This is a genomic window from Otariodibacter oris, from assembly GCF_009684715.1.
GTDB lineage: Bacteria > Pseudomonadota > Gammaproteobacteria > Enterobacterales > Pasteurellaceae > Otariodibacter > Otariodibacter oris.
Genome location: NZ_CP016604.1, coordinates 288,357 through 403,699, shown reverse-complemented (window position 1 = coordinate 403,699; position 115,343 = coordinate 288,357). Strand labels below are relative to the sequence as shown.

The following is a 115,343-nucleotide window of genomic DNA, read 5'->3' as shown; positions in this document are numbered from 1 at the left end:
GGGTTATAAACGCCTAGTCATTGCTGGTGGGGTGAGTGCAAATAAAAAATTAAGAGCAGATTTAGCCGAGTTAATGAAAACGCAAGGAGGCGAAGTTTTCTATCCTAGACCTCAATTCTGTACAGATAATGGTGCAATGATTGCCTATGCGGGTTTTATGCGATTAAAAAATAATGAACATAGTGATTTATCTATTAATGTGAAACCTCGTTGGCCAATTACTGAACTACCAACTCTTACATCTGCATAACTTCTTTATAAAAGGATTACTGTAAAAACATTCATAACTACAGTAATCTTTTTTACTCCAAAAAATTTTTAGTTTTTGATTAAATTTTGACTAGGCATATTCAAAACCTTAAGAAATACGTTACTTCAAAAAAACCCAATTATTTATTTTATTAAAAAAAATAAATACATTATATTATGAGTTTTGCACAGCCTGAAATTGTCAAGATGGAAAGCAATAATTTTTTTATATATTTTTGATAGTAATCGCTAGAAAAATTTTAACTTATTGATTTTAAACAACAAGTTATTTTACAACCAATTTTTAAAACTACACGGAAAGCCTAGTATTCATCAAGGATCCGAGCGTTTATAAAAAAGTTACTCACAAAGTTATCCACAGATTTTGTGGATAGAAAAATTGAGATAAAAACCCTATATTTTTTTAGATTTGATGAAGAGCAATGGCGGGCGATGTTGAAGATCTTTAAATTCACTATGCCATTGAGGAAGATCTTGTAACATTGGTTCTTCAACTTTTTCGATAATAAAGCCAGATTTGATTAGCTGATTGCAGAGTGTTGCAAAAGTACGATGATAGGTTTTAAAAGGCTGTTTAAACCAATTTCTATCCCGTTCCCCTTCTTCCCGATAATAATTAAGCCGATAAGCGACTTGTTGCTTATTTTCATCTTTCTCCCAACGATTCCCTTCTCTAAAACAGGTAGTAATAGGATGTTCTTGAGAAAAAATAAGTTGTCCATTGGTAACCAATTTTTTGGAAATTTTATTGAGTAATGCAGGAAAATTCTCAATGTAGTGGAAAGCAAAGGAACTAGTAATCAGATCAAATTCACCTTCCACGATTTGATCGAGATCTTCCATAGGCAAACAATAGAAATTATAAGCGGTCGGATCTTCATGATATTTTGCAAAAGTTTCTTTTGCTTCAGATAACATTGATTCGGATAGATCAAGCCCAACAACTAATTTAGCCCCTAACTCTAAGTAATGATGTAAGTGAGATCCGACTCCACAACCAAGATCTAGCACTTTCTTACCTTTTAAATCAGGCAATAGTGAAAACATTGTCGGTTTTTCAATGATTTCATTCACACTAATGGGGTTTTCTCGTAATTTTAAATAACGCTCGAAAAAAATAGGATTATCGTAAATACTTTTTTTCATCTGCCATAGCCTATTGTTTTTCTAATTTTGCCATTTTAGCAATGAGCCATTTAATCCCTTGATTTACAAAAGCAATTTGTAAACGGGTTTGATCGCCACTGCCTTCAACATTGATAATAGTACCTAGTCCAAATTTGGCGTGTTTCACTTTTTGCCCCATCTTCCATTCATTTTGAACGATAGAACTCATACTAGCGGTCGGTTTCACCTGTTTATTTGCAAAAAAAGTAGCTGGACGATTAATATTGCCACGTAATCTCACTTCTCGGATATGCTTTTCTGGCAATTCTGCAATGAAACGGGAAGGTAAATGACGCTCTTCTTTACCATATAATCGGCGACTTTCCGCATAGCTTAAGGTTAATTTTCGTTTTGCTCGAGTAATACCCACATAGGCTAAACGACGCTCTTCTTGTAAACGACCTTCGTCAAAACTCATTCCGCTTGGGAAAATGCCTTCTTCAACCCCGACAATAAACACACGTGGAAATTCTAAGCCTTTCGCTGAATGTAACGTCATTAATTCCACATAATCTTGATGTGGAGAGGCTTGTGTTTCACCTGCCTCAAGTGAAGCGTGCGTCAAGAAAGCGGTCAGATCGCTCATATCTTCTGCTTCTTCAGGCTTCACAAATTCTTTAGTGGCACTGACTAACTCCGCCAAGTTTTCGATTCTCACTTCCCCTTTTTCGCCTTTCTCTTGCTTATACATTTCATATAAGCCTGATTTTTTAATCACAAAATCAGTTTGTTCAGATAAGGACATTTGCTCCGTTTCTTGCTCAAGGGCGTTTATTAGTTCCACAAACCGTAATAACGCAGAGGCGGCTCTGCCAGATAAATGCTCATCTTGCACACCAATTTGAATCGCTTGCCAAAGGGTAACTTGGCGAGCACGAGTAAGTTGACGTAACGTTTCTAAGGTGCGATCACCTATCCCTCTTGGTGGTGTATTGATAACACGTTCAAATGCCGCATCATCTTGACGATTAGAAATAAGGCGTAAGTAAGCCAGTGCATCTTTAATTTCTTGGCGTTCAAAGAATCGCATACCGCCATAAATGCGGTAAGGAATATTCGCTTGAATTAGCGCTTCTTCAATCACACGTGATTGGCTATTACTGCGATAAAGCACCGTACATTGATTTAATTCGCCCTCATCTTCTTTCCACTGCTTAATTTGTGAGGCAACAAATCGAGCTTCATCTAATTCATTAAAGGCACAATAAATATCAACGGGATCACCATCGCCACTATCCGTCCATAAATTTTTACCTAAGCGATTGTCGTTATTTGAAATCAATCCATTTGCGGCATTTAAGATATTACCCGTTGAACGATAATTCTGCTCTAGTCGAATAGTTTGTGCATTGGGGTAATCTTCTAAAAAGCGTTGAATATTCTCAACTTGTGCGCCACGCCAGCCATAAATTGATTGATCGTCGTCGCCCACAATCATCACTTTACCTGTTTCTCCCGCCAACAATCGAATCAAATCATATTGGATATTATTGGTATCTTGAAACTCATCAATCAGGATCTGTTGAAAGCGTTGTTGATAGCGTTGGAGGATATGCACATTATTCTTCAATAATTCATAAGTGCGGATCAGTAATTCAGCAAAATCTAATAATCCTGCACGATCACAAGCATCTTGATAGATCTGGTAAATCTGCACCAATTTTTTTGTGTTTTGATCTTCGGAATGATCAATATCTTTCGCTCTTAACCCCTTATCTTTTTGTGCATTGATAAACCAGCCTACTTGCTTTGGTGGAAAATGTTTTTCATCAATATTGTGTAATTTTAAGAGACGTTTGATTAGACGATTCTGATCTTCACTATCCATAATCTGAAAATCTTGAGGAAGATTAGCATCTAAATAGTGAGAGCGTAACAAGCGGTTGGCAATGCTATGGAAAGTCCCGACCCACATTCCAAATAGACGATGATGTGTTGATTGGGATAAGGTATGTTCGATACGATGTCGCATTTCAGCGGCGGCTTTATTGGTAAAAGTTACCGCTAAAATGTTAGATTCTGGAATATTCTCTACCCCGATAAGCCAAGCGATACGATGTGTCAGCACACGAGTTTTACCACTCCCTGCACCTGCTAGTACTAAATAATTTCCATTAGGTGCAGCCACTGCTTCTCGTTGTTTATCGTTTAAGCCATCAAGTAATAAAGAAAAGTCCATCGTTATATCTCTGTTATTTATAAATTCACTACCGATTTAAGTATGAATTTAATAATGTTTTTTTATACAGTAGAGACTATTATAACGACAAAAATCTAAATTAACAGTAAGTTTATCTTAATGATAATTGAAATATTACTGCTTCCGCTTGGCAGCTAAAATTAAACTCAGAATGTAGCAAATATCCCTGCTCAACTTGTTTAATTTCACTTTGAATATCACAAGGCTCACTTTCGATATTGCGAGCTTTTTCAACCAAAGTCGCTAATGTTTTTTGAGCTTCTTCTTCGTTAGTGTAAGTATTTTCAACAATTACTTGGCTTTCTTCATTATCAAACATTGCGGTATCTTTTGGTTTGCAACCATACTTACAACTTTCTACTTGATCACTTAGTGTCTTTGTCATAATACATTTCCTTTTATAAATTCATTATGGGCAGTTTATCAAATTATTAAGTCGTGAATATTGAGTCAGAACAAGATTTAACTTTATTGTAAAAATCAGGTAGAGTAAGCCTATTTTGTCGATTCAATAATAATTCAAATATGCTACGTCGATTTATACAATTCTCTGCGTGGATGATTTATCTCATCATCATAATGTTATATGGCTTTAGCCTGTGGGCATTATTTGAATATCGCACCAATGAAACCTATTGGTCGTTTAGCGAAGTATTTCAAATTCTTAAACAAAGCCTATTACAAGCTAGCCTTTCTGCTATTTTATCGACATTTCTAGGCATATTACTCGCCCGTAGCTTGTTCTATTTAGATTTTCGGGGAAAATCGTTTCTGTATAAAATTATCTCATTTGCGTGGGCATTACCTTCATTAGTAGTGATTTTTGCTGTGATTGGAGTCTGGGGAAATGCAGGCTGGATCTCTCAGTTTGTACAATTCTTTGGCTTTGAATGGGATTTTCAACTCTACGGTTTACAAGGGATTTTACTTGCCCATCTCTTTTTCAATATTCCGTTAGCGACCAAGTATTATTTAGAAGGATTGCATCTTATTCCAAGCCATCAGCATCAGCTCGCGTCACAATTAAATTTGACTGGATGGCATTATTTTAAGATCGTGGAATGGCCAACCTTAAAAAGTATCCTACCTTATACTTATACCAATATTTTCCTTGTGTGTTTCACCAGTTTTCCGATTGTATTGATGCTAGGAGGTGGACCGAAGTACAGCACTTTAGAAGTCGCAATCTATCAAGCGGTCACTTTTGAGTTTGATTTTGCAAAAGCAGTAATGCTAATTATGACGCAAATTATAGTCGGCATTGGTTTGCAGATTGTGATGGATATTGCTACCAAGTTTGCCTTTAACCATTCTCGTAATGAATCCCAACCAAGTGGTAAAATCTGGAAAGCGCATTTGACTGGAATGAAAAAATGGGTATTGCAGGCAATCCTCATTATTATTGCAACCTCAATCATTGTACCATTATTAAATGTAATTTGGGTGGGAATCTCGGTAAGTGATTTCTTCGATCGTTTAAGTAGCCCATTGTTATGGAAATCAGCGTTGTTCTCGCTAATATTGAGCTTAATTTCATCTTTTATTGTCATTTCAGTCGCTTACGTCATAGCGTTAGAGGCTCGTCAGTTAGCATATCGCAACAAAAAACTGGGACAAAGTATCTTATCAGGCGTGGCAACCTACCCATTAATAATGCCTGTTTTTATGCTTGCGGTTGGATTGTTTCTACTATTGATGAATGTTGAACTTAGCACGTTTGACTTATTAATTTTAGTTGGGGTCTGTAATGGGCTAATGTTACTCCCTTATATCTACCGATTAATCTTTTCGGCTATGTGGAAATCATTAGTTTCTCACGATAAATTAGCGATTAGCTTGGGCTTAAAAGGATTTAAACGTTGGTGGATTGTGGAAAAATATTACTTGATCCGACCGCTTAGGAATGCCTTTGCTTTGTCTATGGCATCCAGTTTAGGCAGTTTTTCTGTGATTGCTTTCTTCGGCAATCCAGACTTTAGTACCTTGCCTTATTTACTTTATCAACAATTAGGTAGCTATCGAATGGAAGATGCTTCAGTAACCGCACTGGTATTAATGCTCTTTGCCTTTTTACCCTTCTTATTGATCGAACAAAAAGAGAATACACGATGATTAATTTAAATGTAAGTTTCGATTACCCTGATTTCCCAATGCAATTCGATTTACAAGTCAAAAAAGGTGAACGTGTTGCTATTGTTGGCGAAAGTGGTGCGGGGAAAAGTACCTTGCTCAATTTAATTGCAGGATTTGAACAAGCTGATCGTGGCGAAATTTTGCTAAATGGCGAAAATCATTTTTCTACCGAACCCGCTCTTCGTCCTGTATCTATGTTATTCCAAGATAATAATCTCTTCCCTCATTTGAGTGTTCAACAAAATATCGGTTTAGCACTCGTATCCAGTTTGAAACTCAATACGCAACAGCAAAAACAAGTGGCTGAAATTGCCAATAAGATGGGGATTGGGGATTATCTTGCTCGTCGTGCCGATTCCCTTTCGGGTGGGCAAAAACAACGAGTGGCTCTTGCTAGAACCTTGTTAAGAGACAAGCCTATTTTATTGCTTGATGAACCCTTTTCAGCCCTTGATCCTTTGCGTAGACAAGAATTACAACAGCTAGTTAAAGAGATTTGTGAAGAACAAAACTTAACATTATTGATGGTGACCCACCAACTTGATGAAGTGAAAGATTTATTTGATACCGCAATTACTTTAGAACAAGGGAAAATTAAACAATTAACCCAATATTAGAAATCAATAAATTAAGCATATATTCCCTTTATTTTATGATTGAGAATGTGTTGATTACCTAGTCAAAGAGTTCTTTTTTTAGTAGTATTGAGATCTTAATATATTTTCAAAATAACAAGAGGTTATCGTGCCAAATCGTGATTACGCTGTACGCAAAAAAAATAAAAAAAGTGGCAATAAACGGGTTATTCTATTAGCTATTATCATTATAGTCGCTATTACTGGATTGGGATTATGGTTCTTGCAAGAAAGTGCGCCACCTAAAACAGTTCCTGTAACACAGCAAGTCAAAACAAATGCCAATACTAAGCATGAATTACCAAGCCGTCCAGAAGAAGTTTATAGCTATATCAGAGATCTAGAAACTCGAGAAGTCCCTGTCGATAAAGATTCTACCTTAGCTAAATTAACCAAAGAACAAGAAGAACAAATTATTAAACAGCGAGAACTAGAACAGCGTAAACTTGAACAATTGGCACAACAAGCTGAACAAGCAAGAACTGAGGCTGCTTCAGTAGAAAAAAATACACAAGAACAAATACAGGCAGCTAGAGATAGTATTAATGAGAAAATTCTTGAAGAAAAAAGACAAGCAGAAGAAAAAAAACAACGTGAGTTAGCTGCCCAAAAAGAGAAAGAGCAGCAACAAGTAGTAACAGCTAAGCCAGCTTCTACGCCACCGGCTCAACCAAAACCATCTTCAGCTCAATATGGGCTACAATGTGGTGCATTTAAAAATAAAGATCAAGCGGAAAATATGCAAGCTCGTTTAGCAATGGCTGGTTACAATGCAAGAATTAACAGTAGTGCAGAGTGGAATCGTGTGGTCGTTGGCCCAATTGGCGATAGAGCCGCTGCCTCAGCAGCATTATCTAACGCTAGAAGCGTAGCTGAATGCTTAATCGTTCGTATGTAAAAATACTGATATGAAACAATTCCAAGACTATTTAGCGACATTTCCTAGTATTGAGCATCTTAATCGTATAGATCTTATTGATACGCAAGGAACTGTCGCCCATTCTATACCAGCTATCGAAGGAAAATTAGGTTCACTTAAATTGTACAACGCACTTGCACTAAAGTTTCATGGTGAACTTAATAGAGAAAGTGCTCAACAAGGTCTTTTATGGTTTGCCGAACTTGTTGAAGATGCACAGAAAAATATTGGCAAACATCCTAATATTGATCTACTGCTTGAAGTTGTAAAACATAACCTAAATTATCGTTTACAACCAATAAGTAAGTAACCATTTACCTTTATTGTTAAGGATACCATTATGAAATTAAGTACATTCAAACTATCAACACTTACAATTTGTGCAACTTTAGCCTTATCAGGCTGTGCTACAACAAATCAAGATTCTGGTGAAGTGGTTTTACAACAACAAACTGTCTTAGGGATTAACTGGGTTCAAGAATCTGGCGAATACCAAGCATTAGCTCATCAAGCATTTAACACTGCAAAATTTGCATTTGATCATGCTAAAGTTGCAAAAGGTAAGAAGAAAGCTGTTGTTGTTGACCTTGATGAAACAATGATAGATAACAGCCCTAATGCAGGCTGGTTAATTAAAAATAATAAAGGATTCGACAGTGCAGATTGGACTCGTTGGGTTAATGCAAGAGAAACACTAGCAATCCCTGGTGCAGTTGAATTCAATAACTATGTTAATAGCCACAAAGGAACAGTGTTCTACGTATCAAACCGCAAAGACAGTAACGAAAAAGAAGGCACTATTGATAACTTAAAACAACTTGGTTTCCAAGGGGTAAGTGAACAAACACTTTATTTGAAAAAAGATAAATCAAACAAATCACCACGTTTTGCAGAAATTGAAAAACAAGGCTATCAAATTGTCCTTTATATTGGGGATAACTTAAACGACTTTGGTGATGCAACTTACCATAAAACCAATGCTGAACGTCGCTCTTTTGTAGACTCAAACAGCAAGTTATTTGGTAATAAATTCATTATCTTACCTAATCCAAACTATGGCGACTGGGAAAGCGCTATTTTTGACTATGACTACAGCCGTACTCCGGAACAAAAAGCAAAAGCAAGAATGGATGCAATCAATGCTTGGGATGGAAAATAAAATATAGCGTGCTATGTCATCCTTTTTACCAAGAAGAGAGCAATAGCTCTCTTCTTTTTTATCCATTTCATTTTTAAAACCCTTGATCTTTTTCTGATAGTCAGTATCATCTCGTCCTCGTTTTTCACATTGGGTTCCCTCACCCCAATTTATTCAACAAATAAAAAGGAACAATATGAATATTCTTGCTTATTTTTCTGATCAGCAGAAACGTCGATCATTACTATTACTTTCACTTTTTCATATCTTCATCATTACTATCAGTAACTATCTAGTTCAAATTACATTTGAGATAGACATTCCGTTTACTGACTGGGTGATCCCAACAACATGGGGAACTTTTACCTTTCCATTTGTTTTTTTGGCAACGGATTTAACTGTTCGAGTATTCGGTGCAGACTTAGCCAGAAAGATCATTTTAGTTGTAATGATACCCGCTTTGATTGTGAGCTATCTTGTTTCCGTCCTATTCTTTGAAGGACAATTTCAAGGTTTTGCAACGCTGTCAGAATTCAATACTTTTGTATTCCGTATTGCTTTTGCGAGTTTTGTTGCTTACATCGTTGGTCAATTAATGGATATTTTTGTCTTTAATCGTTTACGTCAAGGAAAACAATGGTGGTTAGCACCAGCAAGCTCTACTGTGTTTGGTAGCCTTGTCGATACGTTTGTATTCTTCGCTGTCGCATTTTATCAAAGCGATGATAGCTATATGGCTGAACATTGGTTCACAATAGGGACAGTTGATTACTCATTCAAATTATTTGTCAGCTTACTTCTTTTCCTTCCTTTATATGGCGTATTACTTAATATATTGATTCATAAATTAAAATTAGCTATAAAATAATATGCTACAAGCGGTCAGTTATGATAAAAATTTTGCAATAACTGACCGCTGAGTTATCCCCCGTGAATTATCGCTTCAAAAAGAGTATAATCTTCTAACGATTAATTTTTACTAAAAGAGATAGTTTTATAATGAGTAATATTCCAATTAGATCTGAAGCAGAGATCGAAAAATTACGTATCGCGTGTAAATTAGCATCTGATGTCCTCATCATGATTGAACCTTATGTAAAAGAAGGCGTGACAACAGGCGAACTTGACCGAATTTGTCATGAATATATCGAAAAAGAACAACAGGCTATTCCTGCTTGTCTTGGTTATCATGGTTTCCCAAAAGCAACCTGTATTTCACTTAATGAAGTCGTTTGTCATGGTATTCCTAGTGAGGGAAAAAAATTAAAAAAAGGCGATATTGTTAATATTGATGTCACTGTAATTAAAGATGGTTACTATGGTGATAACTCAAAAATGTATGTTGTGGGCGAACCAAGTATTAGAGATAAACGACTCATTGAAGTAACTCAAGAATCGCTCTATAAAGCCTTACATATTGTTAAACCGGGTATTCGTCTTAATGAAATTGGTAAAGTAATCCAACAATATGTTGAAAAAGAGGGCTTTTCAGTAGTACGTGAATACTGTGGCCATGGTGTTGGTGATGAATTCCATTGTGATCCTCAAGTCCTTCATTACTATGCAGATGATGGCGGTGTTGTATTGCAAGAGGGAATGGTATTTACTATTGAACCAATGATTAATGCTGGTAAAAAAGAAGTTCGTTTGATGAATGATGGTTGGACTGTAAAAACCAAAGATCGTAGTCATTCCGCACAATTTGAGCATGAGCTTGTCGTCACTAAAGATGGTTGCGAGATCATGACAATTCGAGATGAAGAAATTGAATCAGGACGCATTCAACGTTTTATGAAAAATAGTTAATCTATTTATCACATACAAAAAAGCACCCAATTGGGTGCTTTTTTGTTGTAATTTTATTATAAACTTTCAGTGAAAGTACGTGTGATAACATCACGTTGTTGTTCAGGAGTTAATGAGTTAAAACGAACAGCATATCCAGATACACGAATTGTTAATTGTGGGTATTTTTCTGGGTGTTTAACCGCATCTTCTAATGTTTCACGACGTAAAACGTTCACATTTAAGTGTTGTCCACCTTCTACTTTGATAGTTGGTGCGATATTTACTGGCACTTCACGGTATGCAATTTCACCTAATTCGCTAATTGCAACAATTTGATCTTCTTTGAAATCGCCTTTAGCAACTAAGCAACGAGCTTCATTTTTTTCATCATCTAATAACCAGAAAGAATTTAACAAATTGCTATTTGTAGATTCTGTAATTTGTACGCCTTTAATCATGTTTGACTCCTAATAAGGTCTATATTGAGGTTATAAAAAAAGTTTAATTATTCAAAATTTTTTGAATATTCTACTCTCTAGATAAAAAAAAGCGAGAAATATTTATCTATTTTTTATAAAAATCCATTTATTGTACAAAAAACACACTATAAAAGTATGATATCATAAGCGTAAATCGTAACTTATTAATTGAATAGAGATAAAAATGAAGACATGGAAAGAAGCCATTGGGAATGAAAAATCTCAACCCTATTTTGAAAATATATTACGTCATGTGCATACAGAAAGAGTAAAAGGAAAAACTATTTATCCGCCACAAAATGAGGTATTCAGTGCTTTTTCACTGACTGAGTTTTCTGATGTAAAAGTCGTTATTCTAGGACAAGACCCTTACCATGGACCTAATCAAGCCCATGGGCTTTCTTTTTCCGTCAAGCCAGGAATAGTTCCCCCTCCATCCCTCGTCAATATTTATAAAGAACTTGCGCAAGATATTCACTTTGAGATCCCAAAACATGGTTATTTGGTTGAATGGGCAAAACAAGGTGTCCTGATGCTAAATACCGTACTCACAGTAGAACAGGGTAAAGCCCATTCTCATGCAAATATAGGGTGGGAAACCTTTACTGATAAGGTCATTCATCAACTCAATGAAAATCGTGAAAACCTTGTCTTTTTATTGTGGGGAAGCCATGCTCAGAAAAAAGGGCAATTTATTGATCGTAATAAACACTTAGTGCTAACTGCACCTCATCCCTCACCACTTTCAGCTCATCGAGGATTCTTTGGCTGTCAGCATTTTTCAAAAACTAATCATTATTTAATGGAAAAGGGAATAAAAGAGATTAATTGGCAACTACCTTTAGAAGTGTAAGCGGTAAAATTGTTGTCTTATTTTGCAAAAGGCACTAAATCCATTGATTTTAGTGCCTTTTTACCATTCTATATTATCCAGTATAGCTCAATGGACGAAGATTCAATTTATCCATTAAGATCCTATCTTTATCTTCCTCTGGGTTTTCCGTCGTCAATAATTTATCACCATAGAAAATAGAATTAGCACCTGCCATAAAACAGAATGCTTGCATTGATTCCGGCATTTCGCCACGACCCGCTGATAAGCGAACAAAGCTTCTCGGCATAGTGATTCTCGCCACAGCGATTGTTCTCACAAATTCCGTCCAGTCTAAATCTTCGGCATCAGCTAAAGGTGTGCCTTCCACTTTAACTAATTGGTTAATCGGTACGCTTTCTGGCTGAGGATCCAAATTGGCTAAACTGGCAATTAATCCCGCACGTTCTGGACGGGTTTCGTTCATACCGACAATACCACCACAACAAACTTTCAACCCTGCATGGCGAACTTTTCCTAAAGTATCCATTCGATCATCATGTCCACGAGTATGAATAATTTGATCGTAACGTTCTGGATCGGTATCTAAGTTATGATTGTAATAATCTAATCCTGCCTGTTTTAGATCTTCCGCCATACCTTCTTCCAACATTCCGAAAGTACCACAAGTTTCTAAACCTAATGCTTTTACTGCAGAAACAATACTGGAAACCGTTTCAATATCTTTTGGTTTAGGCCCTCGCCAAGCCGCCCCCATACAGAAACGACTTGCCCCTCTAGCTTTAGCAATTTTCGCTTTTTCAACAATCTCTTCAACATCAAGCATTGTTTGACGAGTTAGCCCTGTATCATAACGAGCAGATTGAGGACAATATTCACAATCCTCAGGGCAACCACCAGTCTTGATCGAAAGTAAAGTTGATAATTGAATCTCCTGAGGATTAAAATTTTCACGATGAACCTGTGCCGCTTTAAAGATTAAATCCATAAAAGGCATTTCAAATAACTCTTCAACTTCACATTTCCGCCAATATTGAGCAGTTGGGTGAGGTGTAAGTTCACTCTTCGCTTTTAAACGTAAATTATAAGTTGTCATTTCCTATCCTTTATTACGCATAGATACCCCTTTATTTAATTTTTGCGGTATCTTGTATGTTGTTTTACTGCCTTACGAATTTGTCTTGCACTAGTGCGGCGACGATTTTTGGTCACATCAACTTTTGTTTCTGTTTCCGCAGGTAAGCCTACTAAATCACGAAGATAATTCACTTGCTCAAGTCCCATCTCTTCCCAACCGCCTCTTGGTAAACTTTTTTCTAGCTTGATATTACCGTAGCGAATACGAATTAATCGGCTGACTTGAATACCTTGTGATTCCCATAAACGACGTACTTCTCGATTACGCCCTTCGGTCAAAGTCACATCAAACCATTGATTTAATCCTGTTCCACCTACAACTTTTAGCTGTTTAAAGCTTGCAGGCCCATCTTCTAACTGAACACCTTTGCGTAAACGTTGCAACATCGCGTCATCTACTTCACCAAATACCCTTACTGAATATTCACGTTCAACTTCTCGGCTTGGGTGCATTAAACGATTTGCTAACTCACCATCTGTGGTGAAAAGTAATAATCCCGAAGTGTTAATATCTAAACGTCCTACTGCAATCCAACGCGAACCCACAATACGTGGTAATCGGTCGAAAACTGTGGCTCGACCTTCTGGATCAGAACGAGTACACAACTCACCTTCTGGTTTATAATACATCAATACACGACACACTTCTTTTTGAGCAGCAGTCAAATTAATTAAATGCCCATCAATACGAATTTTTGTACTTGAGCTTACTTGAACACGATCACCTAATGTAGCCGCTTTACCATCTACACTAACACGACCTTGAGCAATGACTTGTTCAATTTCTCTGCGAGAACCTTGACCCGCTCGTGCGAGTACTTTTTGAAGTTTTTCACCTAATACTTTAGATGTTTTACGATTTTCTGAAGATTTAGCTTCCTCTGATTTTTTAGCTACTCTTTCAGTCTGCTTTACCAACGGCTTACGTACAGCGGTCTTTTTTGTTTGCAAATTCTTTGCTTGATCTGACCGCTTATTTGTTGTTGGTTTACGAAATGTTGTCATTAAAATTCCTTATGTCGCTTTCACAAGCGTCTATGAGTCTGTTATGGATTCAATCTCATAACAGTTTAATTAAATGGGGTTGCATCCCCTGATCCCAGACGAATAATCTCTGGGCTATCTCCAGTTAAATCGATCACTGTTGTTGGCGCTTGACCTAAATAACCGCCGTGAATAATTAAATCTACCTGATGTTCCAAATATTCTCGTATTTGATCAGGGTCTGATTGAGTTACCTCTTCATTAGGCAACATTAATGAACAGGATAAAATTGGCTCACCTAATCCATCAATTAATGCTAAGGCAATCGCATTATCGGGTACACGAATACCGATTGTCTTTCTCTTAGTTAGTAATCGTCTCGGTACTTCTTTTGTTGCCGGAAGAATAAAAGTATAAGGATTAGGCACATTATTTTTAATCAATCTATATGACTGATTCGTCACTAATGCGTAAGATGAAAGCTCTGATAAATCACTACATACCAACGTGAAATTATGGTTCTCAGGTAACTTACGAATAGCAACAATTCTGTCCATTGCTTGTTTATTCCCTAGAGCACAACCAAGTGCATAACCAGAATCTGTTGGATAAACGATGACTCCGCCCTTTTTAATAATATCAACAGATTGATTAATTAAACGAGTTTGGGGATTTTCTGGATGGATATAAAAGAACTGGCTCATTATACTGCTCTCGTAATAAAATAATTCAACGATAAAATTATACCCCATCTTCTTAAATTCTCAGAAAAAAGATGAGGCATTAATGTTTTTTATTCTACAGAAGATTCCCTGAAACGTTCAATATGAGCACCCAATTGGCACAGTTTATCTTCAATATTTTCATAACCACGATCAATATGATAAATACGATCAACAATGGTTTCACCTTGAGCAATACAACCCGCAAGCACTAAACTGATAGAGGCTCTAAGATCTGTTGCCATAACTTGTGCACCAGAAAGTTTTTCAACACCGCGACAAATCGCTGTATTTCCTTCAATTTCCGCTTTAGCTCCCATACGAATTAATTCAGGGATATGCATAAATCGGTTTTCAAAAATGGTCTCAGTAATTTTACTTGTTCCATCCGCTATTGTATTAAGCAAAGTAAATTGAGCTTGCATATCAGTCGGGAATCCAGGATGAGGCATCGTTCTAATATTGACAGCTTTAGGTCTCATTCCATGTGAATCTAACGTAATGTAATTGTCAGAAACTTCCACATCCATGCCTGCTTCTCTTAACTTCTCAATAACGGCATCTAATGTATCTGCTTTAGTGCCTTTACAAGTGATTTTGCCACCTGAAATTGCAGCTGCAATAAGAAATGTTCCCGTTTCAATACGATCTGGGACAATATGATGTTCAGCGCCACCTAATTTATCAACACCTTCAATAGTAATCGTATCTGAGCCTGCACCACTAATTTTTGCACCTAATTTATTAAGAAAATCTGCAGTATCAACCACTTCCGGCTCTCTAGCAGCATTTTCAATAACAGTAGTACCATTCGCTAATGTGGCTGCCATCATCACAGAAAGCGTTGCTCCAACACTGACTTTATCCATTACAACTCTTGCACCAGATAAACGCTCTTCCACTTCTGCTTTAACATAACCTTCATCCAAGGTAATTTTAGCACCCATCTTTTCTAGTCCAGAGATATGCATATCAACTGGGCGTGCACCAATGGTACAACCACCAGGTAAAGAGACTTGTCCTTGATGAAAACGAGTAAGCAATGGTGCTAATGCCCAAATTGATGCTCTCATGGTTTTGACTAATTCATAAGGCGCAACATAGTTATTTATGTGGCGAGCATCTAATCGAACCATGTTACCCTCGGATTCAATTTTAACACCTAATTGACGAAGAATTTTAAATGTCGTATCAACATCTCTCAATTTAGGAACATTCGTGAGCACAACGGGCTCTTCAGCTAAAATAGCTGCAAATAAAATAGGTAGTGCCGCATTTTTTGCACCTGAGATATTAACTGTTCCATTTAAACTAAATGGCCCATGAACACGAAATTTTTCCATTTTGATTCCTTAATAAAATAGACAAAAATTGAAAATAAAATATAGTAACAAGCGGTGAGATTACTCTCAAAGTTTGCATATATTTTATCTTCAATTTTTAATAAATTAACTAGCTAAATTGAGTAGACGTTCTCTTTTCCACTGTTCAGTAGTAAATGTTTTGATTGTTAATGCATGAATGGCATTAGTTGCAAAATATTCATGTAGAGGGGAATAAATCATTTGCTGTTGTTTTACTTTAGATAAACTTGCAAAAGCATCACTTACAGCTATTACGCCATAATGTGAATTTTCGCCTTGAACATAAACCTCATCAAGGGATAACTTTTCTTTTAAAATGTCTTCAATTTCTTTAGGTTCCATTAATTTTTCCCACTCGGTGCATCACAATATAAAAAATTACCTAACCAATCAGATAAATCAAATAGATCTGCCAGGTTTTTGACACAATTTGATGTATTGATAATACAGTTAGTACTATGTTGGTTATAATGATTTAATAATTCAGTAAATAAGGTAAATCCTGCTGAATCAATGTGATCTAATAACTTTAAATCCCAATACACATGCTGATTTGGTTTTGGTGTAAACAAAGAATCACGCTTATCCCATAAAGGCATCAGCGTGTCCCTAGTTAATTCACCGATTAACTGAATAATCAAACTATCATTATTTTGCTGGATTTTCCATTCTAACGACTTTTGATCTTTCATACTACTACTTACTTAATTTAATCGGTTGTCTAGCAGATTGTTCAATTTGAGCTATGAGTGTATCAATTCCTTTCTGACGTAAAATACCACTCCATTCGTTCTGCTTAGTAGCGACCATACTCACACCCTCAGCAGCCATATCATAAGCTTGCCACTCACCCGTTTTACTATTTTTTCTCCATTTAAAATCTAATTTAATTGGCTGAGTATTTCCTTGCTGTAATACATTAACACGGATGCTTACAATTGATTTATTATTAAGTGGTTTTTCATTTTCAATCTGAACCTTTTGATCACTATATTGAGTCAATACTTGAGCATAAGATTGCTCAACAAAGTCACCAAAAGCATTAAAAAATGCCTCACGTTGAGTATTATTGACCGAAGATAAGTTTTTTCCTAGCACGAGTTGCCCTGCATATTTTACATGAATATGTGGCATTAAATCATTACGCACAATAGTCCGAAGATAATTAGGGTCTCGTTGAATTTTATCTTGATTAGATTTAATATCACCAAAAAGCTTATCTGCAGTTTGTTGCATTAAAGTGTATGGATTACTTGCAGCAAATGCAGAGGTAGAAACCAATGCTGAAATAGTAACAATACCAGCTACAATTATATTCTTAAGGCCTTTTATCATCTTTTAACTCCAAATAAAGAAATATTCTCGTTACATTAACGAGTCCATAATCCAAAAGTATGCTAATGCTACTTTTAAAAATTAGTCAGCACTCCACCAAGATTCTTTACTGCGAATCTGAATTATCTGACTGTTTATCACCATATAAAAACTGACCGATTAGATCCTCTAATACCATTGCTGAATTGGTATCAGAAAATGAGTCACCTTCTTTCAATATAGAGGTTTCACCCTCCATTGTAAATCCAATATTTAAAGCCACATACTGCTCACCTAACAAACCAGAAGTTTTAATTGAAAGAGAACTTGTATCTGGAATATTGCTAAATTCTTCTTCAATCGCTAACGAAACTTGTGGTGAATACGTTTGTGGATCTAATTGGATATCTGAAACTCGACCGACAACAACACCTCCAACTTTAACAGGAGATCGCACCTTTAGGCCTCCTATATTATCGAAAGTTGCGTAAAGAGTGTAAGTTTGTTTAGATGAGAATCCCTGAACATTCGCAACTCTTAGTCCTAAAAAGACCAATGCAGCTAAACCTAAAAGCACAAATAATCCAACCCAAAACTCATATTTAACTGATTGACGCATATTTTTTCCTTACTCATCAAAACATAAAATGTAAGTGGTGACATTTTATCACCAATTTACAAATTCTACTTCTTAGATTAACCACCGAACATGATTGCTGTTAAAATAAAATCTAATCCCAATACAGTGAGTGATGCATTCACTACCGTTCTAGTGGTTGCTTGACTGATCCCTGCTGATGTTGGTATGGAATCATAACCATTGAACAAAGCTATCCAAACTACTGCAAAAGCAAAAACGATACTTTTTATAAAACCATTAGTTAAATCATCTAAAACCACACTATTTTGCATAACAGACCAAAAACTACCAGAGTCAACTCCTTTCCAATCGACACCAACTAGTGATCCTCCCCAAATACCAATTGCAGTAAAAATTATTGCGAGTATTGGCATTGAAATAACCCCAGCCCAAAACCGAGGTGCAATAATTCGACGTAATGGGTCAATCGCCATCATTTCTAAACTGGAAAGCTGTTCAGTTGCTTTCATTAATCCTATTTCAGCAGTCAGAGCAGATCCAGCGCGTCCTGCGAATAACAATGCCGTTACAACTGGTCCTAATTCTCTGAGAAGAGATAACGAGACAAGCTGACCTAAACTAGTTTCAGCTGAAAAACCGACTAAGACAACATAGCCTTGTAAACCTAAAACCATGCCAATGAAGAGTCCAGATAGCATAATAATCAATAAAGATTGTACTCCTACTATATATAATTGCTTAATAAGTAAAGGCGAATGCTTACGAAATTGTGGTTTACCAATTAAAGCACCAACGAGAAGAAAGCTAGCTCTTCCAAAAATTCTTATTAAATCAATGACAAACATTCCTACTGATGAAATCAGTTTTTTCATTGAAACAACTCCTCTGCATAATCTTTCGCAGGATAATGAAATCTGACAGGCCCATCTGCATTACCAGATAAAAATTGTATGACCTGAGGATCTTGACTTTTGACTAATTCATCGGCTGTACCTTCTGCAATCACTTTTTTATCTGCAACAATATAAGCATAGTCAGCAATGCTTAATACCTCAGTAACATCATGTGAAACAACAATTGAGGTCAAATTCAGTGCCTGGTTCATTTTCTTAATTAAAGTAACAATAACCCCCATACTAATTGGATCTTGTCCAGCAAAAGGTTCGTCATACATGATTAGATCAGGATCAAGAGCCATCGCACGTGCAAGTGCAGCTCGACGAGCCATCCCCCCCGATAATTCTGAGGGCATTAAATTCGCAGCACCTCGAAGCCCAACAGCCTCAAGTTTCATTAGAACAATTTTTCTTATCAACGTTTCTGGTAATTTTGTATGCTCTCTGATAGGAAATGCGACATTCTCAAATGTGGAAATATCGGTAAATAATGCCCCTGATTGAAACAACATCCCCATTCTTTTACGAATCTGGTAAAGTTCCTTATTGGAAGCTTGACATATATCTTGACCATCAAATAGAATCTGTCCAGATTCAGGCTCAAGCTGACCACCAATTAAACGAAGTAAAGTCGTCTTACCAATACCTGAAGGTCCCATAATTGCGGTAATTTTACCTTTTTGTACTTTTAAATTTAGATTATCATAAATAATGCGGTCACCTCGTTTAAAGGTTAAGTCTTTTATTTCTACTAGGTTTTTTGTATCAGACATTTGCTACTCTTACTCCATAAGATGGCTTTGAATCTTCTATGAAGAGGCATATAAAGTCAATTTATTTTAATTAATTTGACAAAAATTGAAAAAGATAGAGCCACTTAATAATAACCAATTATATGTAACTTATTCCACGGTTTTGGTTGGACACTATAAAACTTAAGAAATTCATTCTAATTTCTCTCCATCTTTTTAATGTTTCTTGATAATATGCACCGATTCAAAATAAAAATATAAATAATGTTATGGCATTAATTGAATATAACCCACCAACTTCCCCCTGGCTTAACGAAATTTATCGAGACAATCATATTCTAGTGATAAATAAGCCGAGCGGATTACTTTCTGTACCCGGCAACCGACCTGAATATCAAGATAGTGCAATGGCTCGAGTCAAACAGAAATATGGATTTACCGAACCCGCTCATCGCTTAGATATGGCAACAAGCGGTATATTACTTTTTGCATTAAGTAAACAGGCGGAAAAGGAATTAAAACGCCAATTTAGAGAAAGAGAACCAAAAAAATTCTATCAAGCTATTGTTTGGGGGAAACTAGGTGATCAAGTAGGCGAAACAGGTGAAATTAATTTTCCTTTAATTTGTGACTGGGAAAATCGCCCACGTCAAAAAATTTGTTTCGAGAGAGGAAAACAAGCGGTTACTTTCTATGAAATTCTTGCACATTATCAAAACAATACAACAAGAATAAAATTAACACCTTATACTGGACGGTCTCATCAACTTAGAGTACATTGTTTAGCTCTCGGTCATCCTATTTTAGGCGACAAATTTTACGCAAATCCGCTTGCTAAAAGTTTAGCACCTAGACTCTATTTACACGCTCAATCTTTAACAATTACCCATCCTATTACTGGGGAATCCATGACGTTTGAGTGTGAACCAGAATTCTAAAATAAAAAGCGAGATATTATATGGAATTACATTTAAATCATTATAAAGAAAATACGAAAAAACTATTTAAGCTATCAACACCCATCTTTATTTCTCAATTAGCTGTGTCAGGAATGGGCTTATCAGATATCATTATGGCAGGGCTGGTCAGTGATGCGGACGTATCTGCTATTGCTGTCAGTAACTCAATTTATTTTCCCTTATTTCTATTCGTTTTGGGTGTTCTAAATGCAATTACACCAACGGTATCTTACCTCAATGGCTCAAATCAACGCCAATTAATTGCCCATCAAATTCGTCAAGGTGTATGGTTAGTCTTTGTGCTAAGTATTCCACTACTTACTATTTACTTAAACAGTGACCTTATCCTTGAATACATGAAAACCCCCGCAGAATTTGCTCATAAAGCCTATACTTACTTATCGATTATTAGTATTGGCCTTATTCCTGCTCTATTATCTATTAACTTACGTTGCCTTAATGACGGATTATCCAATCCTAAACCAGCAATGATAATTATGTTTACAGGATTACTACTCAATATTCCTCTTAATTATATCTTTATTTTTGGAAAATTAGGTTTGCCTGCAATGGGCGCTGTAGGCTGTGGAATTGCAACAGCGATTATAAATTGGATTATGTTTGGATTGATGGTGACTTATTGCTACACCAATAAATCACAAAAAGATATCCATCTATTCGAGAAATGGATTGAGCGTCCAGAATGGGCAACGATCATAAAATTACTCAAGCTAGGAATCCCTATCGGCTTTTCTCTCTTTACTGAAGTTATGTTATTTTCAACCTCTTCATTGATCATGTCTAGACTAGGGTCCCAAGTTGTAGCAAGCCATCAGGTTGCTTTACAAACAAGCTCTCTCTTTTTCATGATTCCTTTATCTTTAGGTATCGCATCAACCATCATGATCGGGCAAACATTGGGGCAAAAGGAAATTGAAAAAGCTAAATATTTAAGCTACCACAATCTAATCACAGGGATGATTATCGCTGTTATCATTGGTATCTTTATACTTGCTTTTAAAGATCTCATTCCTCATGCATTCACCTCGGAAGAAAGCTCCATTATCATTGCATCAGGATTATTAATCTTTGCCGCAATTTATCAAATTCCAGATTCATTACAAGTCATCACAAATGGGATTCTTAGAGGATATAAATATACGAAACCGACACTACCGATTACTTTATTTTGTTACTGGATTATTGGACTACCGCTAGGATATGTCCTTTCTATGACTGATTGGCTTGCTGAACCTATGGCAGCAAAAGGATTTTGGCTTATCTTCTGTGTAACATTAAGCCTATCTTCTGTGTTATTAATATACCAAATGAGAAAAGTTCAATCTATGCCTGTACAAGATATGATAGATAGATTAGAAGCGATAAAATAAATACATAAAACTAAAAGAGGGTTAACCATTTAAATGAGTTAACCCTCTTTTTTATCAATTAGCCTACAATATCATCCTTACAATACGATCTAACCGTACTCTACCTAATTTGCGAAGTAATTTTCTCACTTTTTCTGGATAATCCTTTTGCTTATCCAAAACATTGTAGCTCGTTAAGACTGTCGTATGAGTTCTGATTTGTTTAAGTTCACCTGCAACCTTCTCTCTCAATTGTTCTTGCGGATCAGAAATTAGAATAGCATTCTCTGCATCCAATTTCCAAGCACGAGGATTTAAGTTATTTCCAGTGAGTAATACATAACGATTATCGACCCAAACACCTTTCAGATGGTAGGTATTCTGATCGTGCTTCCATAAACGAATCACGAGTTGACCATTTTGAATATAAGTATCTAAACGTTTAGCAAAAGCTCTTAAATTCTTTTCATACAAATAAGGAACAGCCGATACCGTAGTAAATTTTTCATCTGGCGCAGTATAAAAGTCATTAGCCGTTTTATCTCCAACAATAATTTCTACTTTTACTCCTCTAGAGAGTAACCACTGTATTCTCATACTCAATGAACGAGGTAGATTAAAATAAGGTGTACAAATCACTAATTTTTCTTGTGATTGAGAAAATAAAGCTTCAATGGTTTTATTTAATCTATTTTTTCGCCCTAATCCCACTAAAGGAGACACCATAAGTGCATCATCACTCATAGTTTGCCCAACAAAATCATAACTCGCTTGGCTTAACTGCTTACGAAATAGTTTAACTAGCGGTCTAATTTCTTTAGTTGTTGGGCGAGCTTCATCTAATCGGCTCACAACAGGATTACTTAAAATATGTTGCTCAATCAGAGAGACAAAAGTATCCGCTAATATTTTATTATTAATTTGATGATAGCGATCATAACGATAGCGATCTAATTGGTGTAAATAAACATTATTAATGCTTGCACCGCTATAAAGTACAGTATCATCAATAATAAAACCTTTTAAATGTAATACACCAAAAATCTCTCGACGATTGACTGGGACACCATAAAAAGCAATATCATTTTCGATAGGTAAATTATATTTCTGTCTAACCACAGCATACCAGTCTGCATTGCTCGATTGATCTTCTGCCCCGATTAATCCTCGTTGAGCACGATGCCAATCTACAAGGATCTTAATCTCTAATTCTGGTCTAGCTAATTTTGCTTGATACAAGGCATCTAATATTTCTTGTCCTGCCTCATCTTTTTGAAAATAAAGTGCCGTTAAATAAATACGAGATTTCGCCTGTGCAATTAATGCTAAAAGACGTTGCTTAAACTCAACACTATTAGTAATAAAATCAATTTGATCTGCTTCTTGTGAAATAAAGGAAAGTTTTCTCAAATAACGCTCTGCTCGAGTAAGCTTGTTTAAACTAAGCATGGAATTGCTCCTAAAAAATAGCATATCAATTTTACAAAACATTTATCTAAACTGACCGCCTGTTTTTATTATAATTTTATCATCAAAAATGAGAGCCTCTATTTTTAGAGGCTCTAGTTATTTAATGATTAAGCAAAGTTACGCTTCTCACCATCACCAGCCACATTTTCAACACAGCGACCACAAATTTCACTGTGTTCTGGGTGTGAACCAATATCGGTAGCATAATGCCAACAACGAGGGCATTTTTCACCTTCTGCACGCTCTACTTTTACGGCTAATCCTTCTAATTCACCTACTGAGACATCTGCATCAGCCAGTGGTTTCACAATTGCTTGTGAAGTAATTAGCACAAAACGTAATTCATTACCCAATATTTCTAACAATGGTAATAAGTTATCATCTGCATAAACAGTCACTTTCGCTTCTAAACCTGCACCAATAAGTTTATCACTACGAGCTTGCTCTAGTACACGGTTTACTTCAGCTCGTACTTTCAAGAGTTGTTGCCAATAAGCATCATCCAATTTATCGCTGTTATCTAAACCGAATAACCCTTCATAAAATTCTTCAGTGAAAACAAACTCTGCACGATTTTCTACTTTTGGTAAATGACCCCAAATTTCATCTGCCGTAAATGATAAAATTGGCGCAATCCAACGTACTAACGCTTCTGAAATATGCCATAAAGCAGTTTGGCAACTACGACGAGCTAAACTATCTGCTTTAGTTGTATATTGACGGTCTTTGATAATATCTAAGTAGAATGATCCCATTTCAATTGAACAGAAACGCATTAAGCGTTGTACTACTGCATGGAATTGATAGTTATCATAAGCTTCTTTAATTTCATTTTGAGCGTCTAACGCACAACTTACTGCCCAACGGTCAAGAGAAATCATCTCTTCTGGTTTCACTAAATCACGTTTAGGATCAAAGCCATTTAAGTTCGCTAATAAGAAACGAGCAGTATTACGAATACGGCGATAAGAATCAGCTGCACGATTTAAAATGTTCATCGATACCGCAATTTCACCCGTATAATCCGTTGATGCAACCCATAAACGTAAAATATCCGCACCATTTTTGTTCCAAACTTCGCTTGGCACAATCACATTGCCGAGTGATTTAGACATCTTACGACCTTTCTCATCAACTGTAAAACCATGAGTTAAAACTTGACGATAAGGTGCTTTCCCATTGGTTGCAGTTGAAAGCATTAATGAAGACATAAACCAACCACGATGCTGGTCAGAACCTTCTAGGTACATATCCGCAGATTGTCCATTAAATTCTGGACGTTGTTCAACAACTGAGGCATAAGTAGATCCTGAATCGAACCATACATCTAACGTATCGGGTACTTTACGATAATCTTTTGCATCATCGCCAAGTAATTCTTCTGGTTCTAAATCCCACCATGCTTGAATACCTGATTTTTCAACACGTTTTGCGACTTCTTCTAATAATTCTAATGTACGAGGATGCAATTCTTCTGTTTCTTTGTGAACAAACATCGTCATTGGGACACCCCAAGTACGCTGACGAGAGATACACCAGTCAGGACGATTTGCAACCATTTTATCAATACGTGCTTCACCCCAGCTTGGAATCCAACGTACAGACTTAATTTCACCCAATGCTTGAGTTCTTAAGCCTTGTTTTTCCATACCGACAAACCATTGTGGTGTTGCACGGAAAATGATTGGTGTTTTATGACGCCAACAGTGTGGATAGCTATGCTTAATTCTTTCTAATTTGAGCAATGCACCAACTTCTTTTAGCTTCTCAACAACAAGTTCATTGGATTCGAAGACACCTTTCCCTGCAAAGAATGGCGTCGTAGAAATAAATTTACCATCATTATCAATTAAACCAGCTATTTCTAAGTTATATTGTTTTGCAACAATAAAGTCATCTAGACCGTGATCTGGTGCAGTATGAACTAATCCAGTACCTCCATCAGTAGTAACGTGATCACCTAAAATGAATGGTACATCAAAGTCATAAAACGGATGATTAAAACGCATTAACTCCAGATCTTTACCTTTTGCAGAGCCTAATACTTCAACCTGTTCTATATCCACCGCTTTTTGTACGCTTTCAACTAACTCTTGAGCTAAAATCATACGTTCATCACCAAATTGCACTAATTGATAGTCTAATTCAGCATTTAGTGCGATAGCTCTATTTGATGGAATTGTCCAAGGTGTTGTTGTCCAAATTACAGCAGAGATCTTACCGCTTCCTTTACCTACAGCGTTAAATTTTTGTTCTACTTGTTCAGGGTTGACTGCAGAAAAACGGACATAAATTGATGGAGAAACTTTATCTTCGTATTCAACTTCAGCTTCTGCCAATGATGAACCACAATCTAAGCACCAGTGAACAGGTTTAGAACCTTTGTATAAGTGACCATTTTCAATCACTTTACCTAAAGTGCGAATAATCGCAGCTTCGGTACCGAAATTCATGGTGAGATAAGGATTATCCCAATCGCCCAAGATTCCCATACGGATAAAATCTGCTTTTTGTCCTTCCACTTGCTCTTTAGCATAATCACGACATGCTTGACGGAACTCAGCAGCAGAAATCTTTTCATTAGGCTTACCTACTAAACCTTCTACTTTTAATTCGATTGGTAAACCATGACAGTCCCAACCTGGCACGTAAGGTGTATCAAACCCTAGTGCCGTTTTAGATTTCATAATAATATCTTTCAAAATTTTATTAACTGCATGACCTAAGTGAAGGTTACCATTCGCATAAGGAGGACCATCATGAAGAATAAATGTTTTCTTTCCTTTACTTGATTCACGTACTTTTTGATACAATTTTTTTTCGTACCAATTTTTTAACATATCAGGCTCACGTTTAGCGAGATCCCCACGCATAGGAAAACCTGTTTGAGGTAAATTTAATGTATTTTTATAGTCAGTCATATTATTTTCCAGTTAATAAAATTTAATATTTATAAAATCACTCAGCTCTTTCAACAAATGATCTAGCCACGATAGCATCCTGTTCAATTTGATTTTTCAATGCTTCGAAACTTTCGAATTTAATCTCTGAACGAATCTTTTTCAAAAAGCTAACTTCTATTGATTCACCATAAATCGCTTGGCTAAAATTAAAAATATGTACTTCAAGAATTGGTTTTGTACCATTGATCGTTGGGCGATTACCTACATTAGCCACACCAAAAAAATCACCTTCATCTGTTTTTATGGAAACAGCATAGACCCCTTGAATAGGTATAACTAAACGATTCAGCATAATATTTGCAGTTGGAAAACCAATGGTTCTACCCAATTTATTGCCATGAGCAACACGCCCTCTGATTGAATAAGGTTTACCCAACATTTTTTCAACTAAATCTAAATCATCATTTTTTAATGCATCACGAATCAATGAACTACTAATTCTCAATCCATCTAAACAATAACTATTGCTATTATCTACTTGAAATCCAAACTCAGCTCCGACTTTATTTAAAAATTGAAAGTCACCTTGTCTATTCTTTCCAAATCGAAAATCATCACCCACGCTTAAATACTTAACATTCAATTTTTCTACTAGTATGTTTTGTACAAATTGTTCTGGTGATTGTTCGGCAAATTTAGCATTAAAACGAAGACAAATGACATAATCAATTCCCATTTCTCTAAGATAATACAATTTATCTCGTAAACGCATTAATCTAGCTGGAGCGGTTACATTCTGATTATTCCTAGCAAAAAACTCCCTAGGCTGAGGCTCAAATAACATCACTACTGATGGTAGTGACAGGTGTTTAGATTTATCCAACAACCGCTTTAAAATATGCTTATGCCCTAGATGAACTCCATCAAAATTACCAATGGCTAACACACATCCATTAGCAAGTATTGGATGCCTAGTTAAATTATGAATTCCTCGAATTAATTGCATTGAATAAATATGATCAATTTAAATAAAATAGTGTTTGATTATACGTTTAACTAGTATAAATTGAAAGGAAGAGTAATTGATATTATGTAAAAATTTGGAAGAATATATCGTTATAATAAATCGACAAGTTTTATCAATAAACAAACTAAATTTTATAGTAAAAAGCAAAAAACCGTAAGTTATCTCTAACCTACGGTTTTCCTAATAAAGCCCTGATGACGACCTACTCTCACATGGCGAATCACCACACTACCATCGGCGTGACAGCATTTTACTTCTGAGTTCGGGATGGGTTCAGGTAGTTCCACTGCACTATGACCATCAGGATAATCCTGTTGACGACTTCCGTCTTATTCTGTCTTTTTTTCTTTCTTTTAAAATCTTAAAACAAGCTGTCTTTCTGTTCGACTTCCTTTTACTTCTTTCAGTCTGTGTACCTTTTCTTAGTAAACTTCATACTCTCTTATGTTTTCTCTATAGTTTTTTTCGAAAAAACACTTGAGGTTGTATGGTTAAGCCTCTCGGGCAATTAGTATGTGTTAGCTCAACGTCTCACAACGCTTACACACCACACCTATCTACGTCGTAGTCTCCAACAACCCTTACTGACTTATAGTCAGGGAGAACTCATCTCTTGGCAAGTTTCGTGCTTAGATGCTTTCAGCACTTATCTCTTCCACATGTAGCTACCCAGCAGTGCCTCTGGCGAGACAACTGGAACACCAGTGATGTGTCCACTCCGGTCCTCTCGTACTAGGAGCAGCCCCAATCAATTCTCCAACGCCCACGGCAGATAGGGACCGAACTGTCTCACGACGTTCTAAACCCAGCTCGCGTACCACTTTAAATGGCGAACAGCCATACCCTTGGGACCTACTTCAGCCCCAGGATGTGATGAGCCGACATCGAGGTGCCAAACACCGCCGTCGATATGAACTCTTGGGCGGTATCAGCCTGTTATCCCCGGAGTACCTTTTATCCGTTGAGCGATGGCCCTTCCATTCAGAACCACCGGATCACTATGACCTGCTTTCGCACCTGCTCGACTTGTCTGTCTCGCAGTTAAGCTTGCTTATACCATTGCACTAACCTCACGATGTCCGACCGTGATTAGCAAACCTTCGTGCTCCTCCGTTACTCTTTGGGAGGAGACCGCCCCAGTCAAACTACCCACCAGACACTGTCCGAGACCACGTTCCGCAGTCTTCGTTAGAACATCAAACGTTAAAGGGTGGTATTTCAAGGACGCCTCCATAGAAACTAGCGTTCCTACTTCATAGGCTCCCACCTATCCTACACATCAAAATTCAATGTTCAGTGTCAAGCTATAGTAAAGGTTCACGGGGTCTTTCCGTCTAGCCGCGGGTACACCGCATCTTCACGGCGATTTCAATTTCACTGAGTCTCGGGTGGAGACAGCCTGGCCATCATTATGCCATTCGTGCAGGTCGGAACTTACCCGACAAGGAATTTCGCTACCTTAGGACCGTTATAGTTACGGCCGCCGTTTACTGGGGCTTCGATCAGGAGCTTCTCTTTCGATAACACCATCAATTAACCTTCCAGCACCGGGCAGGCATCACACCCTATACGTCCACTTTCGTGTTTGCAGAGTGCTGTGTTTTTAATAAACAGTTGCAGCCAGCTGGTATCTTCGACCGGTTCAACCTTCAGGGGCAAGCCCTTACAATCTACGCCGGCGCACCTTCTCCCGAAGTTACGGTGCTATTTTGCCTAGTTCCTTCACCCGAGTTCTCTCAAGCGCCTGAGTATTCTCTACCTGACCACCTGTGTCGGTTTTCAGTACGGTTTATTATAAGCTAGAGCTTAGTGGCTTTTCCTGGAAGCGTGGTATCAGTTACTTCGACTCCGTAGAGTCTCGTCATCACTTCTCGGTGTTTAATAAGAGACCGGATTTGCCTAGTCTCTCCACCTAACGGCTTAAACAGGGATATCCAACACCCTGATAACCTAACCTTCTCCGTCCCCACATCGCACTTATAACAAGTACGGGAATATTAACCCGTTTCCCATCGATTACGCTTTTCAGCCTCACCTTAGGGGCCGACTCACCCTGCCCCGATTAACGTTGGACAGGAACCCTTGGTCTTCCGGCGAACGAGTTTTTCACTCGTTTTATCGTTACTTATGTCAGCATTCGCACTCGTGATACGTCCAGCAAACCTCTCGATTCACCTTCATCCGCTTACACGACGCTCCCCTACCCAACAGAATAAATTCTGATGCCGCAGCTTCGGTACTATATTTTAGCCCCGTTACATCTTCCGCGCAGGCCGACTCGACTAGTGAGCTATTACGCTTTCTTTAAATGATGGCTGCTTCTAAGCCAACATCCTAGCTGTCTAAGCCTTCCCACTTCGTTTCCCACTTAATATAGATTTTGGGACCTTAGCTGGCGGTCTGGGTTGTTTCCCTCTTCACGATGAACGTTAGCACCCACCGTGTGTCTCCTGAGTATCACTCTTCGGTATTCGCAGTTTGCATCGAGTTGGTAAGCCGGGATGGCCCCCTAGTCGAAACAGTGCTCTACCCCCGAAGGTGTCCGCTCAAGGCTCTACCTAAATAGATTTCGGGGAGAACCAGCTATCTCCCGGTTTGATTGGCCTTTCACCCCCAGCCACAGGTCATCCGCTAATTTTTCAACATTAGTCGGTTCGGTCCTCCAGTTAGTGTTACCCAACCTTCAACCTGCCCATGGCTAGATCACCGGGTTTCGGGTCTATACCTTGCAACTACTCGCCCAGTTAAGACTCGGTTTCCCTACGGCTCCCTTATTCAGTTAACCTTGCTACAAAATATAAGTCGCTGACCCATTATACAAAAGGTACGCAGTCACAAGATAAACTTGCTCCCACTGCTTGTACGTACACGGTTTCAGGTTCTATTTCACTCCCCTCACTGGGGTTCTTTTCGCCTTTCCTTCACAGTACTGGTTCACTATCGGTCAATCAGGAGTATTTAGCCTTGGAGGATGGTCCCCCCATCTTCAAACAGGATTTCTCGTGTCCCGCCCTACTTTTCGTTAGCTTAGTACCATGGCCTGGTCTTCGGATACGGGGCTATCACCCTGTGTCGCTGAGCTTCCCAACTCATTCTCCTAACTCTGCCACTATCACTAACTGGCTTCTCCGCTTTCGCTCGCCGCTACTCACAGAATCTCGGTTGATTTCTTTTCCTCGGGGTACTTAGATGTTTCAGTTCTCCCGGTTTGCCTTACTGAGCTATGTATTCACTCAGTAATAATAGGTTCTTCACCTATTGGGTTTCCCCATTCGGATATCTTGGATTAAACGCCTCTTATCGACTCATCCAAGCTTTTCGCAGATTAGCACGTCCTTCTTCGCCTCTGATTGCCTAGGCATCCACCGTGTACGCTTAGTCACTTAACCATACAACCTCAAGTATTTTTAAATCAATTTAATCATTAATATTAAATAATAATTAAATAACAATAAAAAACTCAAAGCTTATGCAAGTCTACTAATACTTGCCTGCTTTTGTTCAGACAAGATTTTATTCTTACTCAGACTTCTTCTTATCCTCTCGGACTTGAAAGTCTCTTCAGTTTTTCAGCTTGTTTCTCAATTTTTAAAGAACAGAAATAACGACGTTTATCGCTATAGGTAAATATAATTAATCCAAAATCATTAACTTAATAATAATTAATCAACCATTACACTTAACTTTAACGACAAGCAGAATATCTTGGTGGAGATAAGCGGGATCGAACCGCTGACCTCCTGCGTGCAAGGCAGGCGCTCTCCCAGCTGAGCTATATCCCCAATATTCTTCAATTCTCCTACTCACTCGCTCTTGAGTGGTGGGTCTGAGTGGACTTGAACCACCGACCTCACCCTTATCAGGGGTGCGCTCTAACCACCTGAGCTACAGACCCACAGGATGAATCGCTTCTTCGTTGCTTCTTTACATCAAACAATCTGTGTGAACACTCGCTATGTCGATTTCTTTGGTAAGGAGGTGATCCAACCGCAGGTTCCCCTACGGTTACCTTGTTACGACTTCACCCCAGTCATGAATCATACCGTGGTAAACGCCCCCCCGAAGGTTAAGCTATCTACTTCTGGTACAACCCACTCCCATGGTGTGACGGGCGGTGTGTACAAGGCCCGGGAACGTATTCACCGCGACATTCTGATTCGCGATTACTAGCGATTCCGACTTCATGGAGTCGAGTTGCAGACTCCAATCCGGACTTAGACGTACTTTCTGAGATTCGCTCCATATCGCTATATCGCTTCCCTCTGTATACGCCATTGTAGCACGTGTGTAGCCCTACTCGTAAGGGCCATGATGACTTGACGTCATCCCCACCTTCCTCCAGTTTATCACTGGCAGTCTCCTTTGAGTTCTCAGCATTACCTGCTAGCAACAAAGGATAAGGGTTGCGCTCGTTGCGGGACTTAACCCAACATTTCACAACACGAGCTGACGACAGCCATGCAGCACCTGTCTCATAGTTCCCGAAGGCACAAACACATCTCTGCGTTCTTCTATGGATGTCAAGAGTAGGTAAGGTTCTTCGCGTTGCATCGAATTAAACCACATGCTCCACCGCTTGTGCGGGCCCCCGTCAATTCATTTGAGTTTTAACCTTGCGGCCGTACTCCCCAGGCGGTCGATTTATCACGTTAGCTACGGGCACCAAGCTTATAGCCCAATCCCCAAATCGACATCGTTTACGGCGTGGACTACCAGGGTATCTAATCCTGTTTGCTCCCCACGCTTTCGTACTTGAGCGTCAGTATATTCCCAAGGGGCTGCCTTCGCCTTCGGTATTCCTCCACATCTCTACGCATTTCACCGCTACACGTGGAATTCTACCCCTCCCTAAAATACTCTAGCGACCCAGTATGAAGTGCAATTCCTAGGTTGAGCCCAGGGATTTCACACCTCACTTAAGTCACCGCCTGCGTACCCTTTACGCCCAGTCATTCCGATTAACGCTCGCACCCTCCGTATTACCGCGGCTGCTGGCACGGAGTTAGCCGGTGCTTCTTCTGTGACTAACGTCAATCTACTGTTCTATTAAAACAATAGCCTTCCTCATCACCGAAAGAACTTTACAACCCGAAGGCCTTCTTCATTCACGCGGCATGGCTGCATCAGGGTTCCCCCCATTGTGCAATATTCCCCACTGCTGCCTCCCGTAGGAGTCTGGACCGTGTCTCAGTTCCAGTGTGGCTGGTCATCCTCTCAGACCAGCTAGAGATCGTCGGCTTGGTAGGCCTTTACCCCACCAACTACCTAATCCCACTTGGGCTCATCTTATGGCATGTGGCCTTGCGGTCCCACACTTTAATCCGTAGATATTACGCGGTATTAGCTACAGTTTCCCGTAGTTATCCCCCTCCATAAGCCAGATTCCCAAGCATTACTCACCCGTCCGCCACTCGTCAGCAGAAAAGCAAGCTTTTCCCTGTTACCGTTCGACTTGCATGTGTTAAGCCTGCCGCCAGCGTTCAATCTGAGCCATGATCAAACTCTTCAATTAAAAGTTCAATCGCTCAATAACTGTTTTCTAGCTTTATTATTCTTTATGAATTTTCAAGTTATAGACACTTATTAAGACTTCAAAATTAAATTATTTTAAAATCAATCATCAACAAGTGCCCACACAGATTGTCTGATATGTTGTTAAAGAGCAAAAAATAACGACGCACTGCATTAAATCTTTCACCACAGCGCGTCGTTGTGTGGGGCGTATTATAGAGAAAAATTACATCCTGACAAGTACTTTTTTTCAAAAAATAAAAAAAATATATCACCTGCTTACAACTCATACAAAAACATACTTTTATGTTAAAATACTGTAAAATTTAATCCAATTTTTGGCTATATCAATCAAAGGAAATAATATGATCTCAAAAAATTTTATCGGGCTAGGTGTTGCAGGCAATTTTGCTGGTCATTTAGAACAAGCAGGCGAAGCCAGTGATTTTGCACAGGTTAAAACAGAAGAAAGTATTCAACCTAAAGCAATTTTTCCTTTCTATCTTCCAACAAACGATATTGAACCTACTTATAAGTTCTTAGAGAAATTCCCATTATCTTCTAACGAAATTCAATTTCCTAATGATGCAGACAATCTTCAAATTGAACCCGAAGTCGCTTTAGTCTGTAATATTAAGTATGAAAATAACCAAGTTATAGCACTTATTCCAACTCATTTTGGTGCTTATAATGATTGTTCCATCCGTCGCCCAAACGCTCGAAAAATTTGTGAGAAGAAGAATTGGGGAGAAAATTCCAAAGGATTATCCGAAACATTGATTCCGATCGATCAATTCACATTGGGTGGAAATTTAGATAATTATCATATTGCTTGTTTCCACAAACGTGGCGAAACAATAAATGAATATGGTATAGATAGCCCAACTGTAGGTTATAACTATTTCCACGAAAAATTACTGAATTGGATTGTAGATAGAATGAATAATCAACCTGATGAAGGTCCAATGAATCATATTGCACAAATGTTATCGCAATCTAATTACCCAACAAAAGCAATCATAAGCATTGGTGCGACTCGTTATACTGAGTTTGGCGAACACAATTTCTTGCAAAAAGGCGATACCAGTATTGTCGTTGTCTATAATGGTAAAAAATATACGCATGAACAAATTATGGATATGGCTAAGCAAGAACAATTCCCTGAGGATATTTCTGCTTTAATACAAGCGGTAAGATAAGTTAATTTTTTTGCAAATTTTACGACAATGATCGCAAAAAAGCATAGTTAGTCTAGGCTTATGCATTTTCTTCTATATAGTCGCTACATATTTATTGAGGATAATATATGTGGCGACTATTTTTATTTTTGTTATTACCGACTACTCTACTCGCTAGTCCGCTCAATCTTATGCTACTCCGCCAATATACAAATCAAAATATTGAAGGGTGGGTAATGAGTGAAAAATTAGATGGAGTGCGAGGATATTGGGATGGCAAGCAATTATTAAGTCGTCAAAATTACCCGCTCAATCCACCTGAATTTTTTACGAAAGGATTTCCACCTTTCCCTATTGATGGAGAAATCTTTAGTGAAAGAGGAAAATTTGCAGAAATTTCATCAATTGTGCGTTCTAATCATTCAACAGGATGGAAAAAGCTAAAACTCCATGTGTTCGATGTACCAAATGCCAAAGGAGATTTATTTGCACGACTTGCTGTTCTGCAACATTATTTAAATGATAATTCCTCTGACTATATTGAAATTATTCCGCAAATTCCCATTGAAAATAAACACCATCTTCAACAGTTTTTTGAACACATCCAAGAAATGAAAGGAGAAGGAGTTGTGCTTAGAAGTCCTAACGCAAATTATGTGCATGGTCGGTCCTCACAAATCCTAAAATTAAAAGCAGTATTTGATGAAGAATGTACTGTAATTGCTCATCACAAAGGGAAAGGTAAATATGCAGACAAACTAGGCTCACTGACTTGTAAAAACGCTCGGGGAACATTTCGAATTGGGTCTGGATTTAAGGATAAAGATAGGGATAGCCCTCCACCTGTTGGTAGTACCATTACTTATAAATATCGCGGATTTACTAAAACGGGAAAACCTAAATTTGCAACCTTTTGGCGAATTAGAAAAGAGTAAATGTTGATGAGAAACCGACCGCTTGCAAACAAAATTCTTTAAAGTATAGTAATCAACTCTATTTACGCTATCACAAACGACACAATTTATTTATGAAAAAAGCACCTCAATCCAAAAAACGTACACTCAGCCAATCCATTTTTGTTGTTATTATTGGGATCTTCTCAGTGATCACCTGGATCAATAATGAAAAAAAGGAAAGCAAGCAAACCGAATCCACAACTAATACTGAAAAATCTCAAGCGAACAAAACGCAAACTAATGTAACTCAATCCACTTCTAATCTAAAAATTCCTGAAAATTTAGGCTATTACGATACTTCACTAAGCCGAGATAGCTTTGGTCAAAATAAAAATGCCCCCGTAGATTACTATATGCTCGCACTCTCTTGGTCGCCTGAATTTTGTGAATATCAAGCTCGTCGAAATAATGGAAAAATACCAGAGAATCTTCAATTCCAATGTAATAATAGCGAACAATTTGGCTGGGTGATTCATGGATTATGGCCTCAAAATGCACATGCTCGTTCTGTTGAAGATCATCCTCGATTCTGCCAAGGTGACTTACCGCCAGTATCAGAAGCGGTAATTAAAAAATATTTGCCTGAATCACCTGGCGCATCCTTATTACAAGGCGAATGGGAAAAACACGGTGCTTGTGCCTTCGATACTGCGGAAAGTTATTTTAAAAAGCAAAAAATGTTATTTAAAAGTTTAAACTTGCCGGGACATGAAATGAGCCGTAACGAATTATTCCAATGGATGAAAAAATTCAATCCTCAACTACAAAATGCGTACCTACAATCAAGAAATAATGAGCTGTATATTTGCTACGATAAAGGTTGGAATGTTCAAGACTGCCCTCGCTAATGTCTGATTTTCGTCTGCTAAAAATGCAAGTCCAAAGACAGCTAAAACGGGATTTGGACAAAGCTAATACTTATTTTAATACAATATTTACGCCTCCGACTGTCAGTTATGCAGTAAGGGGCGTTAAAGCAGGCGTTGCCTACTTACACAAAAATGAAATCCGTTTTAATCCTATTTTGCTCACTGAAAATGGGCAAGATTTCATTCAACAAGTTGTGCCACACGAATTAGCTCATTTACTCGTTTATCAACAATTTGGACGAGTAAAACCTCATGGTAAAGAGTGGCAAATGATGATGGAAACAGTGCTTGGCATTCCCGCCGAAACTTACCATTGTTTTGATACAAGCTCAGTACAAGGACAACGTTTTGAATATCAATGCCAATGTCAAACGCACTGGCTTTCAATTCGTCGCCACCAAGCTATTTTACGAGAAAAACGTCAATATATTTGCCGACAATGCAAAACGACTCTACAATTTGTTGGCAATTCAACGCTATAGCTTATTTGTTTAAATACGTTTGAATAAAATCAGCGATTTGTTCGACATTGTTAATATCCAGACTCACCTCTCTATCTAAAGCATAATCCGTTGCCGTTGCAACCGTAAACTCATCAAGTTCAGGTAAAGGCTTTTCAATATCTTGGCGATGAAGTTGGATTTTGGGCAAATTCTCATGCTTAAACCCTTCCACTAAAATGAGATCAACATTAGCACCTTCAAACTGACTGACTAATAATTGAAAACTTGCGAGTTCATCGGTTTCTTTCATCAATGCCCATCGCTGATCACAAACTATCATTGTTGGATTTGCTCCAGCTTGACGTAAGCGATAGCTATCTTTATTCGGTTTATCCACGTCCACATTATGATGAGAATGTTTAATCAACCCAACATTAATATTGCGTTGCTTTAATTGTGGAATCAATTTTTCTAACAGTGTCGTTTTACCTGTGCCACTATATCCTGTAATCGCTAATAACGGAATATTGCAAAATATTGATGAAATCTGACCGCTTGCGAATTCTTCAGGCGTATTGAAATTTTTAAATGCCCAAGCTTGTTCCGAAAAATCAACCGCCACACTTTTTTGCGAATGAAAAAATTGTAGCAAGCGACGTTCCCCTGTTGCTAAATAATCTGCTAATGCCTTTTCAACAGAGCGATGAATTAACGCAAAGGTAGGATGCGCTCGTTCGCCATCATGGGCATAGGCAATCTGAGCTTGATTGATTTGTAAGGCAGTCGCTAATTTTTTCAGTAAATTCGAGGGAAGAAAAGGACTATCACAAGGTACAAACAGCAGATATTCACTGTCTATATTTTGAAATCCCGATAAAATTCCACTTAATGGACCTTGAAAATCCGCTAAATTATCTGAATACGTTGGAATAGCAGGATATTGCCGATGATAAGCCTCATGCAAGCGGTTAATATTGAGGTGAATTTTGCAAATTTGCGGGGATAAGCGTTCAATAATGTGTGTAATCAATGGCTTCCCTGCAATTTCCTGCAAGCCTTTCTCAACCCCTTGTAAACGACGAGCCAAGCCACCGGCTAAAATTACCGCAGAAATCTCATTTATTTGACACATTTTATTCCCTTAATTTTGCAAAGTTATAGTGAAAAGTATATGATTTCCGCTTGTTTTTTCCAAATTATTTAAGGATTTATCATGAAGTGTGAACGTTTAAACGAGGTGCTTGAATTACTAGGTGAACATTGGCGTAAAGAGCCTGATTTACATCTACTTGATTTACTTCATAAAATTGCAGAAGAGGTCGGTGAAAAAGATAACCTTGATGCACTGCGTGATGAAGTCTTAATTTACCAATTAAAAATGCGAGGGAAAGACAAATCAGAAGTGATTCCTGGAATCAAAAAAGATTACGAAGAGGATTTTAAAACAGCCCTACTCAGAGCAAGAGGCATTTTAAAGGATTAATGAAACTTTACGAAGTTATCTGTTGTCAATCTAGATGACTTTTTTCACTAGAGGATATATATGAAAAAATTAGCATTAAAAACGACTTTTATTGCACTTTCTGCATTATTTGCATTTAACTCGGCAGCAATTGCACAGGATCCTGTTTTAGGCAAAGAATTCATTGAAGTTCGTCAAGTACCTTCTGCACAAAAAGAAGTCTTAGAATTTTTCTCTTTCTATTGCCCTCATTGCTATAATTTCGAAATGAATTACGAAATTCCAGACAAAATTAAAGCAGATTTACCTGAAGGTGCTGTGTTAAAACAATATCACGTTGATTTCTTAGGTCGTCAATCTAAAAACCTTACTCGAGCTTGGGCTCTTGCAATGGCTTTAGGCGCAGAAGATAAAGTAAAACGTCCATTATTTGAAGCTGCACACAACGATCAATTTAAATCAATGGATGATATTCGCGATGTATTCATTGCAAATGGAATCACAGCAGAACAATTTGATAATGGAATTAACAGTTTTGCAGTTAATGCGTTAGTCAATAAACAAGAGCAAGCTCTAGAAGAATTCAAAGTTCGTGGTGTACCAACATTCTTGGTAAATGAACAATACCAAATTAATGGGGAAGGATTCTCTGATTCAAAATCAACAAATGATTTTATCCAACGTTATGTTGATACCGCGTTATTCTTAGTTAAATAATAAAGCTAATAAGCGGCCTTTTTACTCCATAAGTATGCAAAAGCCTAGAATTGATATTCTAGGCTTTTTACTATTTATCTTTCTTATTTACTGCATAGTTTTCCGTACCATAAATAAACATACGAAGCTGTTTTGTTAGACGTTGTTTTAACAGATCTTTTTCTTTATTACTCATATCCAAAGCTCTTGCACCTGCAGTAAAAACCAGTGTGACCAAGCCTTCTGATTCTATATAGGCAAGCTCCGTCGATATATTTGGATTTCGCATTTTTATATATTCTGCCAATTCTGCCACAAAATGCTCTATTTCACGGAAAATAGCTGCTCGAAATGCAATGGAACTTCCAGAACTTTCTCTCAATAACAAGCGAAACATATTCGGTCTTGCTGTGATAAATTCAAAAAAGGTATCTACAGATGTCGCAACCACTCCTCCACCATTTTCTAGCCGTTTCCGAGCTCTTCGCATTAATTGACGGAGAACCAATCCTGATTCATCTACCATTGCTAATCCAAGCTCATCCATATCTTTAAAATGGCGATAAAAGGAAGTTGGAGCAATCCCAGCCTCCCTTGAAACTTCTCTCAAGCTTAAATTAGAGAAACTTTTTTCTGCGCTTAGTTGATTAAATGCTGCATCAACCAATGCTCTACGCGTTTTTTCCTTCTGTTCGGCTCGAATACCCAATTGAATTTCCTTCCATAATAGATTTAATTTCTTTTGCTAGACGTTCATAGCGTAAACGTAAAGGTGAACCTGGTCTATAGACTAATCCAATTTTACGATATGGTACAGGCTCATTAAACTCTAAATAAACTAGATTCTCATCTTTTTTGATATGAGTAGCCAACTCTGGAATAAATGCCATTCCAATTTCTGCGGCAACCATATTTCTTAATGTTTCTATACTACTTGCTTTAAAATGCTCATTTTCCTTTGCACCAATAGATAAACAATAATTCATAGTTTGTGTTCTTAAGCAATGCCCATTGTCTAACATTAGCATCTCTTGATCACGTAAATCACCCAATTTTAATACATCTTTATTTGCCCAAGGATGAGTACGAGAGACGGCAAGGTACATTTGCTCATCAAAAATAGGCACTTCAATAAAGGCTTCACTTTCTTTACCTAGAGCGAGAATAGCGCAATCAATTTGCCCTGCTTCTAACTGTTCTAATAATTCTTCTGTTTGCAGTTCGTAAATGTAAATATCTAATTCTGGATATTGTTTTTTTAATATAGGCAAAATCACAGGCGATAAATAAGGCCCCAAAGTAGGAATAACACCGATAAGAATTGGACCTGACATATCTTTTCCTTGATTACTTGCCATTTCTTTTAAGATTTTTACTTCACGTAAAATCCGTTTTGCTTGCTCAACAAGTGTCAAGCCCGCTTGAGTAAACAAAACCTTACGACTGGTTCTTTCTAGTAAAACGGTTCCTAATTCATCTTCTAGCTTACGAATTTGTCCACTTAACGTTGGCTGACTGACATTACAAGCATCGGCTGCTTTACGAAAATGTTTAAAATCAGCTAATGCAATCAGGTATTCTAGATCTCGTATGTTCATAATATGCTCTCTTTATCCCTATGATTGATGGGTAAATTATCTCACAGTTATAGATAAAATAGATTATGATTATGTCATATTTATGTGTAGAATGACCAAGATTTTTGGTCATTAACAGAGGAGAAAAAAATGTCTTTTAAAGATATGACTGGTCAGAAAGTTCCAAGCGTAGTATTCCATACTCGTCAAGGCGATAGTTGGGTTGATGTTTCAACTGATGAATTATTCAATAACAAAACCGTTATTGTATTCTCATTACCAGGTGCATTTACCCCAACTTGCTCATCAACTCACTTACCTCGCTACAACGAGTTAGCAAGTGAATTCAAAGCATTAGGTATTGATGACATTATTTGTATATCAGTTAACGATACTTTCGTTATGAATGCTTGGAAAGAAGCTCAAGAATCTGACAACATCACAGTAATTCCAGATGGAAACGGTGAATTTACAGAAAAAATGGGATTATTAGTTGATAAAGATGATCTTGGTTTTGGTAAACGCTCTTGGCGTTATTCTATGCTCGTTAAAAATGGCGTTGTAGAAAAAATGTTTATCGAGCCAGAAGAACCAGGCGACCCATTCAAAGTGTCAGACGCTGATACAATGATCAAATATATCAAACCAGATTGGTCTGATAAACCATCAGTTTCAATTTTCACAAAACCAGGTTGTCCATTCTGTGCAAAAGCGAAAAAATTATTAACTGAAAAAGGTTATCCATTTGAAGAAATCGTACTTGGACATGATGCAAGTACTACTTCTGTTCGTGCGATTACAGGTAAAACATCTGTACCACAAGTATTCATCGGTGGTAAACACATTGGTGGAAGCGACGATTTAGAAGCATATTTTGCAAAATAATCTATAGCGATTAATGACGTAAGGCTAAGTGTTCAACTTAGCCTTTTTTGTTTGTCGATAAATGGTAAACTATTGCCAAATTTAACTTTATATACGCAATCCTATGAATCAAAATTTACGCCCTTTCCATACTTTTCATCTGCCTGTTTCTGCTAACAAGATTATCCCTATTCACACGCAATCAGAATTAATTACTGAATGGCAAACAGCCAAGAATATCGGTGAACCTATACTTTTATTAGGTCAAGGCAGTAATGTATTATTTGTTGAAAGTTTTTCAGGTACCGTATTGATCAATCAATTCAAAGGAATTGAACATACTGAAGATGAAAATTTTCACTATCTTAAGGTCGCAGGCGGAGAAATTTGGCATGAGCTGGTTCAATGGACGTTATCACAGAACATGGCAGGATTAGAAAATCTAGCGTTAATTCCTGGTTGTGTTGGCTCTGCACCTATTCAAAATATTGGTGCTTATGGCGTTGAGTTTGAACGATTCTGTGATTTTGTGGAAGCCATTAACCTTCGTTCAGGTAAAACAGTAAAATTATCCAAAGAACAATGCCAATTTGGTTATCGTGAAAGTATTTTTAAACATGAATATAAAGATGAATATGCGATTGTATCCGTAGGATTAAGGCTGGCTAAAAAATGGCAACCAACACTCACTTATGGCTCCTTAACTCAATTCGATCCAGCAACGGTCACCGCACAACAAATCTTTGATGAAGTTTGTGCTGTACGATCTGCAAAGTTACCCCATCCAGATCAATTTGGAAACGCAGGGAGTTTCTTTAAAAATCCGATCATTCCTTTTGCAAAATTTTCAGCTCTTCTGACCGCTTACCCTAATATTCCTCATTACCCACAAGCTGATGGTAGCGTTAAAATTCCAGCGGGTTGGCTCATTGACCAATGCCAATTAAAAGGCTATCAAATTGGCGGTGCAGCGGTACATACGCAACAGGCTTTAGTATTGATAAATAAAGATAATGCAACAGGGAAAGACGTCGTTCAGCTTGCTAAAACAGTCCGCCAAAAAGTGCGTAAAAAATTTGGTGTAGACATTCATCCTGAAGTACGTTTTATGGGGCAATCTGGTGAAATTGACAGCGAGGAAATCACTCGATGATCCTACTGAATCAAGCAGAGATCCAACGTGCGTTGAATTATGGGCAAGCCATTGTGTTTACTGAAATTAATTCAACTAATGAATATTTACTTAATCATCACAATCAACTGCCGTCTGGCTCTGTTTGCCTTGCTGAAACCCAAACGGCAGGAAGAGGACGACGAGGCAGAAAATGGTATTCTCCATTGAGTAAGAATCTTTATTTTTCGATGCTTTGGCGTTACTCTTCTATCAATATTTCACAAATTGCACCACTCAGTTTAGTGGTTGCAATCGTTATTGCAGAAACCTTTCAGCAACTCAATGTTCAAGATATTCAAATTAAATGGCCTAACGATATTTACTATCAAGGTAAAAAAATGGGAGGCATTTTAATTGAGAGTAGGGCAAATCGTCATAGTATCGATTTAGTGATTGGTATTGGTTTAAATTTATCAATGAATGCCATTGATCCGAGTATTGTTAATCAGGCTTGGAGTGATCTTTCCAATTATCAACTCGACCGTAATAATCTCGCTGCTTTATTAGCACAACGACTTCAAAAAATGTTGGTTGAATTTCCTCAACATACCTTTTCAGATTATTTACCACAATGGAATCAATTCGATTTATTCTATAAAAAACCCGTTAAATTACTTACTGAAAAAGGGGAAATTCATGGCATTGCGAATGGAATAAATAATAAAGGCGAATTATTACTCGAACAAGATAATAAAATGACACCTTTTGCAATAGGCGAAATATCATTACGTCCAGATAATTAATATTATAACCTTTTGTCGTATTTCATAGAAAAAAGTAAAATAGGCAAATAATTATTTTTTAAATTGAGGAACAAACTCATGACAACAGCACAAAGTGGCATTACATTAATGCACCGTAAATCAGGTATATTTATTGAATTAACTATCAATGATTCAACAAAACTCGCTGATCGAATTAAAACGATTTATGAACAATTTGAAGAAACCAAACAAAAATTTTCAGTTGATGAATTAGGCATAACTTTCGCTTTTGGTGAGAGTTTATGGAGAAAATTAGCGCCTAAATCTTCCGCACTAGAATTAAAATCTTTTACCTCTTTAGGTTCAGAAGAACGTGAATTTGCTCCCGCAACGCAACGTGATCTACTTGTTCATATTCAATCAGATCGCCCTGACGTCAATTTTGCAGTTGCTCTGATTGTTGTTGAACAGTTGCAAGATATTGCCACAGTGGAAGAAGAAATAAATGGTTTCCGTTGGATAGAAGATCGCGATCTTACAGGCTTTATTGATGGCACAGAAAATCCTGAAAATGAAGAAAAATTACGTGAAGTTGCTCTCATTAACGAGGGGGAAGATGAAGGTGGAAGTTATGTGCTTAGCCAACGTTATGTTCATCAATTACAAAAATGGAATAAAATGTCTAGCGATCGCCAAGAACAAGTGATTGGTAGAACAAAAGCAGATAGCGTGGAATTAGACGATGTGCCAAGTAATTCTCACGTAGGGCGAGTTGATTTAAAAGAAAATGGTAAAGGCTTAAAAGTTTTACGCCATAGTCTGCCTTATGGAAAAGCAAGTGGTGAAAATGGTTTATATTTCCTTGCTTTTTCTAAACGTTTATACAATATCGATCAACAATTAAAAAGTATGTTTGGTGAATTAGACGGTAAAACTGACCGCTTACTTGGATTTACCAAAGCGGTAACAAGTAGTTATTATTTTGCACCAAGTTTAGAAATATTACTCAATTTATAAACATTTTTCTTTATTAAATAAATAGGGATATTGATGATTAATATCCCTATTTTTTTATTATTTTTTTCTGATTATTTATTAATAAATCACAAATATTTGTATTTTTTAATAAAAAAGTGAGAAGCATGTCAAAAAAATGTAAACAAGTTGTTTACATTTTCTCATATTTTGGCAAATTAGAAATGCAAACCAACAAATTAATTAAACAAATCAAGAGGAAAACGTAATGTTTCATCATAATTTTAAGAAACTCATTAGTGCATTAACTATTAGTGCTGCATTATCATTATCTGCATGGGCTAATGATCCTATTGTTATTAAATTTTCACATGTAGTAGCTAATGAAACACCAAAAGGTCAAGGCGCTTTATTATTTCAAAAATTAGTTGATGAAAGATTAGCGGATAAAGTAAAAGTTGAAGTTTATCCGAACTCATCGCTTTATGGTGACGGAAAAGAAATGGAAGCATTATTATTAAATAATGTTCAAATGTTAGCACCGTCTTTAGCAAAATTTGATAAATATACGTCTAAAGTGCAACTTTTTGATCTTCCATTTTTATTTGATGATATTAAAGCGGTAGAACGTTTTGAAAAAAGTGAAGCGGGTAAATCACTATTAAACTCAATGAAAGATAAAGGCATTACTGGTTTAGCTTATTGGAATAATGATCTAAAACAGCTTTCTGCGAATAAAGAGTTGCGTGAACCTAGAGATGCAAGAGGATTAAAATTCCGTGTACAAAACTCAGATGTACTTGATGCTCAATTTAAAGCATTGAGAGCGATTCCTCGTAAAATGGCATTTGGAGAAATGTATCAAGGGCTACAAACTGGTGTAGTAAATGGTGCAGAAAATCCATATTCAAATATTTATTCACAAAAGGTTTATGAAGTTCAGAAATACATTACTGAATCTAATCATGGTTTACTTTCATATATGCTGATTGTGAACACTAAATTTTGGGATGGATTACCTGAAGATATTCGCACTGAATTAGAGAAAATCCTTGAAGAAGTGACCACAGAAGTGAATAAACAATCTCATGAATTAAATCTTGGTGATAAACAAAAAATTATTGACTCAGGTTCGACTGAAATTATTACCTTAACCCCTAAAGAACGTGAAAAATGGAGAGAAATGGTTAAACCTGTTTGGAAAGAATTTGAACCTGCTATCGGTGCAGATTTAATTAAAGCAGCTGAAGCATCAAATCAATAATTAATCATTTACATTTTTGGAGTGTGACAGCTTTTACGGATAAGTTGTCACACTTTTTTATTCTGACAAGGAGAACTCATGACTTCTTTAAAGTGGTTTTGGGAACGTTTTGAAGAGTGTTTCATTGCCATTTTACTTATGGTAATGACACTAGTCACTTTTGCTTACGTGGTATTTAATAATCTTTATAACGTTTTTTTCGATCTAGCCGATCAATTTCCTTCAACGGCTAATGTCACTGAACCCATCGGTGATTTTATTATGACAATGGCACAAGAAATGACGTGGAGTCTTGCCATCACTAAAGCATGTTTTGGTTGGCTGATATTTTTTGGTGCATCATACGGTGTGCGTACCGCAGGTCATATTGGGGTCGATGTTTTAGTCAAAAAATTACCTCGTGTAGCACAAAAATGGGTAAGTATCGTTGCAGTACTCGCTTGTATCGGCTATGGCGTGATTATTGCCTCCGCTAGTTATGAATGGGTAGAAACCATGTACATTGCAGATATTGGCGCAGATGATCTCAATCATTTTAATGTCAAAATATGGCATATTGGATTAATCATGCCGATTGGATTTGGGCTAATTGCTATTCGTTTTATTGAAATTCTTGTCCGCCTTCTCGCCAATAAACAGGTCAATTTAGGTTTAGCTGATGAAAGTGAAGATGCCCTCAAACTTGCACAAGGAGATGAAAAATGACCATTTTAGTATTATTTGTTCTCCTATTTGTGCTGATGTTTATCGGCGTACCCATTGCGATCTCACTGGGTCTATCTGGTGCAATCACAATCATACTTTTTAGCCAAGATTCATTAAGTTCATTAGCTATTAAGCTTTTTGAAACCTCTGAACATTATACGTTACTCGCTATTCCTTTCTTCCTGTTAGCAGGTGCATTTATGACCACAGGTGGTGTAGCAAAACGATTAATTGATTTCGCAAATGCAACCGTTGGACATATTCGTGGTGGGTTAGCGATTGCTGCCGTACTCTCTTGTATGTTATTTGCGGCTTTATCTGGCTCTAGCCCCGCCACCGTAGCGGCTGTGGGTTCAATTGCGATTGCTGGAATGGTTCGTTCGGGTTACCCCGTATCATTTGGTACAGGAATTATTTGTAATGCGGGAACATTAGGTATCTTAATTCCACCTTCTGTGGTTATGGTTGTTTATGCTGCTGCAACAGAAACCTCTGTTGGACGCTTATTTATGGCAGGTGTTATGCCTGGTATCTTACTTGGCGTTGTTTTAATGGTAGCAATCTATCTCGTCGCTAGAATAAAGAATTTACCAGCCCAACCTAGAGCCTCAGTTAAAGAGTGGTTTAGAGCGGGAAGAAAGGCGATTTGGGGGTTATTACTTATGGTAATTATCCTAGGTGGAATTTATAGTGGTATTTTCACGCCAACAGAAGCCGCTGCGGTAGCCGCCGTTTATTCATTCTTTGTGGCTGTATTCATCTATAAAGACGTGAGATTAAGAGATTGTCCGAAAGTCTTACTTGAATCGGCAAAACTCAGTGTCATGTTAATGTTCATCATTGCTAATGCCATGTTATTTGCTCATGTTTTAACAACAGAACAAATCCCGCAAATTATTACCGAGGCGGTAATCGAATGGAATTTACAACCATGGGCATTTTTATTGGTGGTTAATATCATTTTACTGATTGCTGGTGCATTTATGGAGCCTTCTGCCATTATTTTAATTCTCGCACCAATATTATTCCCAATTGCAGTTGAATTAGGCATTGATCCTATTCATTTAGGTATCATTATGGTGGTAAATATGGAAATTGGTTTAATCACCCCACCTATAGGGCTAAATCTCTTTGTTGCCTCAGCGGTGTCTAAATTACCACTATCAGAAGTTATTAGAGCAGCGCTACCATGGTTACTAATTCTTTTAACTTTCTTAGGACTTATTACCTATATACCTGCAATCTCAATGGCATTGCCAGAGTGGATTGGTATACACTAAATGGTAGCATTCTCAATAAAAAGGATTAAATCGCATTCGGTACATTCTGATTTATTCCTTTTTATTGTACAATATTCATATCGACGTTCTCATTGGGGTGCTTTGATTCAAGCTGAGAAATACCCATAGAACCTGATCTGATTAATATCAGCGTAGGGATTTGAGACAAGTTGTTTGTCCTTGTTTTAGATCCTTCTATCTTAATTCTATTTAGAAGGCGTTATTCCATGAAACTTAATCATCTCTTTGCACTTTCAAGTATTGCAATCTCTGTATCTGCACTTGCAGCTAATCAACCAACACTTACTGTTTATACTTATGACTCATTTACTTCTGAATGGGGACCTGCACCAAAACTGGAAGCCCTTTTTGAAGAAAACTGTAATTGTGATTTGAAATTTATGCCATTTGAAGATGGTGTCACTATGTTCAATCGTATCCGTTTAGAAGGTCAAAAAACCAAAGCGGATATCATGCTAGGTATCGATAATTTTGTAATGCCAGAAGCTGAAAAATCAGACTTATTTATTCCTCATCAACTTGATACTTCTGGATTAAATTTAGAAACTGCATGGACAAATGAAACCTTTGTTCCTTATGATTTCGGTGAATATGCCTTTGTTTATAATAAGAAAAATGTCACAAATCCACCAAAAAGCCTAAAAGAGTTAGTTGATCGTGAAGATCTCAAAATCATCTATCAAGATCCTCGCACAAGTACCGTAGGTAGAGGCTTACTCTTCTGGGTTAATCAGGTTTATGGCAACGATGCAGAAAAAGCTTGGGAAAAATTGGCTAAACACACAGTAACTGTTGGAAAAGGTTGGTCTGAAACTTACGGAGCATTCCTAAAAGGAGAATCAGATTTAGTACTAAGCTATTCAACCTCTCCGCTCTATCATCAATGGAATGAACAAGATGATAGCTATGCCGCAGCTAATTTTGATGAAGGGCATCTTGTTCAGATTGAAGTTGCAGGAATCACAAAAGCAAGCAAACAACCTGAGCTTGCCCGTCAATTTTTAACTTTCTTACAAACACCTGAAGCACAAAAAATTATTTCAGTGAATAACGTAATGAAACCTGTTGTAGCGAAAGATGCCGATCCTGCATTCAGTACATTGCCACATTATGCTCAATTACCATTTACCCAACCTGATGTGGAAACCGTTAAACAATGGTTAGCAACCTGGCAAAAAGCAATGAGTAAATAAATTCATTCCCCGCATTAAGCGGGGATTTTTATTTATTTCATTAAAATCGCTATAATGTGCCATTAATTCTTATTATTACGATGTCTATGCTGAATTTTATTCAAACGGCGAATCAACTTGGTGCGACAAAAACACCCTTTTTCTTTCTTATCGATTTTGAACAAAATAAACCGCTGATCTACCCGCTTACAACATTAGAACAGCATAAAATTTGGTTTAAATTTCCTGATAAATCAAATGCTATTGAGCAATCTATCGCTAAAAAATTCGAATTGACTTTTACCCCAATGGAACGCTCTTTATATCAAGAAAAATTTCACTTGGTAAAAAAGGAAATTCAGAATGGTAATAGCTATTTGCTCAATTTAACTGTACCAACACCCATTCAAACAAACTACACATTAGCGGAGATATTTCAGGCAAGTCGCGCAAAATACAAACTATTGCTTGATGATCATTTTGTTTGTTTCTCGCCCGAATGTTTTATCAAAATTGAGAACAATAGGATTTATTCCTATCCGATGAAAGGAACGATTAATGTTGAGGAAGAAAATGCCCTAGAAAAACTACTTAATTCTGAAAAAGAATTAGCCGAACACAATACAATTGTGGATCTAATCAGAAATGATTTAGCTCTGGTTGCTCAAAATATCCAAGTCACAAAGTATCGCTATGTAGAACAAGTGAATACACACAAAGGGGCAATTTACCAAACCAGTTCGGAAATTCGAGGCGAACTGCCACTTCACTGGCAAAATAATATTGGAAACCTGCTAGAAAAAATATTACCCGCTGGCTCGATCAGCGGAGCGCCGAAAGTCAAAACCGTTGAAATTATCCAGCAAGCAGAAAAACAGGAACGAGGCTACTACACGGGGATATTTGGTTATTTTGATGGTGATGCTTTAGATAGTGCAGTCGCCATTCGCTACATTGAAAATGATCATAACCAATTTATTTTCCGTAGCGGTGGGGGCATTACCGCGCTAAGCCAATGTGATGATGAATATAATGAAATTCTAGAGAAAATCTATGTCCCATTATCCACTATTTGAAACTTTATCCATCATTGATGGAAAATTCCAAAACCTCTCTTTTCATCAAGAGCGGATGGATAACGCTTTTAATGCTTATTTGAATGAAAAACCAGGCATCAACTTATCGGATATTGTGATTCCCAATGAATATCAGCAAGGGCAATTTCGCTGTCGAATTGATTACAATGCCTATCAATATGAAATGCAAATTTATCCTTACACTCCAAGAAAAATTCAGCAATTTCAATGTGTTTATGTTGAAAATTTTGACTATTCATTCAAATTTACTGATCGTAAGCGGTTAGATTCACTCAAAAATTTGCAAAAAACCAACCAAGAAATATTGATCATTAATAATGATAAAGTCAGCGATTGTACGATTGGTAATTTACTCTTTTTAAAAAATGGTCGCTGGTATAGCCCGACAGATTATTTATTAAAAGGCACTCAACTTGCTTATTTACTTGAGCAATCAGTAGTGGAACTTGTATCTATAAATACAAAAGATTTATTGGAATACGAAGCCGTTATGATGATTAACGCACTAAATCCTTTTGATCCAAAAAGAGCGATCATTATCAATAAGCAATCGATCATTCTTTGATATTTTCGATCTCTCTCGAAAATCCTAAAAAAACACTTGAAACTGTATAAACAAACAGTATAATAAATTCAAAATTTTGCACCACATCAAAATAAAAGGATCAGGCAATGGCAGAAAAAAAATCATCAGCATCAGCAACTAAATATAATGAACCAGATAGCAAAGAAAAGGCACTGGCTGCTGCTCTAGCCCAAATTGAAAAACAATTTGGTAAAGGCTCAATTATGAAATTGGGTGATACGCAACAATTAGATATTGAGTCAGTTTCAACTGGATCTATCGGTTTAGATTTAGCGTTAGGCATTGGTGGTTTACCAATGGGACGAATTGTTGAGATTTTTGGACCAGAATCTTCAGGTAAAACAACACTCACACTATCTGTTATCGCCCAAGCACAGAAAACAGGTAAAACTTGTGCGTTCATCGATGCTGAACATGCGTTAGATCCTGTTTATGCGAAAAAATTAGGCGTAGATACTGATAAATTACTTATTTCTCAACCTGATAATGGTGAACAAGCTCTTGAAATTTGTGATGCATTAGTGCGTTCGGGTGCGGTTGATGTCATCATTGTTGACTCTGTTGCAGCACTGACACCAAAAGCTGAAATTGAAGGCGAAATGGGTGATTCTCACATGGGATTACAAGCCCGTTTAATGTCCCAAGCCTTAAGAAAATTAACTGCAAATATCAAAGCAACCAACTGTTTAGTGGTATTCATTAACCAAATTCGTATGAAAATTGGTGTGATGTTTGGTAATCCTGAAACCACAACTGGTGGTAATGCGCTTAAATTCTATGCATCTGTCCGTTTAGATATTCGTCGTTCTGGTGTTGTAAAAGATGGCGATGAAATCTTAGGTAGTGAAACAAAAGTTAAAGTCGTTAAGAATAAAGTTTCACCACCATTCCGTGTTGCAGAATTCGATATTATGTACGGAGAAGGTATCTCTAAAGTTGGAGAAATTTTAGGTCTTGCAGTTGCTCACAATCTTATTCAAAAATCTGGTGCATGGTTCTCATACAACGGAGAAAAGATTGGACAAGGTAAAAACAATGCGATTAAATGGTTAAAAGATAACCCTGAGCATGCAGATAAAATTGAACAAGATATTAGAAATTTACTCATGTCTAATAATGAAAAGTCAGATCTTGCACCAATTGAAAACAATGATGCTGAAGAAGTATTAGAAGAAATTTAATTCATCTTTAATCAAAAAATAATGCGGTTTTTAGACCGCATTTTTTATATATACTATGTTATGGCAAATAAATATACCGCTATCCAATATATTGTTTATCTTCTATCGAGAAGGGATTATAGTGAGTTAGAATTAAGACAAAAACTGCATCAAAAATCCTACGCTGAAGAAGATATTGAACAAGCGATGGAAAAAGCACAAAGCTATAATTGGCAAAATGATCAACGATTCTGTACTCAATTTATTCGCTCTCGTGCTAATCAAGGTTACGGACCTAATAGATTGAAACAAGAACTTCGTCTAAAAGGCATTTCAAGTTCCCTGATAGCGGAAGGACTAGAAAATGCAGAAATTGATTGGTTTGAGCTTGCAGAAAAGGTATTCAAGAAAAAATGCCCTACAACCTTAGATATAAAAGCCAAACAAAAACTATGGCAATATATGCTCTCTCATGGATTTACCCCCGAACATTTTGGGCATTTAATGGAGCTTTCAATTTACGATGAATAAAATTACATTCTTCAGCCGATTTGAATCAGATATTCTTAATGGTAAAAAAACAATTACGATTCGAGATAAATCTGAATCTTATTTCAAACCAACCCAAATCCTTGATGTTTTTACCAATGAAACTGACCGCTTGTTTGCAAAAATTCAAGTTATTTCGGTGACACCCATTAGCTTTGATCAGTTATCCGAACAACACGCCCAACAAGAAAATATGACGCTAGAACAACTGAAAGGCGTAATTAAAGAAATCTATCCAACTGAAAATCAGTTTTTTGTTATTGAATTTAAGTTAATTAATGAGCCTATTTAAATCGACTAAACAAACTGAATATTGCCCGCAATGTAATCATCCTTTAGTGATAAAACGTAGCAAACAGGGATTATTCTGGGGATGTTCTAATTACCCAGAATGTGATTATTTAAAACCATTGCATCAGGCTACACATATTATAAAGACCCTTGATGATACTTGCCCTGAATGTGGTTCATTATTGCAAGTAAAACAAGGTAGTTTCGGTATGTTTATTGGTTGCAGTCACTATCCTGAGTGTACTTTTACTGTACATGAAGAAAATGATGCTGTTGAAGAGTGGGATTGCCCAGAATGTCGAACACATAAACTGGTTGAGCGAATTGGACGTTCTGGCAAACGTTTTTATGCCTGTACGGGCTATCCTGAGTGTAAATTCACCCTCCCATCAAAACCAATAGAGAAAGCCTGCCCTCAATGTAATTATCCTTTGGTAACCCAAAAAAAGCAAAGAGGGAAAATGGTCTATTTATGTGCTAATAAACTATGTAAACATGTATTTACTGAAGAGGAAAATTAATGTTCTCTTTTAATGAAATTATCTCAAGATTACAAAATGACGAAGTGATTGCCTATCCTACTGAAGCCGTTTTTGGATTGGGCTGTAATCCTAATAGCGAAACTGCTGTGATGAAGCTACTCGCATTAAAAAAACGCCCAATAGAAAAGGGCTTAATCCTCATCGCCCCAACCAAAGAATTATTAATGCCCTATATTGATACAGACAAATTAAGCCAACAAGAATGGGATATTATTGAAACACCAATGGACAAAGCTATCACTTGGGTCGTTCCCGCAAATCCATCTACACCAAATTATCTTACTGGTCAGTTTAATTCTATTGCAATACGCCTATGTACCATTCCTGCTGTCACAAAACTTTGTCAAGAAACGGGATTTGCCTTAACCTCTACAAGTGCAAATCTATCAGGACAAGAACCTTGTCATACAGTTCAAGAAGTCATTGCACAATTCGGTGAACATTTTCCAGTTTTGGATATGCAAACAGGCGGAAAGCAAAATCCTTCTGAAATTCGAGATATTTTTACTCAACAAATTCTAAGAGCAGGCTAGTCATGAATAGGTATGCGGTTTGGGGCAACCCAATTCATCAAAGTAAATCACCTAGAATCCATCAATTATTTGCAGAACAACTCAGAAAGGAAATCAGTTACGAGGCAAAATTAGGTGATGAAACTCTTTTCGAGCAACAAATAAACGATTTTTTTAATACTGGAGCGATAGGGGCGAACATTACTGCGCCATTCAAAGAACGTGCATTTCAGCTGGCAGATGAACACAGTGAAAACTGTAAACAAGCAGGCGCTTGTAATACACTAAAACGCTTATCGGATGGACGCTTATATGCGGATAATACCGATGGAATCGGTTTAGTGACCGATCTCAAAAGATTAAACTGGCTAGACAAAAATCAACGTATTTTAATTTTAGGGGCAGGGGGAGCAACAAAAGGTGTGCTATATCCACTTCTACAGGCTCAACAAAAGATTACGCTTTATAATCGAACAATCGAAAAAGCGGTCAGTTTAGCTCAATATTTTGCAAAATATGGTGAAATTCAAACCGCTTGTTTAGAACAACTATCAAATCAAAAATTTGATCTTATCATTAATGCAACTTCCCTTGGGTTACAAGGTAAATATGTTGAATTACCTCGTGATTTACTGCATCAAGCTAAAATCTATGATATGCAATATGCCCCTCACAAAAATACGCCTTTTATTAATTTTGCCAAACAGCATTCTATTGCAGATTATCGAGATGGACTGGGTATGTTAGTTAGTCAAGCCGCATATGCATTTGAGCTATGGGAAGGATTTTTCCCTAATATTGCGGACACATTGGAGATTCTAGAAAATGAAATGAATAATACTAATTCCACCAATTCGTATTAAATTTTTCATACAAAATTTACTATTTTTTAATAAAATCTGTTGAATCTATATTCAAATAATCCAAAAAACTTTTTTTTTCTAAAAAAGTATTTGACGAAATGAGGCTAAATCAGCATAATACGCCCCGCAAGCCAATATGGTAACGCAAGGGCTACATAGCTCAGCTGGTTAGAGCACAACACTCATAATGTTGGGGTCGCAAGTTCGAATCTCGCTGTAGCCACCATTTGCGGGAATGGCGAAATTGGTAGACGCACCAGATTTAGGTTCTGGCGCCGAGAGGTGTGTGGGTTCAAGTCCCTCTTCCCGCACCATTTAGCTTGCAAAAGTACTAAAACAACTGGAGTATCGCCAAGCGGTAAGGCACTGGGTTTTGATCTCAGCATTCCTAGGTTCGAATCCTAGTACTCCAGCCATCTTATAAAATAAGCTAACTTAGGTTAGTTTTTTTCTTTTGGAGTATCGCCAAGCGGTAAGGCACTGGGTTTTGATCTCAGCATTCCTAGGTTCGAATCCTAGTACTCCAGCCATCCCCTTTATTTCCTTTAAGTTAATTTTAGTATTCTTTGCTTTAGCTTTTGTTTAAAATTCTTTAGAATTAACCTTTATTTTATTTAAGGAAATATTATGTTAAACCCTAAGAATATTGAATCTATTGCACAACAGCTCCACAATGCTCTCCCACAAGGTTTAAAAAACATCGGTAATGATTTAGAAGAAAAATTTAAACAAATCTTACAAGCACAATTATCAAAATTAGATGTCGTAACTCGAGAGGAGTTTGATGTGCAATCACAGGTTCTACTTCGCACAAGAGAAAAGCTCAATGAATTAGAAAAACGTTTAGATAGCCTCATAAAAGAAGAAGCATCAAGCGATTCAGAAAATTAATTTTAAACTTGAAAAAGGATAATATTATGCAAAATATAAACCCAACAAAGACTTCCTCATGGAATGCGCTTACTCAACATAAGAATGATAATTTAAATATTGCTGAATTATTCAAAGCAGATCCAAACCGTTTTGAAAAATACTCCCTCCAATTTGAAGATCAGATTCTAGTCGACTACTCAAAAAATGCGATTAATGAGAAAACACTCACATTACTTCGTCAATTAGCTGAAGAATGTGGTTTAAAATCTGCTGCTCAAGCAATGTTTAGTGGTGAAAAAATTAACCGTACTGAAGATCGTGCAGTATTACACACAGCATTACGTAATCGCTCAAATACACCTGTAAAAGTTGATGGTAAAGATGTTATGCCTGAAGTTAATGCTGTTCTTGCTAAAATGAAAGAGTTTAGTGACCGCGTTATCTCTGGAGAATGGAAAGGCTATACTGGTAAGGCAATTACTGATGTAATCAATATCGGTATCGGTGGTTCTGACTTAGGTCCTTATATGGTAACTGAAGCATTACGTCCATATAAAAACCATCTTACTATGCACTTTGTATCAAATGTAGATGGCACTCATATTGCAGAAACACTAAAAGATTTAAATCCTGAAACTACATTAGTGTTAGTTGCTTCTAAAACATTTACTACTCAAGAAACAATGACCAATGCGCATACTGCTCGTGATTGGTTATTAAATTCAGTAAAAGACGAGTCTGCGGTAGCAAAACACTTTGTAGCTTTATCAACTAATGCAAAAGAAGTTGCTAAATTTGGTATTGATACCGCGAATATGTTTGAATTCTGGGATTGGGTAGGTGGTCGTTACTCACTTTGGTCAGCAATTGGTTTATCAATCGTGCTTTCTATCGGCTTTGAAAACTTTGAGCAACTTCTTGAAGGCGCTCACGCAATGGATAAACATTTCTTGAATACGCCGATTGAGAAAAATATCCCTGCAACATTAGCACTTGTTGGTATTTGGAATAACAATTTCTTAGGTGCTGAATCAGAGGCAATCCTTCCATACGATCAATATATGCACCGTTTTGCAGCCTATTTCCAACAAGGAAATATGGAATCAAATGGTAAATATGTAGGACGTGATGGAGAAGCTGTATCTTATCAAACAGGCCCTATCATTTGGGGTGAACCAGGTACAAATGGACAACACGCTTTCTATCAATTAATCCACCAAGGCACAAAATTAATTCCTTGTGATTTTATTGCACCAGCACAAAGCCATAATCAAGTAGGCGATCATCACTCAAAACTTCTTTCAAACTTCTTCGCTCAAACTGAAGCATTAGCATTTGGTAAATCAAAAGAAGTGGTTGAACAAGAATTTGTACAAGCGGGCAGATCATTAGAAGAAGTTGCAGAAATCATACCATTCAAAGTATTTACGGGTAACAAACCGACTAACTCTATCTTAGTCCAAAAAATTACACCGTTTACACTCGGTGCGTTAATTGCAATGTATGAACACAAAATCTTTGTACAAGGTGTGATCTTCAATATTTACAGTTTTGACCAATGGGGCGTAGAACTCGGTAAACAACTTGCTAATCGTATTCTTCCTGAATTGGAAAATAATGAGAAAATTACAAGCCATGATAGCTCTACAAATGGATTAATTAACCAATTCAAAGCATGGCGTTAATTTTTAATTAAACATACAAGGTGGGATCTTGGTTAAATCCAATCCCACCTATTTTTTACCCTATTCACAACTTAATTGCTCAAAAAATAGTAAAATAGTTTTATTCTTAATAAAAATTTCTCGGTACATTATCTTGTTAACATTCCTATAACAAAAAATAATTATCTAAATATAACACCAATCTTAGAATTTAACTTCAAAAAGAAACATAAATTCACATGCTTTATATACAATTCAAAGAATAAAAATCTATTGACACTATTCTTTTTCACATTAAGATAGAGCCATTCCTACACAATAATGCAAACACAAACACATATGGTTAAAGATTTTTTACTCAGCTTACTCCTACTATCACATACGGTGTGAGGATAAGTTGTAGTTGAAAGAAAATTCAATATCCATACTTAGCCCGCACTCACACTGCGGGCTTTTTTTATTTATAACAAAGATAAAATACAATCAATTTGAGGAGTTTCTATGAGCAAAAATGAGGTCATTATTTTTGATACGACATTGCGAGATGGTGAACAAGCGTTAAAAGCAAGTTTAACAGTAAAAGAAAAATTACAGATTGCTTTTGCTCTAGAACGTTTGGGGGTTGATGTGATGGAAGTGGGGTTTCCTGTTTCTTCATCAGGAGATTTTGAATCTGTTCAAACTATTGCTAAACACATTAAAAATAGCCGAGTTTGTGCTTTATCAAGAGCTGTTGATAAAGATATCGATGTCGCAGCCGAAGCATTAAAAGTAGCAGAAGCATTCCGTATTCATACCTTTATTGCAACGTCTGCATTACATGTTGAGGCTAAATTACGCAAAACCTTTGATGATGTTGTGGAAATGGCAATTCATGCAGTAAAAAGAGCAAGACAATATACGGATGATGTAGAATTTTCTTGTGAAGATGCAGGACGTACTGGAGTCGATAATATTTGCCGTATTGTTGAAGCTGCAATTGCTGCAGGTGCGACAACTGTCAATATTCCAGATACTGTAGGTTACTGCTTACCATCTCAATACGGCAGTATTATTGCAGATGTCGTGAATCGTGTACCCAATATTGATAAAGCCATTATTTCCGTCCATTGTCATAATGACTTAGGCATGGCAACGGCAAACTCCCTGACTGCGATTGAGAATGGTGCTAGACAAATTGAGTGTACCATAAATGGCATTGGGGAACGTGCTGGCAATACCGCTTTAGAAGAAGTCGTAATGGCAATCAAAACCCGCCAAGATCTCTTTAATGGATTAGACACTCGCATTAATACAAAAGAAATTCATCGTGTTAGCCAAATGGTTAGCCAACTTTGTAATATGCCAATTCAACCGAATAAAGCCATTGTAGGTGCCAATGCGTTTGCTCACTCTTCAGGTATTCACCAAGACGGTATGGTAAAAAATAAAAATACCTATGAAATTATGTCGCCTGAAACCATTGGATTGAAAAAAGAAAAACTCAATCTAACCGCTCGTTCTGGTCGTGCAGCAGTTAAAAATCATATGACAGAAATGGGATATGCTGAATCTGATTATGACTTAGATAAATTGTACGATGCGTTTTTGAAACTTGCGGATAAAAAAGGGCAAGTGTTTGATTATGATTTAGAGGCTCTTGCCTTTATTGATATGCAACAAGGTGATGAAGATCGCTTAAAACTAGATATTATCACAACACAATTAATCAGTGGATTACCTGCTTCTGCATTTGTACAAGTTCAACTTGATGACGAAAAATTAAGTAAAGCATCACAAGGTGGAAATGGACCTGTAGATGCAACCTTCAATGCAATCCTTGATATTACTGGTATTGAATTAAAAATATTGAGTTATCAATTAACAGCAAAAGGGGAAGGAGCTGAAGCATTAGGGCAAGTAGATATTGTTGTTGAACATAATGGGCGACGTTTCCATGGTGTTGGCTTAGCAACGGATATTGTAGAATCATCAGCGCTAGCCTTAATCCATGCAATCAATGCAATTTACCGCTCACAAAAAGTTGCTGATTTAAAATTAAAAAATAACTAAAACAAAGGGAGACATAAAGCCAGTCTCCCCTCATATATTTTTACATACAATTCAATAAATTAGTTATTTATTATCATGTGCCTTTAAAAGTGAATAAAGCTCATCTTTAAGATGTAATTTTTCTTTTTTAAGCACTTCAATTTCCGAAGGCGTAGCTAAGTCAATACCCGCTTCCATATTTTTGATTTTTTGATCTAACTCATTGTGTTCATCAAAAAGACGAGAAAAATGTGCATCTTCAGTCTTTAATTTTGTGATTAAATCACGGAATTCTGGGAACATAATAATCCTCCATATAATAAATCATGTCCAAGGATATTAGCACTTTTCTTTTATCTAGTAACCAATAAAGATAAAATTTTTGAACAGGATCACAAAATAATACTGTATATCTCTTATAAAATTTAAAGGTATAATAACACTAATCTTATTTCATTCAGTGACCAATTATGCATTATTCAAAAGTTATCCCTGTAATAACATTACTGTTCTCTACTCTCGTTTCTGCACAATGGAAGAAAATCAATGATGTAGACTACGAATGGGGACCTTTTAAAATTTATAATATTGCATTATTTTCTGAAACGGGTGAATACACGCCAACAACGCGTCCTTTGATGCTGACATTAAAATATATGAAACCCGTTGATGGTAGAGACTTCGCTATTTCATTAGCTCGATCATGGTCTAATTTAGGTATTACTCTACCTGAACAAGATGATGTTGTGGATCGACTAAGAAAGATTATGCCCGATATAAAAGCAGGTGATTCTTTGAGCTATATTGCGCTATCTAATAAAGGATATTTTGTATTCAATGATAGCGTCGTTGATGAGGAATTTAATCAAGACTTTAATAGTGCTGTTGTATCTGTTTGGTTAGATCCTCAAGTAGAAATTGGTAAAAAATTATTACACTCCACTCCAGACAACAATCAAGATTTACTGAATAAAACTAATCACTCTACAGAAGATTATTTTCAAGTCGCTCTTGGAGAAAAAACTTATCCTTTCATTGAAGCACAAAATACTGATGACATAAAATCTCCTGGATCCCAATCTCAATCAGACATTACACCCAAAGAGCCAGTATCAAAGAAAGAAAGGTCTGGAGATGATACAGAAATTGAAATATCCCCCCCCATTGATGATCAACTACAATTTGACCAATCTCGAGGTAATCTAAGTTTCAAGAGCTAATATGAATTGTTATATAAAACTACTCTATAAAATTTATTTAGTTTTAAAATAAAAATATCAAACAATGATTATTTTAAAAATAAAAATATATGTACAAAAAACAGCGTAATAAATGTAGTTTTTAAGTAAATTTATCAAAAATTTGAGATCTATATCACATTTTTTGTTAAATTAGATTGTGACAGTAAGTAGAATAGATAGAATTCTTCCCCTATCCACTCTATTTAACAATAAATTCATTTCATTTTAATTTTACAAGGAAAAACAGATGAGTATTGCAATCATCATTGCTACCCATGGGGTCGCAGCTGAGCAACTTCTCAAAACAACTGAGATGTTAATCGGTGAGCAAGAAAATGTCGCGTTTATTGACTTTGTTCCTGGTGAAAATGCCGAAACTATTATCGGTAAATACCAAGACAAATTAGCGACAGACCTAGCACACTGTGATCAAGTCCTATTTTTAGTCGATACTTGGGGTGGAAGCCCATTCAATGCAGCAAATCGCGTTGCAGAAGGTAAAGACAATATGGATATCGTAACGGGTGTAAATGTTCCAATGTTAGTGGAAACATTTATGGCTCGCGATGATAATCCAAGCCTACAAGAACTCGTTGAAATTGCACTAGAAACAGGTCGTGGCGGGGTTCGTGCATTAAAATTTGTAGAAAAAGAACCTGAAGTAACTGCTTCTCCAGCACCACAAGCTCAAAAATCAGCAGAACCCTCTGTTGTTACAGCAAATGGCGTTGGTCATTTAGAAATTGGTTTAGCTCGTATTGACGATCGTCTAATTCATGGACAAGTTGCAACACGCTGGACTAAAGAAAGTAGAGTAACGCGTATCGTGGTAGTTAATGATGACGTTGCTAAAGACTCTGTTCGTTCAACAATGCTTAAGAGTGTAGCACCTCCTGGTGTAACCGCTCACGTTGTTGATGTAGAAAAAATGATCCGCGTGTATAACAATCCTGAATATGCAGGCGAACGTATGATGTTACTTTTCACCAATCCAACAGATGTTAAGCGTCTAGTTGAAGCAGGTGTTGATTTTAAATCAATCAATATCGGTGGAATGGCATATAAAGAAGGTAAACAAATGATCACTAGTGCTGTTGCAGTAGATGATAAAGATATCGAAGCATTCAAATTCTTAAACGATAAGAATATTGAACTTGATGTTCGTAAAGTATCAAATGATAGCCGTCAATATATGATGGATTTATTAAAGAAAAATGATCTAATCTAAGGAAATCAAGATGGAAATTTCTACTCTACAAATTATTCTCGTCTTTATCGTGGCTTGTATCTCAGGTATGGGCTCAATTCTTGACGAATGGCAAACTCACCGTCCACTCATTGCTTGTACCCTTGTTGGTATTGTTTTAGGTGATATGAAAACAGGTATTATTGTAGGTGGTTCATTAGAATTACTTGCATTAGGTTGGATGAATATCGGTGCAGCATTAGCACCAGATGCAGCATTAGCATCAGTAGTTTCAACTATCCTTGTTATCGTTGGTGGTCAAGATATCCCAACTGCGATTGCATTAGCAATTCCACTTGCAGCAGCAGGTCAAGTATTAACTTATGTAGTTCGTGCAATTACCGTTGGTTTCCAACATGCTGCGGATAAAGCCGTAGAAACAGGTGATTTAAATAAATTAGATTGGATTCACCGTTCAGCTTTATTCTTACAAGCAATGCGTATCGCAATTCCAGCACTTATCGTTGCAATGACAGCGGGTACAGACACCGTTCAACACTTATTAAATGCCATCCCAGAAGTAGTAACAATGGGTCTTAAAATTGCAGGTGGTTTCATTGCAGTTGTAGGTTATGCAATGGTTATCAACATGATGCGTGCAGGTCACTTAATGCCATTCTTCTACACAGGTTTTGTGGTAGCTGCATTCTCAGATTTCAACTTAGTTGCATTAGGTGTACTTGGTACAGTAATGGCGATTATTTATATTCAACTTCACCCTAAATACAACCAAAGTAAACAAGTGGTGCAAGTTCAATCAGCAACTAATGATCTTGATAACAGATTAGACTAAGAAGGGTAATACAATGACAACTGAAATCAAAAAAGTAACAAAAAGTGATTTAAATGCGGTTGTACGCCGTTCAAATCTCTTCCAAGGTTCATGGAACTTTGAGCGTATGCAGGCTTTAGGCTTCTGCTATTCAATGGTACCTGTAATTAAACGTTTATACCCAGATCCAAATTCGCAAGAGCGTAAAGATGCAATTAAACGTCACTTAGAATTCTTTAATACTCAACCATTCGTAGCTGCTCCAGTATTAGGTGTAACTATCGCGATGGAAGAAGAGCGTGCAAACGGTAAACCAATCGATGATGCTGCAATCAATGGTATCAAAGTAGGTCTTATGGGACCTCTTGCTGGTGTGGGTGACCCAATCTACTGGGGTACAGCTCGTCCAGTATTCGCTGCACTAGGTGCTGGCGTTGCATTAACAGGTAGTATTCTAGGTCCATTACTCTTCTTCGTTTTATTCAACCTTGTGCGTCTAGCAACACGTTACTTTGGTGTAACTTATGGTTACAAAAAAGGGTTAAACGTGGTTCAAGATATGAGTGGTGGCTTGCTTCAAAAACTAACGGAGGGAGCATCAATCCTCGGCTTGTTTATCATGGGCGCCTTAGTCCAAAAATGGACAAGTATCAATGTGCCGCTCGTTGTTTCGACTATTGAAAAACAAGATGGTACAGTTGAAGTGACAACTGTTCAATCTATCTTAGATAGCTTAATGCCTGGATTACTACCATTACTACTTACATTCGCTTGTATGTGGTTATTACGTAATCGTGTCAATGCCCTATGGATTATCATTGGCTTCTTTGTGATTGGTATCTTCGGTGCTTGGACTGGTATCTTAGGTTAATTTGCAAATTATTGCGAAAATCAGACCGCTTGTTAAAATACAAGCGGTCTTTTCTTTTATACAAAATGTAAATATAAAATGACAAATATTATTCTTTTTTTAGCCATTATACTCTTCATTGTTTATGCGATTTACGACCAAGTCTTAATGGATAAACAAAAAGGTAAAACATTACTGTCTATTCGACTTAAACGTCAGTCTAAAATGGATGCGATTATTTTAGTTGCCCTGATTGCACTGACTATTTCACAAGGCATTCAAACACATATCGAACCGCTTACTATTTACTTATTAGCGACCTGTATTGTGTTAGCAATTTACTCAACATTCATTCGCTACCCTCGTCTATTGCTCAAAGAAAAAGGCTTTTTCTTTGCTAACATTTACATCGACTATAAAAAAATTAAACAATTAAATTTAGCTGAAAAACAGATTTTAGTCGTGGACTTAACCAATGAACGACGTTTATTAGTTAAAATTGAGCATAAAGCAGATATAGAAAAAGTGGTTAATTTTTTCGGAGGCTATAAATCATGATTTTTAAACTTATTGGAAAGCATCAACATTACAATTGGGGAGGGGATAATTTTATCCCTCATTGGTTAAATCTTCCTGAACAAGACAGAAAAAATGAGCCTTATGCAGAATATTGGCTTGGCGCCCATCGATCTGCCCCTTCTCTCGTAGAATTTGAAGAGAAATGGATTCCATTGGATAAATTGCTTGATACCACACCAGAATTACTTGGCGAAGAAAGCCGTGAAAAATTTGGTGATGAACTCCCCTATTTATTGAAAATTTTAGACGTAAAGTTACCGCTTTCAATTCAATTACACCCAACTAAACAACAGGCAGAAAAAGGCTTTGATGCAGAAGAAAAATTAGGTATTGCGAATAATGCACCGAATCGAACTTATAAAGACAGAAATCATAAACCCGAAATGATGATCGCTTTATCTGATTTTTGGTTGCTTCATGGTTTCAAATCGCTAACGGAAATTCACGCAAGTTTAGAGCAACATCCGTCTTTACACCAATTATCAGAACAAATAACACAACAAGGTTTACCCGAAGTTTATTCCGCCATTATGCAAGCGGATCAAGCTCAATTAAGTGAATGGCTATTGCCAATCATTGAGCAATATCAGGCAGATTATCAGCAAAACAAACTCACTCTAGAACAAGCAGAATATTGGTTACTTTATACGATAGAAGCGATGGATATTGCCTTAGATAAATTAGATGCTGGATTATTGTGTTTCTTTTTATTTAATATTGTCCATCTCAAAAAAGGGGAAGGAATCTATCAAGGTGCGGGCTTACCTCACGCCTATTTACGTGGGCAAAATATTGAACTGATGGCGGCATCCGATAATGTAATTCGTGGAGGCTTAACACCCAAATTCGTTGATATTCCTGCTTTGTTGAATACCATTGATTACACGGAAATTACCCCAAACATCATTCCTGCCTATCAAGCATCTAGCGATCCCGATGATAATCTGTTTCTCTATTCCACCCCACAGGCAACCGATTTTGCATTGCAAAGACTAATCTTTAGCCAATCACAAGAAACACCCTTTATCAGCTCAAGTGCAAGTGTTTTACTGGTCATGGAAGGTGAAGTATCACTAAATAATGAAGGGAATGAATTAAATCTCAAACAAGGGGAGGCTGCATTTATCAGTGCAGAGACATCTGTAACAGCAACTGCTGAACAATCAGGCTATGCGGTTGTAGCAACCTTGCCTTAATCTCAAAAAAAAATGCTGTGATGAATCATCACAGCATTTTCATCTTCAAATCTATTAATGATTATTTGATAGTCACTTTAGCAAATTTACGTTTACCTACTTGGTAAATTGCTGTTGTACCGGACTTAATCTCCAATTTAGCATCTTCAACTTTTTCACCATCAATCTTAACGCCACCTTGCTTAACTGAGCGGATCGCTTCAGACGTTGATGAGACTAAACCAACTTCTTTCAATAAATTTGCTAAACCGATTTCGCCCACTAATGTAAACTCATCGATATTATCTGGCATCGCACCTTTTTGGAAACGATTGATAAATTCTTGCTCTGCTGCATCCGCATCCGCTTCTGAATGGAAACGTGCGATAATTTCTTTAGCAAGGAGAATTTTGATATCTCTTGGGTTCTTACCATTTTCCACATCGGCTTTAAATTGTGCAATTTCAGTTGTAGGGCGGAATGAAAGTAAATCATACCAATCCCACATTAACTCATCAGAAATAGACATCACTTTACCGAACATTTCGCTAGGCGATTCTGTTACACCAATATAGTTGCCTAATGATTTAGACATTTTTTTCTCACCATCAAGACCAACCAACAATGGAAGAGTCATAGCAACTTGTGGTTTTTGCCCTGCTGATTTTTGTAATTCACGCCCAATCAATAAGTTAAAGGTTTGGTCAGTACCACCTAATTCTACATCCGCTTCTAACGCTACAGAATCATAACCTTGAAGGAGTGGATACATAAATTCATGAATGGCGATAGGTTGATTATTACCGAAACGTTTTTTGAAATCATCACGCTCTAACATACGTGCAACAGTATAGTTAGATGCTAAACGAATCATACCTTCTGCACCCAATTTACCTAGCCATTCTGAATTGAATACCACACGTGTTTTTTGTGGATCTAAGATCTTAAAAATTTGTTGTTTATAGGTTTCTGCGTTACGCAATACATCTTCACGAGTAAGCGGTGGACGAGTGCTATTTTTACCTGAAGGATCACCAACCATTCCAGTAAAATCACCAATAAGGAAAATAACTTCATGCCCAAGTTGTTGGAATTGGCGTAATTTATTAAATACAACAGTATGACCTAAATGAATATCTGGTGCAGTCGGATCCGCCCCAAGTTTAATTTTAAGTGGACGATTTTCTTTTAATTTTTCAACTAAATCTGCTTCTGAGTAAACATCTTCTACACCGCGCTTTAATTCTGTAATAATGGCTTCAATAGATTGGGTCATGCTTATTCCTTCTCTTCTATTAATAATAAATATTATTTTATTATAACGAGATCCATTGAAAATCATAGGGAAAAGACGAAAAAAAACGCCTTATCTTGTGGGGGAATAAGGCGCAAGGAGTTGGAGTGATTACCTATTATTTTTGAAGTGATTAGATGATAATGATTCTCAGTTTTACTGTCAACACTTTATTTAAAAATAGATGAAAAAATATTTATCTTACGATCAAACTAAAAATGTATTTAACTTATGTTGATTATAAAAAATCGAGAGCAGAAGACGAAAAAACGCCTTATCTTGTGGGGGAATAAGGCGTAAGGAGTTGGAGTGATTACCTATTATTTTTTGAAGTGATTAAATGATAATGATTATCACCTATAATGTCAACACCTTATTTTTAAATAAATGAAAATAATTCTTATCTTTACGATTCAACTAAAATGCTGACCACAATAGGTTTAACTTCTCTATCTCTGGCATATACTCTTCTACCTTTGCTAGATAAGCTGTCTCATCAAATCCAGTAGCATTAAAATAGCATTTTAAAAAGAGTGATTTTTCCTCTGCTAAGAGAGCATTAGCCTGCAAAAATAATGCAATGTCTAATGCAGGATCAGAAATTGCTGCATATTCCCAATCAATTAAAAATAATTGCTCACCATGCTCTATTAAGTTACCTAAATGAACATCATGATGACAAATACTTTGTGTGAAAGGAATGATAGAAGGGAAATCATTTGAAAATGGAAGTTTTTCTCGCTTAACAAGCGGTAACTTGTTCCATAAATATTGGCAACGTTCGGCTAAGTCTAATTTTGCAATAAATGTTGAAGAACCTACCGCTTGATAATCAAAAGTATGCAATTTTGCTAAATGCACGGCAATCTTCTCTAATAGCTCAGAGGAAAAGGCCTTAGGTACATCACCATCAATCCAATAGAGTAAACTCGATTCTTCGTCAAAATAAATGGGTTCAGGTGCAATATTCAAAGGCTTTATTAACTGTAAAAGTTTAGCTTCTTGCTGGTAATCAATACCGTAATTAGTGGCACGCTCATTTTGTCGGCGTAACACATATCGCTCACCATTTGACAAAGTCACCATCTGGCTACAAGCAGTCAAACCTGCCAAATCATCTAATTTGCTGACTAGTTGTTGGCGATAATCAGTAAGCCACTCTAATGAGTTCATTATTGTCTACGTAAATATACACGATAATTAGCCGATTCAACTGTAGGTTTGATCGCTGGTATTTCTCGTTTTTCTTGTGGAGCTAATTCTAAATTATGCCACTCATCATTTGTTAGATTCATCGAATTTTGTGTTACACCCTCTTGATCATACCAAAAGAACTTATATACAACTTGAGTAGCTTGTTGAGAAATATTTGTTATAATTAAAGTTGTCGGTTTTGCATCCACTTGAATATATTGAGCAATATTCTGTTCTATATTCACGATAGGTTTATTTTCGACAGGTAAATAACTTTCCTGATTGCTAATACAAGCAGAAAGTAATCCAACAAATCCAAGTAAAAAAGATCGCTTTAAGTTATTCATCATTTCGCTAACATTCTCCCTAAAGGTTCTCCGCCCACAAGGTGCATATGGATATGGTATACTTCTTGTCCACCATCTTGATTACAATTTACAATTAAGCGATATCCACTTTCAGCAATTCCCTCTTCTTTAGCAATTTTTGCTGCTACAGTAAATAATCTACCTAACGCTGCTTCATCTTCTTGTGTCGCATGATTAATCGTTGGGATAAATTTATTCGGTACAATTAAGATATGTGTTTTTGCCTGCGGTGAAATATCACGAAATGCAGTAACTAAATCATCTTGATAAACAATTGCTGCAGGAATTTCTTTTCTAATAATTTTACTGAAAATAGTTTCTTCATAATTCGTTAAATTAGTTTGCATAATGTATTCTCCTGTTATTTTTTAATTTAATTTGCAAAAGATGGGATAAATCTTACCGCTTATTATAACCACCTTGCTACTTTTTTCTTATATTGTAAGTAAGCTACTCCAAATTTTTTCTCTAAAAATTGCTCTTCTGGAATAATTTGAAAACATGTGATAGCGTAAATAAAACCACCTACAACAACCAAACCAAGTAAATTGCCTACCCATAATGCCCATGCAATTAACAGCATAGCTAAACTAAGATACATCGGATTTCGGCTAATACGATAAATACTATGTGTCACTAATATTGTTGTTTTTTCTAAGTGAATAGGATCTAAGCTATTCTTTTTCTGATAAAAAGCAATCAGAGAAAAGACTGCTAATAATGCACTAAAGATAAAACTTATTATTGAAATTGGTAGAAAAAAATCATAATAAGGAAATATATCATTTGGAAGAAAGTAAATAATCAAGGCTGAAATTATAAATAATACAGGGGGGGGAAGTTTAAATTTCATTTCTGACTCTCTCCAATAATTAAATGTTTTAAAGGAATATCCCAATGTTCAATCGGTAATGAATCGACTTGCTGACAACGATGAGCTAACCCTACACTTACAATATCAGGGTATTGTGCCAAGGTACGATCATAAAAGCCACCTCCCATTCCCAAGCGATTACCTCTAGTATCATAAGCTACCAAGGGTGTAAAAATCATATCTAACTCACTCGTAGGCAACACTTTTCTTATATCTAATTTAGGTTGTAAAATACCAAAAAGATTTTTTTCTAAATCGGTATCATCATCGTATTCTAGAAATAATAATTGATTAGCTGAAAAGGGATGTAAAACGGGTAAATAAATTTTTTTACCTTTTATTCTTAAATAATTAATTAATTCAAGCGGCGAGATCTCACCATCAAAAGGCAAATAAAATGCTAATTTTTCTGCATTATTCTGTTCTATAAGCTGAAAAGAGGGAGAAATAATAGACTTTGCAGCAAAATCTTGCTCGGATGGGGAGAGTAATAAGCGTTTAGCGCGTATTAACTTTCTGACTTGATGACGAAATAAATCCTGCTGACTTTTTTGATATTCTGTACTCATAAAAGACCCAAAGTGCCGTTATTAGTTGTAGTCCTTGAACCATACGGTTCAAGGGAGTCGAAATCAATCGTTTTTAGGCTTCTCGCAAGCGAGCCTGCTCACCAACAATTAGTCATTCAACTCAAAGAGTTTTAAATATCGGCTCAGGGACGTAACTAACAACGAACACCTCAGGCAGATAAGATAGTAACGGAATTTACATCATTTTCCTAGTGTTCAGATCAATAAAATACATAAAAGCTTACTTTTCGGTATTTTCCTGCTCAATTATAACACTATCTAATTCACTTGATTGGAATTTAGCCAATGAGCTATCTAACTGTTGGACACAAGACATTAATACATTTTTATTCTCAACATTTTTACGTTGTTCTTGCTCTAATTCATAGTTGAGATTCAGCGCCACAATAGACAATACTTTTTCAAGCTGAATTATACCTGATTGCTCTTTTAATGTTGCTACACGTTCTTCTAAACGTTTAGCTGAAGCCAGAAGGAAATCTTGGTGCTCTGGTGGACAATACAAACGTAAAACCTGCCCGAACAGGGATAATTCAATATTATTTTTTGACATTATCAGGAAATCCTCACTAAAACATAATTTTTTGTTATTATGCCATTCTTTATATAAATAAGAAAATAGCAAAGTATGGCAATTTTAAAACTTAATGACTTAAAACAGTTAATTTCGACTCTTCAAATAAACTATTCACCTGCTGAATTCCATGGTTTTTTGAGTGGGTTAGTTTCTGGTGGTATTCAAGATGAATCTTGGAAGACGCTCACTTATCAATTCACTAATGATGGACATGCGTTTTCTCAAATACCTTTGAAAGATCTTTCTGACTTTTATCAACAGCTCAATGATGGCTTTGATGAAGTTGATACCTTATTCTCACTCTGGCTACCTGAGGATGAAAATGGCTTTACCTTAGCCGATGGTATTGCAGAATGGACGAGCCATTTCCTTTTAGGATTAGGTTTAGCGCAACCGACAATTGAGAAAGAGGCAACAGAAGAAGTAAATGAAGCCCTTAACGACTTAGAAGAAATTACAAAACTTGGTTACGATGAGCAAGATGACAATCAAGAATTATTAGAAGCAGGGGAAGAAATCATAGAATACCTTCGTGTTATCACACTCTTCCTGCATAGCCATTTTGCCAAGCCTAAAATGGAAAACAAACCGCAAATGCACTAATTAACAGATATGCTCTCTATATATGTTCTATATAATTAGGGGGCATTTTACCCCACTCAGCCAATTCCGTAGCATTTGTTCACCGTATTCGGTAATAAAGGATTCTGGGTGAAACTGTACGCCATAAATGGGAAGTGAAGAATGTTTAACGGCCATGACCACATTTTCCTCACACAATGAAGTAACCACAAGCGGTGAGTTTGTGAGAGAATTTTGCAAAATTGCCCAAGAATGATAAAGTCCGATTTTAAAGTTATCGGGTAGATTAGCAAAAATAGGATTTGAGATTGCTTGCATTAAAGTTTTTTGTTGTCCGTGGCGGACTGTACTCAAATTATATAATTTTCCACCAAAGAACTCACAAATCGTTTGATGCCCCAAGCACACACCTAAAATAGATTTCGTTTGATGATAACGCTCCAACATTTCAAATAATATAGGATAGGCTCTAGGCACTTCTGGACCAGGTGAAATCATAATATGGCTGAACTGTTCAATCTTATCTAAATTAAGATCTTCGACAGAGATAACGGTACTTTCCACTTCAATCTTACGTAACAAATCGACCAAATTAAAGGTAAAAGAATCATGATTATCAATAATTAACAACATTACGCATCACCTTGTTCTTCGCTTTTTTCTACTATCAGTTCTAAACGTGTGATATCCCAATCATTCGCCAATAATTCAACTTGTGGTAAAGTTTGACCCGCTTTATTCGATAGTTGTTGGAAACGTTCCACTTTGCCCACTAACCCTTGCTTTCCAACCAATGCTGTGACTGTATTGTTGTAGTGATTACTTGCTGTGGTTAATGAGTTTCCTAACTTAGATAAACGTTCTGCTATGGTACAAACTTGATTATAAATATCCCCTGCTTTTTCACTGATTTCACGCGCTTCTGCATTGCCTCGTTCAATCCGCCACAAATTCGCTACAGTACGCAAAATAGGCATTAAGGTCGTATGCGAAACCAAAATCACATTGCGCTCATAGCCATAATTAAATAATTGAGGATCATGTTTTAAAGCTTCAATATAAGCAGGCTCAATCGGCACAAACATCAATACAAAATCAGGGCTTTTTATGCCAATTAAGCTACTATAATTTTTCTTAGAAAGTCCATCAATATGAGATCTAAGTGAACGGCAATGCTCGTCTAACGCTTTAGAAATTGCAAAATTATCCTCGGATCTCACCGCTTGATCATAGGCAACTAATGACACTTTACTATCTAAAATAAGATGTTTATTATCTGGTAATTTCACCACGAAATCTGGGGCAAAGCGTTTACCCTCTTCATCACGATAACTTTCCTGTGCCACATAATGCTCGCCAGATAATAACCCTGCCGACTGTAACGCACTTTCAAGCTGAATTTCTCCCCAGCTCCCTGCCACTTTATTATTGCCTTTCAGAGCCGTTGTCAGATTTTGTGCTTCTTGCGACATTGATAGTCCAATATCTAACACTCGCTTAATTTCCGCCTCTAAATTTGCATTACCTTTAACCGCTTCCGTATGTACTTCATTAACACGTTTTTGAAATCCCTCAATTTGCTCTTTAAAGGGTTTAAGCAGTAAATTTAAGGCAGACTGATTACTTTCTGAAAATGACTTACTTTTCTCTTCCAAAATTTGTTGAGCAAGATGTTGGAACTCGGTATTGAGTTGTTGACGAACCTCTTGAAATTGTTTTTTTTGGCTTTCAAAATTTGCCTGTTTCTCACTTAATGTAGTTTTAATTTCAGTCAGTTCTTGTTGTGATTGAATAAATTTTGTAGAGAGAGTTTGAACCTCTTGCTGCTTACTATTCAAATGTTGTTGGCTTAATTGAAGTTGTTCTTCCAAACCTTCAACCTTCGCTTGTGCAGAACCTACTCTTTCCTTTAATTCATTAATATAACGCTCTAACTGATTTTCAGCATTTTCAGCCTGTTCAATCTTTTGCTGTAATTGTTGAATAGCAGTATCTCGTTCTTGCAAGCGTTCTGACGTACTTTCAGCTCGGGTTTGTTGCTGAATTGCCCATTGTTCTAACTTATTTTTATCTTGTGCAAGTCCATCATATTTTTGTGATAATTCACTTAACTGTGCTTGTGATTGGTTTAGATCTTGTTGTAATTCAACAACATCTCGTTTATAGCGAGATTGTAAAAAGATAAGAAAAATGACAATAAAAGTCAGTAATGCGATGATGGCATAAAACCATATTTGTTCGATATTCATCATAAATCAAATACTGTAAAAATTTATAGGTATCTTACCATAATATTTAAATATATTTCTCTATAGATATAAAAAGAGCTAAGTCTACCTTAGGATAAAACTTAGCTCTTTAAAAATAATTTAACTAGTAAGAATCACTAACTTAAATTGTTGGTGTGTAAATATTACCAAACATACCCAACACCAGCACCAAAGGTTGCATCACCATTACTATAACCTGAATTAACCTTTATTGATAATTTACCATTATCTGATGTTCTAGCTAAACCAAATGCTACAGCTTGAGTTCCTTTATAAGAACCTGCACCAACAGCTAGAGAAGTTTTACCTGGAACATAACGCAATGGTAAACTAGCAGTCGCAACGGATGAAGCAACACCGCGACGAAGCTCATGTCTTAATTTATTTGTAGTCGAATAGAGATTATTAACTTGACCGCCAATACTTTCAATTCGTTGACTATTTTTTAAGACTTGCTGATTTGTTTGGAATAACTGACTACCATTCACAGCATCTGTTGAGTTTCTACCTAATACACCTGGTGCGACATGCTGAATTTGACGTTCATTACCAACTGAACCAACAGATACAACACTTGCATCTTCACGTCGACCCGCAACACGAGCATCAGGATTATTTGGATCTAGTGCTTCTGACAAACCATACATTTCAACTACTTGACCTGGATTTTGACTATTATCTGGTCTATGAGCAGCTCCCACTTCAGAACCTGCTCCTAATGCAACACTTCCATCCACAGCATCATCTTTAACAACAGCATTTCTACCAATAGCCACACTATCTGCTTTATTTGCTACGGCACCTGAACCGATAGCTACAGAATGTGTACCATTCGCTTGAGCCGATGGAGCTGTTGCAGGTTCGTTTACCTTAACAAAACGTGAACCTCCTGTATTTAAACGATTTACAGCATCCACAAGATTATGTGGAACATTAGATTCACCTCTATTATTTGTAAAATTATCAAATGCATCTACTTTCAGATTAGCAACACCGCCTTTAAACTCTACATAATCACTACCAATAATATTGCTTACACTACGGTTCAATTGTCCACCATTTATAGCATCCTTACTATTTTCTGAGACTTCGCCATCTGCAATATTACTTAAAATGGTAGGTTCCTTGGTAGAACCATTGGCGTTGACTGTGCTAAGACGGACATCCTCTGCTGATATTGATTTAGCATTAGCTTTTGCATTACCATCTTTGAGTATGTCATTTACTAAGTAATATTCACCATCTTTGGCTTTCTTCACTCGATTTCCTTTAGCATCAGTATAAACTACCGTTCCAACCTCACCACTTTCAAGTTTTTCTAAACGATTATCCGCTTTATCAGCAATTGATTTAACTTGACCTTCTGTCGCTGCTCTACCAGCATTATCACCCACGCCAAATGTATCATCATTAACATCATGAACTTCCAATCCAGTTAATGAACCACCATCCTTTCCACCAACTAATTTGACAGTATTGGTTGCATCAGCATTACCTTTTGGAGTGATAGTTAAACCATCTTTATCTAACTTAACAGTAGTATCGTTATCCCCCTCTTTGAAAGTGATACTTGATAAATCTTTTAAGTCATCATTTAAATCAAATTTAACTTTGCCATCTTTATCGACACTTGATGAAATATTCTTACCATCAACAAAGTCTAGCCCTTGATTTAAAGTGACACTTTGAGCATCTTTACCATTTGCTTTGTAAGTAATTCTAGATGAATCACCAACATTGCCTTCAGTTAGAACTTTTGATGCAGTACCATCTTTTCCATCTGCACCATCTTTTCCGTTTATAACTGTTAAATTGCCATCAGCATCGACTCCTAACTCTGCTGATTTACCATCTTTTCCGTCTTTTCCATTAATGACGACAGTATTAAATTCTGGAGACTCTTTAATACCAATTTCAACTGTACCATCTGCTTTTACATTAGTTGCCACATTGTCTGTTGAGAAACCATCAAATGTTTTTGCATCTGAACCAACTATTCTTAATGTTTCACCTAAGTTACGATGTACTGTTCCTGTATTTCCAGCAACATCAAAGCCCGCTAATGATAATGTTTGTAAATCACCTACCGTTGCCGCTGTATTTAACTTCGCTTTATCTTCCTTGCTTGTTCCAACAATTCCATTTAAACCATCTTTACCCGCAATTAAACCTTTAGCAACATCAGCTGTCATTGCCGTGCCATTACCAATCTTCGTCGGATCAATACCGCTCGCAATATTTGCAAGTTTAGCTGGATCTGTTGTGTTTCCGTTTGGATTAACTAATGAAGCTACAATCGTATCTGATGGTTTTGCACTTCCTTTAACACTTCCATCTTCATTTAAATCACCTACATGATAGTAATTACCATCATTTCCTTTAATTAGGCGATTACCCTCTGCATCGGTATAAACAACTATCCCTGCTTCACCATTACGTAATGCATTTGCTTTTGCCGTCGCATCTTTTCCATTTAGACCATCTTTACCTGTCGGTCCATATGAACCCGCAGTTCCAGTACTTCCATCTTTACCATCACGACCATCTATACCAACACCTGTTAGTGATTTCTTAACCGTATCTGATAATTCAAATGCAACTTCACCGCCTTCTTTAGATGTGATATTTAAATCTGATGCCGATGTGAAATTTAAACCGTCGTTTAAACTAACTTGTTTAGATTTCGCATTATCTCCATCTCCACTCGCTTTATAGGATATCTTAGTTAAATCTCCTGCATTAGCTTCTGTTAAGACTTTTGATACGCCATCTTTACCATCTTTACCATTAACTCCGTCTCTACCATTGTTAACAGTTAAGTTTCCTTCTTTATCTACACTTAAGACCGCATCTTTTCCTGGTGCACCATCTTTACCATTTTCACCTTTAACAATTACTGTATTTGAAGTTACTTCTTTGAAAGTTGGTGCCTCTTTAATACCAATTTCAACTGTACCATCTGCTTTTACATTAGTTGCCACATTGTCTGTTGAGAAACCATCAAATGTTTTTGCATCTGAACCAACTATTCTTAATGTTTCACCTAAGTTACGATGTACTGTTCCTGTATTTCCAGCAACATCAAAGCCCGCTAATGATAATGTTTGTAAATCACCTACCGTTGCCGCTGTATTTAACTTCGCTTTATCTTCCTTGCTTGTTCCAACAATTCCATTTAAACCATCTTTACCCGCAATTAAACCTTTAGCAACATCAGCTGTCATTGCCGTGCCATTACCAATCTTCGTCGGATCAATACCGCTCGCAATATTTGCAAGTTTAGCTGGATCTGTTGTGTTTCCGTTTGGATTAACTAATGAAGCTACAATCGTATCTGATGGTTTTGCACTTCCTTTAACACTTCCATCTTCATTTAAATCACCTACATGATAGTAATTACCATCATTTCCTTTAATTAGGCGATTACCCTCTGCATCGGTATAAACAACTATCCCTGCTTCACCATTACGTAGTGCATTTGCTTTTGCCGTCGCATCTTTTCCATTTAGACCATCTTTACCTGTCGGTCCATATGAACCCGCAGTTCCAGTGCTTCCATCTTTACCATCACGACCATCTATACCAACACCTGTTAGTGATTTCTTAACCGTATCTGATAATTCAAATGCAACTTCACCGCCTTCTTTAGATGTGATATTTAAATCTGATGCCGATGTGAAATTTAAACCGTCATTTAAACTAACTTGTTTAGATTTCGCATTATCTCCATCTCCACTCGCTTTATAGGATATCTTAGTTAAATCCCCTGCATTAGCTTCTGTTAAGACTTTTGATACGCCATCTTTACCATCTTTACCATTAACTCCGTCTCTACCATTGTTAACAGTTAAGTTTCCTTCTTTATCTACACTTAAGACCGCATCTTTTCCTGGTGCACCATCTTTACCATTTTCACCTTTAACAATTACTGTATTTGAAGTTACTTCTTTGAAAGTTGGTGCCTCTTTAATACCAATTTCAACTGTACCATCTGCTTTTACATTAGTTGCCACATTGTCTGTTGAGAAACCATCAAATGTTTTTGCATCTGAACCAACTATTCTTAATGTTTCACCTAAGTTACGATGTACTGCTCCTGTATTTCCAGCAACATCAAAGCCCGCTAATGATAATGTTTGTAAATCACCTACCGTTGCCGCTGTATTTAACTTCGCTTTATCTTCCTTGCTTGTTCCAACAATTCCATTTAAACCATCTTTACCCGCAATTAAACCTTTAGCAACATCAGCTGTCATTGCCGTGCCATTACCAATCTTCGTCGGATCAATACCGCTCGCAATATTTGCAAGTTTAGCTGGATCTGTTGTGTTTCCGTTTGGATTAACTAATGAAGCTACAATCGTATCTGATGGTTTTGCACTTCCTTTAACACTTCCATCTTCATTTAAATCACCTACATGATAGTAATTACCATCATTTCCTTTAATTAGGCGATTACCCTCTGCATCGGTATAAACAACTATCCCTGCTTCACCATTACGTAGTGCATTTGCTTTTGCCGTCGCATCTTTTCCATTTAGACCATCTTTACCTGTCGGTCCATATGAACCCGCAGTTCCAGTACTTCCATCTTTACCATCACGACCATCTATACCAACACCTGTTAGTGATTTCTTAACCGTATCTGATAATTCAAATGCAACTTCACCGCCTTCTTTAGATGTGATATTTAAATCTGATGCCGATGTGAAATTTAAACCGTCATTTAAACTAACTTGTTTAGATTTCGCATTATCTCCATCTCCACTCGCTTTATAGGATATCTTAGTTAAATCCCCTGCATTAGCTTCTGTTAAGACTTTTGATACGCCATCTTTACCATCTTTACCATTAACTCCGTCTCTACCATTGTTAACAGTTAAGTTTCCTTCTTTATCTACACTTAAGACCGCATCTTTTCCTGGTGCACCATCTTTACCATTTTCACCTTTAACAATTACTGTATTTGAAGTTACTTCTTTGAAAGTTGGTGCCTCTTTAATACCAATTTCAACTGTACCATCTGCTTTTACATTAGTTGCCACATTGTCTGTTGAGAAACCATCAAATGTTTTTGCATCTGAACCAACTATTCTTAATGTTTCACCTAAGTTACGATGTACTGCTCCTGTATTTCCAGCAACATCAAAGCCCGCTAATGATAATGTTTGTAAATCACCTACCGTTGCCGCTGTATTTAACTTCGCTTTATCTTCCTTGCTTGTTCCAACAATTCCATTTAAACCATCTTTACCCGCAATTAAACCTTTAGCAACATCAGCTGTCATTGCCGTGCCATTACCAATCTTCGTCGGATCAATACCGCTCGCAATATTTGCAAGTTTAGCTGGATCTGTTGTGTTTCCGTTTGGATTAACTAATGAAGCTACAATCGTATCTGATGGTTTTGCACTTCCTTTAACACTTCCATCTTCATTTAAATCACCTACATGATAGTAATTACCATCATTTCCTTTAATTAGGCGATTACCCTCTGCATCGGTATAAACAACTATCCCTGCTTCACCATTACGTAGTGCATTTGCTTTTGCCGTCGCATCTTTTCCATTTAGACCATCTTTACCTGTCGGTCCATATGAACCCGCAGTTCCAGTGCTTCCATCTTTACCATCACGACCATCTATACCAACACCTGTTAGTGATTTCTTAACCGTATCTGATAATTCAAATGCAACTTCACCGCCTTCTTTAGATGTGATATTTAAATCTGATGCCGATGTGAAATTTAAACCGTCGTTCAAAGCAACACTATGTGCATTTTTTCCATTAGCTTTATACGTAATTTCTGTTCCAGCTTGAGCAATCTTTAATGTTGAAATTGCTGAATCTAATGCATGTAATGCAGAACCAACACCAGTCTTAGGAGATGCCTTATCTTCACCAGCTTTTAGGTTATATTTTGGTTGGGTGACACTTCCATCTGAACCAATAGTAGCAGCTGTATCGCCATCAACAGTACCACCTAATGTAGCCAATGCACCTTTCAATTGTGAAATATTCACTGCATCCAAATCTTCAGTACCATTTGCTAATCCTGTAATTTTCTTACCATTCATAGCAATACCAGTACTAGAAAGTGTTGGTCCTTCGGTAATGGATACACTTTTAATACCTGTTAAAGTATCGTTCAAATCAACCTTCACAACACCATCTTTAGCTACTGAAGTAGTTGTATTTTTACCATTAGTGAAATCCAAACCTTTGCTTAAAGTAACATTTTGAGGATTTTCTCCATTTGCCTTATAAGATAAAGTTGCTGTGTCATTCACGTTATCTTTTGATACTGCATTATCAATTTTATTCTTATAAGCTTCAGCCAAACCGACCTCAACTTTATTATTAGTTACAGTTGTTTGGATTTCATCCTGTTTTCCTGTAATGGATAACTTAGTTCCATTTTCCACCACTGTTTTATTTGATTCATTTCCATCATTAATCTCGAAAGTTGTCATGATAGATTTATCGCCTAAACTATCAACTTTATCAATTGCATCTTTAGCTTTTTTATCTAAGGATATTGATAAGGTGTCACCGCTAACGTTTGTGATAATATAATCTTTTGTTCCTTTAATATTTAAAGTATCACCTAGTTTTCTAGCCACTGAGCCTTCATTAGCTACAAAATTGATCTGTTTATTTTCTAAGTTATATAATTGCCCTGTTGTTGCTACAGCATTACCATCCTTAGTTATATCGCTAGCTGCAACTCCTGTAATTGTCTTATTATTTAGACTAATACCATTATCAGCAATTGTTACTATTGTTCCAGCATTACCAGCCTTATTAGAAATACTACTAATACCAGTTAAAGTATTATTCAAATCAAATTTAACAACACCATCTTTAGCTACAGAGGCTGTGGTATTCTTACCATTGGTAAAATCTAAACCTGTACTTAAAGTCACATTCTGAGAATTTTGCCCATTAGCTTTATAAGATAATTTTGCCTTGTCATTTACATCATCTTTCGACAACGCATTATCAACTTTCTTTTTCAAACTCGGATCAAGTGATAATTCAACTTTTCTATCTGTAGTACTAACAGTAGAAACTAATTCACCATTTTTACCTGAGATAACTAAGTTTGGATTATTCTTATCAACAACAATCTTATCACTCGTTGTAGTATCTGTAGAACTACTTACTGTAAATGATCCTAAAGAATTTGCACTAGCTGCTGCTGTCACTTTTTTCAATTGTGCAACATTGACAGCATCCGTATCACTAGCCCCAGCAGCGACATGAGTTATACGACGAGTACTATCATCATTCCCAATAGAAAATTCTCCTGCAGTTGGACGCCAAGTAGATGATGTTTCAGCAGATTCCCTATTAGTTGAAACATCGTAACCACTTATATTTTTAATTCTGTCATAATTTAATGAAGCATTAGAATTCGCACCAATTGCTACACTATTAGTTGACCCTGCGGCAGTAGAAGCATTGTAACCAATTGCAATAGAATCTTTACCTTTAGCACCTTGGTTATTGTAATTATATTGAGTGAGTTTTTGTTTCTCTTGTGCGGTTAATGCACCTGTATTTTCATCTTTATCTCTTGCACTCTCAATATCCGCAATAGCTTTATCAAAATTAAATTGACCATTTTGGTTATTAAAAGATAATTTTTTCAAATTACTATTATTAACTAAATTAGCAATCATCGCGTCTTTTTCGAGTGATGCTACTCTGTCTTTAAGAGGTTTAACTTTTTCTTCATCAATTGAGCCATTACTCTCAATTCTTCTCGCATCGACTGTAAGAAGTTGAGATTTTAAATTAATGTATTCTTTGAAAGCATTTTCTTTTCTTTCTAAATCAGCTAACTCTTTACCCAATCCACCTTGATTTAGCGTATCAATGGAAACATAATGAATTGCTCTATTTGCATTATCAGCATTAGAAAAATCTAGTCTATCTTGTAAACTCTTCAATTGGGAAATATTAACGGCATCAGTATCTCTATATCCTGGAGCTACATTAACAATACGACGTTCATACCCTTTTTTACCTACAGAAATAACACCAACTCTGGTTGAAGATGGGATAGAATAAGATCCTCTTGCAACCCAAGCTGGTGATTGTAAATCTTCAACAGAATAATCTGTTTTAGAGAGGTAACCTAATGCAACAGAGTTATCTAATGTAACTGACGCTTGATCACCTAAAGCCATACCACTTGCATTATTTACTACAGCATTTGTCCCTAACGCAACAGCATTAGATGCTTGTTTATCAACGTAAGATAGTGAACCAATTGCTACAGAATTATCTCCTAGTGCCCCTACAGCAGAACCAACACCAATACTGTTTTCCCCATTAGAAATTACATAGTACCCGATACCAACAGAATGATCGTTTTGTTTTAATGTTTTCTTAACTTGGGTAGTATCTGTTTCTATAACAATATCTTTACCAGTTTGATACTCAAAATCAATTCCATTTTGACTTGGACTTGCGCCCAATCTGTTGAAGAAACCTTTTGTATTTCCAGAAGCACTCACATTTTTTAACGCAGAAATAAATCTATTTTGTGAACGATTTTGTAATTTAGCATTTGCCGCAACACTCTGCCCGATAGCGATAGAACCAACACCAATAGCTCGTGCATTATATCCGTAAGCATTTGCGCCTTTATTTCCTGTTTCCGATTTATTACCAATAGAGATTGTGTTACTTGCAAAAGCTCTGGCTTCTTCCCCCATTGCTGTTGCACTATTTGCATGCTCATCAACAAAAGAACGTAAACCAATTGCTGTTGATCCATCAGCTAATGCAAATGACAATGTTCCCACAGAGGTTGAACCATTAGCATAAGCAAGAGAACGCGACCCAATAGCGATAGATCCAGCCCCTGTCGCAGCTGTTGGTGAATATATCAATTTGGAATTGCTTCCACTTCCATTAACATATGTTTGATCAAATTTTCCTTCTGTTAAAAAAGGATGATCGCCTCGATAAATATTTCCATATAATCTTCTTACAGTTCCCACTGGTAATTTATCTCGATAAACAGAAGAAATATCATCGTTACCTATTGCAATTGAAGACTCTCCACTTGCGTACACATTTGTACCAACAGCTGTACCCTGAGCATTTGCACCACTAAGGTATCCTACAGCAACGCCTTGCTTACCAATAACTTTAGCATCTGCCCCTATTATGACTGACTCATCAATGCCACCAGGATTTTTAGTATTTGTCAAAGATACTGTTCTGACACCATCAGGTTGAGTTCTGTTTATATAAGTACTAATACCACGTCCACTAACAGTTACATCAACCGCACCCACAGAGCCATCACTCTTTATACCAATAACTCCTGCAACTGTGTTTGCTTGAACTTGAGTTACACTGAATAACCCAATAGATGCTGCTAAAATTGATAATTTAAATAAAGAACGTAGTGATGAAGATTCTGTATTGTTAGTATCATTTACTCCAGACTTATGTTCAGAACCTTTTGCTATCTCAGATACAGCAATAAGTTGCCCTAAACGTTTACTGAATTTCAGTTTATAAATATGATTCATAACACAATCTCCTAAAAATAATTTATTAACTTAAAAAGCACAGGATTAACACAAAACCCAATGAGTCGTAGATAAATAATACATCAACTGCACACAATATCAACAAAACATGCAATCCAACTATGTAAAGAATTTTAAAGTATTTACGTTGTATTTAAGATTTTTAATATAATGTAAATATTTTGATTTAATCCAAAGTCATTTTTGCTGTATTTTACTAAGTAAAACTGCTCGTAAGTTTGCGATATTACTCGTGATTTTTTCTTCTTTCTGAATCTCTGTAAGCGGTGGTTTATCTTTTTCCCATTGTAAATCGTCTTGTGGAAGTTCAAGTAAGAAACGGCTAGCTTCGGGCTTAATGATTTCACCATACTGACGGCGTTCTTTACATAAAGAAAAAGTTAAGGTTTGTTGTGCTCGAGTAATACCTACATAAGCTAGACGACGTTCTTCATCCACATTATCTTCATCAATACTGGTTTGATGGGGTAATAAACCTTCTTCCATCCCAATAAGAAACACGTGCGGAAATTCCAGGCCTTTTGAGGCATGGAGAGTCATTAATTGCACCTGATCAGAAGCATCATCATCTTCACCTCTTTCCATCATATCTCGTAAAGTGAGATTAGTGACAGCTTGGCTTAAATTCATTGGTTCGTTGAGTTCATCACCTTCGAGCATTTTTTCTACCCAGCCAAATAGCGTTTGAACATTACGACTTTGCATTTCTGCCGCTTTCGGTGTACTTGCCGTTTCATACAAATAGGCTTCGTACTGAATATGTGCCAACATTGCTTTTACTGCATTTTGTGGCTCGGATCTGACCGCTTGATCAGATAACTCCACAATCCAACGGGCAAAATCTTGCAATGCTTGATAGGGACGAGGGGTTAAACGTTGTATCAATTCAAAATCAAAAATCGCCTCAAATAAACTCACATGTTTTTCATTAGCTAATTGCCCAAGTTTTTCAAGAGTTGCTGCTCCAATTTCTCGTTTTGGTGTATTAACAATACGGAGAAATGCGGCATCATCATCTTGATTTACGATTAGCCTTAAATACGCCAACATATCTTTGATTTCTGCTTTGGCAAAAAATGACGTTCCACCCGAAATTTTGTAAGGGATACGATTTTGAATGAGTAATTTTTCGAGTAAACGAGATTGATGGTTGCCCCGATATAAAATAGCATAATCTTTATATTTCGTTTTGCGACTGTAACGGTGTGCAATCAATTCGCCGACAATACGTTCCGCCTCGTGTTCTTCGTTCTTGGCTTCAATTACATTTAACTTTTCACCTTCACCCAATTGTGAAAAGAGACGTTTGGCAAAAAGGTGGTCGTTATTATCAATTAAGATGTTAGCACAATGCAAAATACGTTGCGTTGAGCGGTAATTTTGTTCGAGTTTTATCACCTTTAATTGTGGGAAGTCTGTTTGTAATCTTCCCATATTCTCAGGCTTCGCCCCCCGCCAAGAGTAGATAGATTGGTCATCATCACCCACCACAGTAAAGTTACCTTGTTCGCCTACAATCAGTTTGATTAATTCATATTGGCTTGTGTTGGTGTCTTGGTATTCATCTACTAATAAATAGCGGATTTTATTTTGCCAGCGTGCTTTAGCTTCGGGAAATTGGCGAAAAATAAAGGTTGGGAGCATAATCAGATCATCAAAATCTAACGCATTATAAGCTTTTAATTGATTTTGGTACTGCTGATAAAAATGGGAGAAAACACGATCCCGATCGCTCACTGTTTGCCCAATCACTTGCTCTGGTAAGAGTAGATCATTTTTCCAGTTTGAGATCGTAGAAATCAGTTGCTTAAGGAGATCTTTATCTTCGGTGACATTTTCGGGCAACAAATGTTTTAAAAGGGCAATCTGATCATGTTCATCAAATAACGTCATACCTGATTTGTAGTCAAGCAATTTATGCTCTCGTTTTAGGATTTCAAAACCTAAGGTATGAAAGGTAGAAATCGTCAGCCCTTTACTGTTTTCTTTACCGATAGAATGAGCCACACGTTCACGCATTTCTCGTGCCGCTTTGTTGGTAAAAGTCACAGCTGCAATGTGTTTAGGTGAATAGTCACAATTTTCAATCAGGTGAGCAATTTTATTGATAATCACCCTAGTCTTTCCCGAACCTGCACCAGCAAGTACAAGACAAGGTCCTGTGATCGTTTCTACTGCCTGTTGTTGTTGTGGATTTAATTTCATGTCATCTCCCTATCTCATAAGCGGTAAGATTGTAGTGATTTTTTGCAAATTGTCGAATAATAAAAAAAGCAGAAATACATTGTATTCCTGCTTTTATCTTTCAATCTAAATTAGAAAGTTATTGTCATCCAATGACTATTTTTTCCAGATTCGAGTTTGATAATCACGAATAGAGCGATCGGAGCTAAATGTGCCTAAACGTGCAGTATTTAACATAGCCGAACGACTCCAGGCGGCTTGATCCTTATAACGTTCTGCAATTTCTTGCTGTGCTTCACGATAGCTTGCAAAATCCGCCAATACACAGAAATAATCGCTGTTTAGTAGATTATCCACTAAGGCACTAAAACGTTGAGTGTCGCCATCTGAGAACATACCATTTGCTAATGCATCAATCGCATTTCTAAGTTGTTCATCTTGTTCATAATAACTACGAGGCACATACCCTTGCTCACGTAATTGACGGACTGATTCAACGGTATGTCCAAAAATAACGACATTTTCTTTGCCTGCAAATTCAGCAATTTCAACGTTTGCACCATCTAACGTACCTAAAGTAATGGCACCATTTAAGGCTAATTTCATATTCCCTGTACCCGATGCTTCTTTACCTGCTAGTGAAATTTGTTCTGACACATCTGCAGCTGGAATAATTTTTTCCGCCAAACTCACACGATAATCAGGTAAAAAGGCAACTTGTAATTTACCTTGCATATCAGGATCGTTATTAATCACTTTAGCAACACCATTAATTGCTTGGATAATTTGCTTCGCCATAAAATAGCCTGGTGCTGCTTTCCCTGCGAAAATAAATAATCTCGGCACAAAATCTTTTTGTGGATTAGCTTTAAGATCTAAGTAAGTTGCAATGATATTTAATAAATTGAGGTGCTGACGTTTATACTCGTGGAAACGCTTAATTTGCACATCAAAAATCGCATTACAATTCACTTTCAAGCCAATTTCTTGCTCAATCACATCAGCAAGTACCTGCTTATTAGACTGTTTGATCTCTTGATATGCTGTTTGGAAATGCGGATCGTCCACAAGATTTTCTAGCTGACTAAGCAATGCTAAATCTTTCGTCCAGTCGCCATCAATATGATTATCTAATAAACGAGCTAATGGTGGATTCGCTTGACGAATCCAACGACGTGGCGTAACACCATTGGTTACATTATGGAATCGCCCTTTAAATAATCTTGCGTAAGATGGGAAAAGATCACTCACAACTAACTCTGAATGGATTTGTGCAACGCCATTTACCGCAAAAGATCCCACCACACATAAATTTGCCATACGTACACGGTGATCCATTAAAATTGCAGTTTCTCGCCACGCTTGTTCAAATTCTTCATCATTGAATTCTGCTCTTACTTTGGCTAATAATTCACGGTCGATTCGTTCAATAATCAACATATGGCGAGGTAATAATTGTGCGACTAAACCATCTTCCCATTGCTCTAATGCTTCTGGTAATAAAGTGTGGTTAGTGTAGGCAAATGTTTTTGAAGAGATCGCCCAAGCTTGTTCCCAACTTAAATGATGCTGATCGAGTAAAATTCTCATCAACTCTGGGATTGCTAGTGCTGGGTGAGTATCATTCAATTGCACCACTTCAAACTCAGGTAATTCCATGAGAGTACGTCCTTGAGCCAAATGTTGACGTAATAAATCAGCAATGGAACAAGCACAATGGAAATATTGCTGCATTAAACGCAGTGCTTTACCTTCTTGATGGTTATCATTTGGGTATAAAACTTTAGTTAATTTTGCCGCATCAATAACATGTGATTCAGCCTGCAAATACTGCCCATCATTAAACTGAGCTAAATCAAATGAAGTTTCGCTATAACCTTGCCATAAACGTAAAGGTTGTTGTACCCCTTTGTATCCAACCACTGGTAAATCAAATGCTTCACCTTGAATGGTCCATGCAGGCTGCCAATCATATTGATCGTCTGTAATTTGAGCGACTGTTCCACCAAAACCCACTTTTTGTTGGAAATCAGGACGGTGATATTGCTGTAAATAAAAATCACGATTCCAGCTATCACCTGTTTCTAATTGTTCACCAGACTCATTGAAGTGTTGTTTGAATAAACCATATTGGTAATGTAAGCCATAGCCAATCGCTGGTTGAGAAAGGCTTGCCATAGAATCTAAATAACACGCCGCTAGACGACCTAAGCCACCATTACCAAGGGATGGATCACGTTCTTCTTCTAAAATATCTACGAGATTCTTACCATATTTTGCAACAAAATTATCCACATCTTGATAAACGCTCAGGCTCATCAAATTATTTCCAAGTAGACGACCAATCAAAAATTCCATAGAGAGATAATTCACTCTACGCGTATTCACAAGCGGTGGGTTAGTCGGAAAATTTTGCAAAATAGTAGATTGACTACACTTTGCGATAAATTGAAACCATTGAGTATTAGAGAGTTGTTCTGGGGCAATAAAACGTTCTTGACAGTATTGGTTAAGTTCTTGCTCAACCGATGTCATAAATGAAGCATTACTAATAGTAGGCATTTGATTCTCCAAAACGAAAAATAAATATAAAATTATGAAATACCTACATTATTCTTTACTCTCATTAAGTAAAAATCATCCTCGCAACATCTGATTGAGTATGAAAAAAGGGGCTGATCTCATCAGCCCCCATATTACTATTTCATCATTCTTGTTTTTGTTTGGATGTGCTTATTTTTAATCGATAGCGTTTATCAAACATACATAATAGCCCACCAAAGACCATAAATAAGCCGCCAAACCATATCCAACGAATGAACGGTTTGTAATATAAACGCAATCCCCAAGAACCATCATCAAGACGTTCGCCTAAGGCTGCATATAAATCACGAGTAAAGCCCCAATCAATCGCCGCTTCAGTCATACCCATTTTACTGACATTATAAAAGCGTTTTTCAGCAAATAACGTCGCTTCGTGATGATGATCTTTGGTGATTTCGATCTCCGCCGTTCCGCCAACATAGTTTGCCCCATTACTATCGTTAATACTTTTTAGGGTAAAGTTATAATCCAAAATCTGAACAGAATCGCCAATATTCAAACGCACATTACGCTCTACACTAAAGTTTTGACTAAATGCGATGCCAAATACTGTCATTGCAACCCCTAAATGTGCAAGCACCATTCCCCAATGAGAACGTGAGAGCTTTGTAATTCCTACAAAGAATGAGTGACGATGGGTTGCTCGTTGATGTAGTTCATACAAACTTAATGCAATAATGATTACCGACATCATTGTGCCTAATACGACACTAACGGTAATGGTATTTTTAAACAGATAAGGCAGACCAAAACCTAAAACAACCATTGCAATCAATGAAATAATCACAGGCAAACGAATAGCGGAGAATTTATCTCGTCGCCATTTTACAAGCGGTCCGATCCCGAGTAAAAATGCAAAAGGAACCATTAATGCCATAAACATTTGATCAAAGAATGGCGCCCCGATTGAGATACTGCCCAAACCTAATTGTTTATGAATAAGCGGTAAGATCGTGCCTAAAAAAACCACTGATAAAAATGCCATCAGTAAGATATTATTCAACAATAAGACCGACTCTCTCGAATAACGTTCTGAGTTATCAAGGCTCTTAATTTTGCTCCCTTGATAAGCGTAAAGTAACAACGAACCGCCTATCACAAGCACAAGGTAAAGTAGAATATACAATCCTCTTGTTGGGTCAGAAGCAAATGCATGCACCGAAACTAAAATGCCCGAACGCACCAAGAAAGTGCCTAATAAACAAAGTGAGAATGCTAATATGGCTAAAAGTACCGTCCACGCCTTAAAGCTACTGCGTTTTTCTGTGACTGAAAGAGAGTGAATTAGGGCTGTTCCAGCAAGCCAAGGCATCAATGAGGCATTTTCTACGGGATCCCAGAACCACCAACCGCCCCAGCCTAATTCATAATAAGCCCACCAAGAACCAAGCACGATACCTAAAGTTAAAAATGACCAAGCTGCTAATGTCCAAGGTCGAGACCATCTCGCCCAAGCGGTATCTAATCTTCCCGTCATCAATGAAGCAATGGCAAAAGCAAAGGCGATCGAAAAGCCCACATAACCCATATACAATAATGGAGGATGAAAAATTAAGCCCACATCTTGTAGCATTGGGTTAAGCTCTCGTCCATCAACTGGAAAATCAGGGAAAGTGCGTAAAAATGGATTAGAGGTAAATAAAATAAAGATAAGAAAGCCAACGCTCACTAATCCCATAATCCCTAAGACACGTGCCACTGCATCCTCTGGCATTTGTCGGCTAAATAAGGCAACTGCAATACTCCACAGGGAAAGTAACCAAATCCATAATAAGAGCGAGCCTTCGTGAGATCCCCACACCGCTGACAGTCGATACTGAAGTGGCAATTGGCTATTCGAGTTATTCACCACATATTGCACACTAAAATCATTCACTGCAAAAAGATAAAAGAGTGAACCAAATGATAAGGTTAAACTTAAAAACATTGCCCACGTCATCGGCCGAGCAAGGGAAATTAAAGTCGCATTCCCTTTTTCTGCACCAACAAGCGGTAAGATCGCCAATAAAATTGCAAAAGCTAAACTTAGTGCAAGAGCATAATTTCCTAACTCAGCAATCATTGAAGTTCTCCCGATAGCTTACGATCACGCTCAGATTCGCCTTTTAAATCCGATTCAGAGATCCCCATTGGCTGATGCTGTTTTTTCATCTGTTCACTCAAATCAGGTGGCATATAATTTTCATCGTGTTTCGCTAACACTTCAGTTGCTTTTAATTTTGTCGGTTCAACTAATACACCTTGTACCACAATACCTTGTCCTTCACGGAATAGATCAGGCAAGATACCCTCGTATTCAACTTCGATTGCAGGACCAATATCATTTAATCCAAATGTTACTTTTAGCGTTTTATCATCTCGCTTCACCGAGCCTTCTACGACCATTCCACCAACACGAATCCGTTGCCCAACACTTGGTTTTTTATCGGCTTGATTATCTTTTCCATAAATAATTTCTGACGGTGTATAGAACAAATCAATATTTTGACTTAATGCGTATAGCACTAATCCAGTAGCTACAGTACACCAAAATAAAATAACAATAATAGCAATTAATTTCAATTTACGTCTTGGATTCATAATTCCCCTGCATTCACTCCAAAAGATATCTCAAAAACATATTGAGATAAAACGTCCTCAGTGTAACAAAAAAGCCATTTGTGATCTGACATTCTTCAGATTAAGTGTATATAAACACAAATAAAGTGCAAAATGTTTGATAATATTCAAACTTTTGTTGTAAATAAATCAGGAAATATAATCTTATAACTCGAAAAATGAACTATGCTAGAATAATCCGACTTTACTCACTCATATTACTAAACAACGTTACTCATTTAGAGGAATTACTTTGACAGAAATTACTTTCACATTAGAACCAGAAGATAATGAACGCCTACAATCACTCTGTGGCCCCTTTGATGAACATCTCAATCTGATCGAAAAAAGTTTCGATTTAGCGATTTCACGGAATGCATTTAAATTCACTATTCGAGGTGCAGAAGGCAGTTCGCATTCATCTTCATTTCTAGAAAATTGTGCAACACTGATTAAACAACTTTATAACGATACAGCGCCTATCCGTGGTGTGATTAAAGAATTAGATTTAGAAGATATTCATCTCGCCATCCAAGAAAGTCGAATGCTACTGCAATCAACGGAGCAATCAGACACACAAGAAAAATCCTCAGATTATCACGCTATTACGATCAAAACTAAACGAGGAATGATCAAGCCGAGAGGGGAAAATCAACAACGCTATTTACGTAACATTCTTACGCACGATATTAGCTTTGGAATTGGGCCTGCTGGAACAGGGAAAACCTTTTTAGCCGTTGCCGCTGCGGTAGAGTCTCTAGAAAGACAAGAAATACGCCGTATATTGCTTACCCGACCAGCTGTTGAAGCAGGTGAAAAACTCGGGTTTCTTCCGGGAGATTTAGGGCAAAAAATCGAGCCTTACTTACGCCCTTTATATGATGCACTGTTTGAAATGCTAGGATTTGAACGAGCTCAAAAATTGATGGAGCGAAACGTTATCGAGATCGCACCGCTTGCCTATATGCGAGGCAGAACATTAAACGATGCTTTTATTATCTTGGATGAAAGCCAAAATACGACCATTGAACAGATGAAAATGTTTTTAACCCGTATCGGTTTTAATTCTAAAGCGGTGATTACCGGCGATGTGACTCAAGTAGATTTACCTCGTAGCCAAAAATCAGGACTTAGACACGCTATGGAGGTGTTAAGCAAGGTGCCTGATTTGAGTTTTAATTATTTTGAAAGTAACGATATTGTGCGTCATCCAGTCGTCGCAAAAATAGTTCAGGCTTATGATGCTTGGGAAGCGGAAGATGAAATTCGTCGAGAACAGAAAAGATTGGCAAAATTGGAATTGGAACAGCAAAAGATTTTAGAACAAGCTGAAAAACTTCTGTAATGGATACGTAAATTTATCATCTGACAGACTATAATCTGTCAGATGAATATCGCAATTATGCGTTGATTTCTAACTCAGGGAAGAGCATTTTAAGCACATTCTGAGTTAAACGTCGTGATTTTCCTTGATATGGGAAAATATGCATCATCATCATAGGATTGAAATTCGCTTCAATCACGCCCCAAGAGGATAACTCTTTTGTGGCTGGTTTGGTTAAATCAGGAATAATGATATCCACACCACAAACAGCTGCGCCCATCGCTTTTGCAATACCAACGGCCAGTTCTTTATAGCTAGGGTGCATTTCATCAGTCATATCAATAGAATCGCCACCTGTGCTGACATTAGAGTTAGCCCGTAACTGCACAAGTTGATCTTTAGCTAGAATACTCTCAAAAGTTAAACCTTGCTCTTTAAGTTGTAAGGCTTCAATTTCACCAAGTGCAATTTTTTTCAATGGAGTACGGCTGCCATCGCCTCGTAAAGGATCACTATTTTTGCTATTCACCAGTTCCGCAACGGTGTGAATACCGTCCCCAACGACATTCGCAGGTACACGAAGTAACACCGCTTCTGTTTTATCCCCAAGCACGAAAAAGCGATATTCCGTACCTGTTAAATAATCCTCAACCATAATCTCACGATCTTCTCTAAAGGCAATTTCAACTGCTTGAGTAAAATCCTCTTGATTCTTCACACCTTGTTGGAAAATCGTGATGCCTAAGCCATAATTGGTTGATTTAGGTTTAATCACTATCGCTCTATTTTCAAAAAGCGGATATTGACGAATCGCTTCATCAACTGAAGTAAATTCAATGCTTTGTGGCACATTGAATCCTGCTTTTTGTAGTACCTTTTTAGTGACCACCTTATTTTCCATAATCAATGGCGATATATAGCTGTCGTGAGAAGTCATATTGCCATTTTTTACGTATTCCAAATGATCGTTAAATTTCAGGCTTAAGAATTGATCATTTTCATCTAATAATTCTACATTTAACCCTGCTTTAATCGCATCAAAGAACAATGCTTGTGTGGACAATTCCATATTATCAAAAGCAGAAAGTGCATAAAAACGTGATAAAGATTGTTGTTTATATTTTTGAGCAAAATGCGCCCCTAATTTTTGGTAACTCCCTAATGCCTCGATTTCTTCAACCAATCGACCACATAATGTTTTTCTTGGATCAGCAAAAGCCAATAGTTTTTGCTGAACGATATCTTTCAATTCTGATGGCGCATTAATTTCTTCAAGCATTGCCAATAGCTGATGCAAAATTTGCTCACCTTCATCACGGAAAGCAGTTTCATCTAATGGATGCTCCCAAGCAACTTGAGCTAATCGCTCTTGCCCTACTTCGATCGCATTTTCAGCCTTATCCATCCAAATCATCAATAGTGCAAAATAATGGATAAATTTCGCATCATTTAAAGAAATACCATAAATTTCAAAGGGATTGAGATCAAACAAGCGAAACTCAAGGTATTTAATTCCTGTGGTAAGTAAATCTCTTACCTTCTTCGCTCCACGTAAGCGAACATTCGAGTAAAATTCTTTCTCCGCAATTAATTTTCCCGAATTCACCCAATGTTCTAAGGTTTCCACGTATTCTTGTAGAGAATCAAATGACACTTTAATTTCAGGATCATTCACATAACCATACTTACTAGAGCGCAAACTACGTACATAGTCTCCTTTTTTAAGCGGTGAGCCATCTTTAAAATACTTATCTTCAACAGTAGGTGTTGCACTCAATAAATATAAGAGAATCCATTGATATCTCAGGAAATTGGTAGCCATTTTCAGATATAAATTGTTCTGAAACTCTACGAAAGATTGTGAATTAGACTGGGCTTGATACAGTTTTTCAATAAAGATTGGTGATAATTGAAAATTATAGTGAATCCCACTTACCATCTGTTTATTTTTACCATACGCCTTAACTAAATGTTCTCGATAGGCTACATCCTGAAGATCATCTAATTGTGCAACTTTTATCAGTTCTTCTGGCGGTAAACCTGCTGGCATACTCAGAGGGAAGATATATTCATCTTCAGGTATTATACGTTGTACGACTTCGTGAATAGCGGATAACCATCGGTAAGTATCTTCGATTTTATTATTCGGTGGAGTGATTAACTCTAACTGACTTTCCGCAAAATCTGTTTGAATATAGGGGTGGTAGGAACGATTTCCGAATTTATGAGGATGAGGTGTCGTGACAATAGATCCATCTTTATAGACTCGCTGACTTTCTTTCTCAATTCCAAATGAGCCTTCTTGAAAGAGTAAAGATAGATTATTTTTTTTAATTATCTCTTTTATATTCACATTTATTCCTTTTCGAAACTAAAAATACCATCATGAAATATGTCTAGCATTGTACACGACTTTTCATAAATCTATAAAATTGAAATTATTTGACAATTGTATTATGAAAAGGCTCCGTTCCTAGCGTAATGCATATTTAGCAATTACCAAAGAATAAAACTCTCTTCAATATAACTGGATATGAAATGATATCATTGATTATGAAAAAAGGATTATTATGGTTTGTTATTAACCATGATAAAGGAATCTATCCTTAACCATGAAATAAACTTTATAATAAGTAATAAGCGGTTAGTTTCGTATAACATTTTGTTATTTATCAGATATTTCGAAACGCTAAAAAGCAAAAAACCGTAAGTTATCGCTAACCTACGGTTTTCCTAATAAAGCCCTGATGACGACCTACTCTCACATGGCGAATCACCACACTACCATCGGCGTGACAGCATTTTACTTCTGAGTTCGGGATGGGTTCAGGTAGTTCCACTGCACTATGACCATCAGGATAATCCTGTTGACGACTTCCGTCTTATTCTGTCTGTCTTTTTTTCTTTCTATTCTTTTCTAGGTTTTCTTTACTCTTCCTAGTCCTAAAATCTTAAAACAAGCTGTCTTTCTGTCGACTTCCTTTTACTTCTTTCAGTCTGTGTATCTTTTCTTAGTAAACTTCTACACGCTCTTATGTTTTCTCCATAGTTTTTTTCGAAAAAACACTTGAGGTTGTATGGTTAAGCCTCTCGGGCAATTAGTATGTGTTAGCTCAACGTCTCACAACGCTTACACACCACACCTATCTACGTCGTAGTCTCCAACAACCCTTACTAACTTATAGTTAGGGAGAACTCATCTCTTGGCAAGTTTCGTGCTTAGATGCTTTCAGCACTTATCTCTTCCACATGTAGCTACCCAGCAGTGCCTCTGGCGAGACAACTGGAACACCAGTGATGTGTCCACTCCGGTCCTCTCGTACTAGGAGCAGCCCCAATCAATTCTCCAACGCCCACGGCAGATAGGGACCGAACTGTCTCACGACGTTCTAAACCCAGCTCGCGTACCACTTTAAATGGCGAACAGCCATACCCTTGGGACCTACTTCAGCCCCAGGATGTGATGAGCCGACATCGAGGTGCCAAACACCGCCGTCGATATGAACTCTTGGGCGGTATCAGCCTGTTATCCCCGGAGTACCTTTTATCCGTTGAGCGATGGCCCTTCCATTCAGAACCACCGGATCACTATGACCTGCTTTCGCACCTGCTCGACTTGTCTGTCTCGCAGTTAAGCTTGCTTATACCATTGCACTAACCTCACGATGTCCGACCGTGATTAGCAAACCTTCGTGCTCCTCCGTTACTCTTTGGGAGGAGACCGCCCCAGTCAAACTACCCACCAGACACTGTCCGAGACCACGTTCCGCAGTCTTCGTTAGAACATCAAACGTTAAAGGGTGGTATTTCAAGGACGCCTCCATAGAAACTAGCGTTCCTACTTCATAGGCTCCCACCTATCCTACACATCAAAATTCAATGTTCAGTGTCAAGCTATAGTAAAGGTTCACGGGGTCTTTCCGTCTAGCCGCGGGTACACCGCATCTTCACGGCGATTTCAATTTCACTGAGTCTCGGGTGGAGACAGCCTGGCCATCATTATGCCATTCGTGCAGGTCGGAACTTACCCGACAAGGAATTTCGCTACCTTAGGACCGTTATAGTTACGGCCGCCGTTTACTGGGGCTTCGATCAGGAGCTTCTCTTTCGATAACACCATCAATTAACCTTCCAGCACCGGGCAGGCATCACACCCTATACGTCCACTTTCGTGTTTGCAGAGTGCTGTGTTTTTAATAAACAGTTGCAGCCAGCTGGTATCTTCGACCGGTTCAACCTTCAGGGGCAAGCCCTTACAATCTACGCCGGCGCACCTTCTCCCGAAGTTACGGTGCTATTTTGCCTAGTTCCTTCACCCGAGTTCTCTCAAGCGCCTGAGTATTCTCTACCTGACCACCTGTGTCGGTTTTCAGTACGGTTTATTATAAGCTAGAGCTTAGTGGCTTTTCCTGGAAGCGTGGTATCAGTTACTTCGACTCCGTAGAGTCTCGTCATCACTTCTCGGTGTTTAATAAGAGACCGGATTTGCCTAGTCTCTCCACCTAACGGCTTAAACAGGGATATCCAACACCCTGATAACCTAACCTTCTCCGTCCCCACATCGCACTTATAACAAGTACGGGAATATTAACCCGTTTCCCATCGATTACGCTTTTCAGCCTCACCTTAGGGGCCGACTCACCCTGCCCCGATTAACGTTGGACAGGAACCCTTGGTCTTCCGGCGAACGAGTTTTTCACTCGTTTTATCGTTACTTATGTCAGCATTCGCACTCGTGATACGTCCAGCAAACCTCTCGATTCACCTTCATCCGCTTACACGACGCTCCCCTACCCAACAGAATAAATTCTGATGCCGCAGCTTCGGTACTATATTTTAGCCCCGTTACATCTTCCGCGCAGGCCGACTCGACTAGTGAGCTATTACGCTTTCTTTAAATGATGGCTGCTTCTAAGCCAACATCCTAGCTGTCTAAGCCTTCCCACTTCGTTTCCCACTTAATATAGATTTTGGGACCTTAGCTGGCGGTCTGGGTTGTTTCCCTCTTCACGATGAACGTTAGCACCCACCGTGTGTCTCCTGAGTATCACTCTTCGGTATTCGCAGTTTGCATCGAGTTGGTAAGCCGGGATGGCCCCCTAGTCGAAACAGTGCTCTACCCCCGAAGGTGTCCGCTCAAGGCTCTACCTAAATAGATTTCGGGGAGAACCAGCTATCTCCCGGTTTGATTGGCCTTTCACCCCCAGCCACAGGTCATCCGCTAATTTTTCAACATTAGTCGGTTCGGTCCTCCAGTTAGTGTTACCCAACCTTCAACCTGCCCATGGCTAGATCACCGGGTTTCGGGTCTATACCTTGCAACTACTCGCCCAGTTAAGACTCGGTTTCCCTACGGCTCCCTTATTCAGTTAACCTTGCTACAAAATATAAGTCGCTGACCCATTATACAAAAGGTACGCAGTCACAAGATAAACTTGCTCCCACTGCTTGTACGTACACGGTTTCAGGTTCTATTTCACTCCCCTCACTGGGGTTCTTTTCGCCTTTCCTTCACAGTACTGGTTCACTATCGGTCAATCAGGAGTATTTAGCCTTGGAGGATGGTCCCCCCATCTTCAAACAGGATTTCTCGTGTCCCGCCCTACTTTTCGTTAGCTTAGTACCATGGCCTGGTCTTCGGATACGGGGCTATCACCCTGTGTCGCTGAGCTTCCCAACTCATTCTCCTAACTCTGCCACTATCACTAACTGGCTTCTCCGCTTTCGCTCGCCGCTACTCACAGAATCTCGGTTGATTTCTTTTCCTCGGGGTACTTAGATGTTTCAGTTCTCCCGGTTTGCCTTACTGAGCTATGTATTCACTCAGTAATAATAGGTTCTTCACCTATTGGGTTTCCCCATTCGGATATCTTGGATTAAACGCCTCTTATCGACTCATCCAAGCTTTTCGCAGATTAGCACGTCCTTCTTCGCCTCTGATTGCCTAGGCATCCACCGTGTACGCTTAGTCACTTAACCATACAACCTCAAGTATTTTTAAATCAATTTAATCATTAATATTAAATAATAATTAAATAACAATAAAAAACTCAAAGCTTATGCAAGTCTACTAATACTTGCCTGCTTTTGTTCAGACAAGATTTTATTCTTACTCAGACTTCTTCTTATCCTCTCGGACTTGAAAGTCTCTTCAGTTTTTCAGCTTGTTTCTCAATTTTTAAAGAACAATTAAGATAAATTCTTATTCATCTCTCGACAAAAAAGCCATCTTTAAATGGCGTCCCCAAGGGGATTCGAACCCCTGTTACCGCCGTGAAAGGGCGATGTCCTAGGCCTCTAGACGATGGGGACAACATTTAAAGATGTCTTCCGTTAAAAAACGTCTTTTGTCTTTTTACTACTACATCAAACAATCTGTGTGAACACTCGCTATGTCGATTTCTTTGGTAAGGAGGTGATCCAACCGCAGGTTCCCCTACGGTTACCTTGTTACGACTTCACCCCAGTCATGAATCATACCGTGGTAAACGCCCCCCCGAAGGTTAAGCTATCTACTTCTGGTACAACCCACTCCCATGGTGTGACGGGCGGTGTGTACAAGGCCCGGGAACGTATTCACCGCGACATTCTGATTCGCGATTACTAGCGATTCCGACTTCATGGAGTCGAGTTGCAGACTCCAATCCGGACTTAGACGTACTTTCTGAGATTCGCTCCATATCGCTATATCGCTTCCCTCTGTATACGCCATTGTAGCACGTGTGTAGCCCTACTCGTAAGGGCCATGATGACTTGACGTCATCCCCACCTTCCTCCAGTTTATCACTGGCAGTCTCCTTTGAGTTCTCAGCATTACCTGCTAGCAACAAAGGATAAGGGTTGCGCTCGTTGCGGGACTTAACCCAACATTTCACAACACGAGCTGACGACAGCCATGCAGCACCTGTCTCATAGTTCCCGAAGGCACAAACACATCTCTGCGTTCTTCTATGGATGTCAAGAGTAGGTAAGGTTCTTCGCGTTGCATCGAATTAAACCACATGCTCCACCGCTTGTGCGGGCCCCCGTCAATTCATTTGAGTTTTAACCTTGCGGCCGTACTCCCCAGGCGGTCGATTTATCACGTTAGCTACGGGCACCAAGCTTATAGCCCAATCCCCAAATCGACATCGTTTACGGCGTGGACTACCAGGGTATCTAATCCTGTTTGCTCCCCACGCTTTCGTACTTGAGCGTCAGTATATTCCCAAGGGGCTGCCTTCGCCTTCGGTATTCCTCCACATCTCTACGCATTTCACCGCTACACGTGGAATTCTACCCCTCCCTAAAATACTCTAGCGACCCAGTATGAAGTGCAATTCCTAGGTTGAGCCCAGGGATTTCACACCTCACTTAAGTCACCGCCTGCGTACCCTTTACGCCCAGTCATTCCGATTAACGCTCGCACCCTCCGTATTACCGCGGCTGCTGGCACGGAGTTAGCCGGTGCTTCTTCTGTGACTAACGTCAATCTACTGTTCTATTAAAACAATAGCCTTCCTCATCACCGAAAGAACTTTACAACCCGAAGGCCTTCTTCATTCACGCGGCATGGCTGCATCAGGGTTCCCCCCATTGTGCAATATTCCCCACTGCTGCCTCCCGTAGGAGTCTGGACCGTGTCTCAGTTCCAGTGTGGCTGGTCATCCTCTCAGACCAGCTAGAGATCGTCGGCTTGGTAGGCCTTTACCCCACCAACTACCTAATCCCACTTGGGCTCATCTTATGGCATGTGGCCTTGCGGTCCCACACTTTAATCCGTAGATATTACGCGGTATTAGCTACAGTTTCCCGTAGTTATCCCCCTCCATAAGCCAGATTCCCAAGCATTACTCACCCGTCCGCCACTCGTCAGCAGAAAAGCAAGCTTTTCCCTGTTACCGTTCGACTTGCATGTGTTAAGCCTGCCGCCAGCGTTCAATCTGAGCCATGATCAAACTCTTCAATTAAAAGTTCAATCGCTCAATAACTGTTTTCTAGCTTTATTATTCTTTATGAATTTTCAAGTTATAGACACTTATTAAGACTTCAAAATTAAATTATTTTAAAATCAATCATCAACAAGTGCCCACACAGATTGTCTGATATGTTGTTAAAGAGCAAAAAAATTGGTCGGCGAGATAGGATTTGAACCTACGACCCACTGGTCCCAAACCAGTTGCGCTACCAAGCTGCGCTACTCGCCGATAAATTTACATTTCTGTAAATGGGGTGGCTAATGGGATTCGAACCCACGACAACTGGAATCACAATCCAGGGCTCTACCAACTGAGCTATAGCCACCATTGTTTTCATTGGACTAACATCGTACTCTGGCGCGCTCGACAAGATTCGAACTTGCGACCTTTGGCTCCGGAGGCCAACGCTCTATCCAACTGAGCTACGAACGCGTTTTAGTAGTGCGCCGCAACGGAGGCGTATAATAGTGATTTCGCACCTCGTTGTCTAGCACTTTTTGAAAAAATATTTTCGCTTGCTTTTAATTTATGCAGCTCGTTGATTAATTATCTGATTCGTTTAATTTATAATCTATTTAACCAGTAATAACAAGCATATTTTGCTAACCTTAATTGTCTCCTCCAACGAGTTGGCTGTGATAATAAGCGATATAGCCATTCTAAACCTAACTTTTGCCAAAATTGGGGAGCTCGTTTCACTTTACCAGTGAATACATCGTAAGTTCCCCCCACTCCCATATAAAGTGCGTCAGGATAAATGGATTGTGCTTTTTGAATAAATAGTTCTTGTTTAGGCGAGCCTAAGGCAACCGTAACTAATTTAGCCCCACTTTGTGCAATGCGTTGAATAATTTCCTCTTCACTCTCTCTATCAAAATAGCCATCTTGAGTACCCACTACATTAACACCCATTTCTACCAATTTGTCATTTGTTTCAGCTAAAGTGACCGCTTGTGCTCCAACTAAAAACACTGGCATATTAAGCTGACTCGCTTTTTTCATCAATCCTACCCATAAATCTGCACCGGCTATACGCTGAATATCTGTGTACTCTGGATATTTCTTCTTTATAGATAAAACAATACTGATTCCATCTGCATAGTTATATTCTGCATTGTGCAAGACATCTCGAATAATCGGATCAGATTCACTGATAATCACTTTCTCAGCATTAATAGCAATCAGTATTCCTCTTTTGATTTCATCTCCATCACCAAGCAAATATTCAATCAGCGTTTGTTGATGAGGAGCCACTAATATATCAATCCCTCGAATCTGCACTTTATTCACTAGAGTTCTCCTTTATTTGAGTGTATTAAAAACTGGATAAATCTCGCACTCATCCAACATACCCAAAATACAAAGCTGAAAAAGAAAAAACGCGACACAAATGCATCTGAGCCTTCTCTAACTAAAATAATGAGATTAAAAATATTGGCTAAACAATATGCCTGTAAGATTGCGGAATAAGATCGATTACCTTGTAAACGAGCATAGTCAAAAATATTATCGCCTAGTTTGATCAAAATACCCGTTAGCCCCATCCCAATAATAATCATTGGTATCCCTCCCATTAAATAAAAAGAACCTAATATAGTGGGAGAAATAGCCAAGCCTGATTGATTACCCAAAATCACTTTAGTGAAATAATTCGCTGTATTCCAAGCAATATCTGGTCTATCTGGCCAGATACTTTGAGGTATATAGACATAAAAATCACGTACAATCGGCATTAACCCTTGAAACTCAACATCACTCGATAAAATTCGTGAGAGATTTTCCCACGGCGAAAATGTATCCCGTGTTAAGTAGAGGAACGTAAACCACATCTGTTCGCCTTGCACATCTAAGTTATAGCGGAATAAAGCGAGATAAAACATACCTAGCACCATTGCACTACCCGCAACAAATATCCAAGTAACAGACAGGTAGCGATGATACAAACCTAACAACAAGAAAAGGGTCACAACTAATGCGATATTAGCTCGTGTTCCACCAACGGCTAAATAGGTCAAAACCCCGAAACTGACACCAACAATTAAAAAGGACCACCATGCTTTTTTCGTTTTACTACAGAAATAGAAAATCAGTAACGCAGGGAGAAAGAAATAGAAAAAGCGTTTTAATGCTATACCTTGAACTAAATTAGAAAAAATTTGGCTATATTTTTCTAATCGAAAAAGTAAAAAGCCATTAAGAAATAAGAAATACCCAACACTGACAATCGCAATGAAAAATAATAAATAAGCGGTCAGTTTAGCTTCGAATTTTGCATTATTTGAGGGTAAAGCAATTTCCTTTTTGTAATTATCATAGCGACTCAATCCCCAATGATAGCTAACAAAGTAAATAAGATAGCCACATAATGCATACAATAAAGTGAGAAAGAGTGTATGCTTATCGGCTAATGCTACGCCAAATTTCCAATTCAAAATCAGTGAAAATGGAAAACCAAGAAAGAAAGTAATTAAGTAAATCAGGCTAAATAATAAATGTAATGAAAAAGGTTTAGTATGATAAGAACGATAAATTATCGTCCCTATCAATAAAATAGCGAGGAGATAAAAAACACTCAACAACATAAATTCAGGCATTTATAGTAATTCACTTATGACTGGATAAAGGCGATTATAGCAAGACATTACTGTGGCAAGCCAAAACGTTGTACAAGTGTTCTGAATAAAGCTGAGCTTTTTTGTTCTTCTGCATCAAACTCCTTCTCTAAAGCTGCTAATTTTGGATCAGATTCCGCCCCTTTTTTTGCGAGTAATGGCATCATTTGTTTAGATAACGTTAGCATATGTAACGTCATATCTTTAAGTTGTTTAACTTCAACGTGACGAATATTCAACGCTTTGAGCGTACTAATATTATTATCCAATTGACGATTCATTGCTAAAGATAGCGTTTCTTTTACTTCTGGGGAAGGTTCTCCTTTTGCTGGAGCGCTCATAACTTGATCATCCAAAACAGTCGCAAGCGAAACTTCCATTCTATCCATCCATTTCGCATATTGATAAAAATCTTCTCGACCAATATTAGGATCTGTTACTGTTGTGCTACAAGCAATGAGTGCCAATGCAAAAAATAAAAGTGAAATCGGTTTAAAAAGTGATTTAAAGTGCATAATTATCCTTAAGTAAAAAATGTTTATCCCAACTCTGCTAAATTATGAAGCCAATGAGTCAAATAATTTGATGGGAAAAATGGAATACGTGTTTTATCTATATTGGCTAAGTCTTGTCGTTTCTTTTCGATCAATTCGACACTAAAATGATCTGTGGTTAAAAATGAAATACCGCTTGCTTGCATATCCTCCAAAAATGGATTTTGAGGATCAAGAACTACAGGGATATTTTCCTGAATTAACAAGCAAATTGTACCGATGCCTTGTTGCCGTTTAAAATTAAAATAACCTAGATCGCATTTTGCTAAAAGTGATAGATAATCGTTAAAATCCATTTTCTCTTTAATTATATCTACAACACCCAACGGGAAAAGTTCATTTGCGGTTTGCTCCACTAATTCAATATATCGATGATTATTAGCGGGATAGCCCATCGGTAGAATCAATTTAATTTGCTCGCCCAATCCCAATGATTGTTTAATTTGCCGTAAGGCTAAAATATGCTGATTTGAACTATCACCCGAATTACCCACTAAGATAGTGAGTTTTCTATCACGCTTAGCTGATTGTTCACAAGGTAATATTGTTGATGGCAACGTTTCTGAAGGTAAACGAGTAGGGAAATAAACTAAACGATCTAATTCTGTATTTCGCTTTAAATTTTGGTGGGCATACTTCAAATCCCCTAATGTCCCCCAAATTCGAAATAACTGCTTTTGAGCGAAACGACGCAAAGGATAAAATAGCTTAAACTGCCATTGAGTAGATTCTTCATACAAATCAGCCCCCCAAATATGCCAAATGCAACGATCAGATGGTAACTGCTTAAACAAAATAGCGAGCCAAATCCAATGATTAAATTGTCCGTGAAATAAGAAATAACAATCTTGTTCACTTTTAGCTAACTGTATCAATTCGTTAGCAATCTGCTTTTTAGTCGAAAAATATTTCAACGCTAAATGAGGATAATCTGTTTGTAATGAACTTTCCCCAACCACCCAAAACTGATGATTTTTGGACTCCTCTTTAGGTAAGAATTTAGGTAATAATTCATTTTGGAAAAAACCTAAAACAGTCTGATTATGGTGTGGAATATTTGAACCTAAAATATGATAAATCATTGTCATACTGTTTCACTCCCCACATTTCCTCTCCGTTGATACACATAAAAGCCTACACAACAACAGACAAAATAGCAAAAATAGGTTAAGCCGTAAGCTTGTGTTGCCCCTAATTCTGCCCCATTTGGAATAAAGAAATAGCCAAACAATAATAATAACGCCAATTGAAAAATTTCCGCCAACACATAAAGTTTTAGTGCAGTTTTAGCCACAATTAAATAACCAAAGATATAGCTTAACACCTTAAAAAAATCGCCCACTAATTGCCAACTAAACAAACTTTCAATCGATGAAAACTCGGCAGAATAGAGTAATAAAATAATCCACGATCTACATACATAAATCAGTATTGATAAACCAATCATTGCAATACTGACTTTCACTAACATACTTTTTACTTGCTGTTTAATTACCTTTTTGGTTTTTGATTTAGCAAATATAGGTAGCAAGTAAACCGAAAAAATGGCAGTAATAAATTGTAAATAGGCATCGGAAATTTTTGTCATTCCTTGCCACAAACCGACCGCTTGTAAGGAATGATATTGGAAAAGTAAATCACGCAAGAAGAAGTAAGCTAAGGGAATAGTAATCGCAGTAATCAGCACCATTACGCTATATTTTAGTAATTGTTTCGCTAAAGAAATAGAGAAAGAATGGGGCAATAATTGCTTAAAGATAGGTTTTAAAAAAACACCAGCAGGGATTGCAACAAACAAAGGAACAACTGCAAGCCCAATTACCGCACTGTTATAATTTCCCCAAAACAGTAACCCAAGGAAAAGCACCAAGCCTAAAACAGCACTAATAATGAGACTAACTGCATTACCTTTCGCATCTTGAAAGCCTTTTAAAATTGCGGAAAAGTAGTAGCCAATAGCGAGTACGATTTGAATAATGGCAATATAGAGAATAACGATTTGATATTCATCCGAATAAAAAAGCCATTGGCTAATTTCACTAGCAAAAATCGTTAAGACAACCAGTAAAAAAATTGAAAATGACAGAATGATCCAACTTGCAGTAGAAAGGGTTTCCGATAGTTTTTGGGGATTATTCTCGAAAGATGCGACAAATTTTGTAACCCCATTAAAAATCCCCGCCCCCGATAACACACCCAGAACTGTTAAAAACGTCATAAAATTAGCAGCTAAACCTAACCCTTCTGTACCAAATTTCAGCGTAAATAGCTTAATCATCGCAAGCCCAACAACCATTTTGATTGCCGTTGCACTGAATATCCAAAGGGTTGTATTCGCTAACTTATTCATCATTTAATATGGATAACGTCGTGTTGATGATCTTTGCTAATTCATCATCTGTCATATTATAAAATAGCGGTAATCGAACTAATCTCTCGCTTTCTAAAGAAGTAAATATATCCTCACTATTAAAATCACCGAACTTTTCTCCCGCAGGGCTAGAATGTAATGGAATATAGTGAAATACAGTCAAAATACCCTGCTCTTTCATTTTCTGAATAAAAGTTGCTCGATCTTGCGTATTTCGTAATTTCAAAAAGAAAAGATGGGCATTATGCTCACACTGATTTGGAATATGCGGAATTTCTACACGCCCTTTATTAGCTACAGACAAAAAGGCATTGTAATAGCGATTCCAAATGGCTAAACGCTTTTGATTAATTTTTTCAGCTTGAAGCAATTGAGCGTAAAGGTAAGCCGCTTGTAATTCTGACATTAGAAAACTTGAGCCAATATCACGCCAAGTGTATTTATCCACTTGCCCGCGGAAAAACTGGTGGCGATTCGTGCCTTTTTCTCGGATGATTTCGGCTCGTTCCACTAGCTCTCGCTGATTAATTAAAATCGCACCGCCCTCTCCGCCAGAGGTATAATTTTTGGTTTCGTGAAAACTATAACACCCGATATGTCCGATCGTGCCGAGTTTTCGTTTATTATAACTTGCCATTACCCCTTGAGCCGCATCTTCAATGACCCAAAGATTATGTCGTTGAGCAATCGCCATAATCGTATCCATTTCACAAGCAACCCCTGCATAATGAACAGGGACAATCGCTTTTGTGTTTGATGTAATTGCTTGCTCAATTTTCGTTTCATCAATATTCATCGTATCAGGACGAACATCAACAAAGACAATCTTTGCCCCTCGCAACACAAAAGCATTCGCCGTGGAAACAAAGGTATAACTTGGCATAATCACTTCATCGCCCGCTTGAATATCGAGCAAAATTGCTGCCATTTCTAAAGCTGCGGTACAAGATGGGGTAAGTAATACCTTTAACGAGCCGAATTGCTGTTCAAACCATTGCTCACATAATCGGGTAAATTGACCATCACCCGATAATTTATCGGTTTGCATTGCTTGCTGAATATAATCCAACTCTGTTCCCACGATAGGCGGTTTATTAAAAGGAATTGTTAGCATTGTCGATAAAACCAATAATGTGTTTGTGTGATTTTTGCCTGAAAGGATTGATAAAGTTGGATGCCTGCAAGGTTACTCAATTGTGTCACAATTTTTAGCTGTGTTGCTTGCTGAGCAATCGCCCAACTTATCGATTGTTGCATTAATTTTTTACCTATGCCTTTTCCTCGACAATGAGCATTCACGGCTAATAATCCGATTTGGGCTGTTTGTTCTCTAATCCGTAAACTCACTCCGCCGATTATGTTTTGCTTTTCATCTCTTTCAACTAAACACAGATCATCAAATTCTCCTGAGAGCGAATTCCTTATCCATTGATGATAAAAGCGTTGATTTTCTTCTTCTAAAAAATAAGGCGGACGAAAACGGCTATGGGGGAAAGCAGTCGAAAATAATGGAGAAAGGCTTGCCAGATCTTGTGGTTCAGCTCGATAACAAGCGGTAAGATCACCACGATAATTTGCAAGATCTAACGAAAATTCAACACTCCCCTCGACTAATTCAAATTCATTTTGTTGTAACCAGTCTATTTGGTCTATCGTATCAGTGGATACTTTTGCAGTAATTAGATCATAATCTTGAGCAGAAAATATTGCATCCATCACAGCAGAACGGTCGAAAACCACTGTTCCGATCTTACGTTTAAAGAATTGAGATTCCCATTCGTTCAAGCTAATTATTGGATTCATTTGTTTGACCATACTCCTCGAGTATCAACAATCCATTGTTGTGTTAATTGTTCTCTTGTAACTGACTTAAATTCCGAGTGATCAACCAATAATACCAAAATATCTGCATCCAAAAGCGCCTGTTTAAAATCCACAAATTGCACTTTCTGCTTTAGGGTTGCGGGCAATTGCTGAACATGAGGCTCTACCGCCAAAATCGTTCCCGTATGCCATTCTGCTAATTGTTCTGTAATCGCTAAAGCGGGACTTTCTCTCAAATCGTCCACATCTGCTTTAAATGCTAAACCCAAGCAAGCAATTTTGATTTCACTCGGTTTCGTATTGCGACTGACAACACAATCCGCCAAAGCGGTTTTTACTTTTTCAATCACCCATTGTGGCTTATTATCATTCACTGCCCTTGCCATTTTAATCAGTTGAGCTTGCTCTGGTGCTTGCGCCACAATAAACCACGGATCCACGGCAATGCAATGTCCGCCTACACCCGCTCCCGGTTGTAAAATATTGACTCGAGGATGACGATTCGCTAAACGAATTAATTCCCACACATTGATCCCTAGCCGATCACAAATCAGCGATAATTCATTGGCAAAAGCAATATTCACATCACGAAAACTATTTTCTGTCAGCTTACACATTTCTGCGGTACGAGCATCCGTTGTAACACATTCCCCTTTTACAAAAAGTTGATACAAACTGACCGCTTGTTGAGTACATTCAGGTGTTAATCCGCCGATAATGCGATCATTCTCAAACAGCTCGGTCATAATCTTTCCCGGTAACACTCTTTCAGGACAATGGGCAATGTGAATATCGACGGCTTGTTCAGTATTTTGGGTCGAAGCAGGGAAAGCTAAATCTGGACGTAAATCTTGCAACCAGTGAGCAATTTTTTCCGTTGTACCTACGGGGGAAGTGGATTCTAAAACAACTAAATTTCCCTTTTTGAGTAAAGGGGCTATCGACTGAATAGCTGATTGAATATAACTTAAATCAGGTTGACGCTGAGAATCAAAAGGGGTGGGTACAGCAATAATAAAAGCATCAGATTCTTGAACATTTGTCGTTGCAAAAAATGACTGTGATCGAACCGCTTGTTGTACCATTTCTGGCAATTTAGGTTCTTCAATATGCACTCTGCCTTGGTTTAACTCATCCACAATATAGTGATTAATATCGACACCAATCACTTTTTTGCCTGACTGAGTAAACGCTATTGAAGTAGGCAAGCCAATATAGCCTAGTCCAATCACTGAAATCGTATTAAATGCTGACATATTATTTACTAAATAACCCTCTAATAATTTCCACAATTCGCTGAGCTGCTTGCCCATCACCATAAGGATTATTCGCTTGGCTCATTGATTGATACACTTCGCCATTGTCTAATAATAGGTTTACTGCACGAATAATTTCATCAGTATCAGTACCGACAAGTTTTACCGTTCCTATTTCTATCGCCTCAGGTCTTTCGGTCGTTTCTCGCATGACTAATACGGGTTTACCTAAAGATGGTGCTTCTTCTTGAATCCCGCCTGAGTCTGTTAAAATCAGGTAAGCTTTATTCATCAGGTAGGTAAAAGCAAGGTATCCTTGCGGTTCAATTAAAAACACATTATCAATGTTGGATAATAAACGTTTAACAGGCTCTAGCACATTTGGGTTCAAATGAACGGGATAAACAATTTGTACATCAGGATGATCTTTCGCAATCTTAGCTAAAGCTAAACAAATCTGCTCAAAACCTTGTCCAAAACTTTCCCGACGATGCCCAGTCACTAAAATTATTCGTTTATTTTCATCTAAAAACGAATAGTGTCCTGCTAATTTTTGTGCAAGCGGTTCGTTATCTTGGATTTTTTGTAAAACAGAAAACAAAGCATCAATCACAGTATTGCCTGTTACCCAAATATTATCTTCGACTCTTCCTTCTGCAAGTAAATTCTGTTTTGCACTCTCTGTTGGAGCAAAATGGTATTTGGCTAATACACTTGTTAAACGGCGATTGGCCTCTTCTGGATACGGGGAATATAAATCCCCTGTGCGTAATCCCGCCTCAATATGACCAACGGGAATTTGTTGATAATAACAGGCTAAGGTTGTAGCAAAAGTTGTGGTGGTATCACCATGAACCAAAACTAAATCTGGATTAAATTCAGTTAACACAATTTTCAAATCACATAAAATCTGGGCAGTAATATCAGATAGATCCTGTCCTTTTTTCATAATGTCTAGATCAAAGTCTGGGGAAAGCTCAAATAAGCTTAATACTTGATCCAACATTTGGCGATGTTGTCCAGTAACACAGATTTTTGTTTCAAATCCATCATATTGCCTGAGCAGTTTTGCTACGGGTGCCATCTTTATTGCTTCTGGCCGAGTCCCAAAAACAATTAGAACTCTAATTTTATGATTCATTAACGTTGACGAAAAAAACTAGAAATGGAAATAACAAATAACCCAAATAATAATCCACCTAATGCCCCAATTATAGCCCATAACAGTTTATCTGGTGAATAAGGAGAAGAAGGTGTCATTGGACTTTGTACAAAACGATACGGCACCAATTGATCATCAAGAGGTTGGACTGAACGCATCAACGTTAATTTACCAGACCAATCTTGTTGAGCCACTTGAGTTCCTTGTTGAATTGGCCCTAAATTTGTCTCTGAAGCCAGTTTCACTTGTTGGAATAATACTCGCCATTTTGCAATTAATTCTCCATTTAACACAGAACGAGTTTGAATTGTCACAAATTGGATGTATTCATTTAATATTTGGAATGCTAGTTCAGCATCATCAAATAAGAAAGATACGGTATTCTCTTTTTCTTTAAATTGAAACTTACCGATCAACTCTTGTGCCATTGCTTCAATTGAGGCCTTATGATCTTTAGCTAACTTATTCACACTCTCATTTTGAAGTAAAAATTGTTGCAAAATATCAGATGAAGTTAAGCTACGCTTAAACTCGCTATAACTTTCATCACCCAGCATCTTATCAACTAATTCCAAACTAACTGAACTTCCTTGCAACAATAAATAAGTACTTGCTAAATCATAATAATTGCCCAAATTTACCACTTTAGGTGGCTCAAATTTAGCTGTTACTTTCCATTGAACTGGTTGAGTTGCTGCAATTCCCCAACCAATGCCGCCACCAATGATGATGAATAAGATCAGTAAAAATAAACTACGAAAAAAAATAGCGACTCTACTTCTCGGTTGATGTGTTGTTTGTTGCTCTGTCATAAATCAATTCTCTATTTAGATTTGTTTTTTCTAATTCTGCGTTTATACCGACGTATAAAACGCGTGATTCGCCATGCATGTACAATTGAATAAGAATATAAAAAGAATAATATAATGAAACCAATAAACATTACCCATTGATTCCAATAATATACTTCTCCCAACACTCCTATTGTAGTACATATAGCAGAACCTAACGTAATAACAACCAAAGCCTGTCTTGATGTTAGCCCTGCTCTCATCATTAAATGATGAATGTGTAAACGATCTGGTCTAAATGGACTCTTTCCTTTCTTTAAACGCCTAAAAATAATTGCGACCATATCGATCAGAGGAACAGCAATTAACCATAATCCAGTAATTGGACTGATAGCATGCCCTTGTCCTTGAGTACTCAACAATAAAATCCAAATTATTGTAAAACCAATCAAAGTACTGCCAGAATCGCCCATAAAAACTTTCCATTTTGCACCAAACAGACTGAGATTAAACATCGCATAAGGTAACAAAACAAAAATAATACTAAAACACCAATAGGCTAATGTATATTGCTCATCTAACCACATAAGTGTACCTATACCTGCAAAACTGACACTTGATAATCCCGCCAGTAGACCATCTATGCCATCAATCATATTAAAAGCATTAATAATGGCAATAGTGATAAAGACTGTCAGTACAACACCAATTGTACCTAACTCTAAACTAAATGGTGCGATTAATTGACCTAAACTCGCAATAGAAAGCCCACTATATATCATTGCCCCTGCTAGACCAGCTTGAATACTTGCTCGTAATAATGGGCTAATATCAAAACGATCATCTAGCACGCCAATGATCAACAAAATAGTTACCGCACTTAAATAGAGTAAAGGAAACCTCATCTGTTCCCATTGCATCAAATAAAATGCTAAATTTCCTAAAAATAACGCAATACCGCCAATTAAAGGGATTACTCCTTGGTGGCGTTTTCTAAAATTCGGTTTATCCACTAAACCTACCCACTCCGCCACTGGTCGCATTACAATTAATACAACAAAGGATGTAATAAATACAACAAGAAATGTGAGCCACATAGACTAGGTTTCATCCTTATAAATGACTTATGAAAATAGTTGAAAGCATAACATAATCAACAAAACTCTCAATTTTTTTCACTGCATATTCCTGTTTAAAGTACAATATTTACTATTAATAGCAAGAAAGGAAACAATTCATGACATCATCTCTCTCACTTTTTGAAAAAGCACAAAAAGTTATACCTGGTGGCGTAAACTCCCCTGTTAGAGCATTTAAAGGTGTAGGAGGAACACCTGTCTTTATAGAAAAAGCTCAAGGTGCATACATTACTGATAGTGAAGGGAAACGCTATATCGATTATGTGGGTTCTTGGGGACCAATGGTATTAGGGCATAATCATCCTGTAATCATTGATGCCGTGCTAAAAGCTGTACCCAATGGATTAAGTTTTGGCGCACCTACTGCTATCGAAATTGAATTAGCCGAACTCGTTTGTAAGCTTGTCCCCTCAATCGAAATGGTCAGAATGGTGAGCTCAGGTACTGAAGCCACTATGTCGGCAATTCGTCTTGCTCGAGGTTATACTCAACGAGATAAAATCATCAAATTTGAAGGGTGTTATCACGGACACTCCGATTCATTATTAGTTAAAGCAGGTTCAGGTGCATTAACCCTAGGGCAACCAAGCTCTCCGGGTGTGCCTACCGACTTTGCTAAACATACGCTCACTTGCGAATACAATAATCTTGAATCAGTAAAACAAGCCTTTGAACAATATCCAAATGAAATTGCATGCTTAATTATTGAACCCGTAGCGGGCAATATGAACTGTATTCCGCCAAAAGAAGGATTCTTACAAGGCTTGCGTGAACTCTGTACCCAATACGGCACCGTCTTTATTATTGATGAAGTGATGACTGGATTCCGTGTCGCATTAGGTGGCGCACAAAGTTATTATGGCGTAACCCCCGATTTAACCACTCTCGGTAAAATTATCGGTGGCGGAATGCCCGTCGGTGCTTTTGGTGGTAAAAAAGAAATTATGGAATATATTGCCCCAACTGGCCCAGTTTACCAAGCGGGTACATTATCAGGTAATCCTATCGCTATGTCAGCAGGATTAGCGTGTTTAACAGAACTAGCAAAATCAGGTAACGAACAATTACTTGCAGAAAAAACGAAAATGTTAGCGGAAGGCTTAAAAACCCTAGCCCAAAAACATAATGTTCCATTCACTGCTCAATATGTCGGAGGAATGTTTGGTCTATTCTTTACTGAACAAGATAAAGTAGAAAGCTACCGAGATGTAATGAAATGCAATGTTACTGCATTCAATACCTTCTTCCATAAAATGTTAGATAAGGGAGTTTACCTCGCTCCATCTGCTTTTGAAGCAGGCTTTATGTCTTTAGCCCACAGTGAAGAAGACATTGCTTATACTCTTGCTATGGCGGATCAAGCTTTTGCGGAAATGAACTATTAATTTGAACAAAAGGTGAATATAAAATTCACCTTATTTCTTAATTGCGCTTCACTGCTTCCGCAATTTCTTCTGCACAGCGTTGGGCTAATTCACCATCATCACACTCAACCATGACTCGAATAAGCGGTTCAGTACCCGATTTGCGTAATAAAATTCTGCCTTTACTAGCCAAACGTTGTTCAACATCTTTAGCAACAGCTTTCACTTCTTCACTATCAAGCGGATTATTTCCACCTTCGAAGCGGACATTAATTAGGACTTGTGGAAATAATGGAACTGCTTTTACCAACTCATTCAAGCTTAATTTATTTTTCGCCATGGCACTCAATACTTCCAGTGAGGCAACAATACCATCTCCCGTTGTATTTTTATCAAGTACAATAATATGTCCTGAGTTTTCGCCACCTAATTTCCAACCTTTTTCTTTAAGTTGTTCAAGAACATAACGGTCACCTACTTTTGCACGAACAAAAGGAATTGCTAAACTTTTGAGTGCAATTTCAAGGCTCATATTACTCATTAGCGTGCCAACCACACCGCCTTGTAATTTTCCTTCACGTAATGCTTCTCTCGCAATGACAAATAAGATCTGATCGCCATCGACTTTATTGCCTAAGTGGTCAACCATGATAAGACGATCGCCATCGCCATCGTAAGCTAAACCGACATCAGCTTCAGATTCGATAACCACTTTTTGTAGTGCTTTAATATCTGTTGCACCACATTTTTCATTAATGTTTAATCCGTCAGGACGGGTACCAATTTCAATCACTTCTGCACCTAATTCTCGCATGACATTAGGGGCGATATGGTAGGTTGCACCATTGGCACAATCGACAACAATTTTATATCCATCTAAACTTAAATGTGCAGGAAATGTACTTTTACAAAATTCAATATAACGCCCTACAGCATCGGTAATACGGCTTGCTCGACCTAATTCTGCCGAACTTACACAATCCATTGGCTGTTCAAGCAATGCTTCAATGGCTTCTTCAACCTCATCAGGTAATTTTTCTCCCGTTGTTGAGAAAAACTTAATCCCATTATCATAATAAGGGTTATGTGATGCTGAAATAACAATGCCCGCTTCTGCACGGAAAGTTCGAGTTAAATAAGCGATTGCGGGAGTAGGCATAGGTCCAGTGAAAGCCGCGGATAATCCAGCCGCAGCCAACCCCGCTTCTAAAGCAGACTCTAACATATAGCCTGAAATACGGGTATCTTTCCCAATTAACACTTTTTTAGATCCTTGTGTGGCAAGAATTTTACCTGCAGCCCAACCCAGTTTTAATGCAAAATCGGGCGTAATTGGAAATTGTCCAACTTTACCTCGTACACCATCAGTCCCAAAATATTTACGTTCTGCCATAACATAGCCTCTTTTATTATTATGATAATAAGCGGTAAGTTATTTCTATTTTTCTGCAAAATTTATTGAACAACTGACCGCTTGTAGATTTAGAAAATTTATTTTAAAAAATATTGATAAGCAGGGCTTTCACTGACATTTTGATAACGATAACCTAATTGTTGCAAGTCTTCGTTGAAGAGAGATTTTTGATCATCATTCATCACAAATGCCGCTAAAATATCGCCATAATCCGCTCCGTGAGCACGATAATGGAAAAGTGAAATATCCCAATTAATCAGGGTTTTTAAGAAGTGAAGTAACGCACCTTTTTGTTCAGGAAATTCAAAACTGTATAACTGCTCATTGGGTACAGTAGAAGTCCGTCCGCCGACCATATAACGAATATGGGTTTTTGCAATATCATCTTCAGAAAGATCAGCCACATCATAGCCATTGCTTTGCAAGCTTTTAATGATATCCATTTTTTCATTATGACCGCTGACTCGGACACCAACGAAGATACAAGCTTTACTATCATCTGCATGACGATAATTGAATTCAGTCACGGCTCTATTTCCAATAATTTCACAGAATGTTAAGAAACTGCCTTTTTGCTCAGGAATAGTTACCGCTAATAATGCCTCGTGCTTTTCACCAATTTCACAACGCTCTGAAACATAACGTAACGTGTGAAAATTCATATTGGCGCCAGATAAAATACAAGTCATATTTTTATTTTCTATCTGATTTTGTTTCACATATTTTTTCAAACCAGCAAGTGATAACGCCCCTGAAGGCTCAGCTATCGCACGTACATTTTCAAAAACATCTTTCAATGCCGCACAAACTTCATCATTATCCACTAAAACAACATCATCAATGTATTGCTGACATAAACGGAATGTTTCATCACCAATACGTTTTACAGCGACACCATCGGCAAATAAGCCAACTCTTTCTAATTCGACAGGTTCTCCTGCTTTTAAGGCATAATATAAACAAGCAGAATCTTCCGCTTCCACGCCAATGATTTTAATCTCTGGCATTAATTGCTTAATCAATACAGCGATTCCAGCCGCTAATCCGCCGCCACCGACAGGCACAAATACATAATCAAGGTGATTGCTTTGTTGTAACAATTCCAATCCAATTGAGCCTTGTCCTGCAATAACGGAAGGATGATCAAAAGGATGAACAAAAGTCATTTGAAGTTCTTGTGAAAGCTCTATGGCTTTCGCTTTCGCTTCATCAAAATTTGCGCCATAAAGCAACACTTCACCACCGAAAGAACGCACCGCATCGACTTTGATTGAAGGTGTTTTTTGTGGCATCACAATTAAGGCTCTTAAGCCTAAGTGTTTAGCGGAAAGTGCAACACCTTGTGCATGATTACCTGCCGATGCTGCAATGACTCCAGCATTTTTTTGTGAAGTAGAAAGGCTTGAGATCATCGCATAAGCACCACGTACTTTAAAACTATGTACGGGTTGGCGATCTTCTCGTTTGATATAAATTTGATTGCCCAAACGGTCTGATAATTTTTCCATTTTTTGTAATGGAGTAACTTGGGCAAGATCGTAAATTTTTGAACTTAAAATGGCACGGAGATAATCCGTGCCTGTTTGTAGAAATGTCTCACTATCCATGAGTTATACCAATGTTAAATTAGTGACTGTGACCACAACCACAGTGATGACCATCTTCATGATCGTGATCGCCTCCGCAACAGCCTGCATCTGCTTGATGAACGTGTCCGTGTGCAATTTCTTCTAATGTTGCTTCACGTGTTGCAACAACTTCTACGCTAAATAATAATTCTTGACCTGCTAACATATGGTTACCATCAACAACCACTTCATCACCATCAATTTCAGTAATCACTACAGGTAATGGGCCAACATCAGTATCTGCAATAAAACGCATACCCACTTCTAATTCATCAACACCTTGGAACACATCTTTTGGTACACGCTGAACCATATTTTCATTATAGTCACCGTAACCTTCTTCTGGTTTCACTCGAACTTCAAATGTTTCACCAACTTCTTTACCTTCTAATGCATTTTCTAGTCCAATAACAAGGTTATTATGTCCATGTAAATACTCAAGTGGTTGCTCTACAGGTGCTTCATCAACCAAGACACCATCTTGAGTGCGAACTTGATAAGCAATACTTGGTACAACATTTTTTTCGATTTTCATATAAATTCCTTAGGTAAAAATAAAAACGGTAAACATTGTATCGGGTTATACATGATTTGCAAATTTTCCTCACAAAGTCACCGCTTGTTAAAAATTAAATTCACATTTAATCCGTAATATCTGGCGTAATAGTATCCACAACATCAACAGCAGTCCCTACTACAGTACCTGCTGCAGATACTGCTCCACCCACAACGGTCGTAACTAAACAACCGCTCAATGAAAAACAATAAATCATAATAGATAAACGAATAAAATAGCTCATCAATCACTGTTCCTGATTAAAAATAATCTTGCCTGAAGCTGTAGCAGAAACTTCACCAGTTCCAGCTTCCAAAGGTAATGAGTCATCTTCCATTGAAGATAATGATTTCGTTGCATACATAATAGGCATAGGACGTTGGTATTGACCACCACTATTAGGAGTATTTAAAGTAATTTCACCCAATACATAATTTTTAGCCTGTAAACTCTTTTGGATGACCTCGGCTTTATGTTTAAATTGATTAATAATTTCCACAGTCATTTCATCTTCTAGCGCTGCCTGTGCTTCTGGAGAAACACTAAAATTCACATAATCAATAGCAACCTCACTACCTAATGTTTCTAATACCTTGGCCATCGCATCAAAATCTTTACTTTGTAATAAAATTTGCCCCTCTGCAACCCAACCAATGACTTTACCATCATTATCATAATCTGCTCGATTACTAATCCCGTTGGTTGAAACGTTAATAGTTGAATATTGTTTTATATCTT

The 115,343-nt window shown here is 37.5% G+C and carries 97 protein-coding genes, 10 tRNA genes, 6 rRNA genes, 1 other RNA gene and 1 riboswitch (2 of these 115 cut by a window edge); of the genes, 49 read left to right on the top strand and 65 right to left on the bottom strand.

Features of this window, described 5'->3' with window-relative positions; genetic code table 11:
* Positions 1-250 carry the 3' end of a tRNA (adenosine(37)-N6)-threonylcarbamoyltransferase complex transferase subunit TsaD gene (gene tsaD, locus A6A10_RS01940; protein WP_121123299.1) on the top strand. The gene continues 788 nt to the left of window position 1, outside the view, so the window shows 250 of its 1,038 coding nt (coding positions 789-1,038); its start codon lies beyond the left edge, outside the window; the stop codon is at positions 248-250.
* A 413-nt stretch (positions 251-663) separates the two neighbouring features.
* Here tsaD and A6A10_RS01935 read toward each other — a convergent pair whose 3' ends face one another.
* The 3 genes from A6A10_RS01935 to A6A10_RS01925 all read right to left on the bottom strand — a co-directional run bounded on the left by A6A10_RS01935 (position 664) and on the right by A6A10_RS01925 (position 4,022).
* Positions 664-1,416, bottom strand: a complete 753-nt coding sequence (locus A6A10_RS01935) for a class I SAM-dependent methyltransferase (protein ID WP_121123297.1) — start codon at positions 1,414-1,416, stop codon at positions 664-666.
* A gap of 10 nt (positions 1,417-1,426) precedes the next feature.
* Complete coding sequence (gene uvrD / locus A6A10_RS01930) at positions 1,427-3,616, bottom strand: DNA helicase II (protein ID WP_121123295.1); 2,190 nt, start codon at positions 3,614-3,616, stop codon at positions 1,427-1,429.
* Positions 3,617-3,728: 112 nt separating this feature from the next.
* Positions 3,729-4,022 (bottom strand): YfcZ/YiiS family protein, encoded by a 294-nt coding sequence (locus tag A6A10_RS01925; RefSeq protein WP_121123293.1) that lies wholly within the window; start codon positions 4,020-4,022, stop codon positions 3,729-3,731.
* Positions 4,023-4,162: 140 nt separating this feature from the next.
* On the opposite strand from A6A10_RS01925, the gene thiP reads away from it, so the two are divergent.
* From thiP to map, 7 genes are all read left to right on the top strand, one after another.
* A complete protein-coding gene (gene thiP, locus A6A10_RS01920; protein ID WP_121123291.1) occupies positions 4,163-5,749 on the top strand; it encodes a thiamine/thiamine pyrophosphate ABC transporter permease ThiP in 1,587 nt (528 codons plus the stop codon).
* Positions 5,746-6,387 carry a thiamine ABC transporter ATP-binding protein gene (thiQ, locus tag A6A10_RS01915; protein WP_121123289.1) on the top strand — a complete coding sequence of 214 codons (642 nt, stop codon included), beginning with the start codon at positions 5,746-5,748 and terminating at the stop codon, positions 6,385-6,387. Before thiP ends, thiQ begins: the two co-directional genes overlap by 4 nt.
* 127 nt (positions 6,388-6,514) lie before the next feature.
* Positions 6,515-7,303 carry a cell division protein FtsN gene (ftsN, locus tag A6A10_RS01910; RefSeq protein WP_121123288.1) on the top strand — a complete coding sequence of 263 codons (789 nt, stop codon included), beginning with the start codon at positions 6,515-6,517 and terminating at the stop codon, positions 7,301-7,303.
* Between the two features lie 10 nt (positions 7,304-7,313).
* Positions 7,314-7,634 carry a DUF2322 family protein gene (locus A6A10_RS01905; RefSeq protein ID WP_121123287.1) on the top strand — a complete coding sequence of 107 codons (321 nt, stop codon included), beginning with the start codon at positions 7,314-7,316 and terminating at the stop codon, positions 7,632-7,634.
* Between the two features lie 30 nt (positions 7,635-7,664).
* The gene (locus A6A10_RS01900; protein ID WP_121123286.1) at positions 7,665-8,483 is read left to right on the top strand and encodes a 5'-nucleotidase, lipoprotein e(P4) family; all 819 of its coding nucleotides are present in this window, start codon (positions 7,665-7,667) and stop codon (positions 8,481-8,483) included.
* A 175-nt stretch (positions 8,484-8,658) separates the two neighbouring features.
* The gene (locus tag A6A10_RS01895) at positions 8,659-9,330 is read left to right on the top strand and encodes a 7-cyano-7-deazaguanine/7-aminomethyl-7-deazaguanine transporter (RefSeq protein WP_121123284.1); all 672 of its coding nucleotides are present in this window, start codon (positions 8,659-8,661) and stop codon (positions 9,328-9,330) included.
* 131 nt (positions 9,331-9,461) lie between these two features.
* Positions 9,462-10,268 (top strand): type I methionyl aminopeptidase, encoded by an 807-nt coding sequence (gene map / locus A6A10_RS01890; RefSeq protein ID WP_121123282.1) that lies wholly within the window; start codon positions 9,462-9,464, stop codon positions 10,266-10,268.
* Positions 10,269-10,324: 56 nt separating this feature from the next.
* Here map and grcA read toward each other — a convergent pair whose 3' ends face one another.
* Positions 10,325-10,708: an autonomous glycyl radical cofactor GrcA gene (grcA, locus tag A6A10_RS01885; RefSeq protein WP_121123280.1), complete on the bottom strand. Its 384-nt coding sequence runs from the start codon at positions 10,706-10,708 to the stop codon at positions 10,325-10,327.
* 205 nt (positions 10,709-10,913) lie between these two features.
* Here grcA and ung point away from each other — a divergent pair, with 205 nt between their 5' ends.
* Entirely contained in the window at positions 10,914-11,582 is a 669-nt protein-coding gene (gene ung, locus A6A10_RS01880) for a uracil-DNA glycosylase (RefSeq protein WP_121123278.1), read from the top strand.
* A 73-nt stretch (positions 11,583-11,655) separates the two neighbouring features.
* On the opposite strand, the gene bioB is transcribed toward ung, so the two are convergent.
* The 10 genes from bioB to mlaF form a co-directional block, all read right to left on the bottom strand.
* Positions 11,656-12,657: a biotin synthase BioB gene (gene bioB, locus A6A10_RS01875; RefSeq protein WP_121123276.1), complete on the bottom strand. Its 1,002-nt coding sequence runs from the start codon at positions 12,655-12,657 to the stop codon at positions 11,656-11,658.
* A gap of 35 nt (positions 12,658-12,692) precedes the next feature.
* A complete protein-coding gene (gene rluB / locus A6A10_RS01870) occupies positions 12,693-13,703 on the bottom strand; it encodes a 23S rRNA pseudouridine(2605) synthase RluB (protein WP_121123274.1) in 1,011 nt (336 codons plus the stop codon).
* 65 nt (positions 13,704-13,768) lie between these two features.
* Positions 13,769-14,386 (bottom strand): L-threonylcarbamoyladenylate synthase, encoded by a 618-nt coding sequence (locus tag A6A10_RS01865; RefSeq protein ID WP_121123272.1) that lies wholly within the window; start codon positions 14,384-14,386, stop codon positions 13,769-13,771.
* 89 nt (positions 14,387-14,475) lie between these two features.
* Positions 14,476-15,747 (bottom strand): UDP-N-acetylglucosamine 1-carboxyvinyltransferase, encoded by a 1,272-nt coding sequence (murA, locus tag A6A10_RS01860; RefSeq protein ID WP_121123270.1) that lies wholly within the window; start codon positions 15,745-15,747, stop codon positions 14,476-14,478.
* A gap of 105 nt (positions 15,748-15,852) precedes the next feature.
* Positions 15,853-16,110 (bottom strand): BolA family protein, encoded by a 258-nt coding sequence (locus tag A6A10_RS01855; RefSeq protein ID WP_121123268.1) that lies wholly within the window; start codon positions 16,108-16,110, stop codon positions 15,853-15,855.
* Positions 16,110-16,460 carry an STAS domain-containing protein gene (locus A6A10_RS01850; RefSeq protein WP_121123266.1) on the bottom strand — a complete coding sequence of 117 codons (351 nt, stop codon included), beginning with the start codon at positions 16,458-16,460 and terminating at the stop codon, positions 16,110-16,112. The genes A6A10_RS01855 and A6A10_RS01850 overlap by 1 nt, the downstream gene beginning before the upstream one ends.
* Positions 16,461-16,464: 4 nt before the next feature.
* Complete coding sequence (gene mlaC, locus A6A10_RS01845; RefSeq protein ID WP_121123264.1) at positions 16,465-17,103, bottom strand: phospholipid-binding protein MlaC; 639 nt, start codon at positions 17,101-17,103, stop codon at positions 16,465-16,467.
* 106 nt (positions 17,104-17,209) lie between these two features.
* Positions 17,210-17,701, bottom strand: a complete 492-nt coding sequence (gene mlaD, locus A6A10_RS01840) for an outer membrane lipid asymmetry maintenance protein MlaD (RefSeq protein ID WP_121123262.1) — start codon at positions 17,699-17,701, stop codon at positions 17,210-17,212.
* Positions 17,702-17,778: 77 nt separating this feature from the next.
* Positions 17,779-18,555 carry a lipid asymmetry maintenance ABC transporter permease subunit MlaE gene (gene mlaE / locus A6A10_RS01835; protein ID WP_121123260.1) on the bottom strand — a complete coding sequence of 259 codons (777 nt, stop codon included), beginning with the start codon at positions 18,553-18,555 and terminating at the stop codon, positions 17,779-17,781.
* Complete coding sequence (gene mlaF, locus A6A10_RS01830; RefSeq protein ID WP_121123258.1) at positions 18,552-19,352, bottom strand: phospholipid ABC transporter ATP-binding protein MlaF; 801 nt, start codon at positions 19,350-19,352, stop codon at positions 18,552-18,554. The genes mlaE and mlaF overlap by 4 nt, the downstream gene beginning before the upstream one ends.
* Positions 19,353-19,600: 248 nt before the next feature.
* On the opposite strand from mlaF, the gene rluA reads away from it, so the two are divergent.
* On the top strand, positions 19,601-20,269 hold the full coding sequence (rluA, locus tag A6A10_RS01825; RefSeq protein ID WP_121123256.1) for a bifunctional tRNA pseudouridine(32) synthase/23S rRNA pseudouridine(746) synthase RluA: 669 nt from the start codon (positions 19,601-19,603) through the stop codon (positions 20,267-20,269).
* A 20-nt stretch (positions 20,270-20,289) separates the two neighbouring features.
* Positions 20,290-21,681 (top strand): MATE family efflux transporter, encoded by a 1,392-nt coding sequence (locus A6A10_RS01820; protein ID WP_121123254.1) that lies wholly within the window; start codon positions 20,290-20,292, stop codon positions 21,679-21,681.
* A gap of 63 nt (positions 21,682-21,744) precedes the next feature.
* Here the strand turns inward: A6A10_RS01820 and pssA are convergent, their stop codons facing one another.
* The 8 genes from pssA to A6A10_RS01780 all read right to left on the bottom strand — a co-directional run bounded on the left by pssA (position 21,745) and on the right by A6A10_RS01780 (position 32,572).
* Positions 21,745-23,109 (bottom strand): CDP-diacylglycerol--serine O-phosphatidyltransferase, encoded by a 1,365-nt coding sequence (gene pssA, locus A6A10_RS01815; RefSeq protein ID WP_121123252.1) that lies wholly within the window; start codon positions 23,107-23,109, stop codon positions 21,745-21,747.
* 128 nt (positions 23,110-23,237) lie between these two features.
* Entirely contained in the window at positions 23,238-26,051 is a 2,814-nt protein-coding gene (gene ileS / locus A6A10_RS01810) for an isoleucine--tRNA ligase (RefSeq protein ID WP_121123250.1), read from the bottom strand.
* A gap of 37 nt (positions 26,052-26,088) precedes the next feature.
* Positions 26,089-27,039, bottom strand: coding sequence for a bifunctional riboflavin kinase/FAD synthetase (ribF, locus tag A6A10_RS01805; protein WP_121123248.1), 951 nt, complete (start codon positions 27,037-27,039; stop codon positions 26,089-26,091).
* Between the two features lie 210 nt (positions 27,040-27,249).
* Positions 27,250-27,365, bottom strand: a 5S ribosomal RNA gene (gene rrf, locus A6A10_RS01800).
* A 182-nt stretch (positions 27,366-27,547) separates the two neighbouring features.
* Positions 27,548-30,449 (bottom strand): 23S ribosomal RNA (locus tag A6A10_RS01795).
* Between the two features lie 317 nt (positions 30,450-30,766).
* Positions 30,767-30,842 (bottom strand) — tRNA-Ala (locus A6A10_RS01790).
* A 36-nt stretch (positions 30,843-30,878) separates the two neighbouring features.
* A tRNA-Ile gene (locus A6A10_RS01785) sits at positions 30,879-30,955 on the bottom strand.
* Between the two features lie 76 nt (positions 30,956-31,031).
* Positions 31,032-32,572: ribosomal RNA gene (locus A6A10_RS01780) — 16S ribosomal RNA — on the bottom strand.
* The 16S, 23S and 5S rRNA genes sit together here with 2 tRNA genes alongside, the layout of an rRNA operon.
* A 364-nt stretch (positions 32,573-32,936) precedes the next feature.
* Between A6A10_RS01780 and A6A10_RS01775 the strand changes: the two genes are divergently transcribed.
* From A6A10_RS01775 to A6A10_RS01760, 4 genes are all read left to right on the top strand, one after another.
* On the top strand, positions 32,937-33,770 hold the full coding sequence (locus tag A6A10_RS01775; RefSeq protein WP_121124225.1) for a DUF5718 family protein: 834 nt from the start codon (positions 32,937-32,939) through the stop codon (positions 33,768-33,770).
* A gap of 107 nt (positions 33,771-33,877) precedes the next feature.
* Positions 33,878-34,684 (top strand): DNA ligase, encoded by an 807-nt coding sequence (locus A6A10_RS01770; protein ID WP_121124227.1) that lies wholly within the window; start codon positions 33,878-33,880, stop codon positions 34,682-34,684.
* A gap of 92 nt (positions 34,685-34,776) precedes the next feature.
* Complete coding sequence (locus A6A10_RS01765; RefSeq protein ID WP_121124228.1) at positions 34,777-35,553, top strand: ribonuclease T2 family protein; 777 nt, start codon at positions 34,777-34,779, stop codon at positions 35,551-35,553.
* Positions 35,553-36,056 carry a SprT family zinc-dependent metalloprotease gene (locus A6A10_RS01760; RefSeq protein WP_121124230.1) on the top strand — a complete coding sequence of 168 codons (504 nt, stop codon included), beginning with the start codon at positions 35,553-35,555 and terminating at the stop codon, positions 36,054-36,056. Before A6A10_RS01765 ends, A6A10_RS01760 begins: the two co-directional genes overlap by 1 nt.
* A gap of 1 nt (position 36,057) precedes the next feature.
* Here the strand turns inward: A6A10_RS01760 and mobA are convergent, their stop codons facing one another.
* Positions 36,058-37,149 carry a molybdenum cofactor guanylyltransferase MobA gene (mobA, locus tag A6A10_RS01755; protein WP_121124232.1) on the bottom strand — a complete coding sequence of 364 codons (1,092 nt, stop codon included), beginning with the start codon at positions 37,147-37,149 and terminating at the stop codon, positions 36,058-36,060.
* 81 nt (positions 37,150-37,230) lie between these two features.
* On the opposite strand from mobA, the gene A6A10_RS01750 reads away from it, so the two are divergent.
* Together A6A10_RS01750 and dsbA are read left to right on the top strand one after the other, a co-directional pair.
* Positions 37,231-37,500, top strand: coding sequence for a YihD family protein (locus tag A6A10_RS01750; protein ID WP_121124234.1), 270 nt, complete (start codon positions 37,231-37,233; stop codon positions 37,498-37,500).
* A 60-nt stretch (positions 37,501-37,560) separates the two neighbouring features.
* Positions 37,561-38,196, top strand: a complete 636-nt coding sequence (gene dsbA, locus A6A10_RS01745; protein WP_121124236.1) for a thiol:disulfide interchange protein DsbA — start codon at positions 37,561-37,563, stop codon at positions 38,194-38,196.
* A 70-nt stretch (positions 38,197-38,266) separates the two neighbouring features.
* Here dsbA and fabR read toward each other — a convergent pair whose 3' ends face one another.
* Positions 38,267-38,890: an HTH-type transcriptional repressor FabR gene (gene fabR, locus A6A10_RS01740; RefSeq protein ID WP_121124238.1), complete on the bottom strand. Its 624-nt coding sequence runs from the start codon at positions 38,888-38,890 to the stop codon at positions 38,267-38,269.
* Positions 38,847-39,773: a DNA-binding transcriptional regulator OxyR gene (oxyR, locus tag A6A10_RS01735; RefSeq protein ID WP_121124240.1), complete on the bottom strand. Its 927-nt coding sequence runs from the start codon at positions 39,771-39,773 to the stop codon at positions 38,847-38,849. Before oxyR ends, fabR begins: the two co-directional genes overlap by 44 nt.
* Positions 39,774-39,902: 129 nt before the next feature.
* On the opposite strand from oxyR, the gene A6A10_RS01730 reads away from it, so the two are divergent.
* The 23 genes from A6A10_RS01730 to leuA all read left to right on the top strand — a co-directional run bounded on the left by A6A10_RS01730 (position 39,903) and on the right by leuA (position 58,100).
* Positions 39,903-40,637: a glutathione peroxidase gene (locus tag A6A10_RS01730; RefSeq protein ID WP_121124242.1), complete on the top strand. Its 735-nt coding sequence runs from the start codon at positions 39,903-39,905 to the stop codon at positions 40,635-40,637.
* Between the two features lie 103 nt (positions 40,638-40,740).
* Positions 40,741-41,769, top strand: coding sequence for a UDP-N-acetylmuramate dehydrogenase (gene murB, locus A6A10_RS01725; RefSeq protein ID WP_121124244.1), 1,029 nt, complete (start codon positions 40,741-40,743; stop codon positions 41,767-41,769).
* A complete protein-coding gene (locus A6A10_RS01720; RefSeq protein ID WP_121124246.1) occupies positions 41,766-42,533 on the top strand; it encodes a biotin--[acetyl-CoA-carboxylase] ligase in 768 nt (255 codons plus the stop codon). Before murB ends, A6A10_RS01720 begins: the two co-directional genes overlap by 4 nt.
* A 78-nt stretch (positions 42,534-42,611) precedes the next feature.
* Entirely contained in the window at positions 42,612-43,511 is a 900-nt protein-coding gene (locus tag A6A10_RS01715; protein ID WP_121124248.1) for a Dyp-type peroxidase, read from the top strand.
* A gap of 226 nt (positions 43,512-43,737) precedes the next feature.
* Positions 43,738-44,733 (top strand): TRAP transporter substrate-binding protein, encoded by a 996-nt coding sequence (locus A6A10_RS01710; protein WP_121124250.1) that lies wholly within the window; start codon positions 43,738-43,740, stop codon positions 44,731-44,733.
* A gap of 78 nt (positions 44,734-44,811) precedes the next feature.
* Complete coding sequence (locus A6A10_RS01705) at positions 44,812-45,438, top strand: TRAP transporter small permease (RefSeq protein ID WP_121124251.1); 627 nt, start codon at positions 44,812-44,814, stop codon at positions 45,436-45,438.
* Complete coding sequence (dctM, locus tag A6A10_RS01700; RefSeq protein ID WP_121124253.1) at positions 45,435-46,718, top strand: C4-dicarboxylate TRAP transporter large permease protein DctM; 1,284 nt, start codon at positions 45,435-45,437, stop codon at positions 46,716-46,718. Before A6A10_RS01705 ends, dctM begins: the two co-directional genes overlap by 4 nt.
* Before the next feature lie 83 nt (positions 46,719-46,801).
* Positions 46,802-46,895, top strand: a riboswitch (TPP riboswitch).
* Positions 46,896-46,945: 50 nt separating this feature from the next.
* A complete protein-coding gene (gene thiB / locus A6A10_RS01695; RefSeq protein WP_121124255.1) occupies positions 46,946-47,932 on the top strand; it encodes a thiamine ABC transporter substrate binding subunit in 987 nt (328 codons plus the stop codon).
* Between the two features lie 86 nt (positions 47,933-48,018).
* Positions 48,019-48,987 (top strand): aminodeoxychorismate synthase component I, encoded by a 969-nt coding sequence (locus A6A10_RS01690; protein ID WP_121124257.1) that lies wholly within the window; start codon positions 48,019-48,021, stop codon positions 48,985-48,987.
* Positions 48,965-49,573, top strand: a complete 609-nt coding sequence (locus tag A6A10_RS01685; protein WP_121124259.1) for an aminotransferase class IV family protein — start codon at positions 48,965-48,967, stop codon at positions 49,571-49,573. The genes A6A10_RS01690 and A6A10_RS01685 overlap by 23 nt, the downstream gene beginning before the upstream one ends.
* 107 nt (positions 49,574-49,680) lie before the next feature.
* Positions 49,681-50,775 carry a recombinase RecA gene (gene recA / locus A6A10_RS01680; protein WP_121124261.1) on the top strand — a complete coding sequence of 365 codons (1,095 nt, stop codon included), beginning with the start codon at positions 49,681-49,683 and terminating at the stop codon, positions 50,773-50,775.
* Positions 50,776-50,835: 60 nt separating this feature from the next.
* Positions 50,836-51,285: a recombination regulator RecX gene (gene recX, locus A6A10_RS01675; protein ID WP_121124263.1), complete on the top strand. Its 450-nt coding sequence runs from the start codon at positions 50,836-50,838 to the stop codon at positions 51,283-51,285.
* Complete coding sequence (gene yqfB / locus A6A10_RS01670; RefSeq protein ID WP_121124265.1) at positions 51,278-51,595, top strand: N(4)-acetylcytidine aminohydrolase; 318 nt, start codon at positions 51,278-51,280, stop codon at positions 51,593-51,595. Before recX ends, yqfB begins: the two co-directional genes overlap by 8 nt.
* Entirely contained in the window at positions 51,582-52,115 is a 534-nt protein-coding gene (locus A6A10_RS01665) for a DNA topoisomerase family protein (RefSeq protein WP_121124267.1), read from the top strand. Before yqfB ends, A6A10_RS01665 begins: the two co-directional genes overlap by 14 nt.
* Positions 52,115-52,669 (top strand): L-threonylcarbamoyladenylate synthase type 1 TsaC, encoded by a 555-nt coding sequence (gene tsaC / locus A6A10_RS01660; protein ID WP_121124269.1) that lies wholly within the window; start codon positions 52,115-52,117, stop codon positions 52,667-52,669. Before A6A10_RS01665 ends, tsaC begins: the two co-directional genes overlap by 1 nt.
* A 2-nt stretch (positions 52,670-52,671) precedes the next feature.
* Positions 52,672-53,511, top strand: a complete 840-nt coding sequence (gene aroE / locus A6A10_RS01655) for a shikimate dehydrogenase (protein WP_121124271.1) — start codon at positions 52,672-52,674, stop codon at positions 53,509-53,511.
* 149 nt (positions 53,512-53,660) lie between these two features.
* Positions 53,661-53,737: transfer RNA gene (locus A6A10_RS01650), tRNA-Met, on the top strand.
* 3 nt (positions 53,738-53,740) lie between these two features.
* Positions 53,741-53,825, top strand: a tRNA-Leu gene (locus A6A10_RS01645).
* 27 nt (positions 53,826-53,852) lie between these two features.
* Positions 53,853-53,927 (top strand) — tRNA-Gln (locus tag A6A10_RS01640).
* Between the two features lie 39 nt (positions 53,928-53,966).
* Positions 53,967-54,041: transfer RNA gene (locus A6A10_RS01635), tRNA-Gln, on the top strand.
* Positions 54,042-54,138: 97 nt separating this feature from the next.
* Positions 54,139-54,402 (top strand): ubiquinone biosynthesis accessory factor UbiK, encoded by a 264-nt coding sequence (ubiK, locus tag A6A10_RS01630; RefSeq protein ID WP_121124273.1) that lies wholly within the window; start codon positions 54,139-54,141, stop codon positions 54,400-54,402.
* Positions 54,403-54,428: 26 nt separating this feature from the next.
* Positions 54,429-56,069 (top strand): glucose-6-phosphate isomerase, encoded by a 1,641-nt coding sequence (gene pgi, locus A6A10_RS01625; RefSeq protein WP_121124275.1) that lies wholly within the window; start codon positions 54,429-54,431, stop codon positions 56,067-56,069.
* A 480-nt stretch (positions 56,070-56,549) separates the two neighbouring features.
* Positions 56,550-58,100, top strand: coding sequence for a 2-isopropylmalate synthase (gene leuA / locus A6A10_RS01620; RefSeq protein WP_121124277.1), 1,551 nt, complete (start codon positions 56,550-56,552; stop codon positions 58,098-58,100).
* Positions 58,101-58,163: 63 nt separating this feature from the next.
* On the opposite strand, the gene A6A10_RS01615 is transcribed toward leuA, so the two are convergent.
* A complete protein-coding gene (locus tag A6A10_RS01615) occupies positions 58,164-58,382 on the bottom strand; it encodes a YdcH family protein (RefSeq protein ID WP_121124279.1) in 219 nt (72 codons plus the stop codon).
* A gap of 167 nt (positions 58,383-58,549) precedes the next feature.
* Between A6A10_RS01615 and A6A10_RS01610 the strand changes: the two genes are divergently transcribed.
* The 6 genes from A6A10_RS01610 to manA all read left to right on the top strand — a co-directional run bounded on the left by A6A10_RS01610 (position 58,550) and on the right by manA (position 63,963).
* Positions 58,550-59,299 (top strand): pyruvate formate lyase-activating protein, encoded by a 750-nt coding sequence (locus A6A10_RS01610; RefSeq protein ID WP_121124281.1) that lies wholly within the window; start codon positions 58,550-58,552, stop codon positions 59,297-59,299.
* Positions 59,300-59,567: 268 nt separating this feature from the next.
* Complete coding sequence (gene manX, locus A6A10_RS01605) at positions 59,568-60,548, top strand: PTS mannose transporter subunit IIAB (protein ID WP_121124283.1); 981 nt, start codon at positions 59,568-59,570, stop codon at positions 60,546-60,548.
* A 10-nt stretch (positions 60,549-60,558) separates the two neighbouring features.
* Positions 60,559-61,359 carry a PTS mannose/fructose/sorbose transporter subunit IIC gene (locus A6A10_RS01600; protein WP_121124285.1) on the top strand — a complete coding sequence of 267 codons (801 nt, stop codon included), beginning with the start codon at positions 60,559-60,561 and terminating at the stop codon, positions 61,357-61,359.
* A 13-nt stretch (positions 61,360-61,372) separates the two neighbouring features.
* Positions 61,373-62,209 carry a PTS mannose transporter subunit IID gene (locus A6A10_RS01595; RefSeq protein ID WP_121124287.1) on the top strand — a complete coding sequence of 279 codons (837 nt, stop codon included), beginning with the start codon at positions 61,373-61,375 and terminating at the stop codon, positions 62,207-62,209.
* A 78-nt stretch (positions 62,210-62,287) separates the two neighbouring features.
* The gene (locus A6A10_RS01590; RefSeq protein ID WP_121124290.1) at positions 62,288-62,746 is read left to right on the top strand and encodes a DUF986 family protein; all 459 of its coding nucleotides are present in this window, start codon (positions 62,288-62,290) and stop codon (positions 62,744-62,746) included.
* Positions 62,743-63,963 (top strand): mannose-6-phosphate isomerase, class I, encoded by a 1,221-nt coding sequence (gene manA, locus A6A10_RS01585; protein ID WP_121124292.1) that lies wholly within the window; start codon positions 62,743-62,745, stop codon positions 63,961-63,963. Before A6A10_RS01590 ends, manA begins: the two co-directional genes overlap by 4 nt.
* Positions 63,964-64,024: 61 nt before the next feature.
* Here the strand turns inward: manA and tyrS are convergent, their stop codons facing one another.
* The 8 genes from tyrS to A6A10_RS01545 form a co-directional block, all read right to left on the bottom strand.
* Positions 64,025-65,218, bottom strand: a complete 1,194-nt coding sequence (gene tyrS / locus A6A10_RS01580; RefSeq protein ID WP_121124294.1) for a tyrosine--tRNA ligase — start codon at positions 65,216-65,218, stop codon at positions 64,025-64,027.
* Between the two features lie 435 nt (positions 65,219-65,653).
* On the bottom strand, positions 65,654-66,409 hold the full coding sequence (locus tag A6A10_RS01575; protein WP_121124296.1) for a choline/ethanolamine kinase family protein: 756 nt from the start codon (positions 66,407-66,409) through the stop codon (positions 65,654-65,656).
* Positions 66,409-66,780, bottom strand: coding sequence for a DUF1425 domain-containing protein (locus tag A6A10_RS01570; RefSeq protein ID WP_229583612.1), 372 nt, complete (start codon positions 66,778-66,780; stop codon positions 66,409-66,411). Before A6A10_RS01570 ends, A6A10_RS01575 begins: the two co-directional genes overlap by 1 nt.
* Positions 66,777-67,145, bottom strand: a complete 369-nt coding sequence (locus A6A10_RS01565; protein ID WP_121124298.1) for an HIT domain-containing protein — start codon at positions 67,143-67,145, stop codon at positions 66,777-66,779. Before A6A10_RS01565 ends, A6A10_RS01570 begins: the two co-directional genes overlap by 4 nt.
* 62 nt (positions 67,146-67,207) lie before the next feature.
* A complete protein-coding gene (locus tag A6A10_RS01560) occupies positions 67,208-67,651 on the bottom strand; it encodes a methyltransferase family protein (RefSeq protein ID WP_121124300.1) in 444 nt (147 codons plus the stop codon).
* Positions 67,648-68,241, bottom strand: coding sequence for a 5-formyltetrahydrofolate cyclo-ligase (locus tag A6A10_RS01555; RefSeq protein WP_121124303.1), 594 nt, complete (start codon positions 68,239-68,241; stop codon positions 67,648-67,650). The genes A6A10_RS01560 and A6A10_RS01555 overlap by 4 nt, the downstream gene beginning before the upstream one ends.
* Positions 68,242-68,421, bottom strand: a non-coding RNA gene (gene ssrS, locus A6A10_RS01550) — 6S RNA. It lies immediately after the preceding gene.
* Between the two features lie 61 nt (positions 68,422-68,482).
* Positions 68,483-68,815 (bottom strand): cell division protein ZapA, encoded by a 333-nt coding sequence (locus A6A10_RS01545; RefSeq protein WP_121124304.1) that lies wholly within the window; start codon positions 68,813-68,815, stop codon positions 68,483-68,485.
* Positions 68,816-68,890: 75 nt separating this feature from the next.
* Here A6A10_RS01545 and A6A10_RS01540 point away from each other — a divergent pair, with 75 nt between their 5' ends.
* On the top strand, positions 68,891-69,442 hold the full coding sequence (locus A6A10_RS01540; protein WP_121124306.1) for a UPF0149 family protein: 552 nt from the start codon (positions 68,891-68,893) through the stop codon (positions 69,440-69,442).
* Positions 69,443-69,469: 27 nt separating this feature from the next.
* On the opposite strand, the gene A6A10_RS01535 is transcribed toward A6A10_RS01540, so the two are convergent.
* The 7 genes from A6A10_RS01535 to ccmE all read right to left on the bottom strand — a co-directional run bounded on the left by A6A10_RS01535 (position 69,470) and on the right by ccmE (position 88,634).
* The gene (locus A6A10_RS01535) at positions 69,470-70,054 is read right to left on the bottom strand and encodes an anthranilate synthase component II (RefSeq protein ID WP_121124308.1); all 585 of its coding nucleotides are present in this window, start codon (positions 70,052-70,054) and stop codon (positions 69,470-69,472) included.
* On the bottom strand, positions 70,054-71,670 hold the full coding sequence (locus A6A10_RS01530; RefSeq protein WP_121124322.1) for a DNA recombination protein RmuC: 1,617 nt from the start codon (positions 71,668-71,670) through the stop codon (positions 70,054-70,056). Before A6A10_RS01530 ends, A6A10_RS01535 begins: the two co-directional genes overlap by 1 nt.
* A 164-nt stretch (positions 71,671-71,834) precedes the next feature.
* Positions 71,835-81,245 carry a YadA-like family protein gene (locus tag A6A10_RS01525; RefSeq protein ID WP_154399689.1) on the bottom strand — a complete coding sequence of 3,137 codons (9,411 nt, stop codon included), beginning with the start codon at positions 81,243-81,245 and terminating at the stop codon, positions 71,835-71,837.
* A gap of 198 nt (positions 81,246-81,443) precedes the next feature.
* Positions 81,444-83,471, bottom strand: coding sequence for a DNA helicase Rep (gene rep, locus A6A10_RS01520; RefSeq protein ID WP_121124310.1), 2,028 nt, complete (start codon positions 83,469-83,471; stop codon positions 81,444-81,446).
* A 135-nt stretch (positions 83,472-83,606) separates the two neighbouring features.
* Positions 83,607-86,012, bottom strand: coding sequence for a glycogen/starch/alpha-glucan family phosphorylase (glgP, locus tag A6A10_RS01515; protein ID WP_229583611.1), 2,406 nt, complete (start codon positions 86,010-86,012; stop codon positions 83,607-83,609).
* Between the two features lie 145 nt (positions 86,013-86,157).
* Entirely contained in the window at positions 86,158-88,116 is a 1,959-nt protein-coding gene (locus tag A6A10_RS01510; RefSeq protein ID WP_121124312.1) for a heme lyase CcmF/NrfE family subunit, read from the bottom strand.
* Entirely contained in the window at positions 88,113-88,634 is a 522-nt protein-coding gene (gene ccmE, locus A6A10_RS01505) for a cytochrome c maturation protein CcmE (protein ID WP_121124314.1), read from the bottom strand. Before ccmE ends, A6A10_RS01510 begins: the two co-directional genes overlap by 4 nt.
* Before the next feature lie 271 nt (positions 88,635-88,905).
* Here ccmE and A6A10_RS01500 point away from each other — a divergent pair, with 271 nt between their 5' ends.
* Positions 88,906-89,997 (top strand): PhoH family protein, encoded by a 1,092-nt coding sequence (locus tag A6A10_RS01500; protein WP_121124316.1) that lies wholly within the window; start codon positions 88,906-88,908, stop codon positions 89,995-89,997.
* A 55-nt stretch (positions 89,998-90,052) separates the two neighbouring features.
* Here the strand turns inward: A6A10_RS01500 and gshAB are convergent, their stop codons facing one another.
* The 19 genes from gshAB to wecA all read right to left on the bottom strand — a co-directional run bounded on the left by gshAB (position 90,053) and on the right by wecA (position 109,601).
* Positions 90,053-92,329: a bifunctional glutamate--cysteine ligase GshA/glutathione synthetase GshB gene (gshAB, locus tag A6A10_RS01495; protein WP_121124318.1), complete on the bottom strand. Its 2,277-nt coding sequence runs from the start codon at positions 92,327-92,329 to the stop codon at positions 90,053-90,055.
* 389 nt (positions 92,330-92,718) lie between these two features.
* Positions 92,719-92,834: ribosomal RNA gene (gene rrf / locus A6A10_RS01490) — 5S ribosomal RNA — on the bottom strand.
* Between the two features lie 219 nt (positions 92,835-93,053).
* Positions 93,054-95,955: ribosomal RNA gene (locus tag A6A10_RS01485) — 23S ribosomal RNA — on the bottom strand.
* 257 nt (positions 95,956-96,212) lie between these two features.
* Positions 96,213-96,288: transfer RNA gene (locus tag A6A10_RS01480), tRNA-Glu, on the bottom strand.
* Between the two features lie 96 nt (positions 96,289-96,384).
* Positions 96,385-97,925, bottom strand: a 16S ribosomal RNA gene (locus tag A6A10_RS01475).
* Positions 97,926-98,085: 160 nt separating this feature from the next.
* Positions 98,086-98,162, bottom strand: a tRNA-Pro gene (locus A6A10_RS01470).
* A gap of 21 nt (positions 98,163-98,183) precedes the next feature.
* Positions 98,184-98,259: transfer RNA gene (locus A6A10_RS01465), tRNA-His, on the bottom strand.
* Between the two features lie 30 nt (positions 98,260-98,289).
* A tRNA-Arg gene (locus A6A10_RS01460) sits at positions 98,290-98,366 on the bottom strand.
* A gap of 132 nt (positions 98,367-98,498) precedes the next feature.
* Positions 98,499-99,224 (bottom strand): lipopolysaccharide N-acetylmannosaminouronosyltransferase, encoded by a 726-nt coding sequence (gene wecG, locus A6A10_RS01455; protein ID WP_121124408.1) that lies wholly within the window; start codon positions 99,222-99,224, stop codon positions 98,499-98,501.
* On the bottom strand, positions 99,224-100,528 hold the full coding sequence (gene wzyE / locus A6A10_RS01450) for an ECA oligosaccharide polymerase (RefSeq protein ID WP_229583610.1): 1,305 nt from the start codon (positions 100,526-100,528) through the stop codon (positions 99,224-99,226). Before wzyE ends, wecG begins: the two co-directional genes overlap by 1 nt.
* 47 nt (positions 100,529-100,575) lie before the next feature.
* Positions 100,576-101,061, bottom strand: a complete 486-nt coding sequence (locus A6A10_RS01445; RefSeq protein ID WP_121124406.1) for a hypothetical protein — start codon at positions 101,059-101,061, stop codon at positions 100,576-100,578.
* A 23-nt stretch (positions 101,062-101,084) separates the two neighbouring features.
* The gene (locus A6A10_RS01440) at positions 101,085-102,188 is read right to left on the bottom strand and encodes a TDP-N-acetylfucosamine:lipid II N-acetylfucosaminyltransferase family protein (protein ID WP_121124404.1); all 1,104 of its coding nucleotides are present in this window, start codon (positions 102,186-102,188) and stop codon (positions 101,085-101,087) included.
* Positions 102,185-103,453: a lipid III flippase WzxE gene (gene wzxE / locus A6A10_RS01435; protein WP_229583609.1), complete on the bottom strand. Its 1,269-nt coding sequence runs from the start codon at positions 103,451-103,453 to the stop codon at positions 102,185-102,187. Before wzxE ends, A6A10_RS01440 begins: the two co-directional genes overlap by 4 nt.
* Positions 103,443-104,585 carry a dTDP-4-amino-4,6-dideoxygalactose transaminase gene (gene rffA, locus A6A10_RS01430; RefSeq protein ID WP_121124400.1) on the bottom strand — a complete coding sequence of 381 codons (1,143 nt, stop codon included), beginning with the start codon at positions 104,583-104,585 and terminating at the stop codon, positions 103,443-103,445. Before rffA ends, wzxE begins: the two co-directional genes overlap by 11 nt.
* Positions 104,579-105,274, bottom strand: a complete 696-nt coding sequence (gene rffC / locus A6A10_RS01425; RefSeq protein WP_170143771.1) for a dTDP-4-amino-4,6-dideoxy-D-galactose acyltransferase — start codon at positions 105,272-105,274, stop codon at positions 104,579-104,581. The genes rffA and rffC overlap by 7 nt, the downstream gene beginning before the upstream one ends.
* Positions 105,271-106,551, bottom strand: a complete 1,281-nt coding sequence (gene wecC, locus A6A10_RS01420) for a UDP-N-acetyl-D-mannosamine dehydrogenase (RefSeq protein ID WP_121124420.1) — start codon at positions 106,549-106,551, stop codon at positions 105,271-105,273. Before wecC ends, rffC begins: the two co-directional genes overlap by 4 nt.
* A gap of 1 nt (position 106,552) precedes the next feature.
* Positions 106,553-107,692 (bottom strand): non-hydrolyzing UDP-N-acetylglucosamine 2-epimerase, encoded by a 1,140-nt coding sequence (wecB, locus tag A6A10_RS01415; protein WP_121124397.1) that lies wholly within the window; start codon positions 107,690-107,692, stop codon positions 106,553-106,555.
* A complete protein-coding gene (locus A6A10_RS01410; RefSeq protein WP_229583608.1) occupies positions 107,692-108,525 on the bottom strand; it encodes a hypothetical protein in 834 nt (277 codons plus the stop codon). The genes wecB and A6A10_RS01410 overlap by 1 nt, the downstream gene beginning before the upstream one ends.
* A gap of 11 nt (positions 108,526-108,536) precedes the next feature.
* Positions 108,537-109,601 (bottom strand): UDP-N-acetylglucosamine--undecaprenyl-phosphate N-acetylglucosaminephosphotransferase, encoded by a 1,065-nt coding sequence (gene wecA, locus A6A10_RS01405; RefSeq protein ID WP_121124395.1) that lies wholly within the window; start codon positions 109,599-109,601, stop codon positions 108,537-108,539.
* A 140-nt stretch (positions 109,602-109,741) separates the two neighbouring features.
* Between wecA and hemL the strand changes: the two genes are divergently transcribed.
* Complete coding sequence (gene hemL / locus A6A10_RS01400; RefSeq protein WP_121124393.1) at positions 109,742-111,028, top strand: glutamate-1-semialdehyde 2,1-aminomutase; 1,287 nt, start codon at positions 109,742-109,744, stop codon at positions 111,026-111,028.
* A 37-nt stretch (positions 111,029-111,065) separates the two neighbouring features.
* Here hemL and glmM read toward each other — a convergent pair whose 3' ends face one another.
* The 5 genes from glmM to A6A10_RS01380 form a co-directional block, all read right to left on the bottom strand.
* A complete protein-coding gene (glmM, locus tag A6A10_RS01395) occupies positions 111,066-112,400 on the bottom strand; it encodes a phosphoglucosamine mutase (RefSeq protein ID WP_121124391.1) in 1,335 nt (444 codons plus the stop codon).
* Positions 112,401-112,498: 98 nt separating this feature from the next.
* Complete coding sequence (gene ilvA, locus A6A10_RS01390) at positions 112,499-114,028, bottom strand: threonine ammonia-lyase, biosynthetic (protein WP_121124389.1); 1,530 nt, start codon at positions 114,026-114,028, stop codon at positions 112,499-112,501.
* A 19-nt stretch (positions 114,029-114,047) separates the two neighbouring features.
* Positions 114,048-114,584, bottom strand: a complete 537-nt coding sequence (slyD, locus tag A6A10_RS01385) for a peptidylprolyl isomerase (RefSeq protein ID WP_121124387.1) — start codon at positions 114,582-114,584, stop codon at positions 114,048-114,050.
* A gap of 106 nt (positions 114,585-114,690) precedes the next feature.
* Positions 114,691-114,849 (bottom strand): hypothetical protein, encoded by a 159-nt coding sequence (locus tag A6A10_RS09585; protein WP_170143770.1) that lies wholly within the window; start codon positions 114,847-114,849, stop codon positions 114,691-114,693.
* 3 nt (positions 114,850-114,852) lie between these two features.
* Positions 114,853-115,343, bottom strand: partial view of an SIMPL domain-containing protein gene (locus tag A6A10_RS01380; RefSeq protein ID WP_121124385.1) — the 3' portion only. It continues 256 nt past the right edge of the window; the window shows 491 of its 747 coding nt (coding positions 257-747); its start codon lies beyond the right edge, outside the window — the gene reads right to left on this strand; the stop codon is at positions 114,853-114,855.

Excerpts from the sequence above, each read along its gene's own strand:
- A6A10_RS01935 (WP_121123297.1), bottom strand. The coding sequence starts at position 1,416 with ATGAAAAAAAGTATTTACGATAATCCTATTTTTTTCGAGCGTTATTTA.
- uvrD (WP_121123295.1), bottom strand. The coding sequence starts at position 3,616 with ATGGACTTTTCTTTATTACTTGATGGCTTAAACGATAAACAACGAGAA.
- A6A10_RS01925 (WP_121123293.1), bottom strand. The coding sequence starts at position 4,022 with ATGACAAAGACACTAAGTGATCAAGTAGAAAGTTGTAAGTATGGTTGC.
- thiP (WP_121123291.1), top strand. The coding sequence starts at position 4,163 with ATGCTACGTCGATTTATACAATTCTCTGCGTGGATGATTTATCTCATC.
- thiQ (WP_121123289.1), top strand. The coding sequence starts at position 5,746 with ATGATTAATTTAAATGTAAGTTTCGATTACCCTGATTTCCCAATGCAA.
- A6A10_RS01905 (WP_121123287.1), top strand. The coding sequence starts at position 7,314 with ATGAAACAATTCCAAGACTATTTAGCGACATTTCCTAGTATTGAGCAT.
- A6A10_RS01900 (WP_121123286.1), top strand. The coding sequence starts at position 7,665 with ATGAAATTAAGTACATTCAAACTATCAACACTTACAATTTGTGCAACT.
- A6A10_RS01895 (WP_121123284.1), top strand. The coding sequence starts at position 8,659 with ATGAATATTCTTGCTTATTTTTCTGATCAGCAGAAACGTCGATCATTA.
- map (WP_121123282.1), top strand. The coding sequence starts at position 9,462 with ATGAGTAATATTCCAATTAGATCTGAAGCAGAGATCGAAAAATTACGT.
- grcA (WP_121123280.1), bottom strand. The coding sequence starts at position 10,708 with ATGATTAAAGGCGTACAAATTACAGAATCTACAAATAGCAATTTGTTA.
- ung (WP_121123278.1), top strand. The coding sequence starts at position 10,914 with ATGAAGACATGGAAAGAAGCCATTGGGAATGAAAAATCTCAACCCTAT.
- bioB (WP_121123276.1), bottom strand. The coding sequence starts at position 12,657 with ATGACAACTTATAATTTACGTTTAAAAGCGAAGAGTGAACTTACACCT.
- rluB (WP_121123274.1), bottom strand. The coding sequence starts at position 13,703 with ATGACAACATTTCGTAAACCAACAACAAATAAGCGGTCAGATCAAGCA.
- A6A10_RS01865 (WP_121123272.1), bottom strand. The coding sequence starts at position 14,386 with ATGAGCCAGTTCTTTTATATCCATCCAGAAAATCCCCAAACTCGTTTA.
- murA (WP_121123270.1), bottom strand. The coding sequence starts at position 15,747 with ATGGAAAAATTTCGTGTTCATGGGCCATTTAGTTTAAATGGAACAGTT.
- A6A10_RS01855 (WP_121123268.1), bottom strand. The coding sequence starts at position 16,110 with ATGGAACCTAAAGAAATTGAAGACATTTTAAAAGAAAAGTTATCCCTT.
- A6A10_RS01850 (WP_121123266.1), bottom strand. The coding sequence starts at position 16,460 with ATGAAAGATCAAAAGTCGTTAGAATGGAAAATCCAGCAAAATAATGAT.
- mlaC (WP_121123264.1), bottom strand. The coding sequence starts at position 17,103 with ATGATAAAAGGCCTTAAGAATATAATTGTAGCTGGTATTGTTACTATT.
- mlaD (WP_121123262.1), bottom strand. The coding sequence starts at position 17,701 with ATGCGTCAATCAGTTAAATATGAGTTTTGGGTTGGATTATTTGTGCTT.
- mlaE (WP_121123260.1), bottom strand. The coding sequence starts at position 18,555 with ATGAAAAAACTGATTTCATCAGTAGGAATGTTTGTCATTGATTTAATA.
- mlaF (WP_121123258.1), bottom strand. The coding sequence starts at position 19,352 with ATGTCTGATACAAAAAACCTAGTAGAAATAAAAGACTTAACCTTTAAA.
- rluA (WP_121123256.1), top strand. The coding sequence starts at position 19,601 with ATGGCATTAATTGAATATAACCCACCAACTTCCCCCTGGCTTAACGAA.
- A6A10_RS01820 (WP_121123254.1), top strand. The coding sequence starts at position 20,290 with ATGGAATTACATTTAAATCATTATAAAGAAAATACGAAAAAACTATTT.
- pssA (WP_121123252.1), bottom strand. The coding sequence starts at position 23,109 with ATGCTTAGTTTAAACAAGCTTACTCGAGCAGAGCGTTATTTGAGAAAA.
- ileS (WP_121123250.1), bottom strand. The coding sequence starts at position 26,051 with ATGACTGACTATAAAAATACATTAAATTTACCTCAAACAGGTTTTCCT.
- ribF (WP_121123248.1), bottom strand. The coding sequence starts at position 27,039 with ATGCAATTAATTCGAGGAATTCATAATTTAACTAGGCATCCAATACTT.
- A6A10_RS01775 (WP_121124225.1), top strand. The coding sequence starts at position 32,937 with ATGATCTCAAAAAATTTTATCGGGCTAGGTGTTGCAGGCAATTTTGCT.
- A6A10_RS01770 (WP_121124227.1), top strand. The coding sequence starts at position 33,878 with ATGTGGCGACTATTTTTATTTTTGTTATTACCGACTACTCTACTCGCT.
- A6A10_RS01765 (WP_121124228.1), top strand. The coding sequence starts at position 34,777 with ATGAAAAAAGCACCTCAATCCAAAAAACGTACACTCAGCCAATCCATT.
- A6A10_RS01760 (WP_121124230.1), top strand. The coding sequence starts at position 35,553 with ATGTCTGATTTTCGTCTGCTAAAAATGCAAGTCCAAAGACAGCTAAAA.
- mobA (WP_121124232.1), bottom strand. The coding sequence starts at position 37,149 with ATGTGTCAAATAAATGAGATTTCTGCGGTAATTTTAGCCGGTGGCTTG.
- A6A10_RS01750 (WP_121124234.1), top strand. The coding sequence starts at position 37,231 with ATGAAGTGTGAACGTTTAAACGAGGTGCTTGAATTACTAGGTGAACAT.
- dsbA (WP_121124236.1), top strand. The coding sequence starts at position 37,561 with ATGAAAAAATTAGCATTAAAAACGACTTTTATTGCACTTTCTGCATTA.
- oxyR (WP_121124240.1), bottom strand. The coding sequence starts at position 39,773 with ATGAACATACGAGATCTAGAATACCTGATTGCATTAGCTGATTTTAAA.
- A6A10_RS01730 (WP_121124242.1), top strand. The coding sequence starts at position 39,903 with ATGTCTTTTAAAGATATGACTGGTCAGAAAGTTCCAAGCGTAGTATTC.
- murB (WP_121124244.1), top strand. The coding sequence starts at position 40,741 with ATGAATCAAAATTTACGCCCTTTCCATACTTTTCATCTGCCTGTTTCT.
- A6A10_RS01720 (WP_121124246.1), top strand. The coding sequence starts at position 41,766 with ATGATCCTACTGAATCAAGCAGAGATCCAACGTGCGTTGAATTATGGG.
- A6A10_RS01715 (WP_121124248.1), top strand. The coding sequence starts at position 42,612 with ATGACAACAGCACAAAGTGGCATTACATTAATGCACCGTAAATCAGGT.
- A6A10_RS01710 (WP_121124250.1), top strand. The coding sequence starts at position 43,738 with ATGTTTCATCATAATTTTAAGAAACTCATTAGTGCATTAACTATTAGT.
- A6A10_RS01705 (WP_121124251.1), top strand. The coding sequence starts at position 44,812 with ATGACTTCTTTAAAGTGGTTTTGGGAACGTTTTGAAGAGTGTTTCATT.
- dctM (WP_121124253.1), top strand. The coding sequence starts at position 45,435 with ATGACCATTTTAGTATTATTTGTTCTCCTATTTGTGCTGATGTTTATC.
- thiB (WP_121124255.1), top strand. The coding sequence starts at position 46,946 with ATGAAACTTAATCATCTCTTTGCACTTTCAAGTATTGCAATCTCTGTA.
- A6A10_RS01690 (WP_121124257.1), top strand. The coding sequence starts at position 48,019 with ATGCTGAATTTTATTCAAACGGCGAATCAACTTGGTGCGACAAAAACA.
- A6A10_RS01685 (WP_121124259.1), top strand. The coding sequence starts at position 48,965 with ATGTCCCATTATCCACTATTTGAAACTTTATCCATCATTGATGGAAAA.
- recA (WP_121124261.1), top strand. The coding sequence starts at position 49,681 with ATGGCAGAAAAAAAATCATCAGCATCAGCAACTAAATATAATGAACCA.
- recX (WP_121124263.1), top strand. The coding sequence starts at position 50,836 with ATGGCAAATAAATATACCGCTATCCAATATATTGTTTATCTTCTATCG.
- yqfB (WP_121124265.1), top strand. The coding sequence starts at position 51,278 with ATGAATAAAATTACATTCTTCAGCCGATTTGAATCAGATATTCTTAAT.
- A6A10_RS01665 (WP_121124267.1), top strand. The coding sequence starts at position 51,582 with ATGAGCCTATTTAAATCGACTAAACAAACTGAATATTGCCCGCAATGT.
- tsaC (WP_121124269.1), top strand. The coding sequence starts at position 52,115 with ATGTTCTCTTTTAATGAAATTATCTCAAGATTACAAAATGACGAAGTG.
- aroE (WP_121124271.1), top strand. The coding sequence starts at position 52,672 with ATGAATAGGTATGCGGTTTGGGGCAACCCAATTCATCAAAGTAAATCA.
- ubiK (WP_121124273.1), top strand. The coding sequence starts at position 54,139 with ATGTTAAACCCTAAGAATATTGAATCTATTGCACAACAGCTCCACAAT.
- pgi (WP_121124275.1), top strand. The coding sequence starts at position 54,429 with ATGCAAAATATAAACCCAACAAAGACTTCCTCATGGAATGCGCTTACT.
- leuA (WP_121124277.1), top strand. The coding sequence starts at position 56,550 with ATGAGCAAAAATGAGGTCATTATTTTTGATACGACATTGCGAGATGGT.
- A6A10_RS01615 (WP_121124279.1), bottom strand. The coding sequence starts at position 58,382 with ATGTTCCCAGAATTCCGTGATTTAATCACAAAATTAAAGACTGAAGAT.
- A6A10_RS01610 (WP_121124281.1), top strand. The coding sequence starts at position 58,550 with ATGCATTATTCAAAAGTTATCCCTGTAATAACATTACTGTTCTCTACT.
- manX (WP_121124283.1), top strand. The coding sequence starts at position 59,568 with ATGAGTATTGCAATCATCATTGCTACCCATGGGGTCGCAGCTGAGCAA.
- A6A10_RS01600 (WP_121124285.1), top strand. The coding sequence starts at position 60,559 with ATGGAAATTTCTACTCTACAAATTATTCTCGTCTTTATCGTGGCTTGT.
- A6A10_RS01595 (WP_121124287.1), top strand. The coding sequence starts at position 61,373 with ATGACAACTGAAATCAAAAAAGTAACAAAAAGTGATTTAAATGCGGTT.
- A6A10_RS01590 (WP_121124290.1), top strand. The coding sequence starts at position 62,288 with ATGACAAATATTATTCTTTTTTTAGCCATTATACTCTTCATTGTTTAT.
- manA (WP_121124292.1), top strand. The coding sequence starts at position 62,743 with ATGATTTTTAAACTTATTGGAAAGCATCAACATTACAATTGGGGAGGG.
- tyrS (WP_121124294.1), bottom strand. The coding sequence starts at position 65,218 with ATGACCCAATCTATTGAAGCCATTATTACAGAATTAAAGCGCGGTGTA.
- A6A10_RS01575 (WP_121124296.1), bottom strand. The coding sequence starts at position 66,409 with ATGAACTCATTAGAGTGGCTTACTGATTATCGCCAACAACTAGTCAGC.
- A6A10_RS01570 (WP_229583612.1), bottom strand. The coding sequence starts at position 66,780 with ATGATGAATAACTTAAAGCGATCTTTTTTACTTGGATTTGTTGGATTA.
- A6A10_RS01565 (WP_121124298.1), bottom strand. The coding sequence starts at position 67,145 with ATGCAAACTAATTTAACGAATTATGAAGAAACTATTTTCAGTAAAATT.
- A6A10_RS01560 (WP_121124300.1), bottom strand. The coding sequence starts at position 67,651 with ATGAAATTTAAACTTCCCCCCCCTGTATTATTTATAATTTCAGCCTTG.
- A6A10_RS01555 (WP_121124303.1), bottom strand. The coding sequence starts at position 68,241 with ATGAGTACAGAATATCAAAAAAGTCAGCAGGATTTATTTCGTCATCAA.
- A6A10_RS01545 (WP_121124304.1), bottom strand. The coding sequence starts at position 68,815 with ATGTCAAAAAATAATATTGAATTATCCCTGTTCGGGCAGGTTTTACGT.
- A6A10_RS01540 (WP_121124306.1), top strand. The coding sequence starts at position 68,891 with ATGGCAATTTTAAAACTTAATGACTTAAAACAGTTAATTTCGACTCTT.
- A6A10_RS01535 (WP_121124308.1), bottom strand. The coding sequence starts at position 70,054 with ATGTTGTTAATTATTGATAATCATGATTCTTTTACCTTTAATTTGGTC.
- A6A10_RS01530 (WP_121124322.1), bottom strand. The coding sequence starts at position 71,670 with ATGAATATCGAACAAATATGGTTTTATGCCATCATCGCATTACTGACT.
- A6A10_RS01525 (WP_154399689.1), bottom strand. The coding sequence starts at position 81,245 with ATGAATCATATTTATAAACTGAAATTCAGTAAACGTTTAGGGCAACTT.
- rep (WP_121124310.1), bottom strand. The coding sequence starts at position 83,471 with ATGAAATTAAATCCACAACAACAACAGGCAGTAGAAACGATCACAGGA.
- glgP (WP_229583611.1), bottom strand. The coding sequence starts at position 86,012 with ATGCCTACTATTAGTAATGCTTCATTTATGACATCGGTTGAGCAAGAA.
- A6A10_RS01510 (WP_121124312.1), bottom strand. The coding sequence starts at position 88,116 with ATGATTGCTGAGTTAGGAAATTATGCTCTTGCACTAAGTTTAGCTTTT.
- ccmE (WP_121124314.1), bottom strand. The coding sequence starts at position 88,634 with ATGAATCCAAGACGTAAATTGAAATTAATTGCTATTATTGTTATTTTA.
- wzyE (WP_229583610.1), bottom strand. The coding sequence starts at position 100,528 with ATGCCTGAATTTATGTTGTTGAGTGTTTTTTATCTCCTCGCTATTTTA.
- A6A10_RS01445 (WP_121124406.1), bottom strand. The coding sequence starts at position 101,061 with ATGCACTTTAAATCACTTTTTAAACCGATTTCACTTTTATTTTTTGCA.
- A6A10_RS01440 (WP_121124404.1), bottom strand. The coding sequence starts at position 102,188 with ATGACAATGATTTATCATATTTTAGGTTCAAATATTCCACACCATAAT.
- wzxE (WP_229583609.1), bottom strand. The coding sequence starts at position 103,453 with ATGATGAATAAGTTAGCGAATACAACCCTTTGGATATTCAGTGCAACG.
- rffA (WP_121124400.1), bottom strand. The coding sequence starts at position 104,585 with ATGCTAACAATTCCTTTTAATAAACCGCCTATCGTGGGAACAGAGTTG.
- rffC (WP_170143771.1), bottom strand. The coding sequence starts at position 105,274 with ATGAATCCAATAATTAGCTTGAACGAATGGGAATCTCAATTCTTTAAA.
- wecC (WP_121124420.1), bottom strand. The coding sequence starts at position 106,551 with ATGTCAGCATTTAATACGATTTCAGTGATTGGACTAGGCTATATTGGC.
- wecB (WP_121124397.1), bottom strand. The coding sequence starts at position 107,692 with ATGAATCATAAAATTAGAGTTCTAATTGTTTTTGGGACTCGGCCAGAA.
- A6A10_RS01410 (WP_229583608.1), bottom strand. The coding sequence starts at position 108,525 with ATGACAGAGCAACAAACAACACATCAACCGAGAAGTAGAGTCGCTATT.
- wecA (WP_121124395.1), bottom strand. The coding sequence starts at position 109,601 with ATGTGGCTCACATTTCTTGTTGTATTTATTACATCCTTTGTTGTATTA.
- hemL (WP_121124393.1), top strand. The coding sequence starts at position 109,742 with ATGACATCATCTCTCTCACTTTTTGAAAAAGCACAAAAAGTTATACCT.
- glmM (WP_121124391.1), bottom strand. The coding sequence starts at position 112,400 with ATGGCAGAACGTAAATATTTTGGGACTGATGGTGTACGAGGTAAAGTT.
- ilvA (WP_121124389.1), bottom strand. The coding sequence starts at position 114,028 with ATGGATAGTGAGACATTTCTACAAACAGGCACGGATTATCTCCGTGCC.
- slyD (WP_121124387.1), bottom strand. The coding sequence starts at position 114,584 with ATGAAAATCGAAAAAAATGTTGTACCAAGTATTGCTTATCAAGTTCGC.
- A6A10_RS09585 (WP_170143770.1), bottom strand. The coding sequence starts at position 114,849 with ATGAGCTATTTTATTCGTTTATCTATTATGATTTATTGTTTTTCATTG.